Here is a 112692-nt window from a genome sequence, read left to right as displayed (position 1 = left end):
GCGGCAAAAGTGCAATAGTACATAAAGTGTACAACAAAAAGAGGATCTGCTGTGAGGCTAACCGGCGTAATAACACCTTCTGTGCCACACCATAACTGACCCAAACCGTTGCCGCCAGCACGCCGAAGATAACACCAAGGGTGTAATCCGTCAGGCGGGTAAAAATCTCTACAAGACTGGTGTTGAAGAACATCACCAGACCACACAAGAGCATCATGGCACCAATAATCTGCGTGCCACGCATTCTCTCTTTTAGCACTACTACGCTCGCCACCATCATCCCGACAGGAGAAAGCTGGCCAATAACCTGAGACGCAGTAGGACTTAAATACTGCAGAGAAGAACTAAAGAGCAGAAAGTTGCCAAATAATCCCCCAGTGGCGATCGCTAACAACACTAGCCACCGCGGCTTACGGAACATCCTGAGCGGCGGTAATTTCCCCCGAATCGCAAGGAAAATACCCAGGCCAATACTGGCCATCAGAAATCGATAAAATACCACGGTCGGTGGCGCCATCACCGGAAGCACCTGCTTCATCGCTATGGGTAACGCCCCCCAGCACATCGCCGTGGTTAACGCTAAAAGAATACCGATTCCCGCCTGCTGCCCCATGCCCATTCCCTGTCTTAATTTACAAGGCGTACAATGTAAAAAGCCCCGCAACACGTTGCGGGGCTTTCATCCGTTACCGGACCGAAAAACTTACTCAGCAACGATGCTGATGTATTTACGATTGTTCGGACCTTTAACTTCGAATTTCACTTTACCGTCTGCTTTAGCAAACAGGGTGTGGTCACGACCGCAACCTACATTGTTGCCAGCGTGGAATTTGGTACCACGTTGACGAACGATGATGCTACCAGCCAGTACAGTTTCACCACCAAAGCGTTTTACACCCAGGCGTTTTGCTTCTGAATCGCGACCGTTACGAGTTGAGCCGCCAGCCTTTTTATGTGCCATTTAATCTACTCCTCAGGTCTTAGGCGCTGATGCCAGTGATTTTCACATCAGTGAACCACTGACGGTGGCCCGCTTGCTTACGATAGTGTTTACGGCGACGGAACTTAACGATTTTAACTTTCTCGCCACGACCGTGAGCAACGACTTCAGCTTTAATAACGCCACCATCGACGAAAGGAACGCCGATTTTGACTTCTTCACCGTTTGCGATCATCAGAACTTCAGCGAACTCAACAGTTTCGCCAGTTGCGATGTCCAGCTTTTCCAGGCGAACGGTCTGACCTTCGCTTACTCGGTGTTGTTTACCACCACTTTGGAAAACCGCGTACATATAAAACTCCGCTTTCCGCGCTTACCTTATATAGGTTTCAGGTAGCGCTATAAATATTCACAATAGGGCGCGAATATTACGCAAATCGTGAGGGTTTGACAAGCCCGATCGTCAATTACCGTAGAAAAAAAACGCAACAGCACACACACCGTTTATCTGCCTCGTTTTTTCAGTACAATCTGTACTACAGTATCGAACCTCAACCCTCTCGTTATGCCATATGGATATGGAATAAACAGGACGAAAGCCAGACTTTTGCGATGAATTTAGAAAAAATTAATGAGTTAACCGCGCAAGATATGGCGGGTGTCAATGCGACAATCCTTGAGCAATTGAATTCCGATGTTCAACTGATCAACCAGTTGGGCTACTACATCGTCAGCGGTGGCGGTAAACGCATCCGCCCAATGATTGCCGTACTTGCCGCGCGGGCGCTTGCTTACGAAGGGCAAGCACATGTCAGAATTGCAGCGCTGATCGAATTTATACATACCGCCACGCTACTTCATGATGACGTCGTGGACGAATCAGATATGCGTCGGGGTAAAGCCACAGCCAATGCCGCTTTCGGCAACGCTGCGAGCGTTTTGGTCGGTGATTTCATCTATACGCGAGCATTCCAGATGATGACCAGCCTCGGTTCGCTGAAAGTGCTGGAGGTGATGTCAGAGGCCGTAAACGTTATCGCTGAGGGCGAAGTGCTACAGCTGATGAACTGTAATGACCCAGACATTACTGAAGAAAGCTATATGCGGGTCATTTACAGCAAAACGGCCCGCCTGTTTGAAGCTGCGGCTCAATGCTCGGGGATTCTGGCAGGCGCAACGGAGATTCAGGAAAAAGCGCTGCAGGATTATGGGCGCTACCTGGGTACTGCGTTTCAACTCATTGATGACCTGCTGGATTACAGCTCAGATGGGCAAACGCTGGGTAAAAATGTCGGCGATGATCTGAACGAAGGCAAACCGACGCTGCCGCTGTTACACGCCATGCGCAACGGCTCACCAGAGCAGGCTCAGATGATTCGTGAAGCGATCGAACAGGGAAATGGCCGTCATTTACTGGATCCCGTACTGAGAGCTATGTCGGATTGCGGTTCTCTGGAATGGACTCGTCAACGCGCCGAAGAAGAGGCAGATAAAGCAATCGATGCCCTTTCAGTGCTGCCTGATACTCCTTACCGTGAAGCGCTAATTTCTTTGGCACACATGTCCGTTCAACGCGACCACTAACATCAACTTTAGCGCGCCAGTTGGCGCGCTAAAGTTTCCAGTAAAACAGATCCTCAACCCTTCCCTCTTTCCTGAATATTTCATTCTCACTAGCTTTCATAATATTTGCGGATGAAAACACAGAATCTATTATTCCTTGCACTTACTGGAATCATTTGGAAATTTTTATGTTATAAATTTCCTGTGCCATCGCTCATCTCAGAGCAGGATTAGTAAGATCACAGGGAGAGATTATGGAAAATCAATTTGTGGACTGGCATCCGGCGGACATTATTGCCGGACTGCGAAAAAAGAAAACGTCGCTCGCCGCCTTATCACGCCAGTCAGGTTTAAGCTCATCAACGCTCGCCAATGCGCTGTCTCGCCCCTGGCCCAAAGGGGAGTTTATTATCGCTAAGGCTTTAGGTGTTGCACCACAGGTTATCTGGCCTTCACGCTACCACGACCCGGTGACACGTGAGTTTATCGACCGAACACGGAAGATCCGACAGCTATAAAAAAGCCGGGGCATGCCCCGGCTATCCGTCTTTAAGGGAGGATGTTTACTCGCTTCCCTTGACGCGCTCGATCTTAGCCCCCAGCGCCTGAAGCTTATCTTCAATACGCTCATAGCCGCGATCAATGTGGTAAATACGATCCACTATCGTTGTCCCTTCTGCGATGCAGCCCGCCAGAACCAGACTTGCAGACGCACGAAGATCGGTTGCCATTACCTGAGCACCGGAAAGCTTTTCGACACCGTGGCAGATAACTGTATTGCTTTCGATCTCAGCATGCGCGCCCATACGGATTAATTCAGGCACATGCATAAAGCGGTTTTCGAAGATAGTTTCGGTGATAACGCCCGTCCCTTCCGCCACCAGGTTCAGCAGGGTGAATTGCGCCTGCATATCGGTAGGGAAACCTGGGTGTGGAGCAGTACGCACCGTTACGCCTTTTGGACGTTGGCCATGCATATCAAGACTGATCCAGTCTTTACCCGTTTCAACTTCCGCGCCAGCTTCACGCAGCTTCGCCAGAACAGCATCCAGAGTATCCGGCTGCGCGTTACGGCAAAGAATTTTACCGCCAGAGATTGCCGCAGCCACCAGGAACGTCCCGGTTTCAATACGGTCAGGCAGCACGCGGTAAACGCCCCCGCCCAAACGAGCAACGCCTTCGATAGTAATACGATCGGTGCCCGCACCGCTGATCTTCGCGCCCAGGGTGTTAAGGAAGTTCGCAGTGTCGACGATCTCCGGTTCACGGGCAGCGTTTTCAATGATCGTTTTGCCTTCCGCAAGCGTGGCCGCACTCATGATGGTCACGGTTGCACCCACGCTGACCTTATCCATCACGATATGAGCACCTTTAAGGCGGCCATTTACCGACGCCTTAACGTAGCCTTCTTCGAGCTTAATCTCCGCGCCCAACTGCTCCAGACCAGTAATGTGCAAATCCACCGGACGAGCGCCAATGGCACAACCACCAGGCAGAGAAACCTGCCCTTGGCCAAAGCGAGCAACCAGTGGCCCTAGCGCCCAAATAGAGGCTCGCATGGTTTTCACCAGGTCATATGGCGCACAGAAAATATTTACGCCGCTGGCGTCAATGTAGACGGAACCGTTGCGCTCAACTTTGGTACCCAGCTGGCTCAGCAGCTTCATCGTGGTATCAATGTCTTTCAGTTTTGGAACGTTCTGAATCTCTACCGGCTCTTCCGCCAGAAGCGCGGCGAAGAGGATTGGCAGCGCGGCGTTTTTAGCCCCTGAGATTGTGACTTCTCCACTCAGGCGGGTAGGCCCCTGCACACGAAATTTATCCATTGAAACTGCTCTCTTTTAAATTCAAAACGTTATCACCAGCCTGAGCCGATGATTCAAAAACCATTCAGTTTGCGATCGCGCGCCCACTCTTCTGGCGTATAGGTCTTAATAGACACAGCATGCATGCGATTATCCGCGATAAATTCCATCAGCGGGGCATACACGGTTTGCTGTTTTTTGACGCGACTTAACTCGGCGAATAACTCACCCACCGCTATAACCTGAAAGTGGCTGCCATCGCCTGAGACGTGGACTTCCTGGAGGGGCAGTGCGTTCATCAGCACTGTCTGAATTTCATGATTTTCCATGGGGTATCTATTCGTCGATTAATAAATGATGAAATAAGCCACACATCTTAGAGGAAAGTGGCGTCCGCTTAAATAAGCAAAAAGCCCCAGAACTTAGCAGTTCGAGGGCTTTGAAAGTAACGTGCTGAAATCATTAGCCTGCCAGATGTGGCAATAGCGCCTCTGGCAGATTGTAGAGTTGAGCCAGTGTGCGCAAATTATCAGTAGCGCCCCTAAGCTCAATCTTGTTCCCCTGGCGAGCCACGATGGCTGTCAGGTGAATAAGCAACGCCAGCCCGGCGGTATCAACGCGAGTTAAGCCACTTAGCTCAAAGAGATTGATACCCGTGACCATTTTCTCACGCTGCTGCCAAAGCGAATTAACGGTGACGCCATCCAGCTCTCCGAAGAAATGCAGCGTTGCACCGTCCTGCTTCCAGCTTAGTTCTTCCGCCATTACTTTTTACTGTCCAGGGTAATTGGCTGTTTCGAAATCGACTGCAGCTGCGCGGTCAAACCATCGATACCTTTCGTACGGAGCAGGTCGCTCCACTCGTTTTGTTTGGTGGTGATCATGCTGATCCCTTCGGCAATCATATCGTATGCCTGCCAGTTCCCGGTTTGGCTATTTTTACGCCATTGGAAATCAAGACGCACTGGTGGACGCCCATTTGGATCGATTATCGTCACACGGATCGCCACAATATCAGCATTACCAAGAGGTTGCTCCGGGGCGATTTGATAAGTCTGACCGTGATACAGCGCCAGCGCCTGACCATAGGCCTGCTTCAGGTACTCTTCAAAAGCCTTGAAGTAAGCGTCACGCTGCGCAGGCGTGGCATCTTTGTAGTAACGCCCTAACACCAGCGCCCCCGCGTATTTTACCTGAACATAAGGCAGCAGTTCCTGGCCAACGATATCCCGCAGATAATTCGGATTCTGTCGAATTTGAGGCTGCTCGTTTTTCAGGCGATCAAAGGTCTTCTGCGCCGCCTCATTCATTAATTTGTAAGGGTTGGTCTGGTCTGCCGCCATCGCAAATGGGGCGATAACCAGCATAGCTACCATCATAAGACGCTTAAACATCACTTGTTCCTCTTAAATTAATTCGTAGTACCTGACTGCGGTGCAGCATCAGTATGGCCTGCGGAATGCGCTTCAGCATCGCCAGAATTCTTATTGTCGCCGTTGCCGCTCTTGTAAAGGAACTGACCTATCAGATCCTCAAGAACCAAAGCAGATTTCGTATCCTGAATGGTGCTGCCATCTTTCAGCATAGATGACCCCAGTTCCGGGTCGTCAAAGCCGAGGTTAAGAGCAATATATTGCTCACCCAACAGGCCAGACGTGCGAATCGCCAGAGAGCTGGTATCCGGAATCTGGTTGTAGCGCTGTTCAATGTCCAGCGTTACGCGAGGCAAATAGGTTTTCGGGTCAAGAGCGATACCATCAACTCGACCAATAACAACACCACCAAGACGAACCGGCGAATTCATTTTCAGGCCACCGATGTTGTCGAAGGTGGCATATACCCGATAAGTCGGTTCGCTACGCAGAGAGGTAACATTCGCCACTTTCAGACAGAGAAAAATAATAGCGACCAGCGCGACCAGCAGAAAAGCACCAACCCAAACTTCAAATTTCTTTGTTTGCATGAACTCAATTCCCAAACATCAGTGCTGTCAGCACAAAATCGAGGCCCAAAACGGCCAGAGAAGCGTGCACAACGGTGCGCGTGGTTGCCCGGCTAATCCCGGCAGAAGTCGGAATAGCATCGTACCCGTTGAATAACGCAATCCACGTTACGGTAATGGCGAAGACTACGCTTTTAATAACGCAGTTAACCAAATCCAGCCGCCATGAGACTGCATTTTGCATTGCTGACCAGAAGAAACCGGCATCAATACCTTTCCAGTTCACGCCCACCAGAGCACCACCCCAAACGCCCACGGCAACGAAGATAAGCGTCAGAAGCGGCAGCGAGATAACCCCAGCCCAAAATCGCGGTGAAACGACGCGGCGCAGCGGATCGACAGCCATCATCTCCATGCTGGACAGCTGTTCCGTCGCACGCATCAGGCCAATTTCGGCGGTTAAAGCAGAACCCGCACGCCCGGCAAACAGTAGCGCGGCAACAACCGGGCCAAGTTCACGGAGCAGTGAAAGCGCCACCAGCATGCCTAGACTCGACTCAGCGCTGTAAGTCGTCAGCACAAGATAGCCCTGTAAGCCAAGCACCATCCCGATGAACAGGCCGGAAACCATAATGATCAACATCGACAGTACGCCGACATTATAAAGCTGACGAACCAGCAACGGCGCATGCTTGCGAAACTCCGGTTTCCCTACCAGCGCGTTGAATAACATCAGTCCGGCACGTCCAAACGAAGCGCAGGTTTTTATCCCGCGTCTCCCGAGAGATGCCAGTGCATTTAGCAGCATGAGCAGTTTAGCTCCTCGTTCCAGGTAATAAATCTTGTTGATAATCCCCGGCTGGATAACGGAATGGCACCGGGCCATCCGCGATCCCATCAAGGAACTGTCTAACGCGTGGATCGTGGTTTTCACGCAGTTCCGCCGGGCTACCTTGAGCAACAATGTGCTGATCGGCAGCAATATAAGCGTAATCCGCGATGCTTAATACTTCTGGTACATCGTGTGATACCACAATGCAGGTGACGCCAAGAGCGCTGTTAAGTTCTGAAATAAGCTTAACCAGCACGCCCATGGTAATGGGATCCTGTCCGACGAAAGGTTCATCAAACATAATCAAGTCTGGCTCAAGCGCTATAGCACGGGCCAACGCCGCGCGGCGCGCCATCCCGCCAGATAATTCAGAAGGCATAAGATTGGCCGCCCCGCGAAGCCCCACGGCTTCCAGTTTCATCATCACCGTGCTGTGCAATAGCGGTTCTGGTAACTGAAGATGTTCACGCAGTGGATAAGCCACGTTTTCAAACACATTAAGATCGGTAAATAAGGCGCCGGATTGGAACAGCATACTCATGCGTTTACGCACGGTAAAAAGCCGTGAGCGCGACATCGACGGTACGTTCTCACCATCAAAAAGGATCTCGCCGCTGTCCGGCTGGATCTGCCCACCAATAAGCTTCAACAGCGTAGTTTTACCGATCCCCGATGGCCCCATGATCGCCGTCACCTTGCCGCGTGGTACCGTCAGCGAAATATTCTCGAAGATCTGGCGCTCGCCGCGAGAGAAACTCATCCCACGGATCTCAACCAGATTGGCTTCTGTCTGACTCATCGCCCTTCCTTTTTTATGTTTGCCGGCAAGCATGGCCTCAAAGGGATGCTAAAACCCAACATTTTTACAGAATATTACCTGCGCAGGTTAGCGAAAGCTGGCATTTGTTTTACTTTTTCGCCGCATAAAGTCAGAATTAAGACTTATCGCCAGGCTCAGGCTGCACTTCGTTTTGCCCGACCCTTCAGCCCCTCAGGATCGGCGATTATACCCTAATAAAGGATTTTTCATGCTGTTAGCTACGGCGCTATTAATTATTGGTTTACTCCTGGTGGTCTATGGTGCCGACCGTTTAGTTTTCGCCGCAGCGATACTTTGTCGCAGCATCGGGATCCCGCCGCTGATTATCGGCATGACGGTGGTCAGCATTGGCACTTCACTGCCTGAAATTATCATCGCCAGTACGTCAGCGCTGCACGGCCAGTTGGATTTGGCCGTAGGGACAGCTATCGGCTCAAATATCACTAACATTATGCTGATCCTGGGGCTCGCCGCGCTGCTGCACCCATTTACCGTTAATTCCGATATTCTACGTCGTGAATTGCCTCTAATGTTGGCGGTGAGTGCCGCCGCAGGTCTGTTTCTCTATGACGGTGAACTGACGCAGGCCGAGGGCGTCATGCTGCTGACAATCGCAGTGTTATATCTACTCTTTATCATTAGAATAGGCCGCCTTGCGGAACGACAGGGGATCGATAGTCTGACGCGGGAGCAGCAGGCCGAACTCCCTCAAGAAGGCAGTCTGTCCGTCGCATTTTTATGGCTGGGAGTGGCGTTGGTTATTATGCCGATGGCAACGCGGATGGTCATCGATAATGCCTCGGTGCTTGCCCATTATTTTGGCGTAAGCGAACTGGTTATCGGTTTGACGATCATTGCGATTGGTACCAGTCTGCCGGAATTAGCGACCGCCATAGCCGGCGCGCGCAAGGGCGAAGATGACATTGCGATTGGTAATATCATCGGTTCGAACATTTTTAACGTTGTGTTTGTGCTTGGCATTCCTGCGTTGGTGGCACCGGGCCACCTCAACCCGTTAGCTTTTGCCCGGGATTATTGGTTGATGTTAGCGGTAAGTGCTGTTTTTGCCCTGCTCTGCTGGCGCAAACCTCGCCAAATCGGCAAGCTCGCGGGCGCTCTGTTAACATGTGGATTCATCATATGGATTGTGGTGCTGTGGTTCGTTGCGCCACCTGTCGTCGAATAAAGCGGAAACGGGAATTATGTCTCATATAGATTTAGCGCCGGGTTTTGACTTTCAACAAGCGGGCAAAGACGTGCTCAATATTGAACGTGAAGGCCTGGCTCAACTCGACCAGTACATCAACGACGATTTCTCGCTGGCCTGTGAGAAGATATTCTATTGTCCCGGTAAAGTTGTTGTCATGGGGATGGGAAAATCGGGTCATATTGGGAAAAAAATCGCGGCAACCTTTGCCAGTACCGGCACGCCAGCCTTTTTTGTGCACCCAGGAGAAGCCAGCCACGGTGATTTAGGCATGGTCACGGCACAGGATATCGTCCTGGCGATTTCTAATTCCGGCGAGTCGAACGAAATTTTGGCGCTCATCCCGGTATTAAAGCGCCTTCAGGTGCCTTTGATTTGCATGACCGCCCGCCCGGAAAGCTCAATGGGCCGTGCAGCGGATATTCATCTGTGCATCAAAGTGCCTCAGGAAGCTTGCCCTCTCGGCCTCGCGCCAACCTCCAGCACAACGGCGACGCTGGTTATGGGCGATGCGCTGGCCGTGGCGTTACTGAAGGCTCGTGGTTTTACCGCTGAAGATTTTGCTCTGTCTCATCCTGGCGGCGCGCTGGGGCGTAAGCTATTACTCCGCGTGAACGATATCATGCACACGGGTGATGATATCCCGCACGTAAGCAAAGAAGCCTCTTTGCGGGATGCGCTGTTGGAGATTACCCGTAAAAATATGGGGATGACGGTCATCTGCAATGACCTGATGAAAATAGAGGGCATCTTTACCGATGGCGATTTACGTCGCGTGTTCGATATGGGTGTTGATTTACATACCTTACGTATTGCGGATGTCATGACAACGGGAGGCATTCGCGTACGCCCTGGCACATTAGCTGTGGACGCATTAAACCTGATGCAGTCACGCCATATTACTTCGGTTATGGTGGCGGATGGCGACCAGTTGCTGGGTGTGGTACATATGCATGACATGCTACGCGCGGGCGTAGTTTAAAAAAGGATTAGCCTTAATGAGTAACCATGATGCGCTGCTTAATACCTGCTACGGGCCGGTAAGCGCGCAGGTCATAGCGAAAGCGAAAGAGATTCGCCTGCTGATTCTGGACGTTGACGGCGTAATGTCTGACGGCCTTATTTACATGGGCAACAGCGGTGAAGAGCTGAAAGCCTTTAACGTACGCGATGGCTATGGCATTCGCTGCGCCCTGACCTCCGGAATTGAAGTCGCTATTATTACAGGCAGGAAAGCAAAACTGCTGGAAGATCGCTGCGAAACGTTGGGCATTACCCACCTTTATCAAGGGCAATCCGATAAAGTTGTGGCGTTCCACGATCTGTTGTCAAAGGTTGCGCTTTCTCCCGATCGGGTTGCCTACATTGGCGATGACCTGATCGACTGGCCAGTCATGGAACGGGTCGGTTTAAGCGTTGCCGTTGCAGACGCCCACCCATTATTGACGCCAAAAGCGGATTACGTGACCAGAATCAGCGGCGGGCGAGGCGCAGTGCGGGAAATCTGCGATCTCCTGTTGATGGCGCAAGGCAAGCTTGATGAGGCAAAAGGGCAATCCATATGAGCAAGACCAGACGTTGGATTATTTTCCTGCTTGCCATTGCGGCATTAGTGCTTATCGGCCTGAATCTGACGGAGAAGGACGAGTCCGGCGTAACCGTTAACAGCGATACGCCAACTTATCAAAGCGAATTTTCCACGACAGTCGTATACAACCCACAGGGCGCGCTGAACTATAAGCTTATTGCTCAACACGTTGAATACTTCTCGGATACGGGTATTTCATGGTTCACCAAGCCTGTCATGACCCAGTACGATGAAAATAAAATCGCCACCTGGGAAATTCAGGCGGATCGCGCCAAACTTACCGATGACAAAATGCTTTATTTGTATGGCAACGTCGTCGTCACAGCGTTAACACCTGACTCTCAGTTACGCAGAATCACGACGGACAATGCGCAGGTGAATTTAATTACTCAGGATGTCGCTTCTGACGACCTGGTGACTTTGTACGGCACCACATTTAACTCCAGTGGCCTGAAAATGCGTGGCAACTTACGCAGCCAAACTGCACAGCTGATTGAAAAGGTTAAAACCTCATATGAAATCCAGAATAAACAAACTCAGCCTTAAACTTGTTCTGCTTGGTTCGCTTTTTGCCGTACCGCTGTCAGCCTGGGCACTGACCGGTGATACCGACCAACCTATTCATATCGAATCCGACCAACAGTCTCTCGATATGCAGGGCAACGTCGTTACCTTTACCGGCAATGTCGTTGTGACTCAGGGCACGATCAAAATCAACGCCGATAAAGTCGTTGTGACCCGCCCAGGCGGTGAACAAGGCAAAGAGGTGATTGATGGCTACGGTAACCCAGCTACTTTCTATCAAATGCAGGACAACGGTAAGCCGGTAAAAGGCCACGCGTCCACCATGCATTATGAATTGGCTAAAGATTTCGTTGTACTGACCGGCAACGCTTACCTTGAACAGCTGGACAGCAACATCACCGGCGACAAGATCACCTACCTGGTGAAAGAGCAAAAAATGCAGGCGTTTAGCGAGAAAGGCAAACGCGTGACCACCGTGCTGGTGCCGTCTCAGCTGCAAAACAAAAACGGCCAGCAACCGGCACCAAAAAAGAGTAACTGATTCGTTATGGCAACTTTAATTGCGAAAAACCTGGCCAAAGCCTACAAAGGCCGCCGCGTAGTCGAAGACGTCAGCCTGACCGTTAAATCAGGTGAGATCGTTGGGCTGCTCGGGCCAAACGGCGCCGGTAAAACCACGACGTTTTATATGGTAGTGGGGATCGTGCCCCGCGATGCAGGTAACATCATTATTGATGAAGAAGACATCAGCTTGCTGCCACTTCATGCTCGTGCGCGTCGCGGCATCGGCTATTTGCCGCAGGAAGCGTCCATTTTCCGCCGCCTGAGCGTGTTTGATAACCTGATGGCGGTGCTGCAGATTCGCGATGATCTGACGTCAGAGCAGCGTGACGATCGCGCTAACGAGCTGATGGAAGAGTTCCATATCTCGCACCTGCGTAATAACCTCGGGCAGTCACTGTCCGGCGGTGAACGCCGCCGCGTAGAAATTGCTCGCGCGCTTGCGGCAAACCCGAAGTTCATTTTGCTGGATGAACCCTTTGCCGGGGTTGATCCTATTTCCGTTATTGATATCAAACGCATTATCGAGCACCTGCGTGACAGCGGCCTCGGCGTATTGATTACAGACCATAACGTCCGCGAAACGCTGGCCGTCTGCGAACGCGCCTACATCGTTAGTCAGGGGCATCTGATTGCCCACGGTACACCGGAAGAAATCCTTGAAGACGAGCAAGTTAAGCGAGTCTATCTGGGCGAAGAGTTCAGACTCTGATAGGGTGGGAAGTCTTACACGACTTATTTGAGGACGTTTGCTCTGAACATGAAGCAAGGTTTGCAATTACGGCTTAGCCAACAACTTGCTATGACGCCCCAGCTGCAGCAGGCCATCCGTCTGCTTCAGCTCTCAACGTTAGAGCTTCAGCAAGAACTCCAGCAGGCACTGGACAGTAATCCATTGCTTGAGCAAACCGACCTGCATGATGAGATCGATACTCAGGAAGTGCCTGAGAGCGAAGCAATGGACACCCGTGAAGCCCTCGAGCAGAAAGAGATGCCCGATGAGCTGCCGCTGGATGCCAGTTGGGATGAAATTTACACCGCTGGAACGCCTTCAGGTACGGGAACTGACTATCTGGACGACGAGCTGCCTGTCTACCAGGGCGAGACCACCCAGTCCCTGCAGGACTACCTGATGTGGCAGGTCGATTTGACGCCATTTTCCGATACGGACGCCGCTATCGCGACGTCTATTGTCGATGCAGTGGATGAAACCGGGTATCTCACCGTGCCGCTGGAAGACATTCTGGAAAGTCTGGGCCACGACGATGTAAGCCTTGACGAAGTGGAAGCCGTCCTCAAACGCATCCAACGTTTTGATCCCGTCGGCGTCGCAGCGCGAGACTTACGCGATTGCCTGTTAATTCAGCTTTCTCAGTACGCCAAAGAGACCCCATGGCTGGCGGAAGCCCGGCTTATTGTTAGCGATCATTTAGATCTGCTGGCAAATCACGACTTCCGGACGTTGATGCGGGTCACGCGTATCAAAGAGGACGCGCTTAAAGAGGCCATGTGCCTGATTCAGTCCCTCGATCCTCGCCCCGGCCAGTCGATCCAAACGGGTGAACCTGAGTACGTTATTCCTGATGTACTGGTGCGTAAGCACCTGACGCGCTGGGTTGTAGAGCTTAACGCAGACAGCATCCCGCGCCTCAAAATCAATCAGCAATACGCAGCCATGAGCGGCAACACGCGCAATGACAGCGACTCGCAGTTCATCCGCAGCAACCTGCAGGAAGCGAAATGGTTGATTAAAAGCCTGGAAAGTCGCAATGATACGTTATTGCGCGTGAGCCGATGCATTGTCGAACAGCAGCAGGCCTTCTTTGAGCACGGTGAAGAGCATATGAAACCGATGGTGCTGGCCGATATTGCTCAGGCAGTGGACATGCACGAGTCGACAATTTCGAGGGTGACCACTCAGAAATATTTGCATAGTCCACGCGGCATCTTTGAATTGAAATATTTCTTCTCCAGCCACGTCAATACCGAAGGCGGCGGTGAAGCCTCCTCCACGGCAATTCGGGCGCTGGTGAAGAAGTTAATTGCTGCGGAAAACCCCGCCAAACCGCTGAGCGACAGTAAGTTAACCTCAATACTGTCGGATCAAGGTATTATGGTGGCGCGCCGCACAGTTGCGAAGTACCGAGAGTCTTTATCCATTCCACCGTCAAACCAGCGTAAACAGCTGGTGTGACTTTACCGATAAGGAAGACACTATGCAGCTCAACATTACGGGACAAAACGTCGAGATCACTGAAGCACTGCGTGAATTTCTGAACTCGAAGTTTGCCAAACTGGAGCAGTACTTCGAAAGAATCAACCAGGTCTATATTGTATTAAAGGTGGAAAAAGTCACCCATACAGCGGATGCTACGCTGCATGTGAACGGTGGAGAACTGCATGCCAGTGCCGAAGGCCAGGACATGTATGCGGCGATTGACGGCCTGATTGATAAACTGGCCCGACAGTTAACGAAACACAAAGATAAACTAAAACAACACTGATAATCCGGGCATCCGATGTGCATATGGCCGGCCCGCTGCTTAAGTCGCGGGCCGTTTGCACAAAAGTGCTTAGGTGAACTTATGATGAACAACGATTCCGCTCTACAACTGAGCAATGTCCTTAACCAGGAATGTACTCGCAGTGGCGTCCACTGCCAGAGTAAAAAACGTGCGCTGGAAATCATCAGCGAACTGGCAGCCAAACAGCTTGGCCTTCCACCGCAGGTCGTTTTCGAAGCCGTACTGACCCGTGAGCGTATGGGCAGTACCGGCATTGGCAACGGTATCGCTATTCCCCACGGCAAGCTGGAGGAAGATACGCTTCGCGCCGTCGGCGTCTTTATTCAACTGGAAACGCCAATCGCTTTTGATGCCATCGACAATCAACCGGTTGACCTGTTATTTGCGTTACTGGTACCTGCTGACCAGACAAAAACCCACCTGCACACGCTTTCCCTGGTGGCCAAGCGTCTGGCGGATAAAACCATTTGTCGCAGGCTGCGCTCAGCCGGCAGTGACGAAGAGCTTTACCAGATAATTACTGAAACAGAAGTCGATCACGACAGCGAAAATGAATAATCGGCGCGTTTGATGTCTCAGACAGATAAATCGGGAGAATGATTACATGGTGCTGATGATTGTCAGCGGCCGCTCAGGTTCAGGGAAGTCTGTAGCCTTGCGCGCACTGGAAGATATGGGATTCTATTGCGTGGATAACCTGCCGGTTGTCCTGTTGCCAGAGCTGGCAAAAACGCTTGCCGATCGGCAAATCTCTGCTGCCGTCAGCATAGACGTGCGCAACATGCCGGAGTCGCCGGAAATCTTCGAGCACGCAATGGACAGCCTGCCGGACGCTTTTTCTCCGCAGCTGCTGTTCCTTGATGCCGATCGTAATACGCTAATCCGCCGCTACAGTGACACGCGCCGCCTTCATCCGCTTTCCAGCAAAAATCTCTCTCTGGAAAGTGCGATTGACGAAGAAAGCGATCTCCTCGAACCACTAAAATCCCGCGCGGACCTGATCATCGACACCTCCGAAATGTCGGTACACGAATTGGCGGAGATGCTGCGTACTCGTCTGTTGGGTAAACGTGAACGCGAACTCACCATGGTGTTCGAGTCTTTTGGCTTTAAGCACGGCATACCGATTGACGCCGATTATGTGTTCGACGTGCGTTTTCTTCCTAACCCGCACTGGGATCCAAAACTGCGTCCAATGACCGGCCTCGATCGCCCTGTCGCCGCCTTCCTCGACAGGCACACAGAAGTACACAATTTTATCTACCAGACCCGCAGCTATCTTGAGTTATGGTTACCGATGCTTGAAACCAACAACCGTAGCTACCTGACCGTGGCGATTGGCTGTACCGGCGGTAAACACCGTTCGGTTTATATTGCAGAGCAGCTGGCTGACTACTTCCGCTCACGCGGGAAGAACGTCCAGTCCCGTCACCGCACGCTGGAAAAACGTAAAACATGAGCGTAAAGCAGACCGTTGAAATCACCAACAAGCTGGGCATGCACGCGCGCCCGGCGATGAAACTGTTTGAGCTGGTACAAAGTTTTGACGCAGAAGTGATGCTGAGAAACGAAGCGGGCACCGAAGCTGAAGCCAGCAGCGTGATTGCCCTCCTGATGCTGGACTCCGCCAAAGGAGGCCACATAGAAATAGAAGTCACAGGCCCGGAAGAAGAGCAAGCCCTGGCGGCCGTGATTGCTCTGTTCAATGCCGGATTTGACGAAGACTAACCGCCGTGCGCGGATCTAACCGCGCCCAATTTTCCATACTGCGGCAACGTTACGCGCTGTCACGCAAATATTCTCACCCGCCTTTTCCAACGCCTCCGCCAGCGTCTGAACCCGATTAAGCACCGAAAATACAGCGTCGAGCCCGTGCTGATGGACTACGCCGTAATCAGTCGTCATACCGCCAGCCAGCGCGATAACCGGCACCTGAAAACGCTTCGCCACTCTCGCCACGCCTATCGGCGTTTTGCCATAAATGGTCTGGCTGTCTATACGCCCTTCTCCGGTGATAACCAGGTCCGCCCCCTGAACAGCCTCGGCAAGCCGCAAAGCTTCGGTGACAATTTCCACACCGGGCTGCAGGCGGGCATGAAGCAAACCAAACAAAGACGCCCCCATGCCCCCTGCCGCCCCGGCACCTGCTACGGCAATCACATCCTTACCGCTGATGTGCTCCAGCTGTTCGCCATAATGCCTGAGTGCAGTATCAAGCTGCATAACCTGCTCGGGCGTAGCGCCTTTCTGCGGCCCAAAGACCGCTGACGCACCGCGCTCACCGCACAGCGGATTATCGACATCACAGGCCACCAGAATGTCGCACTGTGCCAGGCGGGCATCCAGTTGGCTAACATCAATCTCTGCAAGCTCAGCCAGGGCAGCACCGCCTGCGCAAAGCTCATTACCCTGTGCATCACGAAGCCTGACGCCCAGCGCCTGCATCATGCCGGCCCCGCCGTCGTTGGTTGCGCTGCCACCGATACCAATAATGATTTTACGTGCGCCGCGATCCAGCGCCGCCAGAATAAGCTCCCCGGTGCCAAAAGTGCCGGTCAGCAGCGGATTTCGTTTTTCGGGCGGCACCAGATGCAGCCCTGAAGCGGCCGCCATTTCAATGATGGCTGTTTCGCTATCGCCCGTGATGCCAAAGAAAGCCTCAACAGGCAGCCCCAGCGGGCCGGTCACCGTTACAGGGATAATTTGCCCGTGCGTCGCGGCAACCATCGATTCAACGGTCCCTTCTCCTCCGTCGGCCATCGGCAGCTTGATATACTCTGCGTTCGGGTAAATCTCGCGAAAACCTTGCTCAATGGCCTCGGCGACCTGCATCGCGCTCAGGCTCTCTTTGAAAGAATCGGGGGCAATAACAATTTTCATGGCAACCTCATTAACCCGCTAAATTAAACACACCAAACATCAGGGTTGAAACAAAAGCGATGGCCAAACCAACGGCTGTTTCGTAGGGAAGCAGTTTTAAGCGTTCATGAACCTGCATATTCACGCTGCCCCCGGTGGCATGGAAAAAGCTGCCGTGCGGCATATGGTCAAGCACCGTCGCCCCGGCATGGATCATTGCCGCCCCGGCGAGTGCAGAAATTCCCATATCGACAAGCGTTGAGCTAAACACCGCAGAAGCCACCGCCGTTCCTGCCGTTGTTGATGCGGTAGCCATGGACATCAGCGCCCCGGAAAAAGGTGCCAGAAGGTAGGACGGCATACCGGAGGCCGTTAAACCGTTAATCAGCACATCCTTCAAGCCGGAGTTGGCGATGATCCCGGCCAGCGTTCCGGTCCCCAGCAGCATAATCGCCACCGGAGACATACGCGCCAGCCCCGACACCATAAAATGATTTGTCTGCCGCCACTGCCCCATCACTATAGCCCCAATCAGGCCGCCTATCGGCAACGCAACCAGCGGATCAATCGCAATGCCGGCAATCGGGCGAAGTGCAAGCAGGCAAATAGCCACCAGCGGCGCCGCTATTGCCGCGCCAAACGCAGGCAAGGCCTTTTCTTTTTCCCCGGCAATCAACTCACTGCTGGCAACTTTAGAGCCCCGATGCTGCAACCGCTTCGCCAGAAAATAGGCGAGCGCCAGCCCAAACAGACCCGGTACAACGCCCGCCATCATTAAGTCGGTGAGTGGAACGTGGAAAGCGTCAGCCGCCGCAATCGTATTAGGATTGGGCGACATAACGTTCCCGGCCTTCCCGCCGCCAATCATCGCCAGCAGTATAGCCATTTTCGAAATGTCGGCCCGGTGGGCAATCGCCAGGGCAATAGGAGAGACCGTGATAACGGCAACATCAATAAATACGCCGACGGCGGTCAGCAACATGGTCGCCACTGCCAAAGCGAACAGCGCCCTTTTCTCACCCACCTTACGGACAATGGTTTCGGCAATTGTGTTGGCTGCCCCGGACTCAATCAGCACGCCCGCCAGTATGCCTGCCCCGAGAATGCGCAGTACCGCATTGGTAATCCCCTGCGCCCCGGTAATCATAAGCGAAAGCGTCTGCACTAAATCAGCGCCGCCAACTAACCCGCCAGCCAGAGCGCCAGCAATCATGCCGTAGGCCGGAGGAACCTTGCGTAAAATTAGGACAATAGAAACAACCAGCGCCACCAGGGCGCCCAGAGCCGAAACCGTGGTCATGAATCACTCCTGTTTTGATTTTTTTAGGGAGATCGAAAGGTACGGCGGGACATTACCCTGAGCGGGCTGCAAATAGCTTGAGAGAAAACACCAGAAAATGGGCGGTGAAAGAAACGTTTTCTTGTGGATTACTACAAATCAGTCGCTGAGCTGCATACCAATAAACAGCTGAAGAGTCGAATCTAACTTATTAATATCTAAAGCCGTTATCGACTCTATTTTACTTAGCCGATAGCGCAATGTATTGACGTGAATATGCAGCAATTTTGTCGTTTGAGACAGATCACAATTCTGTTCAAAATAGCAGCGCAGCGTGCGACGAAGCACGCCTTTCGGATCGGCTTCACAAAGCGTTTTCCATGCTCGCCCCATTTCCTCGGCCTGCCAGCTGCCGGAAAGTCCGTTGAGCAGCACAGGCAATAAAAGATCCTGATAGTACAAAATCGACCGGCCAATTTTTTGCCGTGAAGCCATCTCATGCAGCGCCACGGCGCTAAGCCAGGATCGTCGTAACGCGTCGTCGCCGTCGAAGCATCCCCCAACTGACAGGGTGACTTCAAAATGCGCCAGCAGCTGAGAATGAAGTTTGCGCAGCGTTTTTTTCAGCAATGCCTGCCACTCCTCAGGCCGGCCACCGCCCAGGGGTAGTAGCATTGCGATTTGTTCAAAACCGAATGGCGTGACTAATGCCTGGTTGTCGTAGCCGCCAAGCCGCTCGAGCAGCTCCCGCTGACGCAAAACATCTCGAGAGGGAAAATGAATCATTAGCGCAACCCGTGGCAATTCAAGGTCTACGCCAAGGCCGCTGGCCATAGGGCGCAGTTCCGCCAGACTTTGCTGGCCTGAAATAATCTGCGCGGCGAGCTGCTCCCGGTAGCGCTTTTCCCACTGATTTTGCTCAAGCATTTCCGCCTGCTCAAGGATCAGCTCGGCCGCCATTTTGACCAGTTCGGCATAAGCCTGCACTTTCTCTGGCTCACCAGAAATCCCCACCACGCCAACGATTTTCTGGCGAAAGACGATGGGCAAATTAATACCGGGTTTAACCCCTTTCAGCCGCCGGGCAGAAGCCTCATCAATAATCACGGTCCGGTTTTCCGTCAGCGCCAGGACAGCACCTTCATGGCGCTGATACAGACGGCGTGGATCGCCAGAGGCAATAATCACCCCCTGCTCGCTCATCACATTCACCGAGTGATCGATGATGTTCATGGTGCGCTGGACAATTTGCCGGGCGGTATCTTCTTTCAGGCAAGAGGTCATCATAGCGTTTACCTTGTCGTGGAGAGCGCGCGAGTGCGTTGGATGCGGCTTATTTTAAATTGTGCTGCTCAAGGAACAACTCACCGCCCAGCTGGCGCATCTGTCGCAAAATCCACTGCTGGCGCTGGCGAATATAACCTGAAGGCGCATTAGCCTTAAAACGAATTGGGTTAGGCAGGACGGCGGCGAGCAGCGCTGCTTCGGCAGGTGTCAGGCGGCTAGCTGGCTTGTTGAAGTAACGACGGGAGGCTTCTTCCACGCCGAAAACACCTTCACCAAATTCGGCGATATTGAGATACACCGTCAGAATACGTCGCTTGCTCCACGCGGTTTCGAGCCCCACCGTAAGGCCGGCTTCCAGCCCTTTACGTAGCCAGCTCCGTCCATCCCACAGGAACAAATTTTTTGCGGTTTGCTGGGAAAGCGTCGACGCGCCTCGTACCCTATTTTCGTTGCGTTCATTATGGGCCAGCGCCTTTTCGATGGCATCAGTATCAAAGCCCCAGTGCTCGGGAAATTTTTGATCTTCAGAGGCGATCACTGCCAGCCCCATCCACGGCGAAATATCATCCATGGAAACCCAGTCAGAATGGGCAACGTAACCGAAGTTACCGCTGAACCACGCGCTGAACTGCCGCTCCACCATCACTGCGGAAAACGGCACCGGGAGGAAGCGGAAGGTCATGATGCCCATGAACCAAATCGCCAAAACCGCCAGAACCGCTTTTAACAGCCAGCGTTTAACCCACTGCCACGGCGCGAAACGCCCTTTACTCATGCGCTAAGTTCCAGCACGCGGGCAACCAACTTGTCGATCCCGGCAGCGGCCTCAGCGATATTTTGCGCGAGCATGTAAGCAGGAGTGGTGACAACCTTTTGTTCTTCGTCCACCACGATATCATCCACCGGGCAAGGGATGTGTTCTGCCCCCATGGCTTCCAGTAACTCTGCGGTATCGATGTCGGTGCCGATGGTCAGACGCACAGGCATATCCAGAATCTTTGGCAGCATCGCCGGGGCAATACACATAAAACCGAGCGGCTTGCCCTGTTCGTGGCATTCCCGTGCAACGCGACGGAGATCGACATCAACCTCACAATCTGCCCCCTTTGAAGCAAAAGTGCTTAGATTTTTCGCCGCGCCAAAACCGCCGGGCACAATCAATGCGTCAAGGTTTTCAGACAAAGCTTCACGCAACGGCTGAATATTGCCACGAGTAATACGCGCAGCCTCCACCAGCACGTCGCGAGTTTCTGCTGCAGCTTCGCCGGTTAAATGATCGATCACGTCAGACTGAGGTTTATCCGGCGCGAAGCAAACGGCTTCCGCACCAGCGCGAGAAATGGCCAACAGCGTTAATACGGCCTCATGAATCTCACTGCCGTCATAAACCCCACAGCCGCTCAGCACTACGCCTATTTTTTTCATCCGTCAGTTCCTTTTCGTTCCGGGTGAATCAGTATCAGCCACGTTAATTTGATCGCTATGCTTCACATATTTTACTGATTCACGTAACAAATATTTTAAGGTTTGCTATCTTATATGGCTGACAGCCCGCGAATTGCTGGTTGTGCCGTTCAATAATTCAACGCTAAAAAAGGCGCAACCCTGTTTTCCCTGGTGTTGGCGCAGTATTCGCGCACCCCGGCCTGGCCGGGGTCATTTTTTTCCAGCTTCCGCAACCCACGCTTTTAATACGCTAACGTCATGTTGCCACTCTTGTTTCAGCTCTTCGATCCATTCACCGACATTATCAGACCACGCAGGCAAGTCCGGGGACTGAATTTGCTGGGCAACCTGCTGTAAATGTCGCAAACCAACGGAGCCTGCCGCACCTTTAATTTTATGCCCCTCTTCCACCACGCCTTTGTTATCCCGCGCGGTCATATTGGAATCGAGCACCTCTAAATAACCCGGCATCATTTTTTCAAACATCGCCAGGCCATCGGTAATGAGTTTTGGGCCCACCAGCTCGATATATTGTTCGAGCATCGGAATATCGAGTAATGCTTGCTGTTTTTCACTATCGACTTTTGTCACCACAGGCTCCTTATCCGTTATCTGCTTATCCCAGAATTTTTGGATCATCGACATCAAGGCCGGCACGGCGAGCGGCTTACTCAGCACGTCATCCATCCCGGCCTCAAGATACTCAGTCTTGTTTTTCAGCACGTTGGCCGTGAGCGCCACCAGCGGCGGCAGTTCCTCTTTGCTAAAGCGTTTATTCAGCTCGCGAGAAATATCAAGCCCGGTCATATCCGGCAACTGGATATCCAGCAGCACAAGGTCATATTCGCCCGGTATAAACATCTCCAGCGCATCTTTCCCAGTCATTGCTACGTCAACGCTATTGCCAAGCTTCTCGAGTACAGAACGCGCCACGATGACGTTAAGCTCAATATCCTCCACCAGCAGCACATGCAGGGCTGGCAGCGGCATATCGTCATCTTCCAGCGTGTCTTCCACTTCCTCAGCCACGCTCGGCGCCTGAACGGTCAGCGTGAACAGCGAACCTTCACCCGGCTTGCTGGTCACGGTAATATCCCCGCCCATGCTTTTTGCCAGACGGCGAGAAACCGCCAGCCCAATCCCCGTTCCTGTCGCGGGCTTGCCGCCGTGACTGTCTTTAACCTGATAGTACATAGCAAAGATTTTGTCCTGCTCGTCCACCGGAATGCCAATCCCGGAGTCCTGAACCTCAAAGCGTAGGCAGCTCTCTTCTTCGTAACGAACGCGTACCGTGACTAATCCCCCCTTCGGCGTGAACTTCACGGCATTGCTGATCAGGTTCCAGAGGATCTGGCGCAGACGCGTCCCGTCAGTCACCACCTTGTGCGGCAGCGGCAGCGCTGGGTCCATCACAAATGACAGCCCTTTCTGCTGAGCCTGCAGGCCTGAGAGGTTTTCCAGATCGGCAAGGAAGCTGGTGAAATCCACCGGCTGGTTATCGAGCTGCACTTTGCGGCGCTCGAGCTTATCCATATCAATGATATCGTTGAAAATATTTCCCAGCGTGATGGCCGACACGTGGATCGTTTTCAGGTAATGGGTCTGCTCGGCGGTGAGATCGGTGTCCAGCAGAATACGGCTCAGGCCGACAATGCCATTCAGCGGCGTACGCAGCTCGTGGCTGATGGTGGAGATAAAGGTGGTCTTGTCCCGGCTCGCACGCTCCAGCGCGTCCTGATAGCGTTTACGCTCGGTAATATCGCGGCCAAAGCCCATCAGCCCGTGGCGTTTACCGACACGGTCGTAATAAGGCACTTTACGAATTTCAAAGCAGGCTTTGCGGCCATCCGGGTAATCCAGCCACTGCTCATAGGTCAGAGAGACATTATGACGAAACACTTTTTCGTCTGTTTCCAGCACTTTCTCAGCGGCTTCGGCAGAGTACACATCCTGCGGCTTGAGATGGATAAGCTGTTTCTCGCTCTTGCCGGTCAGCAGCTCCATCGCCCGGTTGCAGCCTGAAAACTCCCGGTCTTCGTTGCGGTAGAAGACCAGATCGGGCGAAGCATCAAGGAAAGAGCGCAGGAAAGAGGATTGTTGCTCAAGCCGGATTTGCGTCTCTTCACGCTCCTGCATCTCAACTTTAAGCTGCTCCAGCATGGTCTGGCGCTCGGCCTCCGCTTTGACACGGTCGGCGATTTCCTGGTTTAGCTGGGCTATATTGTCCTTAAGCTGCACGTTCAGAATGAGGTCGCGCTCGCGCATCTCCTCCAGCTTTTCCACCAGCTTCGACAGCCGCTGCCTGGACTCCTCAAGCTGTTCAACCACAACCGACAGGAAGTAAACCGCCCAGGGCGTAATCAATAAACCAAAGAAGATAGAGCGGACAACGTCGATACTTTCAACCTGGCCGCTCAGCAGCATGGTGACGGCCATTTGCACCACCATCGCCAGCACGACCAGCGCCGAGGCCAGCAGCAGGGAGAAGCGCACCAGCCCCAGCTTCACCATAAGATCAACGTAATACTGCGCCAATAACCGAATTTGCTTCATGGAACGATTCCTTCGCCTTGGATGCGCTAAATATACCGCAAAAAGGAACCGGGCTCAGGATTTACGAAAGAACTGAGAGATCCCACGGCGTACCCAGCGCTGACCCCTGCGCCCCGTGCGTCAGCAAATACCTGTCGATATCCACCATCGCGGCCCAGCGGTTCTCACACCATAAAGGCGCAAGCAAGGTTGGGCGCCGGGCATTAGCCGAAATACGATGGAACACGACATCAAGCGGTGTATGGCGAATCATTTCTCCCGCGGTGACGACATACTCATCCAGCGCGATCCCCTCAAGGCGACCAGCCCGCCAGCTTTTGGCCATTATGCTGCCGTCAACAATATGCAAAGGATGCAGCTTCAGGCCGTCCACACCGGTTTCAACCACTTTCTCCAGCGTGTCCATACATTGCTGCTGGCCTTCACCCGGTAAACCGACAATAAGATGGCTGCAAACTTTTAAACCTCTCGCTCGGGCCCGGCGGGTAGTTTCCTGATAACAGGCAAAATCGTGCCCCCGGTTGATACGGTGCAGCGTTTTGTCATTCGCCGTCTGTAACCCCAGCTCCAGCCATACCTCATAGCCCTGTGCATGATAATCGCTTAGCAAATCCAGCACGCTGTCGGGCACGCAGTCAGGCCGGGTACCGACGCACAGCCCCACGATGCTGGTCTGGCTCACCGCCTGCTGGTACATCGACCGCAACACCTGCACTTCAGCCCAGGTGCTGGTATAGGCCTGGAAATAGGCCAGATAGCGCTGAGCGCGGTTCACCCGGCTGGCCTGGTGTGCGAGCTGCTCAGCGATGGAATTGTGCTGCTGCGTTTCGTCAGCGAAAGAGGCCACGTTGCAAAAAGTACAGCCGCCTCGCCCGATAGTCCCATCGCGATTGGGGCAACTGAAACCACCATGCAGCGTGAGTTTATGGACTTTTTGCCCATAGCGACGAGAGAGATCGCCGCCAAACATATTGACTAATTTCTGTAACTGCATAATCTGATGGGCCGTCCCGAAAAAGGGACCTAGCCTGCCATTTTCTTCTCGCACCGGCGATGACCTGGATCAATCGCTTCGGCGCAGCCTTATCTATTGCATATAAACTCAAAATAAGTGCAACTCTATTCACATAACACTTGATTACTTTTCCTTATGACGCCACCCTTTATTTAAAGAATATGACGAACGGTGAAAAACAGTGTCATGCTGCACTCCGCGGGGGTTAAGCAGCATATCATGCTGGCAATATCATTCATGCCAGCATGGTCTGGAGTTTCACGGCCTTTCGGATAGTGAGGACGATCACATAACACTCGGCGTTCACCGTCGTCCCCTCACAGCCAAAAAAGCAAAAAAAACCATTAAATTCATTTAATTAAGCCACTCTTAGTACGATTCCGTATAAATAAGAATGCCATTTGACCTGTGTGCTCTTTCCCGATAAGTTGGAAATCCGCTGGAAGCTTTCTGGATGGGTTCTGTGCCCATCATATTTATGCAGTAATTGAGATTCCCTCTAAAGCAAGTCCTCAACACTTGTGACACCGGATGCGTTGGACATTAAGAGGGCGACACGCGAGGCAAGCGTATGATGCGCAAACCCCGTCGCCATGCCCTTGCTGCGTCCACGCGCAAACGGTTGGGAGTAACGTAGAGCCTGGGGAGGTTCACTGATATGTTGTACGATAAATCCCTTGAGAAGGATAACTGTGGTTTCGGCCTGATCGCCCACATAGAAGGCGAACCTAGCCACAAGGTAGTGCGTACCGCTATTCACGCGCTAGCCCGCATGCAGCACCGTGGTGCCATCCTTGCCGACGGTAAAACCGGCGACGGTTGTGGCCTGCTGTTGCAAAAACCCGATCGTTTCTTCCGCATTGTTGCAGAAGAACGCCAGTGGCGTTTGGCCAAGAACTATGCCGTTGGCATGATTTTCCTGAACCAGGATGACGCGCTTGCCCGCGCCAGCCGCCGCATTGTTGAAGAAGAGCTGCAAAACGAAACTCTGTCTATTGTTGGCTGGCGTGAAGTGCCGGTGAACAAAGACGTGCTCGGTGAAATCGCCCTCTCCTCTCTGCCACGTATTGAACAAATATTCGTTAACGCCCCGGCGGGCTGGCGCCCTCGTGATATGGAACGCCGCCTGTTTATCGCCCGTCGCCGTATCGAAAAACGTATCCAGGAAGATAAAGACTTCTATATCTGCAGCCTGTCTAACCTGGTGAACATTTATAAAGGTCTGTGTATGCCGGCTGACCTGCCGCGCTTCTACCTGGACCTGGCTGACCTGCGCCTGGAATCGGCCATTTGCCTGTTCCACCAGCGTTTCTCCACCAACACCGTGCCACGCTGGCCGCTGGCTCAGCCGTTCCGCTATCTGGCGCACAACGGCGAAATCAACACCATCACCGGTAACCGCCAGTGGGCGCGCGCCCGTACCTATAAATTCCAGACGCCGCTGATCCCCGATCTGCACGACGCTGCGCCGTTTGTGAACGAAACCGGCTCCGACTCCAGCTCCATGGATAACATGCTTGAGCTGCTGCTGGCCGGCGGGATGGATATCGTGCGCGCCATGCGTCTGCTGGTTCCGCCTGCATGGCAGAACAACCCGAACATGGACCCCGAGCTGCGCGCCTTCTTCGACTTTAACTCCATGCATATGGAGCCGTGGGATGGCCCGGCCGGGATCGTGATGTCTGACGGACGTTTCGCCGCCTGTAACCTGGACCGTAACGGCCTGCGTCCGGCGCGCTACGTGATCACCAAAGACAAGCTCATCACCTGCGCCTCTGAAGTCGGAATCTGGGACTACCAGCCGGATGAAGTGGTAGAGAAAGGCCGCGTTGGCCCGGGTGAGCTGATGGTTATCGACACCCGTGTCGGGCGTATTCTGCACTCCGCTGAAACCGATGCCGAGCTGAAAAGCCGCCATCCGTATAAAGAGTGGATGGAGAACAACGTTCGCCGCCTGGTGCCGTTTGAAGACCTGCCGGATGAAAAAGTAGGTTCGCGGGAGCTGGACGACGATACGCTTGCCAGCTATCAGAAACAGTTTAACTACAGCAGCGAAGAGCTGGATTCAGTGATCCGCGTGCTGGGCGAGAATGGCCAGGAAGCCGTGGGTTCAATGGGCGATGACACCCCATTTGCCGTGCTTTCCAGCCAGCCACGCATTATTTACGATTACTTCCGCCAGCAGTTTGCGCAGGTGACCAACCCGCCAATCGATCCGCTGCGTGAAGCGCACGTTATGTCCCTGGCCACCAGCATTGGCCGTGAAATGAACGTCTTCTGCGAGGCAGAAGGCCAGGCACACCGCCTGAGCTTTAAATCGCCGATTCTGCTGTGGTCTGATTTCCAGCAGCTCACCACGCTGGAAGAGGAACACTATCGCGCCGATACGCTCGACATCACCTATGACGTGACCGAGAAGTCGCTGCACGAAACGGTGATGGCGCTGTGCGACGAAGCTGAACGCATGGTTCGGAATGGCACCGTCTTGCTGGTGTTGTCCGACCGTAATATTGCGAAAAATCGCCTGCCGGTTCCGGCCCCGATGGCCGTAGGCGCCATCCAGACTCGCCTCGTTGAAAAGAGCCTGCGCTGCGATGCCAACATCATTGTTGAAACCGCCAGCGCCCGCGATCCGCACCACTTCGCCGTGCTGCTGGGCTTCGGTGCGACCGCTATCTACCCGTATCTCGCCTATGAAACCCTGGCGAAGCTGGTCGACAACGGCGCCATCGATAAAAACTACCGCACAGTGATGCAAAACTACCGCAACGGCATCAACAAAGGGCTGTACAAGATCATGTCCAAAATGGGCATCTCGACTATCGCCTCTTACCGTTGCTCTAAGCTGTTCGAAGCGGTGGGTCTGCATAAAGAAGTGTCCGAGCTTTGCTTCCAGGGTGCGGTCAGCCGCATCGGCGGGGCAGGCTTCGGCGACTTCCAGCAGGATCTGCTGAACCTGTCCAAACGCGCCTGGCTGGTACGTAAGCCGTTGGATCAGGGTGGCCAGCTGAAATTCGTTCACGGCGGGGAATACCACGCCTATAACCCGGACGTAGTGCAGACGCTGCAAAAAGCGGTGCAAAGCGGCGAGTACAGCGACTATCAGCAATACGCGAAACTGGTTAACGAGCGCCCGGTCGCCACGCTGCGCGATATGCTTGCGCTGAATCCGCAGGACGAGTCCGTCAAAATTGAAGACGTTGAGCCAGCGACCGAGCTGTTCAAACGCTTCGATACCGCGGCAATGTCCATCGGCGCTCTGAGCCCGGAAGCACACGAATCCCTGGCTGAAGCGATGAACAGCATCGGCGGGAACTCTAACTCCGGCGAAGGCGGTGAAGATCCGGCGCGCTACGGCACCAATAAAGTGTCCCGTATCAAGCAGGTTGCTTCCGGCCGCTTCGGGGTGACGCCTGCCTACCTGGTCAACGCCGACGTTATCCAGATTAAAGTTGCGCAAGGCGCGAAGCCGGGCGAAGGCGGTCAGCTACCGGGCGATAAAGTGACGCCTTATATCGCCAAGCTGCGCTACTCCGTGCCGGGCGTGACGCTGATTTCCCCTCCGCCTCACCACGATATTTACTCTATCGAGGATCTGGCGCAGCTGATTTTTGACCTGAAGCAGGTTAACCCGAAGGCGATGATTTCCGTGAAGCTGGTTTCCGAACCGGGCGTCGGCACCATCGCAACGGGCGTAGCCAAAGCCTATGCGGACCTGATTACTATTGCCGGCTACGACGGCGGCACTGGGGCAAGTCCACTGTCATCCGTGAAATACGCGGGCTGCCCGTGGGAGCTTGGTCTGGTGGAAACCCAGCAGGCACTGGTGGCTAACGGCCTGCGCCATAAGATTCGTCTGCAGGTGGACGGTGGCCTGAAAACCGGCCTCGACATCATCAAGGCAGCAATTCTTGGGGCAGAAAGCTTCGGTTTCGGTACCGGGCCAATGGTTGCGCTGGGCTGTAAATACCTACGAATTTGTCACCTGAACAACTGCGCTACCGGCGTGGCAACTCAGGATGACAAACTGCGTAAAAACCATTACCACGGCCTGCCGTTCAAAGTGACCAACTACTTTGAATTCATCGCCCGCGAAACCCGAGAACTGATGGCGCTGCTGGGCGTGAAACGTCTGGTTGATTTGATTGGCCGTACCGACCTGCTGAAAGAGCTGGACGGGTTTACGGCGAAGCAGCAGAAGCTGGATCTCTCTGCCCTGCTGAAAACGGCTGAACCGATGCCGGGCAAAGCGGTGTACTGCACCGAGCATAACCCGCCGTTCGATAAGGGCGACCTTAACGCACAGCTGCTGAACCAGGCACAGGCGTATGTGGACGACAAGCAGAGTAAAACGTTCTGGTTTGATATTCGCAACACCGACCGTTCGATTGGAGCTTCTCTCTCCGGCTACATTGCCCAGCAACATGGCGATCAAGGCCTGGCGTCTGACCCAATCAAGGCGCACTTTAACGGCACCGCAGGCCAGAGCTTCGGCGTCTGGAACGCGGGCGGCGTTGAGCTGCACCTGACCGGCGATGCCAACGACTATGTCGGTAAAGGTATGGCGGGCGGGCTGATTTCTCTGCGTCCACCGGTAGGCTCAGCCTTCCGCAGCCACGAAGCGACCATTATCGGCAACACCTGCCTGTATGGTGCCACCGGCGGGAAGATGTATGCCGCAGGCCGTGCAGGCGAGCGTTTCGCGGTGCGTAACTCCGGGGCGATCACCGTGGTTGAAGGCATCGGTGATAACGGCTGTGAATACATGACCGGCGGCATCGTCTGTATTCTGGGCAAAACGGGGGTTAACTTCGGGGCCGGTATGACGGGCGGTTTCGCCTACGTACTGGACGAAGACGGTGAATTCCGCAAACGCGTGAATCCGGAACTGGTTGAATTACTGAATGTGGAAGAGCTGGCGATTCATGAAGAGCACCTGCGAGGCATGATCACCGAACACGTTCAGCTGACCGGCTCCCAGCGCGGCGAAGAAATCCTGGCCAACTGGCCGGCATTCGCCTCGAAATTCACCCTGGTTAAACCGAAGTCCAGTGATGTTAAAGCATTGTTGGGTCACCGCAGTCGTTCCGCAGCTGAGCTGCGGGTGCAGGCGCAGTAAGAGGTCACGATGAGTCAAAACGTTTATCAATTTATCGACTTGCAGCGCGTTGATCCGCCGAAGAAGCCGCTGAAGATCCGCAAAATTGAATTTGTGGAAATCTACGAGCCGTTCTCTGAGGGGCAGGCCAAGGCTCAGGCCGACCGCTGCCTCTCCTGCGGCAACCCGTACTGCGAGTGGAAGTGCCCGGTTCATAACTACATTCCAAACTGGCTGAAGCTGGCCAATGAGGGGCGCATTATTGAGGCAGCCGAGCTGTCTCACCAGACCAACAGCCTGCCGGAAGTCTGCGGCCGCGTCTGCCCTCAGGACCGTCTTTGCGAAGGCTCCTGCACGCTGAACGACGAGTTCGGGGCGGTGACTATCGGTAACATCGAGCGCTATATCAACGATAAAGCGATTGAGATGGGCTGGAAGCCGGATCTGACCGGCGTGAAGCAAACCGGTAAGCGCGTGGCTATCATCGGGGCAGGCCCTGCCGGGCTTGCCTGTGCCGACGTTCTGGCACGTAACGGCGTGAAGGCGGTGGTTTACGACCGACACCCAGAAATCGGCGGTCTGCTGACCTTCGGTATTCCAGCCTTTAAGCTGGAAAAAGAGGTGATGACCAAGCGTCGCGAAATCTTCAGCGGGATGGGGATTGAATTCAAACTCAATACCGAAGTGGGCCGCGACGTGCAGATGGACGAGCTGCTGAGCGAATACGATTCCGTGTTCCTGGGCGTCGGCACCTATCAGTCGATGCGCGGTGGTCTCGAAAATGAAGACGCGCCTGGCGTGTATGACGCCCTGCCGTTCCTCATCGCCAATACCAAGCAGATCATGGGCTTCGGCGAAACAGCTGAAGAGCCGTATGTCAGCATGGAAGGTAAACGCGTTGTCGTGCTGGGCGGCGGGGACACCGCTATGGACTGCGTGCGTACTTCAGTGCGCCAGGGTGCAACCCACGTGACCTGTGCCTACCGTCGTGACGAAGAAAATATGCCGGGCTCTAAACGCGAAGTGAAAAACGCGCGCGAAGAAGGCGTGGAGTTCCAGTTCAATCTGCAGCCGCTGGGCGTGGAAATTAACGCAAATGGCCGGGTGTGCGGTGTGAAAGTGGCCCGTACCGAGCTGGGTGCGCCGGATGCGAATGGCCGTCGTCGCCCGGAGATCGTCGCCGGCTCCGAGCACGTATTGCCTGCCGATGCGGTGGTAATGGCCTTCGGTTTCCGCCCTCACAGCATGACCTGGCTGGAGCAGCACAGCGTTGAGCTGGACAGCCAGGGGCGCATTCTCGCACCAGAAGCTAGCGAGAACGCTTTCCAGACCAGTAACCCGAAAATCTTCGCCGGTGGCGATGCGGTTCGTGGTTCCGATCTGGTGGTCACCGCTATTGCTGAAGGGCGCAAAGCGGCTGACGGGATTATGAACTGGCTGGAAGTGTAAAAGGCCATCCCGGCTCCCCAAAATAGGCGAATGCTTATGGATGGGGAGCCGATATTTTCACCCTCAATACTACTGTCCTCTCTCTTTGAAAGCTGCTCGCAAATCCCGCCGAAACTGGATGTAATTCAACCATCACAGATTGACCCCTTTACCCGTCGAGCGTATTGATGACGCTATCTTGCCTGGTTCGTTCACAGATAGCACTGGCAGCACGGAAAACTGAATCGGATGAGTATTGACCATCAGCCCGCCATGGCACAACCTCCCCTCAAACCGCTCCCAAGGGGGGGATATCTTTTAGCCTTCCAGCAGACTAGCCCCTACCTTCACCACCACTTTTTTGATTTCCTCCGCTTCATCTACCCAACAGCCCGGTTTATGCGGCTCCCCCGGCATAAACACGGCGAACATGCCCGGCGTCAAAGTCACGCTCTGTTCATTAGCCATCTCACGACAAAGCTGATAGTCGTCTTCCACATGCCAGGTTTCACAGTAACGAGCGCTCCCGCTGACGCCAAACGCAACCTGCTCCGTACCGGATAACAGCAGCTGAATGTCGATATACTTTTGATGCAGCTCCGCTTTTTTACTTTCCGCAGGCTGCGTGGTAAACGCCATGACGTTCATAAAAATATCATCCCCCTGCAGCTCATAGCGCCCCGGGAGTTGCTCCTTCGGGATGGCGGTTAACGCCAGCTTTAGCGCCTCAACCAGTACGGGATGTAACCCCACTATATCCAGCGCCTGAATATCACCTATGACCATCACTTCTCTCCCTGAGCCAACAACGCGGCCCCCAGTAAGCCGGCATCGTGCCGATAATGTGCCGGCTGTAACCTAACCTGATAGGCCTCCGGCTCCTGCGCCAGATAGGTTTCAACCTGTGCCAGATAGCCTTCCGCCAGCCCTACGCTGCCGCCGATAACGACACACTGGCAGTCGGTGGTCGCTTTAATATCGGCTACCAGCCGCGCCAGCGTGTGCGCCGAGCGGTTAATGAGGCGAGTGGCCTGCTCATTACCCTGCCCGGCGCGTGTGAAGACCGTTTTGGTATCACATCCGGCCAATTCACCTTGTGCTGCGGCCGTAATACCGCGCCCTGAGGCGATCGCCTCCACGCAGCCACGGCGGCCACAGCCGCATGTCGGCCCACCAGGATCGGCCAACGTATGCCCGAAATGCCCCGCAAGTCCCCCGGCACCGCGCAAGAGTTTGCCGTCATTTACCACACCGCCTCCCACGCCGGTTGAGACGGTAATAAATACCATGTCACGAAAGTCGCCGCGCAAGGCGTGGTATTCCGCCCAAGCCGCCGCCTGGGCATCATTCACCGCCAGCGTCGGCAAACCGGTCAGTTCCTGTAGGGTATCGACCAGGGGAAAATGTAGTAGGCCCCCCAAGTTATCGGGATTAATCGCCAGCAGTACGCCGTCGCGAATAATACCGGTAGAAGCTATCGCTACCCGCTGCGCGCGGGAAATCAGCGGGGCGACGAGCGCCTGCAATGCCGCACGCAGAGCATCCGGCGTTCGGCTGGCGGGCGTAGCAAGTTCACGACGCTCATGCAGGCTCAAGTCGTCGTCCACCAGGGCTGCGGCAAGTTTGGTACCGCCAATGTCAATCGCTAACGTGGTCATAGCACCGCCTGTTTCAACGCTACGTTATACCACTGGCAAATATGTTCCAGACGCGTGATCGCCGATCCCACTGTCACCGCCCAGGCACCGTTTCGCATGGCTTGTGCCGCCTGCGCAGGCGTGTTGTATCTTCCTTCAGCAATAACGCGGCATCCCGCATCACTTAAGACTTTAACCAGCGCAAAGTCAGGTTCATCTGGCGTTTCTGCGGTGGTGTAACCGGAAAGCGTAGTGCCGATGATGTCTGCGCCCAGCCGCTGGCAGACCATGCTATCCTCCTGGGTTGAGCAATCGGCCATCGCCAGTAAACCGTGCCGATGAATCGCTGCCAGCAGCGATATGACCGTAGATGGGCGAATGCGGTCCGTGCCGTCGATGGCGATAATATCGGCACCGGCCAGTGCCAGCGCATCAACATCCTCGGGGAAAGGCGTAATACGCACCGGAAAGTCGTTCAGGTCACGCTTGAGAATCCCAATAATCGGAATGGAAACCACTGCGCGGGTTGCGCGTAAGTTCGCAATACCTTCAATACGCAGCGCCACGGCTCCCGACTGCTGCGCTGCCAGCGCCATCGCGGCCACAATATCAGGTTTGTCCAGCGGGCTGTCTGGAACCGGCTGGCAGGACACAATCAGTCCGCCTGACTGAGAAATACCTTCATTCAGTTGCTCGAGTAAAGACATCGTCACTTCCTCATGGATTGCCCGACAGACGCCGGGCTCCCTCATTAATTTTTACTTTTCACCCATCCGCTCTTGCTGCTGCCAAACGGCACCGCCCCGCTGAACGGCCTGCCATCAATGGCGTCGTGAGTGCGCAGCGCTTCCGGGCGGATCCACCGCTGGACACGCGTTGGCATATCGAGGCCAATCAGTAAGATCACTACAAACGTCAGGCAGAAGGAGAGCGAGCCAAGCGCGGTGCCCAGATCCAGTCGCTGGGCGATCAGTGCCCCCAGGATCGGCGCCAGTGCACCGCCAAGCGCCCCCACGTTGTAGGTAAAACCTAATCCCGCCGCGCGCTGGTCGGTATCGAAATAGCCACCGATAAGTTTCGGTAAGATCCCCGAGATCCCCTGTCCCAACATCTGCTGGAAGAACAGTAAGAAGCCCAGTACCCACACGTTGGTACCGCCAATGGCAAAGACCGGGATGATCAGCAGTTGAGAGGCCAGCAGGCTGCAAACATAGGCTTTACGGGTTCCTAACCAGTCACCGAGGAAACCGCCGACGCAGCAGCCCACAGCCGCGCCGAAGCCGCTGAAGAACAGCACGTTAGCAACGGTGTGTGGATCGTAGGCCAGCTCGGTTTTCAGGTAGGTCGGCAGTAATGCCTGAATTGGCCAGGAGTAGAGGAAGGCAAACAACACCACCACCATTAGCATCACGCTGGTCGGCCAACGCTTTCCACTGCTCTGTACCATAAAGCTGATGAAGATAATGGCGCATACCAGCCCCAGCAGCGCCACCAGCCCGGCAATACGCATCCCGCCGGCAAAGCAGTACCACAGCGACACTCCTGCCACGCAGGTCATGATAATGTTCATCACCCGATACTGACCGCGATAGAGAATATCGACCATGGTGCGAACCGGCGCTTTACCTTCGTGTTTCTGCTTCCAATCTTCAGCTTCCGGGATGTTTTTACGTAGCCAGAGCGCGAAGACAATCGGGACGATGCCGATGAAAAAGAGCGCGCGCCATCCCCAGACCGGCACCACAAGGCTATAGACCTGGGCTGCAACCACTGCGCCGACGGAAAAACCCGAGATTAAAAAGCCGCTGGCTTTATTACGCAGATGCTTTGGCCAGCTTTCGATAACGTAGGTCGCGCTAGAGCCATATTCCCCCGCCATCCCCATGCCAATCACCAAACGAGCAATAAACAAGGAGGTGTAGCCCGGTGCGAAACCACAGGCTAGCGTGCCGACGGAAAAGAGAATAATGCTGGTGACCATCGCCAGCCGCCGGCCATAGCGGTCACCCATCGCGCCAAGCATCAGGCCACCAAACCAGCGAGAGATAAAGGCGGCCGAAATCAGACTTGCGGCCTGAACGGTCGTCAAACCAAATTCACCCTGTACTTCCGTTAGGACCAAAGCGATTAAGACAAAATCAAAACCATCAAGCAGATAACCCAGCCAGGCGGCGGAGAAAGCTCGCCATTGCGCTCGGTTGAGACAGCGATACCACGGGATATTCTGGGCAGAAGGACTCATTGTATGCTCCCGACGATCTTTATTTTCGTTGTTATGCCGGATGGCGTCTGCGCCTTATCCGGCATCCACTTAGCCGCGTTCCTGCATTAGCTGCTGCGCCAGCGCTTTAAGCTCTGGCAAATATTGTTCATCAACGGGGGCAAACGGATTGCGGCACAGCGGCACTGTCAGCACATCCATAAAGTGCAGAACCGTTTTCAACCCACGGAAGACACCCACTTTAATCAGCGTGTCGATAACTTTATTACACTCGGCCTGTAGCGCTTGGACCTTCAGGATATCGCCTTCTTTCAGCGCCTTAACGATTCCCATGTAGCGCCAGCCCATGATGTTGTATGTGCTACCGATGCCACCGTCCGCACCGGCCAACAGGCCGGAGGCGAAGATCTCATCGTAGCCGTTGTACAGCACTAGATCCGGGTGTTCACGGCGGATCTGCTCCATCTGATAAAGATCGCCGGATGTTTGCTTTAATGCGCCAACGCCGGGCAGCGTCACCAGAGTATTGATCTGATCCAGCGTCAGTTTTACCCCACTTAGCGCCGGAATGTTGTAGACCACCATCGGTAATCCATCAGCAGAATCAATAATTGCCCGATAGTGATCGCAATGCTCGCCAAAGCTGAATGGGTAATAAAACGGCGTGACCGCTGAAACCGCATCGAAGCCGCAACGCTTTGCCGCCCGTGCCAGCTGCTGGCTTTCCGCAGTGCTGATGCAACCGACGTGGGCAATGAGGGTGATTTTGCCTTTTCCCTCTTCGGCGACAATTTCCAGCACCTCTTCACGTTCAGCGAGACTCTGGGTAAACGCCTCCCCGGTTGATCCTCCGACATACAGCCCATCAATACCCAGAGCAATGTTGAAACGAACCAACCGCCGCAGGCTGTGCTGGTCAATCTTCTGCTGTGCATCGAAAGGGGTTAGAAGCGCGGGTATCACGCCGCGTAAATTGCTAGCCATACATACCTCGTAGTGATGTTTAACTGAATCATCTGTGTACCTTTATACCTGTTATACCAGATAGCTTTTACCACGGCGTCATACAGAAAGCTTATTGTGGGATCGACTTCACTAAATCGATCGTGACGCGAGGATCATGTACAGGATTTTTTGGCTTTACCGAAGGCGTGCCAGGTGGCAGAAACGCTATTGAGGTGAGTTTGTAGAGCGCGGTCAGCTTCATCCGGATCGCGGGCGCGAATGGCATCGACAATAGAGATATGCTGTTGATAGCTCACGTTATTGTGTTCGTGAAGCGCCTGTTCGGCCACCTTAGGACGGGCGGCAATCAGCCAATCAAGCAGCGCGACGTGGATCGCCATGAAGATCGGGTTGCCGGGAATTTCCGCCAGCACGCGGTGGAAGTCGACGTCTGAACGCATAAACTGAGCGTTGTCATCCAGCGACTGGCTGTTGATCTCCAGCGCTTTGCCCAGCAGCGCAATCTGTTCATCCGTGGCATGTTCGGCGGCATAGCGTACCAGGCTTGATTCGAAAAACAGCCGCAGCTGCTCGAAATGGGCGATACCGCCTGGGTGTGACAGGAAATCTTTCGCCATCCCAGAGAGCTCGCCAATAATAGTATCCGCCGAAGGACGCGAGACGCGCGCGCGTTCGCCATTATTGATTTGTACCAGTCCCTTACGCTTGAGCGCGGCCAGCGCTTCACGCACCGATGGGCGCCCGACGTTAAAGAACGCCATCAGTTCACGCTCGGACGGCAGCTGCCCTTCCTCACCAAACTCGCGGCGGCGGATCATCTGCTCCAGCTCTTCTTCCACCATTTCAGACAGTTTTTTGCGCGCCAAAGGACGGCGACGCAGGCTGTTGCCGATAGTGTCTTCTGAGTTGGCGTCAAATTCGCTCATGGGTACCGTTTAACCAGGATAATGGGGAAAATTTATAACATTTTCATCATATCACAAAACGTGCGGGTGAAATGAGAGTGAGGACAGGAGTGAAAGGCTGAAAAAAAACAGACCCATTGGGTCTGTTTTCAGCTTTTACTTCACGACCCGGAGCGCCGGACGACCACCGCGAGGCGGCGGCGGATCGTCATCCGGGTTATTGTCATCATCGCCGTGATCCGGGCGATCGCCGTCAATAACCTGCATAACTGTTTCAGTCTCACCGATAACGGGCTGGTCATCGTTGTGGCTTTCAGCGTCTTCATCATAGCCCGCTTCCGGCTCAAACATGGTGCCCGCGCCATTTTCACGTGCATAGATAGCCAGCACGGCAGCCATAGGTACGTTAACCTGGCGAGGTACGCCGCCGAAACGCGCGTTAAAGCGCACTTCGTCATTGGCCAGCTCCAGATTCCCTACGGCTCGCGGGGCGATGTTCAGCACAATTTGCCCGTCACGCGCATACTCCATCGGAACCTGTACGCCCGGTAGTGTGATATCTACCACCAGATGCGGCGTGAGCTGGTTATCCAGCAGCCACTCATAAAAGGCCCGCAGCAGATAAGGACGGCGCGGCGACAGCTGCGACATATCCATCAATTAGCCTCGGGTCTGCAGACGCATTTCGCGCTCAGGTTCGGTCAAAGAGGCCAGGAAGGAGTCACGCTCGAAGACGCGGGTCATGTACCCTTTCATCTCTTTGGAGCCCGCACCTGTCAGCTCAATGCCCATCTGCGGCAAGCGCCACAGCAGCGGAGCCAGATAGCAGTCGACCAGGCTGAACTCGTCGCTCAGGAAGAAAGGCTTCTGGGTAAAGACCGGGGCGATACTCAACAGCTCTTCACGCAGCTGCTTACGAGCGGCTTCCGCTTCCTGCGCTGAGCCGTTCATCACCACGTTCATCAACGAATACCAGTCTTTCTCAATGCGGTGCATGTACAGACGGCTTTCACCACGCGCAACCGGATAAACCGGCATCAAAGGTGGGTGCGGGAAACGCTCATCAAGGTATTCCATGATGATGCGGGATTCCCACAGCGTCAGCTCGCGGTCAACCAGGGTCGGTACGCTGTGATTGGGGTTGAGGTCAATCAGATCCTGAGGCAGGTTATCCGTTTCCACATGCTCAATTTCAACGCTAACACCTTTCTCAGCCAGGACGATACGGACCTGGTGGCTGTAGATGTCAGTAGGACCGGAAAACAGCGTCATCACCGAACGTTTGTTGGCAGCGACAGCCATGAAAACCTCCAAGTTTATCCAGAAAATTACTGCTAATAGCCGCAAGCGGCGACTAACCTGACCGTTATTACCCAATGCTTCGCCGAAACATCGCTGACGCCTTATCAGGGCGAAAACAACTGGATGCCGACATTTGGGCAGAAAATTGGATGATAGTTTACCAGATTTTACTGGTTTTGTGGTGGTCGTATATCGAATTTGCCTGAAAGGCAAATAATTTCAAAATGTTAGAAGCAATAATATAAATTACAGGCATAAAAAAACCCGGTACCAGGACCGGGCTTTTTGCCAACTGTCTTGCTGCCTGAACAGGCAGAGAACAATTAACGTTTGGAGAACTGAGGACGACGACGTGCTTTACGCAGACCGACTTTCTTACGTTCAACCTGACGAGCATCACGGGTAACGAAGCCAGCTTTACGCAGCTCGGAACGCAGGGACTCATCGTACTCCATCAGAGCGCGGGTGATACCGTGACGGATCGCACCAGCCTGACCAGAGATACCACCACCTTTAACGGTGATGTACAGATCCAGTTTCTCAACCATGTCGACCAGTTCCAGCGGCTGACGAACTACCATGCGGGCAGTTTCACGACCGAAGTACTGTTCCAGAGAACGTTGGTTGATAACGATTTTGCCGTTGCCCGGTTTGATAAACACGCGAGCTGCGGAACTTTTGCGGCGACCAGTGCCGTAGTATTGATTTTCAGCCATTGCCTATAATCCCGATTAAATGTCCAGAACTTGCGGTTGCTGTGCCGCGTGGTTGTGCTCGGTGCCCGCGTAAACTTTCAGTTTACGGAACATTGCACGACCCAGCGGGCCCTTTGGCAGCATGCCTTTAACCGCGATTTCAATCACACGCTCAGGACGGCGGGCAATCATCTCTTCAAAGGTCGCTTGTTTGATACCACCGATGTGGCCGGTGTGGTGGTAGTACACTTTGTCAGTACGCTTGTTGCCGGTTACAGCAACTTTGTCAGCGTTCAGAACGATGATGTAATCACCAGTATCAACGTGCGGAGTGTATTCCGCTTTGTGCTTACCGCGCAGACGGCGAGCCAGTTCAGTAGCCAGACGACCTAAGGTCTTACCTTCAGCATCAACGACATACCAGTCGCGCTGTACAGTTTCTGGTTTAGCTGTAAAAGTTTTCATTAAAAGCTTACCCAATATATAGTTACACGTTGGTGAACACCCAAACGTTTAAAATCAGTCGAGGTTCACGCGACATTGTCCAGCAAACCTACCCCTTCGAATAGCCTATGCCGGCACGACAAAAGTTTTGGGAAAAAAACTTTGGTTGTAACGTGGGGTCGCAAGATTATAGAGAAGTCGACCTCAAAGATCGACCACAATTTGTCGTTGATATCACATATTCATCGTCACGGCAGATGAGGCCGGCGTAAATACTCTTCACTTTGCATTTCCTGCAGCCTGGAAAGACAACGCTGGAACTCAAACTTAAGCCTTTCCCCTTGATAAATATTGAATAGCTCGGTCTCAGCAGACACCACCAGCTTGACGTGGCGCTCATAGAATTCGTCCACCATAGCGATAAAACGGCGTGCCTCACTCTCCATCAACGTTGTCATCACCGTTACATTAAACAGCAGAACGGTGTGGAACTGGCGCGAAAGCGCGATGTAATCATGTTGGCTGCGCGCGTCCACGCATAGCGTGTTGAAATCGATAGCCAGCGTCTGGTTTGCGGCCCCCATCGTCACCATTGGCCGATGGTTGATTTCCAGTACCGGCGCCCCTTCGCGCTTTGCCCCGGCCAGAGCGACATAAAGCTTTTCCATTTGCAGCGCGGAGTCTGCATTCAGCGGTGACAGCCAAAGGTGCGCCTGAGTCAGCGTTCTCAGGCGGTAATCAATCCCGGCATCCACGTTCATCACGTCGCAATAGCGTTTGATTGCTTCGATGGCGGGTAAGAACCGCGCGCGCTGCAGCCCATTGCGGTACAAATCATCCGGCGGGATGTTCGACGTGGCCACCAGCGTGATGCCTCGCGCAAAAAGCGCTTTCATTAATGTACCCAGCAGCATGGCATCGGTGATATCAGAGACAAAAAATTCGTCGAAGCACAGCACATCCGTTTCGGTCTTAAAGCCGTCAGCAATAATTTCCAGCGGATCCGTGTGGCCCTGCTGCTGCGCCAGCTCTTCGTGAACCCGAAGCATAAAGCGGTGAAAGTGGAGCCTGAGTTTGCGCTCTCCCGGCAAACTCTGAAAAAACATATCCATCAGCCAGGTTTTACCTCGCCCCACGCCTCCCCACATATACAAACCCCGGGCGGGCTCCTGCCCGGCCTGAACCTCTTTTTTACCGAACAGCTTGCCGAACTTAGTCAGCAACCCACCGGCAGGCGCGGGCGTAGGTGCAACGGACAATGCTTGCCAGATAGCGTCCAGGCGCATAATCGCTTCGCGCTGCACATCATCAGGTTGAAAACTGCCTTCTGCCAGGGCCTGCTGGTAGCGCGATGCAGGAGAGAGATTTTGCATGGTATTATTATCTTCCCTTTATAATCGGATAGCCGTTCACTGCCTTTTTCGAACCGGTTGTCCAAAAAAAGGCCGTTCTACCCTAAGCGATGCAGCGTCAGGATTCCACTTCTCTTAGGTTAACGGTTATAGTGGCTACATTACCCTACGGAATCACAAGATAACGGGAGAAGTTCATGACTTGGGAATATGCGCTTATTGGGTTAGTAGTGGGCCTTATTATCGGCGCCGTAGCCATGCGTTTCGGCAATCGTAAGCTGCGCCAACAGCAAGCTCTGCAGTATGAGCTGGAAAAAAACAAAGCGGAGCTTGAAGAGTACCGCGAAGAGTTAGTCAGCCATTTTGCCCGCAGCGCCGAGCTGCTGGATAACATGGCGCACGATTATCGCCAGCTGTATCAGCACATGGCAAAAAGCTCCAGCAGCCTGCTGCCGGAGATGACAGCGGAAGCCAATCCGTTCCGTAACCGTCTTGCCGAGTCTGAAGCCGGGAACGATCAGGCGCCGGTTCAGATGCCGCGCGATTATTCAGACGGTGCTTCCGGCCTGCTTCGCGCCGGTGCAAAACGCGATTAATCCCTGTTTTAGCTTTTCCGGGGCACAGTTCAGGTGCCCCATCCTTTCCTGACCCAGCTATCATTTAATTATCTTGTGCTTTCTTATTACGCCATTGTGAGTCGATTGATCTTTCAATAACATCAATTGCGTGAGTGGGCATTCCTTTTTCCAGGTGACGAGAGCCAGCATCCAATGAAGAAACAAACACGGCTGTTGAATGCATTAGCGTTAAGCGTCGCTCTGACGCTCGGCGTATCCCCTCTGGCAAGCGCGTCACTGCCTTCCCAGGTTCCAGGCCAGCCGGCTTTGCCAAGCCTTGCGCCGATGCTGGAAAAAGTCTTACCGGCGGTCGTCAGCGTACAGGTTGAAGGCACCGCCTCAGCGTCCAGCCAGAAAGTGCCGGAAGAGTTCAAAAAATTCTACGGCGATGAAGCCCCCTCCGACACACCTCAGCAGTTTGAAGGCTTGGGTTCCGGCGTCATCATCAACGCCACAAAAGGCTATGTCCTGACCAACAATCATGTGATTAATCAGGCACAGAAAATCAGCGTGCAGCTGAATGACGGGCGTGAATTTGATGCCAAACTGATTGGCGGGGACGATCAGAGCGACATCGCGCTACTTCAGTTGCAAAACGCGACCGGGCTTACCGAAATCAAAGTGGCCGACTCTGACAAGCTCAAAGTGGGTGATTTTGCGGTTGCGGTGGGTAACCCATTTGGCCTCGGTCAAACAGCGACTTCCGGCATCGTTTCCGCACTGGGCCGCAGCGGCCTGAACCTTGAAGGTCTGGAAAACTTTATTCAAACAGATGCTTCAATCAACCGGGGTAACTCCGGCGGCGCGCTGCTCAACCTGAACGGCGAACTGATTGGCATCAACACTGCGATTCTTGCTCCCGCAGGCGGCAGCGTAGGGATTGGTTTTGCTATCCCGAGCAATATGGCCCAAACCCTCGCCAAACAGCTGATGGAATTTGGTGAAATCAAACGTGGCCTGCTGGGAATCAAAGGCATGGAGATGAACGCCGACATCGCCAAAGCGTTTAACCTTTCCACCCAGCGCGGTGCCTTTGTCAGTGAAGTTCTGCCTCAGTCAGGGTCGGCAAAAGCGGGCGTTAAAGCCGGGGATATCATCACCAGCCTGAACGGTAACCCGCTGAGCAGTTTCGCCGAATTACGAGCGAAAATTGCCACAACCGAGCCCGGCACCGTGGTGAAACTGGGCTTGCTGCGCGACGGCAAACCACTGGAAGTGAGCGTGACGCTGGACAAGAGCACCGCCTCTTCCGCAAGCGCAGAAATGATCCTGCCGGCGCTGCAGGGTGCCACGCTAAGCGATGGGCAACTGAAGGACGGCGGCAAGGGCATTCGTCTGGATAACGTGGATAAAGGCACGCCTGCGGCTCAGGTTGGTCTGCACAAAGACGATATCATCGTCGGCATTAACCGTGAGCGAATTCATACTATCGCCGAAATGCGCAAAGTGCTGGAAACCAAGCCTGCGGTCATTGCGCTGCATGTTGTTCGCGGCGAACAGAGCCTCTATTTGCTATTGCGTTAACGGAAGCAGAGAAACGGACATCGTCTGTACGATGTCCGTCCAACTCATGCTATTCTGCGGTCGATCTCTCACTTATTAACTCAAACTCATGTTTCTAAAGATCTTACGTTCGGTGATCATTGGGCTGATTGTTGCGGGGCTGCTGCTGCTCGCGATGCCGTCGTTACGCAAAGCCGTTGGCCCACTTGCGCCTGCACAATATGACAGCACCGACGAAACGCCGATGAGCTTTAATCCGGCCGTGCGCCGCGCTGCCCCGGCGGTAGTGAACGTGTACAATCGCAGCGTCGGCAATAACGGCCAAAACCAGCTTCAAATCAAGACGCTAGGCTCCGGCGTTATCATGGACGGACGCGGCTACATCATTACCAATAAACACGTGATCAACGATGCCGAGCAGATCATCGTTGCGCTCCAGGACGGGCGAGTGTTTGAAGCCCTGCTTATTGGGTCCGATAGCCTGACCGACCTGGCTGTGCTGAAAATCAACGCCACCAACCTGCCGATCATTCCTATTAACGGCAAGCGCCAGCCCCATATTGGCGATGTGGTCATGGCCATCGGTAATCCTTACAACCTGGGGCAGACGGTCACGCAGGGCATTATCAGCGCGACCGGCCGCATCGGCCTGAGCCCTTCGGGCCGACAGTCGTTCCTGCAAACTGACGCCTCAATTAACCGCGGTAACTCCGGCGGGGCGCTGGTGAATTCGCTCGGGGAACTGATGGGCATCAACACCCTGTCGTTTGACAAGAGCAATGACGGCGAAACGCCGGAAGGGATTGGTTTTGCGATACCGACCCAACTGGCGACCAAAATAATGGATAAGCTCATCCGCGATGGCCGGGTTATTCGAGGCTACATCGGCATTGGCGGCAGAGAAATCACCCCGCTGCATGGCCCTTCCACCGGCATCGATCAGCTACAAGGGATTATCGTTAATGCTGTATCCCCGGACGGCCCGGCAGCTCAGGCTGGTATTCAGGTTAACGACGTGATTATCTCGGTTAACCACAAACCGGCTATCTCGGCGCTGGAAACCATGGACCAGGTGGCGGAAATTCGCCCAGGCTCGGTGATTCCGGTCGAAGTCATGCGTGAAGACAAGAAACTCACGCTGCAGGTCACCGTGCAGGAATATCCCGCCGGAAGCTAAACGGCAGACATAAAAAAACCGGAACCTGAGTTCCGGTTTTTTTTATCCAGGGTCGATTACTTAACGAATTCTTCGCCCAGTTGGATATCTTTCTTCAGGGTATCCAGCATGCCTTCCATCGCGTTTTTCTCAAATGCGCTGAGGGTGCCGATAGCTTTACGCTCAACGATACCATTTTTACCCAGCAGCAGCGGCTGGGAGAAGAAACGTGCGTGCTCGCCGTCGCCTTCAACGTAAGCGCATTCCACAACGTTGCTTTCGCCTTTCAAAGCGCGAACCAGAGACAGACCGAAACGAGCCGCAGCCTGGCCCATAGACAGCGTTGCGGACCCGCCACCGGCTTTCGCTTCAACCACTTCAGTACCCGCGTTCTGGATACGTTTGGTCAGGTCAGCGACTTCCTGCTCGGTGAAGCTCACGCCAGGGATCTGGGACAGCAGCGGCAGAATGGTTACGCCAGAGTGGCCGCCAATCACCGGGACTTCGATATCCGTTGGCTGCTTGCCTTTCAGCTCAGCAACAAAGGTGTTGGAGCGGATGATATCCAGCGTAGTGACGCCGAACAGTTTGTTCTTATCGTAAACGCCCGCTTTTTTCAGCACTTCTGCGGCAATCGCCACGGTGGTGTTTACCGGGTTGGTAATAATACCGATGCAAGCTTTAGGGGCGGTTTTCGCCACTTGCTCGATCAGGTTTTTCACAATACCCGCGTTCACGTTGAACAGGTCGGAACGATCCATACCTGGTTTACGTGCAACACCTGCGGAGATCAGCACCACATCTGCACCCACCAGCGCAGGGGTAGCATCTTCGCCGGAGAAACCTTTGATTTTCACGTCAGTCGGGATATGACTCAGATCCACCGCAACCCCTGGGGTTACTGGCGCAATGTCATACAGAGAGAGTTCTGAGCCTGAAGGCAGTTGGGTCTTAAGTAGAAGGGCAAGCGCCTGGCCGATACCGCCAGCTGCGCCGAGGACTGCAACTTTCATCCTAAACTCCTTATTATGGTTAGCAAAATCGTGCCGTAACTCCATGCGGTGGCGACCATAATCCAGAGAGGAGGTAATTACAATCTTCCCGCCGCCAGATTGCGATATAAAGCAATCACCGACCGCGTTGCTGCTGCATTTACTCGCCGGGAGGAACGACGCCATAGCGCCCGGTCACGACCTGATGTGGTTACATCAACGGCGGTTACATTACCCCTCCGCGCACACCAAAACAACATCATTTTGATAACATTTAATTTACTTTGAAGCTTATTTGCGAGTCGTGACACAGGCATGTTCGCCGATAACGAAATTTGATAAAATCGCCCGCTTTCATAACATTATTTCAGGCTGATCTCCGCCGGATGATTCTCCCACGCTATTCAGGCCGCCGTAAAATCAGGCACCTGAAGGAAGATGAACAATTTGCATAAAAATTCATTTAAATGCATAATAATGTTATCTCTTTTACCCAGGATAGGTTATTTATGCGTAACTCCTCAAAACAAGAAGAATTAGTAAAGGCTTTCAAAGCATTACTTAAAGAAGAGAAATTCAGCTCACAGGGCGAGATAGTTCAGGCGTTACAAAACGACGGCTTCGAAAACATCAACCAATCCAAAGTGTCCCGCATGCTGACTAAATTCGGCGCGGTAAGAACGCGTAATGCAAAAATGGAAATGGTCTACTGCCTGCCTGCCGAGCTGGGCGTCCCGACGACCTCCAGCCCGCTAAAAAACCTGGTTCTGGATATCGACTATAACGACGCCGTCGTAGTGATCCATACCAGCCCTGGCGCCGCACAGCTCATTGCTCGCCTGCTGGACTCACTGGGAAAAGCGGAGGGTATTCTGGGCACCATTGCCGGGGACGACACTATTTTCACCACGCCAGCCAATAACTTCACGGTGAAAGAGCTGTACGAAGCCATCCTGGTGCTGTTCGAACAAGAGCTGTAATCACTCCCCCTCTTCTCAGCCCGCCGTCATGACGCGGCGGGCCTCTCAGTCGGTAATCTTCCGTAAATAAACCTCAATCCAGCGTATGGAATTGCTTCAATACCATTCCACAGGGCATTGTTCTGCATGTTACCGCACAAATAGTCAAATTCACCCATATCTATGATTTTACTTATATTTAACAAAAAAGCCGTGATAAAAACGTCTTTTTAATAACTATCAGGAATAAAAAATCATTTCGTTAATTTAAAGTTGCATAGGCAACAATTAGCAGGGTATTAATTTTTCCCGTAACTAGTGTATACTTGATTTCGTGATGAGGGTCACAGAACGATGACCCAACCAAAAGAATACGACGAGGAAAAAACCATGAACATGAAAGCCACTTTAGTTACCGCCAGCCTGCTCTCCGCTCTGTCATTCGGCGTTTTCGCCGCTGACTCTATCGACGCTCAGCAAGCGCAGAATCGCCAGTCACTGGGTACCGTTTCCGTTGATGACATCGGCAGTTCTCCGATGGATATGCACGAGATGCTGAACCAGAAAGCAGAGCAAAACGGCGCTTCCGCTTATCGCGTGATCGAAGCACGCACCGGTGGACACTGGCACGCAACGGCAGAACTGTACAAATAAGCGTTCTTAGCCCTAAGCCAGTTGAATAGAGTTGAGTAGAAACGTTAGGCCTCGGCGGCCCCAAGTAGAAAAATCGCGATTAAGCCCTTCCGGCCGCCACGTTAAACCTTCAGGAGTAAAGACTATGAAAACCAAATTAACTATCGCCGCACTGAGCCTGCTGTCCGTTATCTCTTTAGGCGCTAACGCTGCCGCACACCAGATCAACAGCGAACAAGCTCAAGGCCTGCAATCCATGGGTTCCATTTCTGTAAGCCAGGTCGGCAGCGCACCAATGGATATGCGTCAGGAATTGTCCCAGAAAGCCACAGAACAAGGTGCCTCTGCTTACCGCGTGATTGAAGCCCGTAGCGGCGATAACTGGCACGCAACCGCAGAGCTGTACAAATAAACCCTCGTCGTACTTGTCCTACGACTTTGCCCCCGCTCGCCGGGGGCTTTTTTATGGCCGCTGATCAAACGCTAGCCGTGAATGTTAAAGCGGAGCTGGCCTTCCAGTTCTTCTTCTGCCTCGTCAAAAAGCAGAATGAGCGCCCCGAACCTGCGCCGCTTGCTCTCCGGCAAATGCGCAAATTCGATCTCCACGGGCAGCGGTAACATTGACGCCGTGACCACGTCCCACAGGCTATCCAGGTCGTGAACCTGCTCTTTGCGTAGCGCGAGTTGCTCCGCAAACTGGCGATAGAAAGCCAGGTTGTCCTCGATGTGGTTAAAATCAAAAGTAAATTTTTTCATCGCTGCCGCCCCGACTCTTCTAAGCAAGCGCTGAGCTAAAGCCCGCCGATATGTAGCGTTTTCACTTCAAGGAACTCGTCCAGCCCCAGTACGGAGCCTTCACGCCCTAACCCCGACTCTTTCACGCCGCCGAAGGGCCCCAGTTCCGTAGAAACAGCACATTCATTGATCCCAACCATGCCACTTTCCAGAGCCTGAGAGACGCGGAAAACGCGCTGTAAATTCTGGGTATAGAAATAGGCCGCCAGCCCAAATGGCGTATTGTTGGCTCTTTCGATGACCTCTTCTTCCGTTTCAAAGCGGAAGCAGGCCGCAAGGGGGCCAAACGTCTCTTCCCTGGCCAGTTTCATATCATCGTTAGCGTTGATGATAACGGTGGGCTGCCAGAAATTGCCGCCCAGCGCATGGGGCTTGCCGCCGACAAGCGCTTTCCCACCTTTCGCCAGCGCGTCATCAACATGCTCTCGTACTTTTTCCACCGCAGATTGCTCAATCAGCGGCCCGACAATCACGCCCTCTTCCAGGCCGTTGCCTACTTTCAGCTTCCCAACCTCTGCAGCAAGCTTATTCACAAAACTGTCGTACACATTTTGCTGGATGAAGAAACGGTTAACGCTGACGCAAACCTGGCCAGCATTACGGAATTTGTTAGCAATGGCACCTTTTACCGCCGCATCAATATCCGCGTCATCAAACACGATATAAGGCGCATTGCCCCCCAGCTCCATCGACACTTTTTTCATCGTTTCTGCGGCATTACGCATCAGCGTTTTGCCCACCGCCGTTGAACCCGTGAAGGAGATTTTGCGCACCTGATGGCTGGCCATAATGGCATCGCTAATTTCCTGGGTTTTCCCGGCCACGGCATTCAATACGCCGTCCGGCAAGCCGGCCTGCTTCGCCAGTTCCAGCAAAGCAAAAGCGGAAAGAGGCGTGTTATTCGCGGGCTTTATCACTCCGGTACAGCCAGCGGCCAGAGCAGGCCCGAGCTTGCGGGTCAGCATCGCCATGGGGAAATTCCACGGCGTGATTGCCGCGACTACGCCGACGGGTTCACGCGTGGCCAGAATGCGAGAACCGGGCTTAACCGGAGGAATAATCTCGCCGTTGGCGCGTTTGCCCTGTTCAGCAAACCACTGAATGAAGCTGGCGGCGTAATCCACTTCACCCTCAGCCTCTTTGAGCGGCTTCCCCTGCTCAAGGGTCATTAACCGGGCGAGCCAGCTTTTGTTCGCCAGCATCAGTTCAAACCAACGGTAGAGAATTTCAGATCGCTGTTTGGCGGTTTTCGCCCGCCAGGCGGGGAAAGCTTTGCTGGCGGCCTCAATCGCGGCTTCGGTTTCTAGTTTGCCGGCCCTTGCCACTCTGGCCACTATTTCTCCCGTAGCAGGATTCAGCACATCAAAAGTGTCTTCGAGCGAATGCCACTTGCCTGCGACCAGATAGCCGGTTTTAAAGAGCTCACTTTGCGGGAGTGTCTGATTCGTCATAATAGCTCCTGTTCATAAGTGTTCATCCCATGGACCGCAGTTAAGTATAGATAGAAAAAAGCCGACGCAGGCGTCGGCTCTTCAGGCTAAGGTTGGGCTCAGGCGTTAATCAGCGTGTGCCGGTAGCGATGTAAAATGTCTGCCAGCCGCTTCACCGGCTCGGTGACCTGCCGCGGCGCTTCCCACAGGCGAAGTTTCTCTTGATAGATTTCCAGCTCGCCTAAAAGGCTTTCGTAATAGCGCTCTCGCTTATCATCACTGCTGGCAGAAATCACCTTATCCGCCGTTTTACGCAACTGCCGGTGGAAGGCAGAGAGATCGTCATTGACCGGGATAGGCGCATCGCGCAGGCGTTGATGCGCGATGATTAGCGTCAGCGCAAGGCGATAACGATCTATGTCGCCAGGGAACATGTTCAACAGTAAAAACAGCTGCTGATACAGCGCCGGAAGGTGGTTCTCTTTCCGCCGGGCATTATTGGTCGTCAGCGCCGATACCGCAGCGGAGACAAACTGGTTCAGTAGCGTGCGGCCCGTGCGCTCTTTCGAATTATCTCGGATCAGCAGGATCACCATCATGGCCAGGAAACAACCGACGATCTGCCCCAGTGCGCTGTCGAGGAAGCTGCTGAAATGGAAAGTCATCGGGTTATCCAGCACGATAATATTTATCGTCCCGGCCAGCGCCCCCATAGAGCCCAGCCGCCGCTTCTGCACCTCAATGCCCATAAAGAAGCCCAGCAGGGCAAGGCTGATACACAGCAGCAGCATACTCTGCTGCGTGGACGGCAGCACCACAAGGAAGTAGAACGCGCCGAGCGGCAGCGCCACCAGCATGCCATACAGGAAGTCGAGCGAAACCATGCGCGGGTTAGGCAGGCGCATTGCTAGCGCCGTCACCACCGCAATCATCACCATCGCGCCGCTGCCGGATGTCCAGCCGGTCCAGAGCCAGAACAGGCTTCCAAGCACGCAGGAAATCGTCGTGCGCCAGAAGTTAATCATCGCGTGGTGGCCCTCGGCGGATTCCACCTTCACCACCGCTTCACCGTTCAGCACTTCTTCTTCAATCGCGCTCACGCGGCTATTACTGATAAACCCGCGCTTCAGCAACAGATAGCGGGTCGAGGCGGAAACCCAGGATCCGATGGTTATCGGTGTGGCCTTTTCGCCCATCGCAGATATCGCTCGGCGCAGCACTTTCATCCGCTTATAAACGTCGTCGGCGGTTTCCACTTCGACGGCAAAAAGCTGGCGGAATTCTGGCGTGACGTATTCGGGCCGGGTGTTTTGAATCAGGAAAGTTTCACAGGCCTGGGTGATCAGCGTCAGCGAAAGGGTGTTGATCGCTTTCAGGCGTCGGTTGGCCTTCGCCCAGCGGGCGGATTCCATATTCAGGTTGGCACGCATGCCGTTCAGCGCGGTGACTTTACGCACCAGCCCGCTCCAGGCTTTATCCACCTCTTCTTTGTCGCCGTGGGCAATACAAAGCTGCATCAGGCGGTATTGGTCCACCAGCAGGTTATCCAGTTCCCGGTCAATCTCCTGCTTGATGGAACGCGGAGAAAACAGCAGGTCGGCGACGATGGCACACACAATCCCGATAACGATTTCGCTACAGCGTTCAACGGCAAACTGCGGCGTAGTCAGCGGAGCAACCTGAATAGTGACCACAATAATCAGCGCAGTGTAGCCCGCGAGGCCCCAGGCGTAGGAGTTTTCGACGCGAACAAGCGAGGAGATCCAGGTACAGAATCCGGCCCAGATACAGCACACCAGCAGCATGACAACCGGGGCACGGATCAGCGTGATAATGATGACCAGCGCGGCCGCACAGCCAATAAATGTCCCGATAATACGCAGCATCCCGCGGTAGCGTATGGCCCCGGAATAAGGCTCTCCTCCAGCGGCAAAGGCTGGCCCGGCGGCCACAATCGCGGCGGTCAGCACCGCCCAGCGCGGCGTTTCCAGCTCAAAGTGAAAACCGACAAACACCGCCAGAACAATGGCGAAAGCGAGCTTTATCGCAAAGCGGACGTGCAGCCTGGAAATGTTATACATAGCGGCCTGCTTAACCGAACTCGCGCAGACGATGCATCAGCTTAATAAAGGCTGAGTCATTCTCCGCTTTGCGGTCTTTTTCTCCCGTCACAACGACGGTGGCCGTTGTCCCGGCGGGATACAGATTCCCCATCTGTTCATCAAGGCGGATTCTGACCGGCACACGCTGAGCAAGGCGCACCCACTCAAGGTTGGAGTCGACCGTTGCCATGCCTTTTGAATCGCTGGTACTGCTGGCGTTTGTCACCCCGGCAGAGATGCTGTCGACGCTGCCGCGCAGCACGCGGTTACTGCCAAGCGGCGTGATCTGTACGCGATAGCCCGGACGAATTCCTTCCAGTTTGGTTTCTTCCATGTAGGCCAGAATGTAGAACGAATTCTGTTTCACCAGCGCGACGGACGCCGCGCCGCGGTTAATAAATTCCCCGGTGTGCACGTTAAGGTTGGTTACCCAGCCGTCCGCTGGGGCACGAATGACCGTGCGCTGCAGGTCTAGTTTGGCCAGATCGCGCGTCGCCTGGGCTTTATCTAGTTGATGAAGAACGGTTTGCAGCGAGTTGTTGGACTGATCAATCTCTTCGCGCGACATGGCCTGAATGCCAAGGGAGTTACGCCGTCCGGCTTCACGACGTTTTTCAGAGGACAGCGCCTGGTAATAAGCCACGTCTGCTTCGGCCTGCTCGAGCGCTTTCTGGTAGCGCGGCTGGTCGATGGTGAACAGCACCTGGTCTTTTTTCACCAGTTGGTTGTCCTGAACGTTCACGCTGGTGATAAGCCCGGACACGTCCGGCGCAATGGCAACAACGTCAGCGGTGAAACGCGCGTCTCGTGTCCACGGGGATTCGGTGTAAAACACCCACGCACGGAAGATAGCGATGAAGGCCAGCAGCACCAGCAAAAGCGTGATAGCGGTACGGGTTATGTTTCTTGTTAGTATTTTCACATCAACCTCAAACGAACAAACGCGAAATCAGATAAAAAAGGCAGCAATAGAGCGCTGTATTGAATAATGCAGGGTGCCAGACAAAATCATAAATGCCGGTTGGGGTCAGCAGCCGACGCGCCAGCCAGAACGCGGCGAGCGACAGAATTAATTCGAAGAATATCGGCGGAAAGGAAAGACCGAATATTACGATAACCGGAAATAGACTCATTTTGACCTTGATAAGATAATGCAGGCGATACATAACTCGACGACAAACCGCGACGGAGAGGCCAGAAAAGGCGGGCGAGCGTGCGGTATGAGCTATGTTAATAATAATATATTAACGTAACTGTTACCCTGTTATCTATAATGTGTGATCTAAATCACTTTTCACTCAGAGTGAACAATGGAACGACTGAAACGTATGTCGGTGTTTGCCAAAGTCGTTGAACTTGGCTCCTACACCGCTGCCGCAAGGCAGCTACAAATGAGCGTCTCTTCCATCAGCCAGATCGTGTCCAAGCTGGAAGATGAGCTACAGGTTAAGCTGCTTAACCGCAGCACCCGCAGCATTGGCCTGACCGAAGCCGGCAAAATTTATTATCAAGGCTGCCGCAAAATGCTGCACGAAGCACAGGAAGTCCACGAGCAGCTTTACGCCTTTAACAACACGCCTATCGGCACGCTGCGCATCGGTAGCTCTTCAACTATGGCACAGAATGTTCTCGCCGACATGACCGCCGAAATGCTGCGTGAACATCCCGGCCTGACCGTCAACCTGGTCACCGGCATACCGGCACCTGACCTGATTGCCGATGGTCTTGATTTGGTCATTCGCGTCGGCGCTTTGCAGGATTCTAGCCTGTTTTCCCGCAGGCTGGGGTCAATGCCAATGGTGGTTTGTGCCGCCAAAAGCTATCTGCACATTCACGGTACGCCGGAAAAACCGGCTGATTTGGCTAACCATTCATGGCTGGAATACAGCATCCGGCCGGATAACGAATTTGAGCTGATTGCGCCCGAAGGGATCTCGACCCGCCTGTTGCCGCAGGGCCGCTTTGTCACCAACGATCCGATGACGCTCAGCCGGTGGCTGAAAGCCGGGGCAGGTATTGGCTATGCGCCGCTGATGTGGGTGATCGACGAGATCAATAGCGGACAGCTGGAGATCCTGTTCCCACGCTATCAGTCCGATCCCCGTCCTGTGTACGCGCTGTATACCGAAAAAGACAAACTGCCGCTGAAGGTGCAGGTATGTATTAACTATCTGACGAACTATTTTGTGAAGGTAGCGGAGCTTTATCAGGGCGTGCAGGGCAGGAACGGGAAGGCAAAACAAACGGGCCGGAGCTAGTCCGGCCTCATATTAACTCAGGCAGTGCCGCCCACGGTCAGGTTATCAACCTTCAGGGTTGGCTGGCCGACGCCAACCGGCAGGCTTTGGCCTTCTTTACCGCAGACGCCGACGCCGTTATCCAGCGCCAGATCGTTCCCAACCATCGAAATTTGCTGCATGGTTTCGATGCCGGACCCAATCAGCGTGGCACCTTTCACTGCCCTGGTCACCTTCCCTTTTTCAATCAGGTAGGCTTCCGAGGTGGAGAACACAAACTTGCCGGAGGTGATGTCTACCTGACCACCGCCGAAGTTTGGCGCGAAGATGCCGTAATCCACGGACTCGATAATCTCCTGCGGCGTGGATTTCCCGGCCAGCATGTAGGTGTTGGTCATGCGCGGCATCGGCAGGTGGGCATAGGACTCACGGCGACCGTTCCCGGTAGGCGCAACGCCCATCAGGCGGGCATTGAGCTTGTCCTGCATATAGCCTTTAAGAATGCCGTTTTCGATCAACACGTTGTATTGACCCGGCACGCCTTCGTCATCAATAGAGACGGAACCACGGCGGTTAGCCATCGTGCCATCATCCACCACGGTACAGAGTTCGGAGGCCACCAGCTGGCCCATCTGGCCGCTGAAGACCGAAGTCCCGCGACGGTTAAAGTCGCCTTCCAGACCGTGCCCGACCGCTTCGTGCAGCAGCACGCCTGGCCAGCCTGCGCCCAGTACCACGGGAAGCATTCCCGCCGGAGCAGCAACGGCGGACAAATTAACCATCGCCATGCGCACGGCTTCTTTCGCCCAGGCATCAGCCCGCACTTCGCCGTTCACGCTTTCCAGGAAATACTCATAGCCAAAACGACCGCCGCCGCCGCTTGCACCGCGCTCGCGCTTGCCGTCTTCCTCAACCTGAACGCTAACCGACAGGCGCACCAGAGGGCGAACATCAGCCGCCAGCGTCCCGTCCGTGGCCGCAACCAGGATCAATTCATACACGCCGGTCAGGCTGGCGCTAACTTCCTGCACTCGGGCATCCGCGGCGCGCGCAACGCTGTCCACGCGTCTCAGGATGTCGAGCTTCTCTTCACGCGTCATGCTTAGCAGCGGATCGGCGCTGGTATAAAGCGCACTATGCGGAACGTTACCCAGCGTACGGGCGCGTCCGTCGCCCTGCTCACGAACGATGCTGCGAGCCGCATGAGCGCTTTGCTCCAGCGCTTGCAAAGTAATTTGATCGGCATAGGCAAACCCGGTTTTCTCACCGCTAACCGCACGAACGCCAACGCCCTGATCGATATTCCATGAACCGTCTTTAATAATGCGGTCTTCCAGCACCCAGGATTCATGATAGCTGGACTGGAAATAGAGATCGCCGTAGTCGAGACGGCGCTCGGACAGCTGCCCGAGAATGGAAAACAGATCTTGATGGGTTAAGCCATTCGCAGACAGCAACTGCTCACTTACCAGGTTAAGACTCATCGTTTCGCTACTCTTATTGCTTATCGCCCGTTTGGCGAGGAATGGTTTATTTATGGAGCTTGCGGCAATTAACCGCTAACGTCAAATCAGTGAGCTTCGCTGGTGCGCGGCTGCCGCAGCACTTCATCAATTTTCGGTTTATCTACCGGGCCGGTAATGCTGTAGCGCAGCACCGAGATTTTGCTCCACAGCGGGCCAAGCACTTTACTGGCGGCAAACACCGCGGCGCCGACTATTGGGTTAACCGCAAAAGCGGTAGCCACGCCTACCGTCGCGGAGATTTCAGGGGCAACAACCGCTTCCATATTTAGCTCACGACGGACTAAGTCCACCGAGCCTTTCATCGCGATATCCGCCTCAAGCCCGTCAACCAGCGTGTCGTCAGTATGCAATACGCCATCTTTTATCCAGGCGGTGCTGCGAATCGAGTCGTAGTAGAATCCGCTGCCAAAGGTATCGCTAAAATCGAAACGGAGTTTGCGAAGCAGCGCGTCAAAGCTGACCAGGCGCAGAAGTTGGCCCGCATGGCCCGTGCTGACGTCGGTAATTTGCCCTTTCCCCAGCCTGGTATGCAGAATACCGTTCAGCGAAGCTTCATCCGGCTTCCAGGGTACCGCCCGCCAGTGCAGGTCATAATCAACGTCGAAAGAAGAGCCCTGCAGCGGCGTTTTCACGCCAAAGAAGTTCGCGGCCGCGTCGAGCTTCTCGCCCTTCAGCTTGCCTTTCAGGGAAGTACGTTCGCTGCCGGGCTTATTCACCCATTCACCGTCGGCGGTGAGGCGAGCAAAGCCGGTATCAATCAGCCCATTGGCCAGCTGCAGCGTGTCGCCATTAATGGTCACATCCCCATCGATACGGCCATATTTCTGTCCCCACAGCCAGCACTCCGCGCAGCGCAACTGCACATTTGGCCAGCCACGGAAGCTAAGCGTATCGCCGCTTTCCGGGACCTGCTGCGTCTTCGTTCCGTTTGCACCACTCGGGAGAACGCTCCAGTTCGGGTTGAAATAAAGATACTTAACGCTGGCCTGCCAGGGCGCGTTGTTCTTCATGCTCAGCGAGGCATTAATTTCACGCCCCTGGGCCTCAACCTGCGTGCCGTTCATCTCCGGGCGAGAAACCAGGCTCAGGTTATGCCATTGCTGGCCCGCCAGCGTTAATGCCGGGGTCCGCAGTGTCACTGCGGACGGGAAGACGGCAGATCCCCCAACGCTGTCCGCCGCGCCTTCACTGAAGAGCGCCAGCCACTGAGCGCCGTCCATTGCAGGGAGATCGAGCTCCACGCCCGGTTGCTCTGGCAGAGGCGGCACAGTTTTACTGTCCGTCGCCCAAATAGCCCGGTCGAGGGTGAGTTTCTTATTCAGCAGCCAGCGGCTGGAGAAGTGATTGAGCGCGCCTGCATTGCCCGTGAGATCGAAACTCTTTAAGTCGCCCTTAACCGCGATATTCAGCGGCAGCGCTGCCCCGGATTTTTTATCCACAGGCGCAGGTAAGTGACTGCTCACATTCTTCAGATCGCCCGCCAGATCGACCTTGTAACTGGCGCTGCCGTGATAAGGCAGCGTAATACCCACGTCGCCTTTCCACGCGATGTTTCCGCTGAGCGCGTCGTTGACCTGCTTCGGCAACACACCGGTTTTATTGGGCTGCCAGTCGCCGCTCAGGTTGACGCCAATCTGATAGTCTTTATCGCCAGTTTTAGTGTTGAAGTTCAGGCTCACCGGCTGATTAAACCAGCTCGCGCTCATCGCTTCACTCTGCAGGTCACCGTTGGTAAAGCTGAATTTGCCGCTCAGATTATGCAGCGTACTGTTCAGCGGTTTGATCAGCAGCGTGTTGTTGTTCAGCCGCACATCGCCTTTGGCCGTTGTCATTTCACCAGTGAGAGGAATATCCAGATGTAAGCGGGCATTCACATCGCCGCCAATCTGGAGTTCATCCAGCGCGGCAGCCAGGGAATCCTCCAGCGGCGTATCTTTGAAATAAGGCCCTACCGCATTGCCCGGGCCATTGATGTCGGCATCTATCAGCAGCTTTTCTTTGGCATAATCGGGGATGTTTGCCGTCAAGTTAGTGGCCGTTACACCGCCCAGCTTGACCGACTTGCTGTTCATCCACAGCCCGTTATTGATGAAATCTAGCGTGATATCGAGGTTTTCCAGCGCAGGCCAGTCCGGCTGGAAAGCAAATTTTGCGTTACGAAGCGGGACGTACACCTCAAACTGGCCTTCATTGTGCTCGTAGGGGAAAAGATGTGGGTTGCCGCCGTACACCAGCGTGGCGTTATCGGCCTGGCCACCCTGAATCGCCGAGCTGAGATAATCCGTCAGCTCTTTGCCCATCAGGTTTTCCGGGAAGTAGCGCCAGGCGTCCGCACCGTTATCGGTGCTAATGCCCGCCAAAATGCCCAGCCACGGATCGCCGCTGGCGGGCTGGAAGTAGCGGAAATCGCCACGCGCCCAAACGGAGCGAGCCTTAACGTCGATATTCTTGCCGTCTAGCTGGAAGCCGTCTGCGTTTTTCTGCCAGGCAAGCGTCGCTACGCCTTTCTCAATCTCAAGCGGCGCGCGGAAGACGGTTTCATAAGGCATTTTTGCGTCGGTTATTTCGGCATTAAGCTGCCCGTTTGCGACGCTGCCGGTCACCGATCCTGAGAAGTGCTCCGCGCCAGGCAACAGTTTCCACTGCTTCCAGCTCACATCTTTCCACCGGGCCTGCAGACGAGTCAGCTCGGTTTGCTGGAGCGGAATGTCCAGCGCCAGCACGTCAATGTGGCCCTGAGGCTGCAGCGAAGTCCAGATATCCCCCAGCTGCGGCGAAATTTTGGCGGCAATCGGCAACAGGCCATTAAACCTGTCCAGTTCCATATTGCTGGCGCGTACGCGAAGTTCATCGCTGCGCTGGCTTTGTTTCCCGCCTACATCCTGCGGGGCTACCCAGGCCACAGAGAGCGAGCCTTTCGGCCACGCCTGGTCATCCAGCGTGATATTGGTAGAAGGGACGGAGATCTGCCAGCTGGATTTCTCCCGGCTGACCTGAGCGGTAAGATTATCGACCGAAAGCGAGTGCGTCACGCTGCCGGAACCCGGCCAGCTTGCCCCGCCTTTTTTCAGCCAGATGCTGCCGCCGTTGATATCCCCTTCTTTCACATCCATCCAGGCTTCGAGGCTAAAACGGGCGCTTTTCAGGTCGACATTGTCTTCCATCCATCGGCCCAGCCAGGGCTTCACGTCGACGTCATCTGCCTGCAGCCAGACCTTGCCGTTGTTCAGAATCCCGTTTTCATCCCGCAGATCCATACGAACGTTGGCCACGCCGTGCTGGCCGTTAAAGCTGGACAGGCTGACCTGGCCTTCTGCGCGGTGGCGGTTTTTACCGTTAAGCCAGGTCAGTTGAGGAATAGAAAGTTCGGCCCGCTGGCCGGAGAGCGTCAGGAAGCTAAGGGAGCTGTCGCGAAGATCGAAGTGATCGAACTGACGAAGGAAAAGATCGCTGATTTTGTCCGCTTCCAGCGTACCATCTCCACCGTTCTGGCTGAGCGGCGTGTTGGTACGCATTTGCAGCTGATAGAAGGTCAGGTCGCGAAACTGCCAGCGAGCGTGCAGCAGGCTTTGCCAGACATCCAGCGCCAGCGTAACGCGTTTGATACTCAGCGTGCCGCCGTCTTTGAGGCCGGCCTTAACGTCGCGAACATCAAGCGTGGGGCCAAAATTCTCCCAGCTTGCCTGTAACTTACTGACTTCCACCGGCAAACCTGTGGCGGCTTCAATTTTATCCAGCAGCGCGGGCCGCCAGGCATCCAGGTGCGGCAAAACGAGCCGCAGGCCACTCACCAGTAGCGCGACGATAACAACCAACGTTACGCCTGTGAGCAGCAGAATGCCGGGCAGTCGCCTCACCTTTCTCTCCTTGTCAGCCTTACGGGCAAAATGCACATCCGCACATTTGAGGTTGCTGACAAAGAGGGAAAAAGCGTGGTTTTTCCCTCTTTGTGATTATCAGCCGAAAATCAACGAATTGATTTTCCTGTTTTTTTTGACTAAACGTCTGGTATTTCTTCTATCATCAGAGGTTTGTCAGTCGTCTGCAATGCGCATTTACATCATCACGACGTCGAACTGCTCCTGATTGTAGAGCGGTTCAATCTGAACTTTGACCTGTTTACCCACAAAGATTTCTACTTCAGCCAGCGCGTGAGACTCTTCGCTTTTCAACGCCTCGCCCACCGCAGGAGAAGCATAGACCAGGAAACGGTCGGAATCGTAGGCATGATGCACACGAACGATTTCACGCATAATTTCGTAGCAAACCGTTTCCACCGTCTTTACGGTGCCGCGACCGTGGCAGGTCGGGCATTCGTTGCACAGCACATGCTCTACGCTTTCGCGCGTGCGCTTGCGAGTCATCTCGACCAGGCCGAGCTGGGAGAAGCCGTTAATGCTGGTCTTCACGCGATCTTTGCTCAGCGCCTGCTCGAGAGAATGCAGCACGCGGCGGCGGTGATCTTCATTACTCATATCGATGAAGTCGATGATGATAATGCCGCCCAGATTACGCAGCCGGAGCTGGCGCGCGATGGCCTGAGTCGCTTCGATATTTGTATTAAAAATTGTGTCGTCGAGATTGCGATGGCCCACGAACGCGCCGGTATTAATATCCACCGTGGTCATCGCTTCGGTCTGGTCAATCACCAGATAGCCGCCAGACTTCAGTTCCACCTTACGCTCCAGCGCACGCTGGATTTCATTCTCAACGTCGTAGAGATCGAAAATCGGCTGGCGGCCGCTGTAATGCTCGATTTTGCTGGTCATCTCCGGCATGTACTCGGCGGTAAATTCCAGCAGCATTTCGTAAGTCAGGCGGGAATCAACGCGAATTCTGTCCAACGCCGCGTCGGCAAAATCACGCAATACGCGCTGGGCCAGCGCCAGTTCACCGTACATCTGGTAGCGGGTTTGATTTCGTTTTTTACGCTCGCTGACCTTGGTCCATACGCGCTTCAGGTAAGCCGCATCAGAGGCTAAATCTTCTTCACACACGCCTTCCGCAGCGGTACGAATAATGAAACCACCTTGCTCATCGCAATACTCATTCACGATACGCTTCAGGCGGTCGCGCTCGGCTTCGCTTTCGATACGTTGGGAAACACCCACGTGAGAAGCACCGGGCATGAAAACGAGGTAACGGGAAGGAAGCGTGATGTCGGTGGTCAGGCGAGCGCCTTTGGTGCCCAGCGGATCTTTGACCACCTGCACCATTAAATCCTGCCCCTGGCGAACCAGTTCGGCGATGTCGCGCACGCTAAAGTTCTTTTGCTCCTCACCGGCGACGCACTCGGTGTGCGGCATAATGTCAGAAGCATGAAGGAATGCCGCCTTGTCCAGGCCAATATCTACAAACGCCGCCTGCATTCCAGGCAACACCCGGCTAACGCGACCTTTGTAGATATTCCCTACTATTCCGCGGCGCGCTTCGCGCTCAATATGAATTTCTTGCAGTATGCCACCGTCAATATAGGCCACCCGCGTCTCTGATGGGGTAACGTTGACTAATAGTTCAGCCGTCATCTTTTCCTCGTCCGTCACGCAGCGCGTGAAAATTGCTCAGCAACTCACCAGTTTCCACCAGCGGTAATCCCACCACTGCATGATAACTGCCATTAATCCTTTTAACGAAACAGCCACCAAGCCCCTGAATGCCGTAAGCTCCGGCTTTGTCCATAGGTTCACCGCTGGCAATATAATTGGCAATATCCTGTTCGGATAAGCGGCGGAACGTCACATCGGTCACCACCAACGCTTCCAGCATCTGACTGGCGTCGGCGATAGCAACTGCCGTCATCACCTGATGCTGATTGCCGGAGAGCAAACGTAGCATCTGTGCGGCATGCTCTGTATCCCGTGGTTTTTCCAGCACTTCGCCGTTGAAGATAACGATTGTATCCGCACCCAGTACAGGCAAATCTTCGGCGGCCATCTCCACCCCGGCCTGCGCTTTTTCGCGCGCCAGACGGCGAACATACTGTTCCGCGCTTTCGTGCGGCTGCCGCTGTTCTTCAATGCCAGGCACGAGGCGCTCGAAAGAAACGCCCAGCAGGGTCAGAAGCTCCTGACGGCGAGGCGAACCGGATGCCAGATACAACGTAGTCATGTTTACCTTTTATTGCACAGCGAATTGCTGGCGAACTTTGCGCATTAACAGGAAAATCCAGGGCCACAGGATACCGTTAACTACACTACTCCAGAACACTTCCGGTCTGAAAGAGACGTTGATCACTAAAAATTCTGACCAGAAAACAATGATGTCTGTGACCAGCGAGAGCAGCATGACAACCAGCGCCTGCTGCCAAAGGGCGAGGTTACGGAAAAGCTGGTATTTCAGCGCCACCAGGTAAGCCACAATACTCAATGATAGAGCACGCACGCCGAGCGTGGAGCCGCTAATCAAATCCAGTATGGCGCCCACAATAAAACCCGTCCCGACGTTAACGCGGTGCGGCAGGGCTAAAATCCAGTAAAGCAGAATCAACAATACCCAATCCGGCCGGTAAAACTTGAGGTCATCCGGCCAGGGCATGACCTGCAGTAGCAGGGCAATCAAAAATGAAAGCCAGATAACCCAACGGCCCTGGCTGCGATAACTTCCCACTACTGTGCTCCCGTAGCAGGCTGTGTGATACCGGTTGCTGGCGCTGGGACCGGCGCAGGAGGGCCCATTGAACCCGGCGGCGGCAGAACCTGAGGCATCATCTGCATCAGGCGCTCATTGGCCACGCGGTGGACTTCCTCTGGCGGCATTGGCGACGAGCCGTTTTTATCCGCGCCCCAAAGCAGCAACAGATAACGCAGACGCTGCAGACCGGCGGTAGGACGAGCCTGAATCACGGTATAGGCGCGCTGGGTATCCAGCTTAACGGATGATACAACGCCAACCGGGTAGCCTTCAGGGAAACGACCGCCAAGACCAGAAGTCACCAGCACATCGCCGACACGAATATCGGTATTGGCCGGCAGATGCTCCAGCTGCAGATCGTCCGTGCAGCCGTTACCGGCGGCAATCACGCGGATATCGTTACGCAGTACCTGAATAGGCAGCGCGTGAGTGGCATCGCAAATCAGCAGCACCCTGCTGGTCAGCTTCGCGACTGCGACAACCTGGCCGACAACGCCTTTATCACTGATAACCGGCTGACCTTCGTACACGCCGTTCACGCTGCCCTTGTCGATCACCACCTGATCGCTGTACGGATCGTTAACGGTGGAGATGACCTGGGTCACCATTTTTTGTTCATCCTGACGCAGCGGGGAACCGAGCAGCTCGCGCAGGCGCGCGTTCTCCTGCCGGTATTGACCCAGCATCAGCAATTCACTGTTTTTCAGGATTAACTCCTGACGCAGAACCCGATTTTCAAGTTCAAGCTGGTCGCGCGAGGCCAGCGTTTGAGACACGCTGTCGAGTAATTCACGGGGACCATTAGAGACAAAATAGAAAGGACTGACGGCTGTATCCATGTATGTTCGAATCTGGCTGAACATACCGAGGCGACTGTCGGCGATAATGACACCAAGCGCCACCAGCACCGCCAAAATAAGGCGAATCTGTAGCGACGGGCCACGGCTAAAAATTGGCTTCATAGGCTATGCGTATTCCCAAACCAGCAAGCAGGGGCAGCGCAAAGCTCCCCCTGGCCTGTGGCTGTTACTCTTCGCTAAACAAGTCGCCGCCGTGCATGTCGATCATTTCCAGTGCCTTGCCGCCGCCGCGGGCAACACAGGTCAGTGGATCTTCTGCAACTACTACCGGGATACCCGTCTCTTCCATCAGCAGGCGATCGAGGTTACGCAGCAATGCGCCACCGCCGGTCAGAACCATACCGCGCTCGGAGATATCGGATGCCAGCTCTGGCGGGCACTGTTCCAACGCAACCATCACCGCGCTAACAATACCGGTCAGTGGCTCCTGCAATGCTTCGAGGATTTCGTTAGAGTTCAGGGTGAAGCCGCGTGGCACACCTTCAGCCAGGTTACGGCCGCGAACTTCGATCTCACGCACTTCATCGCCCGGGTAGGCAGAACCGATTTCGTGTTTGATACGTTCCGCGGTCGCTTCACCAATCAGTGAACCGTAGTTACGGCGCACATAGTTAATGATAGCTTCATCGAAGCGGTCACCGCCGATACGTACGGAAGAGGAGTAAACCACGCCGTTCAGGGAGATAACGGCCACTTCGGTGGTACCGCCACCGATATCCACAACCATGGAGCCGGTTGCTTCAGATACCGGCAAGCCTGCGCCAATTGCCGCAGCCATAGGTTCTTCAATCAGGAACACTTCACGTGCGCCTGCACCCTGTGCGGATTCACGAATAGCACGGCGTTCAACCTGGGTAGCACCTACCGGCACACACACCAGCACGCGCGGGCTTGGGCGCATGAAACTGTTGCTGTGAACCTGTTTGATAAAGTGCTGCAGCATTTTCTCAGTCACGAAGAAGTCAGCGATAACGCCGTCTTTCATCGGACGAATAGCCGCGATGTTGCCCGGGGTACGGCCCAGCATCTGTTTAGCATCATGGCCTACGGCCGCAACGCTTTTTGGCGAGCCGGCGCGGTCCTGGCGAATGGCCACAACGGAGGGCTCATTCAGTACGATGCCTTGTCCTTTCACATAAATCAGGGTATTCGCAGTACCCAGGTCAATGGACAGGTCATTGGAAAACATGCCACGAAATTTTTTCAACATACTAAGGGATAATCCTGAAAGCTGGGGCGGATACAAAATCCGCTTACTTTACCAACCACACGCTACAGCGACAAGGCGCAAAAATGTTCTGCAACGGTGAAAAATAGTGCAGTTCACTACGGCTGTAACACTTTTGAAACGTCTTCCTACATGGCGTTCAGAAATGCGGCAAACGCGGTAGAATAAACGAACAGCTAACAGCAGCAAACCGGTTCATAACGGCTGCGACAATCTGGCTGGCAGGCTGACTAGCCCCCTTGAGATGCAGCGCGCGTTATTCTACGTGAAATAATGGCAAACGGCAGGTTAAACCGAGTATCTTTGTGAATATTTTTTCACATTACTGTCAAGCGGCTGAGATGCGGCGATAAAATCGCCCTGCGCCCCCGCAACCCCGTTATCAATCAGCGTCTGCCACTCGCCGCGGGTCCTCACTCCTGTGGCAAAAACATGGATTCGCGTCCCGTTACAGGCTTCAACCAGGCTCTTCACAAAAAGCTGGTTTTCGGTACGCTTGCCGATGTTTCTGACCAGACCCGGATGCAGCTTAATTAACTCCACATCCAGCTCTTTTATATAAGTTGTGCTGACGACCGTTAATCCCGCCTGGATAATCACAACCCTTGCCCCTAATGCAGTGATTAACCTTACAACATGTTGCAATCGGCTGATGTGTTGACAGACATCTGCCTCAGCAAGTTCAAAAATAATCCGTGCGCGCTTCGATTTTTCGCACTGCATCAGCGAATCACGCAGCCAGCGCTGGAATGGGGCGCGGATCAGCGAGTCAACGGTAATTTGAATGGCAAGGGTTTCTTCCGGCCAGAAGTTTAGCAGCGGCAACAGCCTGGACACGATCTGCCGATCATATTGTTCGGATAAACCAAATTGCCTGACCATCGGCATGTATTCAGCCGACAACACCTCCTGCTCACCGTCGAAGATACGGCACATGATTTCACGGTGGTGAACCACCCCATGTTTATCAACCGCGGGTTTCTGGTAAAAGCGCGGGCCGCCCTGCTTGAGGACCTGCTCAAGCAAAGTGCGCCATTTCACGTTGCCCCGACCCTGTTCCGGGAGCTTGTCGTCGTATACGGACCAGCTGTTGGCCCCCTGGAAAGCGGCGTTGCGGGTCGCGATTTCCGCATGCTCCATAACCTGCTCTTTTGTTTGCCCGCTGCGCCATGCGCAAATGCCAATGTGCAGCATATCGCTACGATCAACCATACGGGTTGACGGCAGTGCATCCACGGAATTCAGCAGTTGGCTGGCAATACCATCCGCTTCTTTCAGCGTACGGTGCGGCAGCAATACCGCAAAATCACTGCGGAAATAGCGGGCTAATAACGCGCCAGGGTAGCGCATCACAAAGGTCGAGAGCAGGTTAACCAAAGTGAATAAGTATTCTTCAACCGGGCCGTTGCCCCAGGTCTCTTTTAATAGCTCGAAATCAGGCAGGCGAATCATCATCACCACGCCGTGAGCACCGACTTGCTCCTGGCCTTCCAGCAGCGTGGCCAGTTGGTTATCAAAGAACAAACGGTTATTGAGGCCGGTTTTAATGTCCTGGGCGGCAAATGCCCTGATGAGGGTATCCACGCGGCTTCGCTGCTCGCTGGCGCTTTGCAGGTCCGAAAGTAGAGCATCCATTGCGCTGCTCACCAGCGGCGGCCATTCATGCACGGAACCACGCACTTCTGCCCCTCGCTCCCCGCTAATGATTTTTCCGGCTCTGATTTCCAGCAGCTCTTGCCCGGAAAGCTGTCGTCTCAGCCAGCGCCCGGCCAGGAAGAGCACCACCAGCATAAAAGCGACCGCCGCAGTTAATGGCGTCGTGGTAAACATGGCGTGATAGTAGACAGCAATCGGGTCGAGATAAGTCAGCTGCAGCGTCATACCTGGGTGCTTCATCAACGCGACGTTAATAGTGCGGTAGGTATATTGCGTCCCTGCCGGGCGATAGCCTTCGGGTAAAACGTGCTGGAAGAGGTAAGTTTTATCCGCCATCAGGCGAATTTCGGTGATATCCACCGGTATCATCAGCTCGCTAAAGTGATCCACCAGATCCTGGGGCGAGCGTGAGACTAGTTGGTTATCAACGATCGTGGCAACCGCCATAATGCGCTGCTGAGTTTTGTCGTGAACAGAGTTATAGAAACTTAGCAGGCACCCAAAGAGCGTAACGAAAATCGCAAGCCCGGTTAAAAGGGTAATAAAGGCTGAAAGTTTCGTCGTTAATCGCATCCCTGTGTTAACTCCGGTTAGTGAAAATTAACCACACTCATCATGGGCCCCAAACGAGGAAGCATTAAATAGCAAAGGCCGACCTCAGGCAAACGAAACCCCTCGGGAATTTCTGAGCATTTATTGCGTCAGGTCGGCTCTTCACATCAGTATCGGAGTATAGTCTGCTAAGATTTTTTTCCCATTGCTACCGACCGAGGAACGCCCATGCAGGCATTAATCCTGGAACAGTCCGAAGGCCAAACCCTGGCCGCGGTAAAAACGATCGACCACGACGCGTTGCCAGAAGGCAACGTCACCGTGGAGATTGATTACTCCAGCCTGAATTACAAAGACGCGCTGGCCATCACCGGCAAAGGCAAAATCATCCGTAATTTCCCGATGGTGCCGGGCATCGACTTTGCTGGCAAAGTGCTCACCAGTGAGGACGCTCGTTTTCAGCCGGGCCAGGCGGTGCTGCTCACCGGCTGGGGCGTTGGAGAAAACCACTGGGGTGGCCTGGCAGAAGCCGCACGGGTAAAAGGTGACTGGCTGGTTGCAATGCCCGAAGGTTTAGATGCGCGCAAGGCGATGATTATCGGCACGGCCGGTTTTACCGCGATGCTCTGCGTGATGGCACTTGAAGACGCAGGTGTGACGCCAGAAAGCGGCGAAATCGTCGTCACTGGCGCAAGCGGCGGCGTAGGCAGCACTGCCATCGCGCTGCTGCACAAACTGGGCTATAAGGTGGCCGCCGTATCCGGCCGCGAAAGTACGCATGATTACCTTCGCAGCCTCGGTGCCGACCGTATTCTTGGCCGCGATGAGTTCGCCGAAACCCGTCCGCTGGAAAAACAGCTCTGGGCCGGCGCCATTGATACCGTCGGCGATAAAGTGCTGGCGAAAGTTCTGGCGCAAATGAACTACGGCGGCTGCGTGGCGGCCTGTGGCTTAGCAGGTGGCTTCGCGCTACCAACCACCGTCATGCCGTTTATTCTGCGTAATGTTCGCCTGCAGGGTGTGGATTCCGTCATGACGCCGCCGGATCGCCGCACGGCCGCCTGGGCACGCCTCGTGAAAGACTTGCCGGATGCCTTCTACCAGCAAGCAACGACCGAAATCGGCCTGGCAGAAGCGCCAAAGTACGCCAGCGATATCATTAACAACGCCGCTCAGGGCAGAACCCTGGTAAAAGTGCGTTAAACCTTGCCCGAGGAGCGACGCCCTGTCGCTCCTCAAATTTCAATTTTTCGTGACATATTCGCCGGAACGCTTTCTCTCGGTCATGCTTAGGCTATCGCTACGAGGAGAACGTCATGAAAAAGGTCACCCGGCTCACCGAAGCCGACGTTACGCCAGAATCCGTGTTTATGATGAAGCGCCGCCAGGTACTGAAAGCGCTGGGCATCAGCGCGGCCGCCCTGTCACTCCCTCAGACAGCCAACGCCGATATTCTGTCCTGGTTCAAAGGTCACGATCGCCCCCCGGCACCTGCCGGCAAACCGCTGACGTTCACTAAGCCAGAAGAGTACCAGGCCAAACTGGCCCTGACCCCGGAAGACAAAGTCACGGGCTACAACAACTTCTATGAATTTGGCCTGGATAAGGCCGACCCTGCCGCTAACGCCGGCGGGCTAAAAACCGATCCCTGGCAGATTAAAATCAGCGGCGAAGTGGCTAAACCCATGACGCTCGATCACGATGACCTTTATAAGCGCTTCCCGCTGGAAGAGCGCATTTACCGCATGCGCTGCGTTGAGGCATGGTCGATGGCCGTCCCCTGGATTGGCTTCCCGCTTCACAAGCTGCTCGCTATGGTTGAGCCCACCAGCAACGCAAAATACGTTGCCTTTGAAACGCTTTATGACCCGGAGCAGATGCCGGGCCAAAAGGACCGGTTTATCGGGGGCGGGCTGCAATACCCTTATGTAGAAGGATTGCGGCTGGATGAAGCGATGCATCCGCTCACGCTGTTAACCGTGGGCGTTTATGGTAAAGCTCTGCCGCCGCAAAACGGCGCACCGATTCGCCTTACGGTGCCGTGGAAATATGGTTTTAAAGGCATTAAATCGATTGTCAGCATAAAACTGGTGCGCGAGCTGCCGCCTACGACATGGAACCTTGCCGCACCGAATGAATATGGTTTCTACGCCAACGTAAACCCGCACGTTGATCACCCTCGCTGGTCACAGGCTTCAGAACGCTTTATTGGCTCGGGCGGCGTGCTGGACGTTAAGCGCCAGCCCACCCTGCTGTTCAACGGCTACGCAGACCAGGTCGCCTCGCTGTATCGCGGCCTGAACCTGAAGGAGAACTTCTGAGTGCGCCTGACGGTAAAACAGATTACCTGGCTGAAAGTGGGGCTTCATCTGGCCGCTTTCCTGCCCTTCGTCTGGCTGTTTTACGCGGCAAGCCAGGGACTTTTTAGCGCCGACCCGGCAAAAGACATTCAGCATTTTACCGGCAGAATGGCGCTCAAACTGCTGCTGGTGACGTTACTTGTCACGCCACTCGCGCGTTACGCTAAACAGCCGCTATTGATTCGTACCCGCCGCCTGTTGGGCGTGTGGTGCTTCGTCTGGGCGACGCTGCACCTCACCAGCTATTCCCTGCTTGAGCTAGGGATCAGCAATCTTGGCCTGCTTGGCCAGGAACTGGTTTCCCGCCCTTATCTTACGCTGGGTATCATTTGCTGGATTATCCTGCTGGCGCTGGCCGTGACGTCGACCCAGCGAGCGCAGCGTTTTTTGGGTGCCCGCTGGCAGAAATTGCATAACTTCGTCTATCTGGTCGCGATCCTCGCACCGATTCATTTCCTCTGGTCGGTTAAGATTTTGTCCCCTCAACCCTTGCTTTATGCGCTGGGCGCGATCATTCTTCTTGCACTTCGCTACAAGAAGTTTCGCCAGTGGTGGCGCTAGCCAAAAAGCGTGTGCTTCTCCGCAGAATAAACATCGATCGGTATCCTTAACTGGATATCGGTTGATCATCTTCCCTGATAAGACCAGTATTTAGCTGCCAAATGCTACGAAATCGTTATAATGTGCGACTTCGGTTTTTTCTGACGACCATTTTCGGTTCGAAAAGGTGACAACCGGAAAACTTAGGTATATTTTGTAAATTGCCTACTAATCGCAGGAGATGGCAGCACGATGTCGGGTGAATTTCACATTTTGCTTTTGAATGGCCCTAATCTAAACATGCTGGGCACGCGGGAGCCGGAGAAGTACGGCCACCAGACGTTAGCAGAAATTGTTAACACGCTTGAGGCGGAGGCAACCAGCCTTGGCGTGACGCTCAGTCACCTGCAATCTAACGCCGAATATGCGTTGATTGACCGAATTCATCAGGCCAAAGACACTGTCGACTTTATCCTGATTAATCCGGCCGCGTTCACGCATACCAGCGTCGCGCTGCGCGATGCGTTACTGGCGGTGGATATCCCGTTTATCGAGATTCACCTCAGCAATGTGCACGCGCGTGAACCGTTCCGCCATCATTCCTATCTATCAGATAAGGCCATCGGCGTGATCTGCGGATTAGGCGCTGACGGCTATTCATATGCTTTACAGACGGCGGTAAAACGCCTGTCAAAATCCATCTAAACAAAGAGTACGGAACCCACTCATGGATATTCGTAAGATTAAAAAACTGATCGAGCTGGTTGAAGAATCAGGCATCGCTGAACTGGAAATTTCTGAAGGCGAAGAGTCTGTACGCATCAGCCGCTCCCCGGCAAACGCTGGTTTCCCAATGATGCAACAGGCTTACGCTGCGCCAATGTACCAGCCGCAGCCACAGCCGGGTCTGGCTCAGGCCGTTGCACCAGCCGCAACCCCAGCAATGGAAGCCCCTGCAGCTGCTGAAGTCAGTGGTCACATCGTACGTTCCCCAATGGTCGGTACCTTCTACCGTACCCCTAGCCCGGATGCCAAAGCGTTTGTGGAAGTGGGCCAGAAAGTTAACGTGGGCGACACCCTGTGCATCGTTGAAGCAATGAAAATGATGAACCAGATCGAATCAGATAAAGCCGGTGTGGTGAAAGCAATTCTGATTGAGAATGGTCAGCCGGTAGAATTTGACGAGCCGCTGGTCGTCATCGAGTAACGAGGCGAACATGCTGGATAAAATTGTCATCGCCAACCGCGGCGAGATTGCACTGCGTATTCTTCGTGCCTGTAAAGAACTGGGCATCAAGACTGTCGCTGTGCACTCAAGCGCGGACCGCGATCTGAAACACGTATTACTGGCGGATGAGACGGTCTGTATCGGCCCGGCTCCGTCCGTAAAAAGCTACCTGAACATCCCGGCAATCATCTCTGCGGCGGAAATCACCGGCGCGGTAGCGATTCACCCGGGTTACGGCTTCCTGTCAGAAAACGCCAACTTTGCCGAGCAGGTTGAGCGTTCCGGCTTTATCTTCATCGGCCCGAAAGCTGAAACTATCCGCCTGATGGGCGACAAAGTTTCCGCGATCACCGCGATGAAAAAAGCGGGCGTACCGACGGTACCAGGTTCTGACGGCCCACTGGACGGCGACATGGATAAAAACCGTGCCCATGCAAAACGCATCGGCTACCCGGTGATTATCAAAGCCTCCGGCGGCGGCGGCGGTCGTGGTATGCGCGTAGTGCGCAGCGACGCGGAGCTCGAGCAATCCATCAACATGACCCGTGCGGAAGCCAAAGCGGCTTTCAACAACGACATGGTTTACATGGAGAAATACCTCGAGAACCCACGCCATATCGAGATTCAGGTTCTGGCCGACGGCCAGGGGCACGCTATCTATCTGGCTGAACGTGACTGCTCCATGCAGCGCCGCCACCAGAAAGTCGTTGAAGAAGCACCAGCCCCGGGCATCACGCCTGAGCTGCGTAAATTCATCGGCGACCGCTGCGCCAAAGCCTGTATCGACATTAACTATCGCGGCGCAGGTACCTTTGAGTTCCTGTTCGAAAACGGCGAGTTCTATTTCATCGAAATGAACACCCGTATTCAGGTAGAACACCCGGTTACCGAAATGATCACCGGCGTTGACCTGATCAAAGAGCAGCTGCGTATCGCAGCCGGTCAGCCGCTGTCCATCAAACAGGAAGACGTTCACGTTACCGGCCACGCGGTGGAATGCCGTATCAACGCCGAAGACCCGAACACCTTCCTGCCAAGCCCGGGCAAAATCACGCGCTTCCACGCGCCTGGTGGTTTTGGCGTGCGTTGGGAATCGCATATCTACGCCGGTTACACAGTACCGCCGTACTACGATTCAATGATTGGGAAGCTCATCTGCTACGGCGAAACGCGTGAAGTGGCTATTGCCCGCATGAAAAACGCCCTGGCAGAACTGATTATCGATGGCATCAAAACCAATATCGATCTGCAGACCAAAATCATGAACGACGAAAACTTCCAGCACGGTGGAACCAACATCCACTATCTGGAGAAGAAACTCGGTCTTCAGCACTAAGTTTCCGTTGAACATGTCGACAAAAGGCCGGATTTCCGGCCTTTTTCTTTTTTTATCCTCCGACAGGATGGATGCGTTACAATCCCCGCTTTCTGCGAACTCAAGGGACAAAAATGGACAACCGTTTTGTTCAGGCCCATAAAGAAGCGCACTGGGCGCTCTGGCTGACCTTGCTCTATCTTGCTGCATGGTTAGTGGCTGCTTACTTACATGACAATACACAGGGGATCACCGGCTTGCCGCACTGGTTCGAGATGGCCTGCCTGCTGGTGCCGCTACTTTTTATCCTGCTTTGCTGGCTGATGGTGAAATACTTATTCCGCGACATTCCTCTGGGGGATGACCATGCAAAATGAAGTGATTGCCGTGCTGGTTATCTACCTGATCGCGGTCTTTGGTCTTTCCGTTTACGCCATGCGCCAGCGCACATCCGGCACCTTCCTGAGTGAATATTTCCTCGGCAGCCGTTCGATGGGCGGCTTCGTCCTGGCCATGACGCTCACCACCACCTACATCAGCGCCAGTTCGTTTATCGGCGGCCCGGGTGCAGCCTATAAGTTCGGCCTAGGCTGGGTGCTGCTGGCCATGATTCAGATCCCGACGATCTGGCTTTCTCTGGGGATCCTCGGGAAGAAATTCGCTATCCTGGCACGCCGCTATAACGCCATCACGCTGAATGACATGCTCCAGGCTCGCTACCAGAATCGGGCCGTTGTCTGGATTGCCAGCATTAGCCTGTTGGTCGCGTTTGTTGGCGCGATTGCCGTCCAGTTCATCGGTGGCGCGCGTCTGCTGGAAACCGCCGCAGGGATAAAGTATGAAACTGGCCTGCTGATTTTCGGGATCACCATCGCGCTCTATACGTCCTTCGGCGGCTTCCGCGCCAGCGTGCTCAACGACACCATGCAGGGCATGGTAATGCTCATAGGCACCATCGTGCTGCTGGTCGGCGTGGTTCATGCCGCTGGCGGGCTGGGCAACGCGGTACAAACGTTAGAATACATCGATCCGAAACTCGTCAGCCCTCAGGGCGCGGGTGACATTCTGACGCCAACGTTTATGGCTTCCTTCTGGGTACTGGTCTGTTTTGGCGTGATCGGCCTGCCCCACACGGCGGTACGCTGTATCTCTTATAAAGACAGCAAAGCCGTGCACCGCGGCATCATCATAGGCACCATTGTGGTCGCAATCCTGATGCTGGGTATGCACCTTGCTGGCGCGCTGGGCAGAGCGGTACTCCCGGGCCTGACGGTGCCGGATCTGGTTATCCCTACGCTGATGATGCAGGTTCTGCCGCCCTGGGCCGCTGGGTTATTCCTAGCCGCGCCAATGGCCGCCATTATGTCCAACGTGAACGCCCACTTGCTGCAGGCCTCCGCGACGATCGTGAAAGACCTGTGGCTTAGCGCAAGTCCGACTAAAATTCATCAGGAGCGCCGCCTGAAGCGCATTTCCACCACCACTACGCTGGTGCTGGGCATTCTGATGATGCTGGCCGCCTGGCGACCACCTGAGATGATTATCTGGCTTAATCTGCTGGCCTTCGGGGGCCTTGAGGCCGTTTTCCTGTGGCCGCTGGTGCTGGGCCTCTATTGGGAGAAAGCGAACGCAGCAGGCGCGCTGAGCGGCATGATTGTCGGCGGCGGACTATACGCGGTGCTCGCCAGTTTTGGCCTGCAGCTTCTGGGCTTCCACCCGATTGTGCCTTCGCTCCTGTTCAGCTTGCTGGCGTTCCTGATAGGTAACCGTTTTGGTCGTGCCGTTCCGGAGCCCCTTCTTGTTTCCACTACTGATAAATAAAGAGTTTCGCCATGCCATGGATCCAACTGAAAATTAACACCACCGGCGGCAACGCTGAAAGCTTAGGCGATGCGCTGATTGAAAGCGGGGCGGTTTCCGTCACCTTCCAGGACACCCACGATACGCCGGTCTTTGAACCGCTGCCGGGTGAAACTCGCCTTTGGGGCGATACCGACGTTATCGGCCTGTATGACGCGGAAACCGACATGGAAGAAGTTGTCGCTATCCTCGAGCACTGCCCTTTGTTAGGCCAGGGTTTCCACCACAAAGTGGAACAGCTGGAAGATAAAGACTGGGAGCGCGAATGGATGGACAACTTCCACCCAATGCGCTTCGGCAACCGCCTGTGGATCTGCCCAAGCTGGCGCGATGTGCCGGATGCAACTGCCGTGAACGTGATGCTCGACCCGGGTCTGGCGTTTGGCACCGGAACCCATCCAACCACCTCGCTGTGCCTCGAATGGCTCGACGGCCTGGACCTGGCGGGCAAAACTGTGATCGACTTTGGTTGCGGCTCCGGGATCCTGGCGATTGCCGCTCTTAAACTGGGGGCCGCAAAAGCTATCGGCATCGATATCGATCCGCAGGCAATTCAGGCGAGCCGCGATAACGCTGAGCGTAACGGTGTTTCTGACCGGCTTGAGCTTTACCTGCCGAAAGACCAGCCAGAAGTCATGAGCGCCGACGTGGTGGTCGCTAACATCCTGGCAGGCCCTTTGCGTGAGTTAGCGCCGTTAATCAGCGTGCTGCCTGTTGAGGGCGGTTTACTTGGCCTTTCCGGCGTTCTGGCAAGCCAAGCCGAAGGGGTGTGTGAAGCTTATGTCGATAAGTTCACGCTTGACCCGGTTGCGGAAAAAGAAGAGTGGTGCCGTATCACCGGCCGCAAGCAAGGCTGATCAAAATAACGGCATACGGACATCGCGCCGTGTGCCGTTTTCAGCCAGTTTTAGTGAACAAGCCACATGTAAAAATGAGAGCTTGTTCGCATAAAAACCCCAAAACTGACCACAAAAACAGCGGTTTATCTGGTAAAAATAGCCTGTTGGACAGCATATTTCTGCTAACTTTCAGGAAAATTTAAAACAGCATGAAATAAACGAAAAATCCTAACCATCTGATTAATTGAATGAATTACGTATTCTGGCCGCATTTGTTGCCGCTTCATTGATCTGTGACAGAGGATTGTTCAAAGTTTGGCCTTTCATCTCGTGTGAAAAATGCGTAATATACGCCGCCTTGCAGGCACAGTATGGTCATTTCTTAACTCATGCGCATCGGACACCACCAGCTCAGAAATCGCCTGATCGCAGCACCTATGGCTGGCATCACTGACAGACCATTCAGGACGCTGTGCTACGAGATGGGAGCCGGGTTAACCGTTTCCGAGATGATGTCCTCTAACCCAGAAGTTTGGGCGAGCGATAAGTCCCGTTTACGCATGGTTCATGTGGATGAACCGGGTATTCGCACCGTGCAGATTGCCGGCAGCGTACCGGAAGAGATGGCAGAAGCCGCGCGAATTAACGTGGCTAATGGCGCCCAGATTATTGATATCAATATGGGTTGTCCGGCAAAAAAGGTGAATCGTAAGCTGGCAGGTTCAGCGCTTCTACAGTACCCGAGTCTGGTAAAGGACATCGTGACGACGGTAGTGAAGGCAGTGGATGTTCCTGTGACGTTGAAAATTCGTACCGGCTGGGAGCCCGCGCACCGTAACTGTGTAGAGATTGCCCAACTGGCTGAAGACTGTGGGATTCAGGCTCTGACAATTCATGGACGCACACGCGCCTGTTTATTCCAGGGCGATGCTGAATACGACAGCATTCGGGCAGTTAAGCAGAAAGTTTCCATTCCGATTATCGCGAATGGTGACATTACTGACCCGCTTAAAGCCAGAGCTGTACTTGACTATACGGGGGCTGATGCCCTGATGATAGGCCGTGCGGCTCAGGGAAGACCCTGGATCTTTCGGGAAATCCAGCATTATCTGGACACTGGAGAGCTGCTGCCCCCCTTGCCTCTGGCAGAGGTGAAGCGCTTACTTTGCTCGCACGTTCGGGAACTGCATAGCTTTTATGGCGATGTAAAAGGTTACCGAATAGCTCGTAAACACGTCTCCTGGTATCTCCAGGAGCACGCTCCAGATGACCAGTTTCGGCGCACATTCAACGCCATTGAGGATACCAGCGAACAGCTGGAGGCGTTGGAGGCATACTTCGAAAATCTTGCGTAATGAAATAAAGAGCTGACAGAACTATGTTCGAACAACGCGTAAATTCTGACGTACTGACCGTTTCCACCGTTAACTCTCAGGATCAGGTAACTCAAAAGCCCCTGCGTGACTCGGTTAAACAGGCACTGAAGAACTATTTTGCTCAACTGAATGGTCAGGATGTGAATGACCTGTATGAGCTGGTACTGGCTGAAGTTGAACAGCCACTGTTGGACATGGTGATGCAATACACCCGCGGCAACCAGACCCGCGCTGCCCTGATGATGGGTATCAACCGCGGTACGCTGCGTAAGAAACTGAAAAAATACGGCATGAACTGATACTAATCAGTTAGTGTTGTGAAAAGGCGCGACTCGGCATGGGAAAGCGCCTTTTCTCTTTTCTACACCCCGAATCTGACGTTTTTCCTCATCATTCATCGCTGCATCGCCCTTTCCTTCACTTTGTTTACACTTCACACGCTTTGCAATTATTCCCCGATCCTGTGGTCTGAGTCGCAGTGGTAAAATAGACACATTCACACCGGTGCAGCATCCGTGAAAGCTTCGTACCTTTATGGGCACCTACGAGAGCAATCCCTGTTCCGGCGTTTGGTAAAACCGAGGTTCAAAATGACTAAATTCATCGCTGTCGCGTTGCTCACTACTTTTCTGGCTGGCTGTGCGACCGATTCCCCTTGCGTACCGGTCTATGATGACCAGGGGCGCCTGGTGCACACCAATACCTGTATGAAAGGCACCACTCAGGATAACTGGGAAACCGCTGGCGCGATTGCCGCCGGTACCGCTGCCGTGGCAGGCGTAGCCCTGGGTATCGTGGCACTCACCAAATAAGTTCTCCCCTCGACCAAAGCGCGAGGCTCTCGCGCTTTTTTGTTTCTTCTTCCTGCAACACCTGAATCATTTTGCTCTGAAATGCGCCGTTAGTTGCAGGCCTGCACTATTTCGGCGCATTTTCTTGCCCATACCTTCATGGCTACCTGCCTTCTTCTTCATAAGACGCCCCCGCAAAAACCTGGCATCCCCTTTGCTTTAAAGACTATGACTCGGGCATTTGCCACGAATACGGATCTGGCACCTCCCGGATGCCATTTCGCCAATAATGATAATTTTGCCACTCAGGATGCATTTATGAAGAAGATGATGATCGCCACTCTGGTCGCTACCGGCACGCTGTTTGCGATGGCTAATCAGGCTCATGCAGGCACCACGCTGGATGCCGTCAAAAAGAAAGGCTTCGTGCAATGTGGAATCAGCGATGGTCTGCCGGGCTTTTCTTACGCTGACGGCAGCGGCAAGTTTACCGGTATCGATGTGGATGTTTGCCGTGGCGTGGCGGCGGCAGTCTTCGGCGATGCTTCTAAAGTCAAATACACGCCTCTGACAGCAAAAGAGCGCTTTACGGCGCTGCAGTCCGGCGAGGTAGATATTCTTTCCCGTAACACCACCTGGACTTCTTCCCGCGACGCGGGCATGGGGATGGTGTTCACCGGCGTCACTTACTATGACGGTATCGGCTTCCTGACCCACAATAAAGCCGGCCTCAAAAGCGCGAAAGAGCTCGACGGTGCCACGGTTTGTATTCAGGCCGGAACCGACACCGAGCTGAACGTCGCCGACTACTTCAAAGCCAATAAGATGAAGTACACGCCGGTCACCTTTGACCGTTCAGACGAGTCGGCCAAAGCGCTGGAGTCCGGGCGCTGCGATACTCTGGCCTCAGATCAGTCTCAGCTGTACGCCCTGCGCATCAAGCTCAGCAATCCGGCAGAATGGCTTGTGCTGCCAGAAGTCATCTCTAAAGAACCCCTGGGACCCGTTGTACGCCGCGGGGACGATGACTGGTTCTCCATCGTGCGCTGGACGCTGTTCGCCATGCTGAATGCCGAAGAGATGGGCATTAATTCTAAAAACGTCGACCAGATGGCCGCCAACCCGACCACGCCGGATATGGCGCACCTGTTAGGGAAAGAGGGTGATTTCGGCAAAGACCTGAAGCTGGACAACAAGTGGGCCTACAACATCGTGAAGCAGGTCGGTAACTACGCTGAGATTTTCGAGAGTAACGTCGGTGCCCAAAGCCCGCTGAAAATCAAACGCGGCCAGAACAACCTGTGGAACAACGGTGGGATTCAGTACGCCCCACCAGTTCGCTAAGCGACATACCAGAACAGGGCACTGCCCATTGCGGTGCCCCAGATTTATGTTCCTGTTACTGAGGTTTGCTTATGCGTCATCACCGCCCAGCCGTGAAGGCCGACTTATCTTTTTCTAACCCCTCGGTTTGCGCCTGGCTGTATCAAATCATCGCCATCGCCTTGGTTATTGGCGTGGCGGTTTATTTGATTCACAACACCATTACCAACCTGGACAGCCGCGGTATTACCTCCGGTTTTGCCTTTCTCGATCGCGCCGCCGGGTTCGGCATTGTCCAGCATCTTGTCGACTACGATCAGGGAGATACCTACGGCAAAGTCTTTGTTGTTGGGCTGCTGAATACCCTGCTGGTGTCTGTTCTCTGTATTGTATTCGCGACATTTATCGGCTTCTTTGTGGGCCTGGCACGCCTCTCTGATAACTGGCTGGTGCGTAAACTCTCTACCTTTTATATAGAGACATTTCGCAACATCCCCCCGCTGCTGCAAATTTTCTTCTGGTACTTTGCCGTGCTGCGTAATCTGCCGGGCCCACGCCAGGCTCTGGATGCCTTTGGCCTGATGTACCTGAGCAATCGCGGGCTGTCTCTTCCGGCTCCGATTATGGGGGAAGGTCTGCTGGCATTTGCGGTTGCCATTCTGTGCGCACTGATCGTTTCTGCTGGCCTGTATCGCTATAACAAAATGCACCAAATGAGAACCGGGCAGATTCGTCGCACCTGGCCCGTGACGATCGCGTTTATCGTTGTGCTTCCGCTGCTGGCGCATTTGATCTTCGGGGCAGCCCTTCACTGGGATATTCCAGCTCTGCACGGTTTCAACTTCAGCGGTGGGATTGTACTTATCCCTGAACTGGCGGCTTTAACGCTGGCGCTGTCGGTTTACACCTCGGTCTTTATCGCGGAAATCATTCGCTCAGGTATTCAGTCCGTCCCCTTTGGCCAGCATGAGGCGGCTTTGTCCCTGGGTCTGCCTAAGCAGGTGACGCTTCGCCAGGTGATTGTGCCCCAGGCGCTGAGAGTCATCATTCCGCCGTTGACCAGCCAGTACTTGAACATCGTCAAAAACTCTTCCCTGGCAGCAGCCATTGGTTATCCGGATATGGTGTCTTTGTTTGCCGGCAGCGTGCTTAACCAAACGGGCCAGGCTATCGAAACCATCGCTATCACGATGTCCGTTTATTTGCTTATCAGCCTGGTTATTTCGCTGCTGATGAACGTCTATAACCGCCGTATCGCCCTCGTCGAGCGTTAAGGAATATCGATGACTAAAGTTTTAACGGCGCACGACGCCCGCCAGGCAGCTAACCACCCGGAACGAATCTGGCGCTGGATGCGTAAAAATCTCTTCTCCAGCTGGCTGAATACTCTGCTCACACTGCTTTGTCTCGGGCTGATGTGGACGCTTATCCCTCCGCTTCTGAACTGGGCGGTTTTCCAGGCGAATTGGGTAGGTGAGACAAGAGCCGACTGTACTCAGGGAGGGGCGTGTTGGGTCTTTATCCACGACCGCTTCGGGCAGTTTATGTATGGACTTTATCCTCACGAATTGCGCTGGCGCATCAACCTTGCACTGATCATTGGGTTACTTTCCGTAGCCGCAATGTTCTGGAAGTCGCTTCCTCACCGTGGTCGCTATATCGCCGCCTGGGCCGTGACCTATCCGCTCCTCGTTTGGCTCTTGATGTACGGTGGATTCCTGGGGCTGGACCGCGTGGAGACTCGTCTTTGGGGCGGATTAACCCTCACGCTGATCATTGCTTCCGTCGGCATCGCAGGCGCCCTACCGCTGGGTATTGTGCTGGCACTGGGCAGACGATCGCGCATGCCGGTTGTGAGAATCCTTTCAATAATGTTTATCGAATTTTGGCGAGGTGTACCGCTGATCACGGTGCTGTTCATGTCTTCCGTGATGCTGCCGCTGTTTCTACCGGAAGGCACCACCATCGATAAACTGATTCGGGCATTGGTCGGGGTGATTTTATTCCAGTCAGCCTATGTGGCCGAGGTGGTTCGTGGCGGGCTGCAGGCTCTGCCCAAAGGGCAATATGAGGCAGCAGAGTCATTGGCGCTTGGTTACTGGAGAATGCAAGGATTGGTGATTTTACCTCAGGCCCTGAAGTTGGTGATCCCGGGGCTGGTGAACACGATTATTGCGCTGTTTAAAGACACCAGTCTGGTGATCATCATCGGCCTGTTCGATCTGTTTAGTAGCGTACAGCAAGCCACTGTCGATCCGGCCTGGCTGGGGATGTCGACAGAAGGCTATGTCTTTGCCGCTATCGTCTATTGGATTTTCTGTTTCAGTATGTCGCGCTATAGCCAGCATCTGGAGAAGCGCTTCCACACCGGCCGCACGCCGCACTAAGGATTATGATGAGTAAAATGACACTGCAGGCTGCCGACACGATGATCACATTGGAAAATGTGAACAAATGGTACGGGCAATTCCATGTTTTAAAAGATATTAATCTCAATGTGAAGCAGGGTGAGCGTATCGTGCTGTGTGGGCCATCGGGCTCCGGGAAATCAACGACTATTCGCTGTATTAACCATCTTGAAGAGCATCAGCAGGGGCGTATTGTCGTTGACGGCACAGAGTTGAATGACGATCTCCGCAATATAGAAAAAGTCCGTACCGAAGTCGGCATGGTCTTTCAGCACTTTAACCTGTTCCCGCATTTAACGGTCTTGCAGAACTGCACCCTGGCTCCGATTTGGGTGCGTAAGATGCCGAAGAAAGAAGCGGAAGCGCTGGCGATGCATTATCTCGAACGAGTGCGAATCGCTGAACATGCGCATAAATTCCCGGGGCAAATATCCGGTGGCCAGCAGCAGCGTGTGGCCATTGCTCGCTCGCTATGCATGAAGCCTAAAATCATGCTCTTCGATGAACCGACGTCTGCACTTGACCCGGAAATGGTGAAGGAAGTGCTGGATACCATGATTGGCCTGGCCGAATCCGGGATGACGATGCTGTGCGTGACTCACGAAATGGGGTTTGCGCGTACCGTTGCCGACAGGGTTATCTTTATGGACCGTGGAGAGATCGTAGAGCAGGCACCACCTGAAGAGTTTTTTGCCCATCCGAAATCGGAAAGAACGCGAGCTTTCTTGTCTCAGGTTATCCATTAAACGACAAAGGCCGCTGACGCGGCCTTTTTTATGCTGTTTTGCACATCTCTGAAAGCAAAAAACCCCGGCCTTTCGGTCGGGGTTAATGCTTTATTTGATGCCTGACAGTTCCCTACTCTCGCATGGGGAGACCCCACACTACCATCGGCGCTACGGCGTTTCACTTCTGAGTTCGGCATGGGGTCAGGTGGGACCACCGCGCTACTGCCGTCAGGCAAATTCTTTTCTACGTGCCGAACTTTAACCTAAAAAGTGGTGCTGATACCCAGAGTCGAACTGGGGACCTCACCCTTACCAAGGGTGCGCTCTACCAACTGAGCCATATCAGCACGCTTAATTTGATGCCTGGCAGTTCCCTACTCTCGCATGGGGAGACCCCACACTACCATCGGCGCTACGGCGTTTCACTTCTGAGTTCGGCATGGGGTCAGGTGGGACCACCGCGCTACGGCCGCCAGGCAAATTCTGTTATTGACCGTTATATCTCTATATAACCATCAATCTAATCCTGAACTAAGCTGAAAATCTTTCGTCTCTGAAAACACCTTCGGTGTTGTAAGGTTAAGCCTCACGGATCATTAGTACTGGTTAGCTCAACGTATCGCTACGCTTACACACCCAGCCTATCAACGTCGTCGTCTTCAACGTTCCTTCAGGACCCTTAAAGGGTCAGGGAGAACTCATCTCGGGGCAAGTTTCGCGCTTAGATGCTTTCAGCGCTTATCTTTTCCGCATTTAGCTACCGGGCAATGCCATTGGCATGACAACCCGAACACCAGTGATGCGTCCACTCCGGTCCTCTCGTACTAGGAGCAGCCCCCCTCAATTCTCCAGCGCCCACGGCAGATAGGGACCGAACTGTCTCACGACGTTCTAAACCCAGCTCGCGTACCACTTTAAATGGCGAACAGCCATACCCTTGGGACCTACTTCAGCCCCAGGATGTGATGAGCCGACATCGAGGTGCCAAACACCGCCGTCGATATGAACTCTTGGGCGGTATCAGCCTGTTATCCCCGGAGTACCTTTTATCCGTTGAGCGATGGCCCTTCCATTCAGAACCACCGGATCACTAAGACCTGCTTTCGCACCTGCTCGAGCCGTCACTCTCGCAGTCAAGCTAGCTTATGCCTTTGCACTAACCTCACGATGTCCGACCGTGATTAGCTAACCTTCGTGCTCCTCCGTTACGCTTTAGGAGGAGACCGCCCCAGTCAAACTACCCACCAGACACTGTCCGCAACCCGGATCACGGGTCTACGTTAGAACATCAAACATTAAAGGGTGGTATTTCAAGGTTGGCTCCACGCAGACTGGCGTCCACGCTTCAAAGCCTCCCACCTATCCTACACATCAAGGCTCAATGTTCAGTGTCAAGCTATAGTAAAGGTTCACGGGGTCTTTCCGTCTTGCCGCGGGTACACTGCATCTTCACAGCGATTTCAATTTCACTGAGTCTCGGGTGGAGACAGCCTGGCCATCATTACGCCATTCGTGCAGGTCGGAACTTACCCGACAAGGAATTTCGCTACCTTAGGACCGTTATAGTTACGGCCGCCGTTTACCGGGGCTTCGATCAAGAGCTTCTCCTTGCGGATAACCCCATCAATTAACCTTCCGGCACCGGGCAGGCGTCACACCGTATACGTCCACTTTCGTGTTTGCACAGTGCTGTGTTTTTAATAAACAGTTGCAGCCAGCTGGTATCTTCGACTGCCTTCAGCTCCACCCGCGAGGGGTTTCACTTACCGACAGCGTGCCTTCTCCCGAAGTTACGGCACCATTTTGCCTAGTTCCTTCACCCGAGTTCTCTCAAGCGCCTTGGTATTCTCTACCTGACCACCTGTGTCGGTTTGGGGTACGATTCAATGTTACCTGATGCTTAGAGGCTTTTCCTGGAAGCAGGGCATTTGTTACTTCAGCACCGTAGTGCCTCGTCATCACACCTCAGCGTTAATAAGCGTCCGGATTTACCTAAACGCTCCGCCTACATGCTTAAACCGGGACAACCGTCGCCCGGCTAACATAGCCTTCTCCGTCCCCCCTTCGCAGTAACACCGAGTACAGGAATATTAACCTGTTTCCCATCGACTACGCCTTTCGGCCTCGCCTTAGGGGTCGACTCACCCTGCCCCGATTAACGTTGGACAGGAACCCTTGGTCTTCCGGCGAGCGGGCTTTTCACCCGCTTTATCGTTACTTATGTCAGCATTCGCACTTCTGATACCTCCAGCAAACCTCACAGTTCACCTTCGACGGCTTACAGAACGCTCCCCTACCCAACAACACATAGTGTCGCTGCCGCAGCTTCGGTGCATGGTTTAGCCCCGTTACATCTTCCGCGCAGGCCGACTCGACCAGTGAGCTATTACGCTTTCTTTAAATGATGGCTGCTTCTAAGCCAACATCCTGGCTGTCTGTGCCTTCCCACATCGTTTCCCACTTAACCATGACTTTGGGACCTTAGCTGGCGGTCTGGGTTGTTTCCCTCTTCACGACGGACGTTAGCACCCGCCGTGTGTCTCCCGTGATAACATTCTTCGGTATTCGTAGTTTGCATCGGGTTGGTAAGCCGGGATGGCCCCCTAGCCGAAACAGTGCTCTACCCCCGAAGATGAGTTCACGAGGCGCTACCTAAATAGCTTTCGGGGAGAACCAGCTATCTCCCGGTTTGATTGGCCTTTCACCCCCAGCCACAAGTCATCCGCTAATTTTTCAACATTAGTCGGTTCGGTCCTCCAGTTAGTGTTACCCAACCTTCAACCTGCCCATGGCTAGATCACCGGGTTTCGGGTCTATACCCTGCAACTTAACGCCCAGTTAAGACTCGGTTTCCCTGCGGCTCCCCTATACGGTTAACCTTGCTACAGAATATAAGTCGCTGACCCATTATACAAAAGGTACGCAGTCACCCCATAAATGAGGCTCCCACTGCTTGTACGTACACGGTTTCAGGTTCTTTTTCACTCCCCTCGCCGGGGTTCTTTTCGCCTTTCCCTCACGGTACTGGTTCACTATCGGTCAGTCAGGAGTATTTAGCCTTGGAGGATGGTCCCCCCATATTCAGACAGGATACCACGTGTCCCGCCCTACTCTTCGAACTCACAGTATGTGCATTTTAGTGTACGGGAGTATCACCCTGTACCCTGCGACTTTCCAGACGCTTCCACTAACACACAAACTGATTCAGGTTCTGGGCTGCTCCCCGTTCGCTCGCCGCTACTGGGGGAATCTCGGTTGATTTCTTTTCCTCGGGGTACTTAGATGTTTCAGTTCCCCCGGTTCGCTTCATTACGCTATGTATTCACGTAATGATAGTGTGACGAATCACACTGGGTTTCCCCATTCGGAAATCGCCGGCTATAACGGTTCATATCACCTTACCGACGCTTATCGCAGATTAGCACGTCCTTCATCGCCTCTGACTGCCAGGGCATCCACCGTGTACGCTTAGTCGCTTAACCTCACAACCCGAAGATGTCTCGTAAGACACAATCGATATTGTGAAAATTTGAGAGACTCGAACATGTCTTAACCTCATTCTTTATTACGGAAGAATGAGACGACATGTCGTTTCAATTTTCAGCTTGTTCCGGATTGTTAAAGAGCAAATACTTCGCAGTACACCGTCACCGGTACACTCTGAAGTAAGTTTTGGTGCATGAAATGATGGTGGAGCTAAGCGGGATCGAACCGCTGACCTCCTGCGTGCAAGGCAGGCGCTCTCCCAGCTGAGCTATAGCCCCATCGATTTCGTAAAACCTTTGATTACCATGATTTTCATCTGGTCAAGGCGCAACTTAGCGACGCATACTGAGGTATGCGAGTCTGAGGTGCAACGCAGAACAGGGGAAAATTTGGTAGGCCTGAGTGGACTTGAACCACCGACCTCACCCTTATCAGGGGTGCGCTCTAACCACCTGAGCTACAAGCCTATAAGGTTTTACTGCTCGTTTTCTATCAGACAATCTGTGTGAGCACTACGCGGGTTGTATCTATTAGGTAAGGAGGTGATCCAACCGCAGGTTCCCCTACGGTTACCTTGTTACGACTTCACCCCAGTCATGAATCACAAAGTGGTAAGCGCCCTCCCGAAGGTTAAGCTACCTACTTCTTTTGCAACCCACTCCCATGGTGTGACGGGCGGTGTGTACAAGGCCCGGGAACGTATTCACCGTAGCATTCTGATCTACGATTACTAGCGATTCCGACTTCATGGAGTCGAGTTGCAGACTCCAATCCGGACTACGACGCACTTTATGAGGTCCGCTTGCTCTCGCGAGGTCGCTTCTCTTTGTATGCGCCATTGTAGCACGTGTGTAGCCCTACTCGTAAGGGCCATGATGACTTGACGTCATCCCCACCTTCCTCCAGTTTATCACTGGCAGTCTCCTTTGAGTTCCCGGCCGAACCGCTGGCAACAAAGGATAAGGGTTGCGCTCGTTGCGGGACTTAACCCAACATTTCACAACACGAGCTGACGACAGCCATGCAGCACCTGTCTCAGAGTTCCCGAAGGCACCAATCCATCTCTGGAAAGTTCTCTGGATGTCAAGAGTAGGTAAGGTTCTTCGCGTTGCATCGAATTAAACCACATGCTCCACCGCTTGTGCGGGCCCCCGTCAATTCATTTGAGTTTTAACCTTGCGGCCGTACTCCCCAGGCGGTCGACTTAACGCGTTAGCTCCGGAAGCCACGCCTCAAGGGCACAACCTCCAAGTCGACATCGTTTACGGCGTGGACTACCAGGGTATCTAATCCTGTTTGCTCCCCACGCTTTCGCACCTGAGCGTCAGTCTTTGTCCAGGGGGCCGCCTTCGCCACCGGTATTCCTCCAGATCTCTACGCATTTCACCGCTACACCTGGAATTCTACCCCCCTCTACAAGACTCAAGCTTGCCAGTTTCGAATGCAGTTCCCAGGTTGAGCCCGGGGATTTCACATCCGACTTAACAAACCGCCTGCGTGCGCTTTACGCCCAGTAATTCCGATTAACGCTTGCACCCTCCGTATTACCGCGGCTGCTGGCACGGAGTTAGCCGGTGCTTCTTCTGCGAGTAACGTCAATCACCAAGGTTATTAACCTTAATGCCTTCCTCCTCGCTGAAAGTACTTTACAACCCGAAGGCCTTCTTCATACACGCGGCATGGCTGCATCAGGCTTGCGCCCATTGTGCAATATTCCCCACTGCTGCCTCCCGTAGGAGTCTGGACCGTGTCTCAGTTCCAGTGTGGCTGGTCATCCTCTCAGACCAGCTAGGGATCGTCGCCTAGGTGAGCCATTACCCCACCTACTAGCTAATCCCATCTGGGTTCATCTGATGGCAAGAGGCCCGAAGGTCCCCCTCTTTGGTCTTGCGACGTTATGCGGTATTAGCTACCGTTTCCAGTAGTTATCCCCCTCCATCAGGCAGATCCCCAGACATTACTCACCCGTCCGCCGCTCGTCACCCAGGAGCAAGCTCCCCGTGCTACCGCTCGACTTGCATGTGTTAGGCCTGCCGCCAGCGTTCAATCTGAGCCATGATCAAACTCTTCAATTTAAAAGTGTTTGATGCTCAAAGAATTAAAACTGTTTATAAAATCAGTAGTCACTCTTCAAGACTTGATATTTGTTTGCATCCGAAGATGCTGAGATATCAATCCTGCGAGTGCCCACACAGATTGTCTGATAAATTGTTAAAGAGCAGTGAGTTAGGCGCTTTCGCTTGCTAACTCGAGGTGGCGTATATTACGCTTTCCTCTTTCAGAGTCAACCCCGATTTTCAGGATTTTTTCTCTTTATCGAACCGGCTAATTTGTGAAGTGATTCACTGTGCCGTCTCGATGGAGGCGCATTATAGGGATCCCACTTTTTAGCACAAGTACTTTTTCGATCTTTTTTTCTGAATGTTTAGTTTTCACTCTTTTCGCTGAGATCCTGTTCGATCTGCCCTCTTTATCGCCCTTTACTCCCTTGCCATTGCTCAAGAAAGCGGCCACAGTCTATTTCTGTAATGAATTTCCCTGAGGTGTTTATGTCTGCGGTACTGCGTGCTTTTCAAAAAACTTTCCCTCAACTCGATGAACGAGTCATGGTTGATCCCACCAGCGTGGTCATTGGTGACGTAAAACTGGCGGATGATGTCAGTATCTGGCCGTTAGTTGCTATTCGAGGGGACGTAAACACCGTGACAATTGGAGCACGCACCAACATCCAGGATGGCAGCGTGCTTCATGTTACCCATAAGTCCTCTTATAAACCTGAAGGGAACCCGCTGATCGTTGGTGAAGATGTGACGGTGGGCCATAAGGTAATGCTGCACGGCTGCACGATCGGCAATCGCGTCTTGGTTGGAATGGGGTCGATCCTATTGGATGGAGTAGTAGTAGAAGATGATGTGATGATTGGTGCCGGTAGCCTGGTCCCCCAGAACAAGCACCTGGAAAGCGGCTTTCTCTATTTAGGCAGTCCGGTGAAACAGATTCGCCGCCTGACTGAAGCGGAGCTGGCCGGATTAACCTACTCCGCTAACAATTATGTGCGCTGGAAAGATGAGTATCTGGCTCAGGATAGCCAGTACCACCCTTGATTGCCTTCCTGCTCACTTTCTATCAGGCCTTCGGCTTCTTCTTCAAGATCCCAACGATATTCCCGAAATAAAGAAAGCCACTCTTCGGCGCCATTGCCGCCGAAGCGGCTGGCAATGGCCAATGAGCTTATCGCGCACTCAACCTGGAACCCCTGCACCAGCGCAGGAAAACGGATAGCCTGCCGCTCTTCATCCCAGACTTCACGATCCGGGAACTGAATGGCCTGGTTCACGCCGCCATTTCTCTTTTCAACGCCTCAATAACTGGCGCGACATCTGGCATGACGCCGTGCCAAAGCATAAAAGCGTGTGCAGCCTGCCCCACCAGCATGCCAAGACCATCCGCGTAAGACACTACACCGTGACTCGTGGCCCAGTTCAAGAATGGCGTCAGCCCTTTCTGGTAAAACATGTCGTAGCAACTTACACGGTGGGAAAGGAGAGAAACCGGCAGCGCAGGGATCTCACCGCCAATCCCGCTGGACGTGGCGTTGATCAGTAAATCGAATTCATGCCCCTCGAGCTGATCCATTGCCACGGCGTTAACACTTCCCGTATGGCTGAATAAATCAGCTAGTTCTGCCGCTTTGGCAAACGTACGGTTGGTTATCGTGACCGCACAATCTAATGATAACAAGGGCAACAGTACACCACGCGCTGCGCCGCCGGCCCCCACCAGCAGAATACGATCGCCGGGTTTGATCAGTTTCAAACGTTCAAGATCGCTCAACAAGCCAATACCATCCGTATTGTCTCCAAGCAAACGTCCATCTTCCTGGCGCTTGAGCGTATTGACCGCACCTGCCAGCGCCGCCCGCTCTGTTAGCTCGTCTGCACGAGTAAAAGCTTGTTCTTTAAAAGGGACGGTGACGTTGGCTCCCCTTCCTCCTTTATTGAAGAAGGCTTCAAGTGTTTCAGCAAAAGTGTCTAACGGAGCAAGCACGCGTCCATAAGGATGTTCAATTCCCAATTGTTCTGCGAAAAGGCGATGAATAAGAGGAGATTTGCTGTGCTGAATAGGGTTACCAAAGACGGCGAAAGTTTCCATAATTACCCCTGACGGAAGAGTTCGCCGGTTAAGGCATCGCGTATTTCTGAAGGATTAAGCCGCCCACCGGTATCCCCCATAAGTACAGGGAAACTTTGGCCAAACTGCTGCTGAACTTCTTCCGAACTGCGACACGGAGGCAAGCCCGTAAGGTTCGCACTGGTAGACACCAGAGGCTTACCGTAGGCAAGACATAGCTCTTTCACAAGCGGATGATTGGTCACACGCACCGCCAAAGAATCAAAACGCCCGGTCAGCCACTTTGGGGTGGAAGGCAAAGCCGGGAAAACAAACGTCACCGGGCCAGGCCAGTTTGCAAACACCACCGAAAGCTGTGCTTCATTAAGCGCAGCGGCATCAATATAAGGTTTCAGCTGCTCAAAATTGGCGGCGATAAGGATAAGTCCCTTCTCTACCGGACGCTGTTTCAGCTCAAGCAGGCGAGTAACTGCGAGTTCACTATCGGGATCGCAACCAACGCCAAAGACGGCTTCGGTTGGGTAGGCGATGACTTGTTCTTCTTTCAGGGCCGCTACGATCTGCGCGAGCTGGCCTTCAGGCAGGTTATTATTCACTGGCTTGTTCCGTCGTTACCGGCTTTCCACATTGTTTATTGGCGCAGAAACGTTTCACGCCCTGAGCCGTTTTCTTTTCAATAAGCAGCGGATACTGACATTCAGAGCAGATACCCGCTACCGGTTTAACATTAATGACAAACTGACAGTCCGGGTAGCTGTTACAGGACCAGAACGTTTTCCCGTAGCGAGAACGACGCTGAACCAGTTGCCCTTTTTGGCATTGGGGGCACGCTATTGCCGTCTCATCGGGTTTATCAATGATTTCCGTGTGTTCGCATTCAGGGTAATTGCTGCAGCCGATAAACATGCCAAACCGCCCCTGACGTAGCACGAGCGTCGACTGACATACCGGGCATTGCTGGCCATCAAGTACTTTAACAATATGCCCATCCGCCTGGCTCTTTAACGGGCGAACATAATCGCATTCCGGGTAATGGGAACAGCCCAAAAATGGGCCGTGTTTACCGGAACGTATTGCTAACTCTGCCCCGCATTGGGGGCAGGGTTCATTTTTTGGCACCGAGAACAGTGCTGACTTGGCCATAACATCTCATGCTGCAACTTAATTTAGTGCAGCATACCTTCATTTGCCTCGAAGAGTAATTCTTCCATTTGCTGGTAGGCGTTTTCACACCCCGGAATGTTGAACAGCACCATCAGTACAACCCACTTCAGATCTTCCAGTTCGAATTCTGCTGTGTCCAGCGCCAGCACGCGCTCAATCACCATTTCGCGGGTTTCGAGATTTAACACCTGAATCTGTTCAAGGAACAGTAAAAAGCCCCGACAGTCTGCATCAAGCCGCTGGCTCTCTTCTGCGGTAAAAATACGCATAGAGAGAGGATCGGCAGCAAGCTGCATCGGTTCGGTCAAGCCATCCTGATAGTCGGCCAGCTTTTCAAGCCACACTAATGCGTTAAAAATGTCCTCACGATCAAAACCAGCGTCGGTGAGATCGCTCGTCAGCTTATCCTGATCAACGCGCATTTCTGCTTCGCTGTGGATGTAGGTTTCAAATAAGTACATTAGTACGTCGAACATGGCATGCCCTCCTCAATCGGACATAGCCGCCGGGTACAGCTGCGATCCATCCTGCTAACTCCAGTTCGAGTAACTGAGCTACCGTCTCTGGCACAGGTTGGCCGGCACGTTCAGCGACGACGTCAACAGGTGTAACCTCATCTCCTACGTTAGCCAACAGATGGGGAAATGGCAATGCGCCGTCCTGTTGATTTGGCGAATATATTGACACATTGTGCGAAGCGGGAAGCCAATGGAGTTCAGAGGCGAGATAATCGAGGATATCCTGCGGACTTCGTACTAGATTAGCCCCTTGCTGAATAAGCCAGTGTGGGCCATCGCTCCGAGGACTTCCTACCGTACCGGGCAGAGCAAATACCTCTCTTCCCTGTTCAACGGCATAGCGGGCAGTCACCAGGGATCCACTTCGTTCACCGGCTTCTACGACAAAAACGGCTCTACTCAGCCCACTGATGACACGATTACGCCACGGAAAGTTCGAGGGCCAGGGCGTACAGGAAAGGGGAAACTCGGATAGCACTGCCCCTTCTTGCTCGAGAATTTTCCGGGCTAACATCGCATGACGTTTAGGATGAACGCTGCCTAATCCATTCCCCAACACAGCAATGGTTTTACCCTTGACTCTCAGTGCCGCACGGTGCGCCACCCCATCAATGCCCAATGCCAACCCGCTGGTTATCACCAGTCCAGACTGTGCAAGCGCTTCACTGAACTGCCGGCAAAAGCGCTCGCCGTAATCTGACAGGTTACGACTACCAACAACCGCAAGCTGGTTCTGGCTGAGTAGTGAAGGTTCACCGGCAACAAACAGAGCGGCAGGATAATCATTTATGGCTCTGAGCTGCTCAGGATAAAGGGCGTCTTCCGCCGTCAGCAGATGGTGATTTGGCTTATCGAGCCAAAGAAGGCTAGCTTCAAGCTGGCGCTCATCGAATGCAGTAAATAATGCACATTCTCGGGCATTTAATCCCGCCGCGAGCAGACTCTCCCTTTCTACCCTTGGGCATCGTTCCAGGAAGTGGGCTATTTTTAGGAACTTATCCCCACTCAGCCCCTTAACAGCCATAAGACGTAGCCAAATCTCCATTATCTGCACTCAATCCCCCTGCCACAGGCCATCAAAGCAATCCTTGCGATTGGTCACTGATGCTGTCAATCAGCCGGGGAAATGTCTAGAATAGAGGGAATAATCCTTTCTACTACTGAACACAGCTCTGGAAATTTATGGCAGTTTTGCAAGTATTACATATTCCCGACGAGCGCCTTCGCAAAGTCGCTAAACCGGTTGAAGAAGTGAATGCGGACATTCAGCGTATCGTTGATGATATGTTCGATACTATGTACGCCGAAGAAGGCATTGGCCTGGCGGCTACGCAGGTAGATATTCACCAACGCATCATCGTGATTGATGTATCCGAGAACCGTGACGAACAGCTGGTACTGATTAACCCGGAACTGCTGGAAAAAAGCGGTGAGACCGGTATTGAAGAAGGTTGTCTGTCCATCCCTGAACAGCGTGCGCTGGTACCTCGTGCGGAAAAAGTAAAAATTCGCGCGCTCGATCGTGACGGTAAAGCCTTTGAACTGGAAGCAGATGGCCTGCTGGCGATTTGTATCCAGCACGAAATGGATCATCTGGTCGGTAAACTGTTTATCGATTATCTGTCGCCGCTGAAACAGCAACGTATTCGCCAGAAAGTTGAAAAACTCGACCGTTTGAAAGCGAAAGCTTAAGGACAACAAACAACGTGTCAGATTCTCTGCGTATTATTTTTGCCGGAACCCCAGACTTCGCAGCGCGTCACCTTGACGCGCTGTTGTCTTCTCAGCACCAGGTCGTTGGTGTATTTACCCAACCAGATCGTCCGGCAGGCCGCGGTAAAAAACTCATGCCAGGCCCGGTAAAAGCGCTGGCAGAAGAGAAAGGCATTCCTGTCTTTCAGCCGGCTACGCTGCGTAAAGCGGAAAATCAGCAGTTGATTGCCGACCTCAACGCCGATGTTATGGTGGTGGTTGCATATGGCCTGATTTTGCCTCAGCCGGTACTCGATATGCCTCGCCTGGGCTGCGTAAATGTTCATGGTTCACTGCTGCCGCGCTGGCGTGGTGCGGCACCGATCCAACGTTCTTTGTGGGCCGGGGATGCTGAAACTGGCGTCACCATTATGCAAATGGATATCGGTCTCGATACCGGCGACATGCTGTATAAACTCTCTTGTCCGATTGAGGCAGAAGACACCAGCGGAACCCTCTACGATAAGCTAGCAGGGCTGGGTCCTAAAGGCCTTCTGGACACGCTGGAACAGCTAACCAACGGTACCGCTACGCCGGAGGTTCAAGACGAAGCGCTGGTGACCTATGCTGAGAAACTCAGCAAAGAAGAAGCCCGCATCAACTGGAACCTTTCTGCCGTTCAACTGGAACGCTGTATCCGTGCTTTTAACCCATGGCCAATGAGCTGGCTGGAAATCGACGGGCAGCCGCTAAAAGTCTGGCGCGCGTCGGCGATCAGCACCCAGACAAATTCAGCACCGGGCACCATTCTGGCCATCAGTAAACAAGGTATCCAGGTTGCGACCGCCGAGGGCATTCTGAATCTTGAAGAACTGCAGCCTGCAGGTAAAAAAGCCATGAAAGCGCAGGACCTACTGAACTCACGCCGTGAATGGTTTGAACCTGGTACAGTCCTCTCCTGATAAAGCCGCATTTATACGCCCAGGGTAACCTGGGCATTTTTGTTTATAGCGCTGGAAAAACCAGAGCACGATAATGAAAAAAACACTGAATCTTCGCAGCCTGGCTGCCCAAACAATTGAACAAGTTGTCGAGCAAGGACAATCATTAAGTAATGTACTGCCTGGGGTACAGCAGAAAGTGTCTGATAAAGACAGAGCCCTGCTGCAGGAGCTGTGCTTCGGCGTGCTGCGTACCCTTCCGCAGCTGGACTGGTTGGTTGGCAAACTCATGTCACGCCCGATGACTGGAAAGCAGCGCACAATCCATTACTTAATTATGGTCGGCATCTATCAGCTTCTGTATACCCGTATTCCTGCGCATGCTGCGCTGGCTGAAACCGTTGAAGGTGCCATCGCGATTAAGCGCCAGGCTTTTAAGGGCTTAATCAATGGCGTACTACGTCAGTTCCAGCGCCAGCAAGAAAACCTGATGGCAGAAGCTGCTAAGCATGAAAGCCGTTTTCTGCACCCGGCCTGGCTGCTGCAGCGTTTGAAAAAAGCTTACCCGGACTGCTGGGAATCCATTGTCGATGCTAATAACCAGCGCCCTCCAATGTGGCTGCGCGTAAATCGCCAGCACCATACGCGTGAAGCATGGATGGCTTTGCTGGCTGAGGCTGGTCTGGAAGGCCATATACATCCCAAATACCAGGATGCTGTTCGCCTTGATTCACCCGCTCCCGTTCAGGTATTACCTGGTTTTGAGCAAGGCTGGGTGACCGTGCAGGATGCTTCAGCTCAGGGCAGCGTCGATCTTTTAGATCCGCAAAACGATGAAACTATTCTGGATCTTTGTGCCGCACCGGGCGGTAAGACAACGCATATTCTGGAAGCGGCCCCGAATGCAAAAGTGATGGCCGTCGACGTTGACACCCAGCGCCTGAAACGCGTGCATGAAAATCTTGAACGCCTTGGCATGAAAGCAGAAGTAAAACAGGGAGACGGCCGTTTCCCTGCTCAGTGGTGTGGCGAAACTAAGTTTGACCGTATTTTGCTTGATGCGCCATGCTCAGCAACCGGCGTTATTCGTCGCCATCCAGACATCAAATGGCTGCGTCGCGACAGGGATATCGCAGAACTCGTTGCTTTGCAGAAAGAGATTCTGGATGCTATCTGGCCTCACCTTAAAACCGGCGGGACGCTTGTCTATGCCACTTGTTCTATTCTCCCCGACGAGAATAAGGATCAGGTGAGCGCGTTTCTGGCGCGTCATGCCGATGCCAAACTGGTAGAAACCGGTGACAATAAGGCTCCGGGCATTCAAAATCTGCCTGCAGCAGACGACGGTGACGGCTTCTATTACGCTAAGCTAATTAAGAGCTGACTCCCTGCAGGGTGAGTCATAAGTTTCATCACTCGTGAAGCGATAAACGATGAAAATAATCATTCTGGGTGCGGGCCAGGTCGGCGGCACTCTGGCAGAAAATCTGGTCGGTGAAAACAACGATATTACCGTCGTCGATACTAACCAGGCCCGCCTGCGCAGCCTGCAGGACAAGTTTGACCTCCGCGTAGTCCAGGGCCACGGCTCTCATCCCCGCGTACTTCGTGAAGCAGGGGCCGATGACGCAGACATGCTGGTCGCAGTCACCAGCTCTGACGAAACGAACATGATCGCATGTCAGGTCGCTTATTCGCTGTTTAATACACCGAACAGAATTGCCCGCATTCGAGCCCCCGATTATGTTCGCGATGCAGAAAAACTGTTCAATGCAGAAGCCGTTCCCATTGATCACCTGATTGCTCCTGAGCAGTTGGTTATCGACAATATTTACCGCCTGATTGAGTACCCGGGGGCACTTCAGGTCGTGAATTTTGCCGAAGGGAAAGTTAGCCTGGCAGTAGTAAAAGCCTACTATGGTGGTCCGCTGGTGGGTAATGCACTTTCCACCATGCGCGAACATATGCCGCACATCGATACTCGTGTCGCAGCCATTTTCCGTCACGACCGCCCTATTCGCCCGCAGGGTTCAACCATTGTTGAAGCCGGTGATGAAGTCTTCTTTATTGCCGCGTCACAAAATATCCGTGCGGTAATGAGCGAGCTTCAGCGCCTCGAAAAACCTTACAAGCGCATCATGCTGGTGGGCGGCGGTAATATCGGCGCAGGTTTAGCGCATCGTCTCGAGAAAGATTACAGCGTAAAACTGATCGAGCGCGATCAGCAGCGAGCTTCTGAACTTGCAGAAATGCTGCAAAATACCATCGTATTTTATGGTGACGCCTCAGATCAGGAACTGTTAGCAGAGGAACATATCGATCAGGTTGATCTCTTTATTGCGGTCACCAACGATGATGAAGCTAACATCATGTCGGCCATGCTGGCTAAGCGAATGGGCGCCAAAAAAGTCATGGTCCTCATACAGCGTAATGCCTATGTCGATTTAGTGCAGGGGAGCGTGATTGATATTGCGATTTCACCTCAGCAGGCAACCATTTCTGCTCTACTCGGACATGTGCGTAAAGCCGATATTGTTGGCGTTTCATCTCTTCGCCGTGGCGTTGCAGAAGCCATTGAGGCCGTGGCTCATGGAGATGAAAGCACCTCTCGCGTTGTGGGTCGAGTCATCGATGAGATTAAACTGCCGCCTGGCACGATCATTGGTGCAGTTGTACGTGGCAATGATGTGATGATTGCCAACGACAACCTACGTATAGAACAGGGCGATCACGTCATTATGTTCTTAACGGATAAGAAATTTGTCAGCGATGTCGAACGCCTGTTCCAGCCAAGCCCATTCTTCCTCTAAACTCAACAGAGCAGAAATATTTTCTGCTCTGTTTCTTCATACAAAAACCATTTTTAAATTATGGAATTAACAAAAAATTCTTATTTCTTGTAGCAATGGAAATTAAGATAACCTTTGTTAGAATTATTACTGTCAGCCGGCACAAGGAGAGATTAATGAGTATTTTAAAAGAGTTTCGCGAATTCGCGATGCGCGGGAACGTTGTTGATTTGGCAGTAGGTGTGATTATTGGCGCAGCATTCGGGAAGATTGTTTCCTCCCTGGTAGCGGATATTATTATGCCACCACTGGGTTTGCTGATTGGTGGCGTTGATTTTAAACAGTTTGCTTTAACATTGCGTGATGCCCAGGGTGATGTTCCTGCGGTAGTTATGCACTACGGCGTATTTATTCAGAATATTTTTGACTTCGTGATTGTCGCGTTTGCCATCTTCATGGCCATCAAAGTGATCAATAAACTGAATCGTAAAAAAGCGGAAGAGCCTGCCGCACCTCCGGCACCGTCTAAAGAGGAAGTTCTGCTGAGCGAGATTCGTGACCTGCTGAAAGAGCAGAACCAACGGAATTAATACTGGTTATTAAAAGCAGAAAGCCAGTGGTAAAAAAGCGAATTGCTTGTTTGCCACTGGCCTCCCAGTTACCTCTCTTGCCGTGTTTCTCATTTCTCTGATAACTGCCTTTCCCTTTCTTATTCTTCTCAACTCTTTGCCTGAACAGTGGGTCATGTAATAGCGCTTCAATGGCGTTATCTTTAATTTGCCCTTTTCGATGGCGATATTTGGTGCTCATAGTTACTCCAGATGGGTTAAAGGATCGCCGCGAGTCTATGCCTGAGCCTGTAAAAGATCAAGCGGCTATTTTTTGCTGCTTGCTCCCTGTTCCAGCGCTTCAAGGATAGAACAATAAACGCTACTGTGTGCACTGCCACAACAAGCATCATTCAGACGCTGCAGCGAGCGCCGCATATTCTGCAATTCTTTGATTTTAGACTCAACCTCACTCAACCGGCTCTGCACAATCCCTTTCGATTCCTGGCAAGTATGATGCTCAGGATCGATACGGATCGATAAAAGCTCCCGGATGGCCTCAAGCGTGAAACCAAGTTGCTTAGCGTAACGAATGAATTTAAGACGCTGAAGATCGCTGTCGCTATACAGGCGAAAACCACCTTCAGTTCGCACTTCGTGATCCATCATGTTTTGCTTTTCGTAGTAACGAATAGTATCCGGCGTCACATCCGCCAGTTTTGCCAGTTCACCTATACGAAACATCACCTTTCCTCATCGATATGCTGCATCAATTTTACGGCATACTCACCACGTAAGAAGTCGGTGCTTATACCCGCCTGTCGGAGCTTAAGCTCAAGCAGTGCGAGCTTTTTACCGATCGCCTGATATTCCTCGCTCTGAATATGCACCGTTTTTAGCAGATCAACCAGCTCAATGGCATCCTTCCGCTGCTGCATCTCTGCCGGCAAGCAACCTGCATTTTTTAGCAGACGGTATCCGGCACGGAGCTCGGGAGGAACATGACTGTCATCGTCGAGCAATATAGGCTCACCGCTACCGGCTAGCCCCTCGAACTCTCCGTTTCGCTGCGCATCAAGAATATGCCGTTCTGCCCATTGATCAAGCAACCACATAGCGACCTCAAAATTATCGGGAGTAATACAAGAATACGGGGAAAAGAGAGAAGGGGATATTCTGGATATAAAAAAACCGGGCAAGCCCGGTTTTTCTACGTTACTACAGATTACTCTGCAGCAGCTTCTGTTTGAGACTCGGCGCGATCAACCAGCTCGATGTAAGCCATCGGAGCATTGTCACCAGCACGGAAGCCACACTTCAGAATACGAGTGTAACCACCTGCACGGCTCGCGAAACGCGGACCCAGTTCATTAAACAGTTTTGCCACGATCTCGTTATCACGAGTGCGGGCGAATGCCAGACGACGATTAGCAACGCTGTCAGTCTTGGCAAGAGTAATCAGCGGCTCAACTACGCGACGCAGCTCTTTCGCTTTAGGCAGGGTCGTCTTGATGATCTCATGACGAACCAGTGAACCTGCCATGTTGCGGAACATAGCCTGGCGATGGCTGCTGTTGCGGTTCAGTTGACGACCACTCTTACGATGGCGCATGACCTTATCCTTCTCAGTAAAACCTTAACCTGTGATCCGGTTACTCGTCAGCAATGCTTGCTGGTGGCCAGTTTTCCAGGCGCATGCCCAGAGACAAACCACGAGAAGCCAGCACGTCTTTAATCTCAGTAAGAGATTTTTTACCCAGGTTAGGCGTTTTGAGCAGCTCAACCTCGGTACGCTGTACCAGATCACCGATATAGTGGATAGCTTCTGCCTTAAGGCAGTTAGCAGAGCGGACAGTCAATTCCAGATCGTCAACAGGGCGCAGCAAGATCGGATCGAATTCTGGTTTCTCTTCTTTAACTTCCGGCTGACGTACATCACGCAGGTCAACGAAAGCTTCAAGTTGTTCTGCCAGAATGGTCGCCGCACGACGAATCGCCTCTTCAGGATCGATTGTGCCGTTGGTTTCCATTTCGATGACCAGCTTGTCCAGGTCGGTACGCTGTTCTACACGCGCGGCTTCAACATTGTAGGCAATACGCTCTACAGGGCTGTAGCAGGCGTCGACCAGCAGACGGCCGATTGGGCGCTCATCTTCTTCCGAATGAATTCGGGTAGAAGCCGGCACATAACCGCGACCGCGCTGAACTTTGATACGCATGCTAATAGCAGCGTTCTCATCGGTCAGGTGGCAGATCACATGCTGCGGCTTGACGATTTCGACATCACCATCATGGGTGATATCGGCTGCGGTCACAGGGCCAATGCCAGATTTATTCAGGGTAAGGATAACTTCATCTTTACCTTGAACTCTTACCGCCAGCCCTTTCAGGTTGAGCAGGATTTCCAGGATATCTTCCTGAACGCCTTCTTTGGTGCTGTACTCGTGCAGTACACCATCAATCTCAACCTCAGTCACCGCGCAACCCGGCATCGACGAAAGCAGAATACGGCGCAGTGCGTTACCAAGAGTATGGCCAAAGCCACGCTCTAACGGCTCAAGGGTCACCTTGGCGTGCGTCGAACTCACTTGCTCGATATCTACCAGGCGTGGTTTTAGAAACTCTGTCACAGAACCCTGCATTGTGTCCTCTCTTTGGTACTAAGCTTTACTTGGAGTAAAGCTCGACGATCAGGTGTTCGTTAATGTCCGCAGACAGATCGGTACGCTCAGGCTTACGCTTGAACACACCTTCCATCTTGGCAGCATCAACTTCCAGCCAGGTTGGCTTTTCACGCTGCTCAGCCAGCTCCAGAGCGGCCTTAACGCGAGATTGCTTTTTGGCTTTCTCACGGATGCTGACTACGTCATTCGGAGTTACCTGATAAGAAGCGATGTTAACAACGCGACCATTTACCATGATAGCTTTATGGCTAACCAGCTGACGTGCTTCTGCACGAGTAGCGCCGAAGCCCATACGGTAAACAACGTTGTCCAGACGGCCTTCCAGCAGAGCCAACAGGTTTTCACCGGTGTTGCCTTTCAGACGAGCTGCTTCTTTATAATAGTTACGGAACTGACGCTCCAGCACACCGTAGATACGGCGAACTTTCTGCTTTTCACGCAACTGCACACCATAGTCAGACAGACGCGGTTTACGCGCACCGTGCTGGCCAGGAGCTTGTTCAATTTTACACTTGGTATCGATCGCGCGAACGCCAGACTTAAGGAATAAGTCGGTGCCCTCACGACGGCTCAGCTTGAGCTTAGGACCCAAATATCTTGCCATTTTCTTTCTCCAACAATCCTAGAAAACGGACGCGTTATACGCGACGTTTTTTCGGCGGACGACAACCGTTATGAGGGATTGGAGTCACATCAGTAATATTAGTGATGCGGAAACCAGCGGCGTTCAGAGCACGAATAGTTGATTCGCGGCCTGGGCCAGGACCCTTAACCATAACTTCCAGGTTCTTGATACCGTATTCTTTCACGGCTTCTGCGCAACGCTCTGCTGCAACCTGAGCTGCAAACGGAGTGGATTTGCGAGAACCACGGAAACCGGAACCACCGGCAGTTGCCCAACCCAACGCATTACCCTGACGATCGGTAATAGTAACGATGGTGTTGTTGAAAGAAGCATGGACATGAGCCACGCCGTCAGAGACTGTTTTTCTTACACGTTTACGTGCACGAATTGGTGCCTTTGCCATTATTCAATCACCCCGATTATTTCTTGATCGGTTTGCGCGGACCCTTACGGGTACGTGCGTTGGTCTTAGTACGCTGACCGCGCACTGGCAGACCACGACGATGACGCAAACCGCGATAGCAACCAAGGTCCATCAGACGCTTGATGCTCATGCTCACTTCACGGCGCAGATCACCTTCAACGACAAATTTGGCAACTTCGTCACGCAGCGTGTCGATTTGTTCTTCAGACAGCTCACTGATCTTAACATCTTCAGCAATACCCGCCGCAGCGCAAATGGCCTTGGAGCGAGTCTTGCCGACACCGTAGATCGAGGTTAACGCGATCACGGCGTGTTTTTGATCAGGAATGTTAATGCCTGCTATACGGGCCACTATGCACTCCTACTATTTAGATTATGCGTCCCATGCCGAAAAGCCCGTTTTCAGGATACTCAAATGGAAACGCATAGACATACAAAAGATTGGCTGGCTAATCTAGCCAGCTCAACCCAACTTTGCAAGAAAAATATGCGAGATAATCAGCCTTGACGCTGTTTATGCTTCGGCTCTACGCTGCAAATCACGCGAATAACACCGTCACGCTTAACGATTTTGCAGTTACGACATAATTTCTTGACGGAAGCACGAACTTTCATTTTTACTCTCCGTAACTTCTCAAGCGACGATTAACGGCCGTAGCCTTTCAGGTTCGCTTTCTTCAATGCAGACTCGTACTGACTTGACATCATCAGAGTTTGCACTTGAGCCATAAAGTCCATGATAACGACAACAACGATCAGCAGTGAGGTCCCACCGAAGTAGAACGGCACTTTCATTGCATCGCGCATGAACTCCGGGATTAGGCAGATAAAGGTAATGTACAACGCACCAACCAGAGTCAGGCGGGTCATTACTTTATCGATGTACTTCGCCGTTTGTTCTCCCGGACGAATTCCTGGTACAAATGCACCGGACTTCTTCAGGTTATCTGCTGTTTCACGCGGGTTGAAGACCAACGCCGTGTAGAAGAAACAGAAGAAGATGATTGCAGACGCATAGAGTAACACATAAAGCGGTTGCCCAGGCTGCAAATACAGCGAAATTGTTGTCAGCCAGTTCCAACCGGTACCGCCCCCGAACCATGACGCGATGGTCGCCGGGAACAGAATAATACTGGAGGCGAAGATCGCAGGGATAACCCCGGCCATGTTCACTTTCAGCGGTAAATGTGTGCTCTGCGCAGCATAGACACGACGACCCTGTTGACGTTTAGCGTAGTTGACCACAATGCGGCGCTGGCCACGCTCAACAAAAACAACGAAGAAGGTCACTGCAAATACTAATACTGCAACCAACAGCAACAGGAGGAAGTGCAGGTCGCCTTGCCTTGCTTGCTCGATGGTATGGCCAATGGCCGGCGGAAGTCCCGCAACGATACCCGCGAAGATTATGATTGAGATACCGTTACCGATACCACGTTCAGTAATCTGTTCGCCCAGCCACATCAGGAACATTGTCCCGGTGACAAGACTTACAACAGCGGTGAAATAGAATGCAAAGCCTGGGTTTAACACCAGGCCCTGCATACCAGGCATATTCGGTAAACCGGTAGCAATACCGATTGACTGGAATATTGCCAGCACCAGAGTGCCGTAACGGGTGTACTGGCTAATCTTACGACGACCAGATTCCCCTTCTTTCTTCAGCTCTGCCAACGCGGGATGAACCACGGTAAGCAGCTGAATGATGATCGATGCCGAAATGTACGGCATGATACCCAGTGCGAAGATAGAAGCACGGCTGAGAGCACCACCAGAGAACATGTTAAACATCTCAATGATGGTGCCTCGCTGTTGCTCAAGCAGTTTGGCAAGTACAGCGGCATCAATACCAGGGATCGGAATAAAAGAGCCAATACGAAACACAATCAGCGCACCGATAACAAACATCAGTCTGCGTTTCAGCTCGCCGAGGCCGCCTTTAGCACTTTGAAAATCTAATCCCGGTTGTTTTGCCATCTGCTACTTATTCCTCGATTTTACCGCCAGCAGCTTCGATAGCAGCACGAGCGCCTTTGGTCACACGCAGGCCGCTAACAGTTACCGGACGAGTTACCTCACCAGACAGGATCACTTTCGCGAACTCGATCTGAATACCGATAATGTTTGCTGCTTTCAGCGTGTTCAGGTCAACTACGTCGCCTTCAACTTTCGCCAGATCGGACAGACGAACTTCTGCCGTGATCATTGCTTTGCGAGAGGTGAAACCGAATTTCGGCAGACGACGGTACAACGGCATCTGACCACCTTCGAAACCACGACGTACGCCACCACCAGAACGAGAGTTCTGACCTTTGTGACCACGACCGCCGGTTTTACCGAGGCCAGAACCGATACCACGACCCAGACGCTTGGAAGCGTGCTTAGACCCTTCGGCCGGAGACAGAGTATTTAAACGCATCTCTTACTCCTCAACTTTAACCATGTAGGAAACCGCGTTGACCATACCGCGTACAGCAGGAGTATCCTCGCGCTCTACGGTGTGGCCAATACGACGCAGACCCAGGCCAAGCAGCGTTGCCTTGTGTTTCGGCAGACGACCGATTGCACTGCGGGTTTGAGTGATTTTAATAGTCTTTGCCATGGTCAATTACCCCAGAATTTCTTCAACGGATTTACCACGCTTGGCAGCGACCATTTCTGGAGATTTCATATTCGCCAGGCCATCGATAGTTGCACGAACCACGTTAATCGGGTTAGTGGAACCATACGCTTTAGCCAGGACGTTATGAACACCAGCGACTTCCAGGACGGCGCGCATTGCACCACCGGCGATGATACCGGTACCTTCGGAAGCCGGCTGCATGAACACGCGGGAACCTGTGTGCACGCCTTTAACAGGGTGCTGCAGGGTGCCGCTGTTCAGCGCGACGTTAATCATGTTGCGACGGGCTTTTTCCATCGCTTTCTGGATCGCTGCTGGAACTTCACGCGCTTTACCGTAACCAAAACCAATACGACCGTTACCGTCGCCTACCACTGTCAGAGCAGTGAAGGAGAAAATACGACCGCCTTTAACGGTTTTAGATACGCGATTTACCGCGATCAGCTTTTCCTGCAGTTCGCCAGCTTGTTTTTCGATGTGAGACATCTTACACCTCTACCTTAGAACTGAAGGCCAGCTTCACGGGCAGCATCTGCCAGTGCCTGGACACGACCATGATATTGGAAACCAGCACGGTCAAAAGCAACAACGGTGATGCCTTTTTCCAGAGCGCGCTCAGCAACAGCTTTACCTACAGCTGCAGCGGCGTCTTTGTTTCCAGTGTACTTCAGTTGCTCAGTGATAGCTTTTTCTACAGTAGATGCAGCTACCAGAACTTCAGAACCATTTGGAGCAATTACCTGTGCGTAAATATGACGCGGGGTACGATGTACCACCAGGCGAGTTGCACCCAGCTCTTTGAGCTTGTGACGTGCGCGGGTCGCACGACGGATACGAGCAGATTTCTTATCCATAGTGTTACCTTACTTCTTCTTAGCCTCTTTGGTACGCACGACTTCGTCGGCGTAACGAACACCCTTGCCTTTGTAAGGCTCAGGACGACGGTAGGCGCGCAGATCAGCTGCAACCTGACCGATCATCTGCTTATCAGCGCCTTTCAGCACGATTTCAGTTTGAGTCGGACATTCAGCAGTGATACCCGCAGGCAGCTTATGCTCAACAGGGTGAGAGAAGCCCAGGGCTAAATTCACCACGTCGCCTTTAACGGCTGCACGATAACCTACACCAACCAGCTGCAGCTTCTTAGTGAAGCCTTCGGTAACACCGACAACCATTGCGTTCAACAGCGCACGAGTGGTACCCGCTTGGGCCCACGCGTTTGCAAAGCCTTCGCGCGGAGCGAAAGTCAGAGCATTTTCAGCGTGTTTAACTTCAACAGCATCGTTGATAGTACGAGTCAGCTCGCCGTTTTTACCTTTGATCGAAATAACCTGACCGTTGAGTTTTACCTCTACGCCTGCAGGAACAACGACCGGTGCTTTAGCAACACGAGACATTTTATTCCTCCAATTACGCTACGTAGCAGATAATTTCGCCACCAAGACCAGCCTGGCGCGCTGCACGATCAGTCATAACACCTTTAGAGGTAGAAACGACAGCAATACCCATGCCGGCCATAACTTTAGGCAGCTCATCTTTTTTCTTATAGATGCGCAGGCCTGGGCGGCTGACTCGCTGAATGCTCTCTACCACAGCCTTGCCCTGGAAATACTTAAGAGTCAGTTCCAGTTCAGGCTTGATGTCGCCTTCAATTTTAAATTCTTCAATATAACCTTCTTCCTTCAGCACGTTGGCGATTGCCACTTTCAGCTTGGAGGAAGGCATGGTGACCGCAACTTTGTTCGCGGCCTGACCGTTACGGATACGGGTCAGCATATCCGCGATCGGATCTTGCATGCTCATCTGTCTCTACTCCCGTGATTCAATTGGTGACAATTACCAGCTAGCCTTTTTCAAGCCAGGTACTTCACCGCGCATGGCGGCTTCACGTAACTTGATACGGCTCAACCCGAACTTGCCCACATAACCATGTGGACGACCAGTCTGGCGGCAGCGTTTACGCTGACGGGACGGGCTGGAATCACGCGGCAGAGTTTGCAGCTTGAGAACAGCGTTCCAACGGTCTTCGTCGGTCGCGTTCACATCAGAAATGATAGCTTTCAGTTCTGCGCGTTTAGCGAAGAATTTTTCAGCCAAAGCAACGCGCTTTACTTCGCGTGCTTTCATTGATTGCTTAGCCATGAAGTAACCCTACCTTACTTGCGGAACGGGAAGTCAAAGGCAGCCAGCAGAGCACGGCCTTCATCATCAGATTTCGCAGTAGTGGTAATGGTAATATCCAAACCACGGACGCGATCGACTTTGTCGTAATCGATTTCTGGGAAGATGATCTGCTCACGGACACCCATGCTGTAGTTACCACGACCGTCGAAAGACTTAGCGGACAGGCCACGGAAGTCACGGATACGAGGTACAGCAATAGTGATCAGACGCTCAAGGAACTCCCACATGCGTTCGCCACGCAGAGTTACTTTACAGCCGATCGGATAGCCCTGACGGATTTTGAAGCCTGCAACAGATTTGCGTGCTTTGGTGATCAACGGCTTTTGACCGGAGATTGCTGTCAGATCAGCTGCTGCGTTATCCAGCAGTTTCTTGTCAGCGATCGCTTCACCAACACCCATGTTCAGGGTGATCTTCTCGACCCGAGGGACTTGCATGACAGAATTGTAGTTAAACTCAGTCATGAGTTTCTTAACTACTTCGTCTTTGTAGTAATCATGCAGTTTCGCCATCGTACTACTCCAAATTACTTGATAGTTTCGCTGTTAGACTTGAAGAAACGGACTTTTTTGCCGTCTTCGAATCTAAAGCCTACACGGTCAGCCTTGCCGGTTGCCGCGTTGAAGAGAGCAACGTTAGAAACCTGAATTGCAGCTTCTTTTTCAACGATGCCGCCTGGTTGGTTCAGGGCCGGAACCGGCTTCTGATGTTTCTTAACCAGGTTGATACCTTCAACAATGACCTTGCCGGAAGACAGGACATTTTTTACTTTACCGCGCTTACCTTTATCTTTACCGGTTAACACGATAACTTCGTCATCACGACGGATTTTCGCTGCCATGATTCGCTCCTTAGAGTACTTCTGGTGCCAGAGAGATAATTTTCATGAACTTCTCATTACGCAGTTCACGAGTTACCGGCCCAAAAATACGCGTGCCGATTGGCTGCTCACTGTTATTATTTAAAATAACGCATGCATTGCCATCGAAGCGAATGACAGAACCGTCCGGGCGACGAACACCCTTCTTGGTGCGCACCACTACCGCTTTCAGCACATCGCCTTTCTTCACCTTACCGCGAGGAATTGCTTCCTTGATGGTAATTTTGATGATGTCGCCGACGCCTGCGTAGCGACGGTGCGAGCCACCCAGAACCTTGATACACATTACGCGACGTGCGCCGGAGTTGTCGGCCACGGTCAGCATAGTCTGTTCTTGGATCATTTCAGTGCTCCGCTAATGTCAACTACTACTTCGGGACCTGGAAATCAGGTCGTTAAAAAGCCCCATAAACGAGGGCGCGGCATTATAACACCGGTTCCAGGATATGGGTAGAAAAAATAAACGGCTCATCGCTGAGCCGTTTATTTGTTTGAGAAAGGGTACTGTATTACAGAACCGCTTTCTCTACAACGCGAACCAGCGTCCAGGACTTAGTCTTGGACAGCGGACGGCATTCGCGGATTTCAACCACGTCACCAATACCGCATTCGTTGTTCTCGTCATGTACGTGCAGTTTGGTCGTACGCTTGATGAATTTCCCGTAGATCGGGTGCTTCACAACACGTTCGATGGCAACAACAATGGATTTCTCCATTTTGTCGCTGACAACGCGACCTTGCAGAGTACGGATTTTATCGGTCATTACGCACCCGCCTTCTGAGTCAGTAAAGTCTTAACACGTGCAACATCACGACGAACCTGCTTCAGCAGGTGAGTCTGTTGCAGCTGGCCACTTGCAGCCTGCATGCGCAGATTGAACTGCTCACGCAGCAGGTTCAGCAGCTCGGTGTTCAGCTCTTCGACGCTCTTTTCACGCAGCTCTTTTGCTTTCATTACATCACCGTCTTAGTTACAAAGGTGGTTTTGATAGGCAGTTTTGCTGCTGCCAGCTTGAAGGCTTCACGGGCCAGCTCTTCAGGTACGCCGTCCATTTCATACAGGACTTTACCTGGCTGGATCAAGGCAACCCAATACTCCACGTTACCTTTACCTTTACCCATACGCACTTCAAGCGGCTTTTCGGTGATCGGTTTGTCCGGGAATACACGGATCCAGATCTTACCCTGACGCTTAACTGCACGGGTCATTGCACGACGTGCTGCTTCGATCTGACGGGCAGTCAGACGACCACGGCCAACAGCTTTCAGACCGAAAGTGCCGAAGCTAACATCCGTACCCTGCGCCAGACCACGGTTGCGGCCTTTGTGCACTTTACGGAATTTTGTACGCTTTGGTTGTAACATCAGCGACTCTCCTTACTTACGGCCTTTACGCTGCTGCTTTTTAGGTTGAGCAGCCGGTTCCGGTTGTTCAACAGCAGCCATACCACCCAGGATCTCACCTTTGAAGATCCATACCTTAACGCCGATTACACCATAAGTGGTGTGCGCTTCAGAGGTGTTGTAGTCGATGTCAGCACGCAGAGTGTGCAACGGCACGCGACCTTCACGGTACCATTCGGTACGTGCGATCTCGGCGCCGCCCAGACGGCCGCTAACTTCAACTTTGATACCTTTAGCGCCCAGACGCATTGCGTTCTGTACAGCACGCTTCATCGCACGACGGAACATCACACGACGCTCCAGCTGAGAAGTGATGCTGTCAGCAACCAATTTTGCGTCCAGTTCAGGTTTACGAACTTCGGCGATATTGATCTGTGCAGGAACGCCAGCGATATCCGCTACGACCTTGCGCAGTTTTTCTACGTCTTCACCTTTCTTACCGATAACGATACCTGGGCGAGCGGTGTGAATGGTCACACGGATGCTCTTAGCAGGACGCTCGATAACGATACGAGATACAGACGCCTTAGCCAGTTCCTTAGTCAGGTACTGACGTACTTTAAAATCGCTGTCCAGGTTGTCAGCGAATTCTTTGGTGTTCGCAAACCAGGTTGAGTTCCATGGTTTTACAATACCCAGGCGAATACCATTAGGATGTACTTTCTGACCCATTGCTAGTCTCCAGAGTCTCAGCGATCGGACACAACCACAGTAATGTGGCTGGTGCGCTTCAGGATGCGATCTGCACGACCTTTTGCACGAGGCATAATGCGCTTCATGCTAGGGCCTTCGTCTACGAAGATTTTCGCGACTTTCAGATCGTCAATGTCAGCGCCATCGTTGTGTTCAGCGTTAGCAATGGCAGATTCCAGTACTTTCTTAACCAATACAGCCGCTTTCTTATTGGTGTAGGTCAGAATATCCAGAGCCTGCGACACTTTCTTACCGCGAATCAGGTCAGCAACAAGGCGAACCTTCTGAGCAGAAGAACGAGCATGGCGATGTTGAGCTAAAGTTTCCATCTCTTCCTCCTACCTTATTTCTTCTTCGCTTTTTTATCAGCAGCGTGGCCGCGATAAGTACGAGTCGGTGCGAATTCACCCAGTTTGTGACCGACCATTTCGTCGGAAACAAAGACTGGAACGTGCTGACGACCATTATGGACAGCGATGGTCAAACCGATCATGTTAGGAAAGATCGTTGAACGACGGGACCAAGTGCGCAGGGGCTTCTTGTCACCGCTTTCCACCGCTTTCTCTACCTTCTTCAGCAAGTGCAGGTCAATAAAAGGACCTTTCTTGAGAGAACGTGGCATGGCTTATCCTCTAAAATTATTTGCTACGGCGACGTACGATAAATTTATCAGTACGCTTGTTGCTGCGGGTCTTCTTACCTTTGGTCTGAACGCCCCACGGGGATACCGGGTGCTTACCAAAGTTACGACCTTCACCACCACCATGTGGGTGATCGACTGGGTTCATCGCGGTACCGCGAACGGTAGGACGAACACCACGCCAGCGAGCAGCACCTGCTTTACCCAGAACGCGCAGCATATGCTCAGCGTTGCCAACTTCGCCCAGGGTAGCGCGGCAGTCAGCTTCGACTTTACGCATTTCACCGGAGCGCAGGCGCAGGGTAACGTAAGCACCATCACGAGCAACGATCTGCACGTAGGTACCAGCGGAACGAGCCAGCTGACCGCCTTTACCTGGTTTCATTTCTACGTTATGAACGGTAGAACCAACCGGGATATTGCGCATCGGCAGGGTGTTACCCGCTTTGATTGCAGCATCAACGCCAGACTGAATCTGGTCGCCAGCTTTCAGGCCTTTAGGGGCCAGGATGTAACGGCGTTCGCCATCTTTGTACAGAACCAGCGCGATGTTCGCGGAACGGTTCGGATCGTACTCAAGACGTTCAACAACTGCCGGGATACCATCTTTGTTGCGTTTAAAGTCAACAATACGGTATGCCTGCTTGTGACCACCACCGATATGACGGGTAGTGATACGACCATTGTTGTTACGGCCACCGGATTTGCTGTTTTTTTCCAGCAACGGAGCAAAAGGCTTGCCCTTGTGCAGCTCAGGGTTAACCACTTTAACTACGTGGCGACGACCCGGAGATGTCGGTTTACATTTAACAACTGCCATTGTCTTTCTCCTCCGACTTACTCAGCGCCGCCGACGAAGTCCAGATTCTGGCCTTCCTTCAGGGTGACGTAAGCTTTTTTCCAGTCGCTACGACGACCAACACGCTGTCCGTGACGTTTAGTTTTCCCTTTAACTACCAGGGTGTTAACGTCTTTTACTTCAACTTCGAACAGCTTCTGTACAGCAGCAACGATCTCTGCTTTGGTCGCGTCAGTCGCAACTTTGAGTACGATGGTGTTGGTTTTTTCCATCGCGGTAGACGCTTTTTCAGATACGTGCGGCGCGCGCAGTACTTTCAGCAGACGTTCTTCACGGATCATGCCAGCATCTCCTCAACTTGCTTAACTGCTTCCGCAGTCATAACGACTTTGTCGAAGGCGATCAGGCTAACTGGGTCGATTGCAGCTACATCGCGCACGTCAACCTTATGCAGGTTACGAGCAGCCAGGAACAGATTCTCATCCAGTTCACCGGTCACGATCAGCACATCTTCCAGAGCCATATCTTTCAGTTTCTGAGCAAGCAGCTTGGTTTTCGGTGCTTCAACAGAGAACTGCTCAACAACGATCAGACGATCCTGACGTACCAGTTCGGACAGGATGCTTTTCAGCGCGCCGCGGTACATCTTTTTGTTAACTTTTTGACTGTGGTCCTGCGGGCGAGCAGCGAAGGTTACGCCACCGGAACGCCAGATCGGGCTCTTGATAGAACCAGAACGCGCACGGCCGGTACCTTTCTGGCGCCACGGCTTTTTGCCGGAACCAGTTACTTCAGCACGGGTCTTCTGAGCACGAGTACCCTGACGGGCGCCTGCTGCATAAGCAACAACAACCTGGTGTACCAGCGCTTCGTTGAAGTCACGACCGAAGGTAGTTTCGGAAACAGTCAGCGCGCTTTGCGCGTCTTTCAATACTAATTCCATTGCTATCCCCTTACGCCTTCACAGCTGGTTTAACGATCAGGTCGCTACCGGTTGCACCCGGGACCGCACCTTTCACCAGCAGCAGGTTGCGCTCAGCGTCAACACGTACTACGTCCAGGCTCTGAACAGTGACACGTTCGTTACCCAGCTGGCCTGCCATTTTCTTGCCTTTGAACACTTTGCCCGGAGTCTGGTTCTGACCGATAGAACCCGGAACGCGGTGAGACAAGGAGTTACCGTGGGTAGCGTCCTGGGTACGGAAGTTCCAGCGCTTAACGGTACCTGCGAAACCTTTACCTTTAGAGGTACCGGTTACGTCAACTTTTTTAACGTCAGCAAACAGTTCAACGCTAATGTCCTGACCTACGGTGAACTCTTCGCCTTCAGCAAGACGGAATTCCCACAGACCACGGCCAGCTTCAACGCCAGCTTTAGCGAAGTGACCAGCTTCCGGCTTGGTTACACGGTTAGCTTTTTTAGCACCAGTGGTCACCTGAACAGCACGGTAGCCGTCGTTAGCCAGGTCTTTAACCTGAGTAACACGGTTTGCTTCTACTTCGATTACGGTTACTGGGATAGAAACGCCGTCTTCAGTGAAGATACGGGTCATACCCACTTTTTTACCGACTAAACCAATCATTGTTTCAACCTCTCAATCGTCAATGACCTGATTAACCCAGGCTGATCTGCACGTCTACACCGGCAGCCAGATCCAGACGCATCAGAGCATCAACGGTTTTCTCAGTTGGCTCAACGATGTCAACCAGACGCTTGTGAGTGCGGATCTCGTACTGATCACGCGCGTCTTTGTTGACGTGCGGGGAGATCAGAACGGTAAAGCGCTCTTTGCGGGTCGGCAGCGGGATCGGACCACGGACTTGCGCACCAGTGCGCTTAGCAGTCTCGACGATTTCCGCAGTTGATTGATCGATCAGACGATGATCAAACGCTTTAAGGCGGATACGGATTCTTTGGTTCTGCATGAGACCAGAGCTCCAATTATTTTATAGACGAAAAAAATTACTACTCACATCCATTACGATTGATGGAGGAGTGTAATCGTTCATACATAGTCCCCCAATTGGGGACATTGTTTGATAGCAACTGAATTGCTTCGACTGACTGCTATCAGGGTTCATATTGAACCAGCGGTCTATTAAGACAGCCCGCGCATTATACGGGTTTCAAGGCAGCTTGCAAGTCATATGGGTTGAAATTTCACCGGCATCCTGCATTTAGTGAGTTTCATGCCTTACCTTCCCTATATCTTCGAGGCATTGCGCATTATCACACGCCAAATTAGAAGGTTGATAGGTTTAGCCAGCACACCCGCGTAGCATCCGAGGGCTTAATCCTCAGCGGGATAAAAAGATGATACTGACCGACATACAGATCGCCTGGCTACTCCCCGTCGCTGCGTTGCTCTATTTTTGCCTGGCTCTGGCGCTAAGCTTAAGTGATTTCAAAACCATGCTTCTACCAGACAGACTTACCCTACCCTTACTGTGGCTGGGATTGTTGTTTCATAGTCTGGTTAACCCCCACCATGTTCATCATGCCGTATTCGGCGCGATAGCCGGCTACCTCTTCCTGTGGGTTATCTTTCAAGTATTCCGTTATGCTACCGGCAAAGAAGGATTAGGTTATGGTGATTTCAAACTGCTGGCGGCAATTGGAGCCTGGAGCTACTGGCAGCATCTGCCTGTCATCGTCGCTTTGGCATCTTCCCTGGGCATCGCTTATGCAGGAATACTTTATCTGATCGGGTACCGTGACAGCGCTGAAATGCCTTTTGGCCCCTGGCTTGCGCTCTCAGGATGGGGGAATTTTTGCTGGCAGGTATTTGGATAAGGTTTCAAAGAAGACAGAGGGAAATCCCTCTGCCTTGATCATACGGGGTTACTCTTCGCGTATCTGGGCCTGCAGGTAGTTCTGAATGCCCAGCTTCTGAATGAGGTCCAGTTCCGTTTCGAGCCAGTCGATATGGCCTTCTTCATCGGCCAGAATTTCGATCATCAGGTCACGGCTAACATAATCATGCACTTTATCGGCATAGGCGATGGCTTCACGCAAATCCTTTGCACCCTCCAGTTCCAGCCTCAGGTCAGAGCGAAGCATTTCTTCGACATCCTCCCCAATACCCAGCTTGCCGAGGTCCTGCAGATTTGGAATGCCTTCGAGGAAGAGAATACGTTCGATGTACTTATCGGCGTGCTTCATTTCATCGATGGACTCGTGGTACTCAACGTCGTTCAGACGTTTTAATCCCCAGTTTTTGAACATGCGGGCATGCAGAAAATACTGGTTAATCGCGACAAGCTCGTTTCCCAATAATTTATTGAGATAATTTATTATCTTAACATCACCTTTCATTTTGACATCCTCCGCTTCCACTTATTGAAGCGTAGATGTCACAGGGTGTAAGTCAAAAAAATGAGCGTGTTTTAAGCGATCTCTTTAAATTCCGGGATCTGCATCAGTTCGTCTTGCATGATTTCACGCGCCTGTCGAACGCACTTCCCGCACTGATTTCCCACCGGGATAAACTTTCTAAGTTGCTGAAAAGACTGCGGGTGATGTTGTCGCACCGCCTGACGAATTGTCTTATCGCTTACACCGTTACACAAGCAAACGTACATGATCACTCCCGCTCAAAAACTGCGCAAATTGTAAATGAGAATGATTGGCTTTACAAGGAGTACGGCGGGGCAGAAGACAGAGAATGGTAATCAAATGCAAAAACTGATGCCAACTGCAGTAAGCGATCGCTTTCGCTGGCAAACAGCAAAGTTCAAACATAAAAAAGGGCATCCTAAGATGCCCTTTTCACTATTGCATTAAAGTATCAGAGGATTAGCTCAGAACTTTTGCAACAACACCAGCGCCAACGGTACGGCCGCCTTCACGGATTGCGAAACGCAGACCGTCGTCCATCGCGATTGGGTGAATCAGGGTAACAACCATTTTGATGTTGTCGCCTGGCATTACCATCTCTACGCCTTCTGGCAGTTCGATGGTACCGGTCACGTCAGTTGTACGGAAGTAGAACTGTGGACGGTAGCCTTTGAAGAACGGAGTATGACGG

The 112692-nt window shown here is 53.2% G+C and carries 127 protein-coding genes, 3 tRNA genes and 4 rRNA genes (2 of these 134 running past the window's edge); 45 read left to right on the top strand and 89 right to left on the bottom strand.

Annotated elements, in window-relative coordinates:
* The 3 genes from AAIE02_RS22250 to rplU all read right to left on the bottom strand — a co-directional run.
* Positions 1-613 carry the 5' portion of a DMT family transporter gene (locus tag AAIE02_RS22250; protein ID WP_166877779.1) on the bottom strand. It extends 353 nt beyond the left edge of the window, so only the first 613 of its 966 coding nucleotides appear in the window; the start codon lies at positions 611-613; its stop codon lies off the left edge, out of view.
* A 90-nt stretch (positions 614-703) separates the two neighbouring features.
* Positions 704-961 carry a 50S ribosomal protein L27 gene (gene rpmA, locus AAIE02_RS22245; RefSeq protein WP_007673187.1) on the bottom strand — a complete coding sequence of 86 codons (258 nt, stop codon included), beginning with the start codon at positions 959-961 and terminating at the stop codon, positions 704-706.
* Positions 962-980: 19 nt separating this feature from the next.
* Positions 981-1292, bottom strand: a complete 312-nt coding sequence (gene rplU, locus AAIE02_RS22240) for a 50S ribosomal protein L21 (RefSeq protein WP_008454812.1) — start codon at positions 1290-1292, stop codon at positions 981-983.
* Positions 1293-1552: 260 nt separating this feature from the next.
* Between rplU and ispB the strand changes: the two genes are divergently transcribed.
* Complete coding sequence (ispB, locus tag AAIE02_RS22235; protein ID WP_008454813.1) at positions 1553-2524, top strand: octaprenyl diphosphate synthase; 972 nt, start codon at positions 1553-1555, stop codon at positions 2522-2524.
* Positions 2525-2757: 233 nt separating this feature from the next.
* Entirely contained in the window at positions 2758-3021 is a 264-nt protein-coding gene (sfsB, locus tag AAIE02_RS22230; protein ID WP_008454817.1) for a DNA-binding transcriptional regulator SfsB, read from the top strand.
* Between the two features lie 45 nt (positions 3022-3066).
* On the opposite strand, the gene murA is transcribed toward sfsB, so the two are convergent.
* The 7 genes from murA to mlaF form a co-directional block, all read right to left on the bottom strand.
* Entirely contained in the window at positions 3067-4329 is a 1263-nt protein-coding gene (gene murA / locus AAIE02_RS22225) for a UDP-N-acetylglucosamine 1-carboxyvinyltransferase (protein WP_336708957.1), read from the bottom strand.
* A 53-nt stretch (positions 4330-4382) separates the two neighbouring features.
* Positions 4383-4637 carry a BolA family iron metabolism protein IbaG gene (ibaG, locus tag AAIE02_RS22220; protein WP_008454819.1) on the bottom strand — a complete coding sequence of 85 codons (255 nt, stop codon included), beginning with the start codon at positions 4635-4637 and terminating at the stop codon, positions 4383-4385.
* A gap of 133 nt (positions 4638-4770) precedes the next feature.
* Positions 4771-5073 (bottom strand): lipid asymmetry maintenance protein MlaB, encoded by a 303-nt coding sequence (gene mlaB, locus AAIE02_RS22215; protein ID WP_008454820.1) that lies wholly within the window; start codon positions 5071-5073, stop codon positions 4771-4773.
* A complete protein-coding gene (mlaC, locus tag AAIE02_RS22210; RefSeq protein ID WP_008454821.1) occupies positions 5073-5702 on the bottom strand; it encodes a phospholipid-binding protein MlaC in 630 nt (209 codons plus the stop codon). The genes mlaB and mlaC overlap by 1 nt, the downstream gene beginning before the upstream one ends.
* A gap of 17 nt (positions 5703-5719) precedes the next feature.
* Positions 5720-6271: an outer membrane lipid asymmetry maintenance protein MlaD gene (mlaD, locus tag AAIE02_RS22205; protein ID WP_498533262.1), complete on the bottom strand. Its 552-nt coding sequence runs from the start codon at positions 6269-6271 to the stop codon at positions 5720-5722.
* 4 nt (positions 6272-6275) lie between these two features.
* Positions 6276-7058, bottom strand: a complete 783-nt coding sequence (gene mlaE / locus AAIE02_RS22200; RefSeq protein WP_008454823.1) for a lipid asymmetry maintenance ABC transporter permease subunit MlaE — start codon at positions 7056-7058, stop codon at positions 6276-6278.
* Between the two features lie 7 nt (positions 7059-7065).
* Entirely contained in the window at positions 7066-7881 is an 816-nt protein-coding gene (gene mlaF, locus AAIE02_RS22195) for a phospholipid ABC transporter ATP-binding protein MlaF (protein ID WP_008454824.1), read from the bottom strand.
* A gap of 229 nt (positions 7882-8110) precedes the next feature.
* Here mlaF and AAIE02_RS22190 point away from each other — a divergent pair, with 229 nt between their 5' ends.
* The 11 genes from AAIE02_RS22190 to npr all read left to right on the top strand — a co-directional run bounded on the left by AAIE02_RS22190 (position 8111) and on the right by npr (position 16036).
* Positions 8111-9088: a calcium/sodium antiporter gene (locus tag AAIE02_RS22190; protein ID WP_008454825.1), complete on the top strand. Its 978-nt coding sequence runs from the start codon at positions 8111-8113 to the stop codon at positions 9086-9088.
* A 16-nt stretch (positions 9089-9104) separates the two neighbouring features.
* The gene (gene kdsD, locus AAIE02_RS22185; protein ID WP_008454826.1) at positions 9105-10091 is read left to right on the top strand and encodes an arabinose-5-phosphate isomerase KdsD; all 987 of its coding nucleotides are present in this window, start codon (positions 9105-9107) and stop codon (positions 10089-10091) included.
* Positions 10092-10107: 16 nt separating this feature from the next.
* Positions 10108-10674 carry a 3-deoxy-manno-octulosonate-8-phosphatase KdsC gene (gene kdsC / locus AAIE02_RS22180; protein WP_008454827.1) on the top strand — a complete coding sequence of 189 codons (567 nt, stop codon included), beginning with the start codon at positions 10108-10110 and terminating at the stop codon, positions 10672-10674.
* Positions 10671-11243 (top strand): LPS export ABC transporter periplasmic protein LptC, encoded by a 573-nt coding sequence (gene lptC, locus AAIE02_RS22175; protein ID WP_166877761.1) that lies wholly within the window; start codon positions 10671-10673, stop codon positions 11241-11243. The genes kdsC and lptC overlap by 4 nt, the downstream gene beginning before the upstream one ends.
* Positions 11212-11763 carry a lipopolysaccharide ABC transporter substrate-binding protein LptA gene (gene lptA / locus AAIE02_RS22170; protein ID WP_008454829.1) on the top strand — a complete coding sequence of 184 codons (552 nt, stop codon included), beginning with the start codon at positions 11212-11214 and terminating at the stop codon, positions 11761-11763. Before lptC ends, lptA begins: the two co-directional genes overlap by 32 nt.
* 6 nt (positions 11764-11769) lie before the next feature.
* Positions 11770-12495 carry an LPS export ABC transporter ATP-binding protein gene (gene lptB, locus AAIE02_RS22165; protein ID WP_008454830.1) on the top strand — a complete coding sequence of 242 codons (726 nt, stop codon included), beginning with the start codon at positions 11770-11772 and terminating at the stop codon, positions 12493-12495.
* A 48-nt stretch (positions 12496-12543) separates the two neighbouring features.
* Complete coding sequence (gene rpoN / locus AAIE02_RS22160; protein WP_008454831.1) at positions 12544-13977, top strand: RNA polymerase factor sigma-54; 1434 nt, start codon at positions 12544-12546, stop codon at positions 13975-13977.
* Positions 13978-13999: 22 nt separating this feature from the next.
* Entirely contained in the window at positions 14000-14287 is a 288-nt protein-coding gene (gene hpf / locus AAIE02_RS22155) for a ribosome hibernation promoting factor (RefSeq protein ID WP_008454833.1), read from the top strand.
* 81 nt (positions 14288-14368) lie between these two features.
* Positions 14369-14866 carry a PTS IIA-like nitrogen regulatory protein PtsN gene (gene ptsN, locus AAIE02_RS22150; RefSeq protein WP_008454834.1) on the top strand — a complete coding sequence of 166 codons (498 nt, stop codon included), beginning with the start codon at positions 14369-14371 and terminating at the stop codon, positions 14864-14866.
* Between the two features lie 46 nt (positions 14867-14912).
* Entirely contained in the window at positions 14913-15767 is an 855-nt protein-coding gene (rapZ, locus tag AAIE02_RS22145) for an RNase adapter RapZ (protein WP_008454836.1), read from the top strand.
* Entirely contained in the window at positions 15764-16036 is a 273-nt protein-coding gene (gene npr / locus AAIE02_RS22140; RefSeq protein WP_008454837.1) for a PTS phosphocarrier protein NPr, read from the top strand. Before rapZ ends, npr begins: the two co-directional genes overlap by 4 nt.
* A gap of 15 nt (positions 16037-16051) precedes the next feature.
* On the opposite strand, the gene AAIE02_RS22135 is transcribed toward npr, so the two are convergent.
* The 7 genes from AAIE02_RS22135 to mnmL all read right to left on the bottom strand — a co-directional run bounded on the left by AAIE02_RS22135 (position 16052) and on the right by mnmL (position 24726).
* Entirely contained in the window at positions 16052-17188 is a 1137-nt protein-coding gene (locus AAIE02_RS22135; protein WP_336982900.1) for a glycerate kinase, read from the bottom strand.
* 10 nt (positions 17189-17198) lie between these two features.
* A complete protein-coding gene (locus AAIE02_RS22130; protein WP_166995010.1) occupies positions 17199-18467 on the bottom strand; it encodes a GntT/GntP/DsdX family permease in 1269 nt (422 codons plus the stop codon).
* Positions 18468-18605: 138 nt separating this feature from the next.
* Positions 18606-19733 carry a sugar diacid recognition domain-containing protein gene (locus AAIE02_RS22125; RefSeq protein WP_336982899.1) on the bottom strand — a complete coding sequence of 376 codons (1128 nt, stop codon included), beginning with the start codon at positions 19731-19733 and terminating at the stop codon, positions 18606-18608.
* 46 nt (positions 19734-19779) lie between these two features.
* Positions 19780-20508 carry a monofunctional biosynthetic peptidoglycan transglycosylase gene (gene mtgA / locus AAIE02_RS22120; protein ID WP_498533261.1) on the bottom strand — a complete coding sequence of 243 codons (729 nt, stop codon included), beginning with the start codon at positions 20506-20508 and terminating at the stop codon, positions 19780-19782.
* A complete protein-coding gene (elbB, locus tag AAIE02_RS22115) occupies positions 20505-21158 on the bottom strand; it encodes an isoprenoid biosynthesis glyoxalase ElbB (RefSeq protein WP_336982898.1) in 654 nt (217 codons plus the stop codon). The genes mtgA and elbB overlap by 4 nt, the downstream gene beginning before the upstream one ends.
* A 231-nt stretch (positions 21159-21389) precedes the next feature.
* On the bottom strand, positions 21390-23732 hold the full coding sequence (arcB, locus tag AAIE02_RS22110; RefSeq protein WP_008454851.1) for an aerobic respiration two-component sensor histidine kinase ArcB: 2343 nt from the start codon (positions 23730-23732) through the stop codon (positions 21390-21392).
* 61 nt (positions 23733-23793) lie between these two features.
* Positions 23794-24726 carry a tRNA modification radical SAM protein MnmL/YtqA gene (gene mnmL / locus AAIE02_RS22105; RefSeq protein WP_034807687.1) on the bottom strand — a complete coding sequence of 311 codons (933 nt, stop codon included), beginning with the start codon at positions 24724-24726 and terminating at the stop codon, positions 23794-23796.
* Positions 24727-25405: 679 nt separating this feature from the next.
* Between mnmL and gltB the strand changes: the two genes are divergently transcribed.
* Positions 25406-29866 (top strand): glutamate synthase large subunit, encoded by a 4461-nt coding sequence (gltB, locus tag AAIE02_RS22100; RefSeq protein ID WP_008454856.1) that lies wholly within the window; start codon positions 25406-25408, stop codon positions 29864-29866.
* A 9-nt stretch (positions 29867-29875) separates the two neighbouring features.
* Positions 29876-31294 (top strand): glutamate synthase small subunit, encoded by a 1419-nt coding sequence (locus tag AAIE02_RS22095; RefSeq protein WP_498533260.1) that lies wholly within the window; start codon positions 29876-29878, stop codon positions 31292-31294.
* A 297-nt stretch (positions 31295-31591) separates the two neighbouring features.
* Here the strand turns inward: AAIE02_RS22095 and nanQ are convergent, their stop codons facing one another.
* The 11 genes from nanQ to zapE form a co-directional block, all read right to left on the bottom strand.
* A complete protein-coding gene (nanQ, locus tag AAIE02_RS22090; protein WP_498533259.1) occupies positions 31592-32059 on the bottom strand; it encodes an N-acetylneuraminate anomerase in 468 nt (155 codons plus the stop codon).
* The gene (gene nanK / locus AAIE02_RS22085) at positions 32059-32931 is read right to left on the bottom strand and encodes an N-acetylmannosamine kinase (protein ID WP_498533258.1); all 873 of its coding nucleotides are present in this window, start codon (positions 32929-32931) and stop codon (positions 32059-32061) included. The genes nanQ and nanK overlap by 1 nt, the downstream gene beginning before the upstream one ends.
* Positions 32928-33617 (bottom strand): N-acetylmannosamine-6-phosphate 2-epimerase, encoded by a 690-nt coding sequence (locus AAIE02_RS22080; RefSeq protein WP_498533257.1) that lies wholly within the window; start codon positions 33615-33617, stop codon positions 32928-32930. The genes nanK and AAIE02_RS22080 overlap by 4 nt, the downstream gene beginning before the upstream one ends.
* Before the next feature lie 44 nt (positions 33618-33661).
* Entirely contained in the window at positions 33662-35152 is a 1491-nt protein-coding gene (locus AAIE02_RS22075) for an MFS transporter (RefSeq protein ID WP_498533256.1), read from the bottom strand.
* 69 nt (positions 35153-35221) lie between these two features.
* Complete coding sequence (gene nanA / locus AAIE02_RS22070) at positions 35222-36115, bottom strand: N-acetylneuraminate lyase (protein WP_498533255.1); 894 nt, start codon at positions 36113-36115, stop codon at positions 35222-35224.
* 134 nt (positions 36116-36249) lie between these two features.
* Positions 36250-37023 carry a transcriptional regulator NanR gene (gene nanR, locus AAIE02_RS22065; protein ID WP_498533254.1) on the bottom strand — a complete coding sequence of 258 codons (774 nt, stop codon included), beginning with the start codon at positions 37021-37023 and terminating at the stop codon, positions 36250-36252.
* Between the two features lie 135 nt (positions 37024-37158).
* Positions 37159-37659 (bottom strand): ClpXP protease specificity-enhancing factor, encoded by a 501-nt coding sequence (gene sspB, locus AAIE02_RS22060; RefSeq protein WP_166877734.1) that lies wholly within the window; start codon positions 37657-37659, stop codon positions 37159-37161.
* A 3-nt stretch (positions 37660-37662) separates the two neighbouring features.
* The gene (gene sspA, locus AAIE02_RS22055; RefSeq protein ID WP_008454872.1) at positions 37663-38304 is read right to left on the bottom strand and encodes a stringent starvation protein SspA; all 642 of its coding nucleotides are present in this window, start codon (positions 38302-38304) and stop codon (positions 37663-37665) included.
* 323 nt (positions 38305-38627) lie between these two features.
* Complete coding sequence (gene rpsI, locus AAIE02_RS22050) at positions 38628-39020, bottom strand: 30S ribosomal protein S9 (RefSeq protein ID WP_000829818.1); 393 nt, start codon at positions 39018-39020, stop codon at positions 38628-38630.
* Positions 39021-39035: 15 nt separating this feature from the next.
* Entirely contained in the window at positions 39036-39464 is a 429-nt protein-coding gene (gene rplM / locus AAIE02_RS22045; protein ID WP_008454874.1) for a 50S ribosomal protein L13, read from the bottom strand.
* A 227-nt stretch (positions 39465-39691) separates the two neighbouring features.
* Positions 39692-40816, bottom strand: a complete 1125-nt coding sequence (gene zapE, locus AAIE02_RS22040) for a cell division protein ZapE (protein WP_498533253.1) — start codon at positions 40814-40816, stop codon at positions 39692-39694.
* Between the two features lie 176 nt (positions 40817-40992).
* Between zapE and zapG the strand changes: the two genes are divergently transcribed.
* The 3 genes from zapG (at position 40993) to degS (ending at position 44092) form a co-directional block, all read left to right on the top strand.
* The gene (gene zapG / locus AAIE02_RS22035; RefSeq protein WP_008454880.1) at positions 40993-41391 is read left to right on the top strand and encodes a Z-ring associated protein ZapG; all 399 of its coding nucleotides are present in this window, start codon (positions 40993-40995) and stop codon (positions 41389-41391) included.
* Positions 41392-41565: 174 nt separating this feature from the next.
* Positions 41566-42936, top strand: coding sequence for a serine endoprotease DegQ (degQ, locus tag AAIE02_RS22030; protein WP_498533252.1), 1371 nt, complete (start codon positions 41566-41568; stop codon positions 42934-42936).
* A gap of 88 nt (positions 42937-43024) precedes the next feature.
* A complete protein-coding gene (degS, locus tag AAIE02_RS22025) occupies positions 43025-44092 on the top strand; it encodes an outer membrane-stress sensor serine endopeptidase DegS (RefSeq protein WP_008454882.1) in 1068 nt (355 codons plus the stop codon).
* Positions 44093-44148: 56 nt separating this feature from the next.
* Here the strand turns inward: degS and mdh are convergent, their stop codons facing one another.
* Positions 44149-45084 (bottom strand): malate dehydrogenase, encoded by a 936-nt coding sequence (gene mdh, locus AAIE02_RS22020; RefSeq protein WP_008454883.1) that lies wholly within the window; start codon positions 45082-45084, stop codon positions 44149-44151.
* A 488-nt stretch (positions 45085-45572) separates the two neighbouring features.
* Between mdh and argR the strand changes: the two genes are divergently transcribed.
* The 3 genes from argR to yhcN (AAIE02_RS22005) all read left to right on the top strand — a co-directional run bounded on the left by argR (position 45573) and on the right by yhcN (AAIE02_RS22005) (position 47067).
* Positions 45573-46043: a transcriptional regulator ArgR gene (argR, locus tag AAIE02_RS22015; protein ID WP_008454885.1), complete on the top strand. Its 471-nt coding sequence runs from the start codon at positions 45573-45575 to the stop codon at positions 46041-46043.
* A 369-nt stretch (positions 46044-46412) separates the two neighbouring features.
* A complete protein-coding gene (gene yhcN, locus AAIE02_RS22010; protein ID WP_008454886.1) occupies positions 46413-46676 on the top strand; it encodes a peroxide/acid stress response protein YhcN in 264 nt (87 codons plus the stop codon).
* 124 nt (positions 46677-46800) lie between these two features.
* The gene (gene yhcN, locus AAIE02_RS22005; protein ID WP_166868822.1) at positions 46801-47067 is read left to right on the top strand and encodes a peroxide/acid stress response protein YhcN; all 267 of its coding nucleotides are present in this window, start codon (positions 46801-46803) and stop codon (positions 47065-47067) included.
* Positions 47068-47138: 71 nt separating this feature from the next.
* On the opposite strand, the gene AAIE02_RS22000 is transcribed toward yhcN (AAIE02_RS22005), so the two are convergent.
* The 5 genes from AAIE02_RS22000 to aaeX all read right to left on the bottom strand — a co-directional run bounded on the left by AAIE02_RS22000 (position 47139) and on the right by aaeX (position 52115).
* Complete coding sequence (locus AAIE02_RS22000) at positions 47139-47411, bottom strand: barstar family protein (RefSeq protein WP_008454888.1); 273 nt, start codon at positions 47409-47411, stop codon at positions 47139-47141.
* 35 nt (positions 47412-47446) lie between these two features.
* On the bottom strand, positions 47447-48901 hold the full coding sequence (locus AAIE02_RS21995) for an NAD-dependent succinate-semialdehyde dehydrogenase (protein ID WP_498533251.1): 1455 nt from the start codon (positions 48899-48901) through the stop codon (positions 47447-47449).
* Between the two features lie 98 nt (positions 48902-48999).
* Entirely contained in the window at positions 49000-50961 is a 1962-nt protein-coding gene (aaeB, locus tag AAIE02_RS21990; protein ID WP_336818808.1) for a p-hydroxybenzoic acid efflux pump subunit AaeB, read from the bottom strand.
* A 10-nt stretch (positions 50962-50971) separates the two neighbouring features.
* Positions 50972-51904, bottom strand: a complete 933-nt coding sequence (gene aaeA / locus AAIE02_RS21985; protein ID WP_008454891.1) for a p-hydroxybenzoic acid efflux pump subunit AaeA — start codon at positions 51902-51904, stop codon at positions 50972-50974.
* 7 nt (positions 51905-51911) lie between these two features.
* Positions 51912-52115 carry a p-hydroxybenzoic acid efflux pump operon protein AaeX gene (gene aaeX, locus AAIE02_RS21980; RefSeq protein WP_008454892.1) on the bottom strand — a complete coding sequence of 68 codons (204 nt, stop codon included), beginning with the start codon at positions 52113-52115 and terminating at the stop codon, positions 51912-51914.
* Positions 52116-52292: 177 nt separating this feature from the next.
* On the opposite strand from aaeX, the gene aaeR reads away from it, so the two are divergent.
* A complete protein-coding gene (gene aaeR, locus AAIE02_RS21975) occupies positions 52293-53240 on the top strand; it encodes an HTH-type transcriptional activator AaeR (RefSeq protein ID WP_034807694.1) in 948 nt (315 codons plus the stop codon).
* 17 nt (positions 53241-53257) lie between these two features.
* On the opposite strand, the gene tldD is transcribed toward aaeR, so the two are convergent.
* The 8 genes from tldD to csrD all read right to left on the bottom strand — a co-directional run bounded on the left by tldD (position 53258) and on the right by csrD (position 65692).
* Positions 53258-54703, bottom strand: a complete 1446-nt coding sequence (gene tldD, locus AAIE02_RS21970; RefSeq protein ID WP_166877719.1) for a metalloprotease TldD — start codon at positions 54701-54703, stop codon at positions 53258-53260.
* An 86-nt stretch (positions 54704-54789) separates the two neighbouring features.
* Positions 54790-58602, bottom strand: coding sequence for an AsmA2 domain-containing protein YhdP (yhdP, locus tag AAIE02_RS21965; protein WP_498533250.1), 3813 nt, complete (start codon positions 58600-58602; stop codon positions 54790-54792).
* A gap of 198 nt (positions 58603-58800) precedes the next feature.
* A complete protein-coding gene (gene rng / locus AAIE02_RS21960) occupies positions 58801-60270 on the bottom strand; it encodes a ribonuclease G (RefSeq protein ID WP_008454897.1) in 1470 nt (489 codons plus the stop codon).
* On the bottom strand, positions 60260-60853 hold the full coding sequence (locus AAIE02_RS21955; RefSeq protein ID WP_498533249.1) for a Maf family protein: 594 nt from the start codon (positions 60851-60853) through the stop codon (positions 60260-60262). The genes rng and AAIE02_RS21955 overlap by 11 nt, the downstream gene beginning before the upstream one ends.
* 9 nt (positions 60854-60862) lie before the next feature.
* The gene (mreD, locus tag AAIE02_RS21950; RefSeq protein ID WP_008454899.1) at positions 60863-61351 is read right to left on the bottom strand and encodes a rod shape-determining protein MreD; all 489 of its coding nucleotides are present in this window, start codon (positions 61349-61351) and stop codon (positions 60863-60865) included.
* On the bottom strand, positions 61351-62337 hold the full coding sequence (mreC, locus tag AAIE02_RS21945) for a rod shape-determining protein MreC (protein WP_008454901.1): 987 nt from the start codon (positions 62335-62337) through the stop codon (positions 61351-61353). The genes mreD and mreC overlap by 1 nt, the downstream gene beginning before the upstream one ends.
* Before the next feature lie 64 nt (positions 62338-62401).
* A complete protein-coding gene (gene mreB / locus AAIE02_RS21940) occupies positions 62402-63445 on the bottom strand; it encodes a rod shape-determining protein MreB (protein ID WP_000913396.1) in 1044 nt (347 codons plus the stop codon).
* 306 nt (positions 63446-63751) lie between these two features.
* The gene (csrD, locus tag AAIE02_RS21935; RefSeq protein ID WP_336708948.1) at positions 63752-65692 is read right to left on the bottom strand and encodes an RNase E specificity factor CsrD; all 1941 of its coding nucleotides are present in this window, start codon (positions 65690-65692) and stop codon (positions 63752-63754) included.
* Positions 65693-65899: 207 nt separating this feature from the next.
* On the opposite strand from csrD, the gene acuI reads away from it, so the two are divergent.
* From acuI to AAIE02_RS21855, 16 genes are all read left to right on the top strand, one after another.
* Positions 65900-66874, top strand: a complete 975-nt coding sequence (gene acuI, locus AAIE02_RS21930) for an acrylyl-CoA reductase (NADPH) (RefSeq protein WP_498533248.1) — start codon at positions 65900-65902, stop codon at positions 66872-66874.
* Between the two features lie 113 nt (positions 66875-66987).
* Complete coding sequence (gene msrP / locus AAIE02_RS21925; protein WP_166994984.1) at positions 66988-67992, top strand: protein-methionine-sulfoxide reductase catalytic subunit MsrP; 1005 nt, start codon at positions 66988-66990, stop codon at positions 67990-67992.
* Complete coding sequence (gene msrQ / locus AAIE02_RS21920; RefSeq protein ID WP_336982889.1) at positions 67993-68592, top strand: protein-methionine-sulfoxide reductase heme-binding subunit MsrQ; 600 nt, start codon at positions 67993-67995, stop codon at positions 68590-68592.
* 231 nt (positions 68593-68823) lie between these two features.
* On the top strand, positions 68824-69276 hold the full coding sequence (gene aroQ / locus AAIE02_RS21915) for a type II 3-dehydroquinate dehydratase (protein ID WP_008454912.1): 453 nt from the start codon (positions 68824-68826) through the stop codon (positions 69274-69276).
* Positions 69277-69298: 22 nt separating this feature from the next.
* Positions 69299-69778, top strand: coding sequence for an acetyl-CoA carboxylase biotin carboxyl carrier protein (gene accB / locus AAIE02_RS21910; RefSeq protein ID WP_008454913.1), 480 nt, complete (start codon positions 69299-69301; stop codon positions 69776-69778).
* Positions 69779-69788: 10 nt separating this feature from the next.
* Entirely contained in the window at positions 69789-71135 is a 1347-nt protein-coding gene (gene accC, locus AAIE02_RS21905) for an acetyl-CoA carboxylase biotin carboxylase subunit (protein ID WP_008454915.1), read from the top strand.
* A gap of 113 nt (positions 71136-71248) precedes the next feature.
* Positions 71249-71491, top strand: a complete 243-nt coding sequence (locus AAIE02_RS21900) for a YhdT family protein (protein ID WP_498533247.1) — start codon at positions 71249-71251, stop codon at positions 71489-71491.
* Positions 71481-72935: a sodium/pantothenate symporter gene (gene panF / locus AAIE02_RS21895; RefSeq protein ID WP_498533246.1), complete on the top strand. Its 1455-nt coding sequence runs from the start codon at positions 71481-71483 to the stop codon at positions 72933-72935. The genes AAIE02_RS21900 and panF overlap by 11 nt, the downstream gene beginning before the upstream one ends.
* A gap of 11 nt (positions 72936-72946) precedes the next feature.
* Complete coding sequence (gene prmA, locus AAIE02_RS21890; protein WP_166994977.1) at positions 72947-73831, top strand: 50S ribosomal protein L11 methyltransferase; 885 nt, start codon at positions 72947-72949, stop codon at positions 73829-73831.
* A 371-nt stretch (positions 73832-74202) separates the two neighbouring features.
* Positions 74203-75168 (top strand): tRNA dihydrouridine synthase DusB, encoded by a 966-nt coding sequence (gene dusB, locus AAIE02_RS21885; protein ID WP_008454922.1) that lies wholly within the window; start codon positions 74203-74205, stop codon positions 75166-75168.
* Between the two features lie 23 nt (positions 75169-75191).
* Positions 75192-75488, top strand: coding sequence for a DNA-binding transcriptional regulator Fis (gene fis / locus AAIE02_RS21880; protein ID WP_000462905.1), 297 nt, complete (start codon positions 75192-75194; stop codon positions 75486-75488).
* Between the two features lie 291 nt (positions 75489-75779).
* Positions 75780-76001, top strand: a complete 222-nt coding sequence (locus tag AAIE02_RS21875) for a putative periplasmic lipoprotein (RefSeq protein WP_039288243.1) — start codon at positions 75780-75782, stop codon at positions 75999-76001.
* A 297-nt stretch (positions 76002-76298) separates the two neighbouring features.
* Complete coding sequence (locus AAIE02_RS21870) at positions 76299-77324, top strand: amino acid ABC transporter substrate-binding protein (RefSeq protein ID WP_008454925.1); 1026 nt, start codon at positions 76299-76301, stop codon at positions 77322-77324.
* Between the two features lie 71 nt (positions 77325-77395).
* Complete coding sequence (locus AAIE02_RS21865) at positions 77396-78577, top strand: amino acid ABC transporter permease (RefSeq protein WP_498533245.1); 1182 nt, start codon at positions 77396-77398, stop codon at positions 78575-78577.
* A 9-nt stretch (positions 78578-78586) separates the two neighbouring features.
* Positions 78587-79690 carry an amino acid ABC transporter permease gene (locus AAIE02_RS21860; protein ID WP_336708942.1) on the top strand — a complete coding sequence of 368 codons (1104 nt, stop codon included), beginning with the start codon at positions 78587-78589 and terminating at the stop codon, positions 79688-79690.
* 8 nt (positions 79691-79698) lie between these two features.
* The gene (locus AAIE02_RS21855; protein ID WP_039298264.1) at positions 79699-80457 is read left to right on the top strand and encodes an amino acid ABC transporter ATP-binding protein; all 759 of its coding nucleotides are present in this window, start codon (positions 79699-79701) and stop codon (positions 80455-80457) included.
* Between the two features lie 99 nt (positions 80458-80556).
* Here the strand turns inward: AAIE02_RS21855 and rrf (AAIE02_RS21850) are convergent.
* The 7 genes from rrf (AAIE02_RS21850) to AAIE02_RS21820 form a co-directional block, all read right to left on the bottom strand.
* Positions 80557-80672 (bottom strand): 5S ribosomal RNA (gene rrf, locus AAIE02_RS21850).
* Positions 80673-80710: 38 nt separating this feature from the next.
* Positions 80711-80786: transfer RNA gene (locus AAIE02_RS21845), tRNA-Thr, on the bottom strand.
* Between the two features lie 14 nt (positions 80787-80800).
* Positions 80801-80916, bottom strand: a 5S ribosomal RNA gene (gene rrf / locus AAIE02_RS21840).
* Between the two features lie 98 nt (positions 80917-81014).
* Positions 81015-83921, bottom strand: a 23S ribosomal RNA gene (locus tag AAIE02_RS21835).
* 206 nt (positions 83922-84127) lie between these two features.
* Positions 84128-84203 (bottom strand) — tRNA-Ala (locus AAIE02_RS21830).
* A gap of 112 nt (positions 84204-84315) precedes the next feature.
* Positions 84316-84392 (bottom strand) — tRNA-Ile (locus AAIE02_RS21825).
* Positions 84393-84460: 68 nt separating this feature from the next.
* Positions 84461-86000 (bottom strand): 16S ribosomal RNA (locus AAIE02_RS21820).
* Together the 16S, 23S and 5S rRNA genes with 3 tRNA genes alongside form the textbook arrangement of a ribosomal RNA operon.
* 474 nt (positions 86001-86474) lie before the next feature.
* On the opposite strand from AAIE02_RS21820, the gene AAIE02_RS21815 reads away from it, so the two are divergent.
* On the top strand, positions 86475-87029 hold the full coding sequence (locus tag AAIE02_RS21815; protein ID WP_008457228.1) for a gamma carbonic anhydrase family protein: 555 nt from the start codon (positions 86475-86477) through the stop codon (positions 87027-87029).
* Here the strand turns inward: AAIE02_RS21815 and AAIE02_RS21810 are convergent.
* The 6 genes from AAIE02_RS21810 to dprA are packed head-to-tail and all read right to left on the bottom strand — an operon-like array spanning position 87005 to position 90783.
* Positions 87005-87262, bottom strand: coding sequence for a DUF1488 family protein (locus tag AAIE02_RS21810; RefSeq protein WP_336709767.1), 258 nt, complete (start codon positions 87260-87262; stop codon positions 87005-87007). The genes AAIE02_RS21815 and AAIE02_RS21810 overlap by 25 nt on opposite strands.
* Positions 87259-88077 (bottom strand): shikimate dehydrogenase, encoded by an 819-nt coding sequence (aroE, locus tag AAIE02_RS21805; RefSeq protein ID WP_166995990.1) that lies wholly within the window; start codon positions 88075-88077, stop codon positions 87259-87261. Before aroE ends, AAIE02_RS21810 begins: the two co-directional genes overlap by 4 nt.
* A 2-nt stretch (positions 88078-88079) precedes the next feature.
* Positions 88080-88652 carry an L-threonylcarbamoyladenylate synthase type 1 TsaC gene (gene tsaC / locus AAIE02_RS21800; RefSeq protein ID WP_166879808.1) on the bottom strand — a complete coding sequence of 191 codons (573 nt, stop codon included), beginning with the start codon at positions 88650-88652 and terminating at the stop codon, positions 88080-88082.
* Positions 88645-89199, bottom strand: a complete 555-nt coding sequence (locus AAIE02_RS21795) for a DNA topoisomerase family protein (protein WP_008457218.1) — start codon at positions 89197-89199, stop codon at positions 88645-88647. The genes tsaC and AAIE02_RS21795 overlap by 8 nt, the downstream gene beginning before the upstream one ends.
* A gap of 23 nt (positions 89200-89222) precedes the next feature.
* A complete protein-coding gene (gene smg / locus AAIE02_RS21790) occupies positions 89223-89696 on the bottom strand; it encodes a DUF494 family protein Smg (RefSeq protein ID WP_008457217.1) in 474 nt (157 codons plus the stop codon).
* The gene (dprA, locus tag AAIE02_RS21785; RefSeq protein WP_498533244.1) at positions 89668-90783 is read right to left on the bottom strand and encodes a DNA-protecting protein DprA; all 1116 of its coding nucleotides are present in this window, start codon (positions 90781-90783) and stop codon (positions 89668-89670) included. Before dprA ends, smg begins: the two co-directional genes overlap by 29 nt.
* A 137-nt stretch (positions 90784-90920) precedes the next feature.
* Between dprA and def the strand changes: the two genes are divergently transcribed.
* The 5 genes from def (at position 90921) to mscL (ending at position 95750) form a co-directional block, all read left to right on the top strand.
* Entirely contained in the window at positions 90921-91430 is a 510-nt protein-coding gene (def, locus tag AAIE02_RS21780) for a peptide deformylase (protein ID WP_039288271.1), read from the top strand.
* Between the two features lie 14 nt (positions 91431-91444).
* Positions 91445-92392, top strand: a complete 948-nt coding sequence (gene fmt / locus AAIE02_RS21775; protein ID WP_498533243.1) for a methionyl-tRNA formyltransferase — start codon at positions 91445-91447, stop codon at positions 92390-92392.
* 73 nt (positions 92393-92465) lie between these two features.
* Entirely contained in the window at positions 92466-93755 is a 1290-nt protein-coding gene (rsmB, locus tag AAIE02_RS21770) for a 16S rRNA (cytosine(967)-C(5))-methyltransferase RsmB (protein ID WP_498533242.1), read from the top strand.
* Between the two features lie 49 nt (positions 93756-93804).
* On the top strand, positions 93805-95181 hold the full coding sequence (trkA, locus tag AAIE02_RS21765; RefSeq protein ID WP_008457209.1) for a Trk system potassium transporter TrkA: 1377 nt from the start codon (positions 93805-93807) through the stop codon (positions 95179-95181).
* A 155-nt stretch (positions 95182-95336) separates the two neighbouring features.
* Positions 95337-95750: a large-conductance mechanosensitive channel protein MscL gene (mscL, locus tag AAIE02_RS21760; RefSeq protein WP_008457207.1), complete on the top strand. Its 414-nt coding sequence runs from the start codon at positions 95337-95339 to the stop codon at positions 95748-95750.
* On the opposite strand, the gene AAIE02_RS21755 is transcribed toward mscL, so the two are convergent.
* The 31 genes from AAIE02_RS21755 to rpsJ all read right to left on the bottom strand — a co-directional run bounded on the left by AAIE02_RS21755 (position 95686) and on the right by rpsJ (position 110590).
* A complete protein-coding gene (locus AAIE02_RS21755; RefSeq protein ID WP_498533241.1) occupies positions 95686-95970 on the bottom strand; it encodes an alternative ribosome-rescue factor A in 285 nt (94 codons plus the stop codon). The two genes, mscL and AAIE02_RS21755, sit on opposite strands and share 65 nt — an antisense overlap.
* Before the next feature lie 65 nt (positions 95971-96035).
* Positions 96036-96452 carry a Zn(2+)-responsive transcriptional regulator gene (gene zntR / locus AAIE02_RS21750; protein ID WP_008457203.1) on the bottom strand — a complete coding sequence of 139 codons (417 nt, stop codon included), beginning with the start codon at positions 96450-96452 and terminating at the stop codon, positions 96036-96038.
* On the bottom strand, positions 96452-96823 hold the full coding sequence (locus AAIE02_RS21745; protein ID WP_498533240.1) for a DnaJ family domain-containing protein: 372 nt from the start codon (positions 96821-96823) through the stop codon (positions 96452-96454). Before AAIE02_RS21745 ends, zntR begins: the two co-directional genes overlap by 1 nt.
* 110 nt (positions 96824-96933) lie before the next feature.
* Positions 96934-97320, bottom strand: coding sequence for a 50S ribosomal protein L17 (rplQ, locus tag AAIE02_RS21740; protein ID WP_008457198.1), 387 nt, complete (start codon positions 97318-97320; stop codon positions 96934-96936).
* Between the two features lie 40 nt (positions 97321-97360).
* Positions 97361-98350 (bottom strand): DNA-directed RNA polymerase subunit alpha, encoded by a 990-nt coding sequence (locus AAIE02_RS21735; RefSeq protein WP_008457196.1) that lies wholly within the window; start codon positions 98348-98350, stop codon positions 97361-97363.
* Between the two features lie 25 nt (positions 98351-98375).
* Entirely contained in the window at positions 98376-98996 is a 621-nt protein-coding gene (gene rpsD, locus AAIE02_RS21730; protein WP_008457194.1) for a 30S ribosomal protein S4, read from the bottom strand.
* Positions 98997-99030: 34 nt separating this feature from the next.
* A complete protein-coding gene (gene rpsK / locus AAIE02_RS21725; RefSeq protein WP_008457192.1) occupies positions 99031-99420 on the bottom strand; it encodes a 30S ribosomal protein S11 in 390 nt (129 codons plus the stop codon).
* A gap of 16 nt (positions 99421-99436) precedes the next feature.
* Positions 99437-99793: a 30S ribosomal protein S13 gene (rpsM, locus tag AAIE02_RS21720; protein WP_008457189.1), complete on the bottom strand. Its 357-nt coding sequence runs from the start codon at positions 99791-99793 to the stop codon at positions 99437-99439.
* Positions 99794-99939: 146 nt separating this feature from the next.
* Positions 99940-100056 (bottom strand): 50S ribosomal protein L36, encoded by a 117-nt coding sequence (rpmJ, locus tag AAIE02_RS21715; RefSeq protein ID WP_008457187.1) that lies wholly within the window; start codon positions 100054-100056, stop codon positions 99940-99942.
* 30 nt (positions 100057-100086) lie between these two features.
* On the bottom strand, positions 100087-101418 hold the full coding sequence (gene secY / locus AAIE02_RS21710) for a preprotein translocase subunit SecY (protein WP_008457186.1): 1332 nt from the start codon (positions 101416-101418) through the stop codon (positions 100087-100089).
* A 7-nt stretch (positions 101419-101425) separates the two neighbouring features.
* A complete protein-coding gene (gene rplO, locus AAIE02_RS21705; protein ID WP_008457184.1) occupies positions 101426-101860 on the bottom strand; it encodes a 50S ribosomal protein L15 in 435 nt (144 codons plus the stop codon).
* 3 nt (positions 101861-101863) lie between these two features.
* On the bottom strand, positions 101864-102043 hold the full coding sequence (gene rpmD / locus AAIE02_RS21700) for a 50S ribosomal protein L30 (RefSeq protein ID WP_004846568.1): 180 nt from the start codon (positions 102041-102043) through the stop codon (positions 101864-101866).
* Between the two features lie 6 nt (positions 102044-102049).
* Positions 102050-102550, bottom strand: a complete 501-nt coding sequence (rpsE, locus tag AAIE02_RS21695; RefSeq protein WP_008457179.1) for a 30S ribosomal protein S5 — start codon at positions 102548-102550, stop codon at positions 102050-102052.
* Between the two features lie 14 nt (positions 102551-102564).
* Positions 102565-102918, bottom strand: a complete 354-nt coding sequence (rplR, locus tag AAIE02_RS21690) for a 50S ribosomal protein L18 (protein WP_008457177.1) — start codon at positions 102916-102918, stop codon at positions 102565-102567.
* Positions 102919-102927: 9 nt separating this feature from the next.
* On the bottom strand, positions 102928-103461 hold the full coding sequence (gene rplF / locus AAIE02_RS21685; protein ID WP_008457175.1) for a 50S ribosomal protein L6: 534 nt from the start codon (positions 103459-103461) through the stop codon (positions 102928-102930).
* 13 nt (positions 103462-103474) lie between these two features.
* Entirely contained in the window at positions 103475-103867 is a 393-nt protein-coding gene (gene rpsH / locus AAIE02_RS21680) for a 30S ribosomal protein S8 (protein WP_008457173.1), read from the bottom strand.
* 33 nt (positions 103868-103900) lie between these two features.
* Positions 103901-104206, bottom strand: a complete 306-nt coding sequence (gene rpsN / locus AAIE02_RS21675; protein WP_008457171.1) for a 30S ribosomal protein S14 — start codon at positions 104204-104206, stop codon at positions 103901-103903.
* A 14-nt stretch (positions 104207-104220) separates the two neighbouring features.
* Positions 104221-104760: a 50S ribosomal protein L5 gene (rplE, locus tag AAIE02_RS21670; protein WP_008457169.1), complete on the bottom strand. Its 540-nt coding sequence runs from the start codon at positions 104758-104760 to the stop codon at positions 104221-104223.
* Positions 104761-104774: 14 nt separating this feature from the next.
* Complete coding sequence (gene rplX, locus AAIE02_RS21665; RefSeq protein ID WP_007724317.1) at positions 104775-105089, bottom strand: 50S ribosomal protein L24; 315 nt, start codon at positions 105087-105089, stop codon at positions 104775-104777.
* A gap of 10 nt (positions 105090-105099) precedes the next feature.
* Entirely contained in the window at positions 105100-105471 is a 372-nt protein-coding gene (gene rplN, locus AAIE02_RS21660; RefSeq protein ID WP_008457164.1) for a 50S ribosomal protein L14, read from the bottom strand.
* A gap of 166 nt (positions 105472-105637) precedes the next feature.
* Entirely contained in the window at positions 105638-105892 is a 255-nt protein-coding gene (gene rpsQ / locus AAIE02_RS21655; protein ID WP_008457160.1) for a 30S ribosomal protein S17, read from the bottom strand.
* Entirely contained in the window at positions 105892-106083 is a 192-nt protein-coding gene (gene rpmC / locus AAIE02_RS21650; protein ID WP_008457158.1) for a 50S ribosomal protein L29, read from the bottom strand. The genes rpsQ and rpmC overlap by 1 nt, the downstream gene beginning before the upstream one ends.
* Positions 106083-106493 carry a 50S ribosomal protein L16 gene (gene rplP / locus AAIE02_RS21645; protein ID WP_002438716.1) on the bottom strand — a complete coding sequence of 137 codons (411 nt, stop codon included), beginning with the start codon at positions 106491-106493 and terminating at the stop codon, positions 106083-106085. Before rplP ends, rpmC begins: the two co-directional genes overlap by 1 nt.
* 12 nt (positions 106494-106505) lie before the next feature.
* On the bottom strand, positions 106506-107204 hold the full coding sequence (gene rpsC, locus AAIE02_RS21640) for a 30S ribosomal protein S3 (protein WP_006817277.1): 699 nt from the start codon (positions 107202-107204) through the stop codon (positions 106506-106508).
* A gap of 17 nt (positions 107205-107221) precedes the next feature.
* Entirely contained in the window at positions 107222-107554 is a 333-nt protein-coding gene (gene rplV, locus AAIE02_RS21635; protein ID WP_002919773.1) for a 50S ribosomal protein L22, read from the bottom strand.
* A gap of 14 nt (positions 107555-107568) precedes the next feature.
* Positions 107569-107847 carry a 30S ribosomal protein S19 gene (gene rpsS / locus AAIE02_RS21630; RefSeq protein ID WP_001138115.1) on the bottom strand — a complete coding sequence of 93 codons (279 nt, stop codon included), beginning with the start codon at positions 107845-107847 and terminating at the stop codon, positions 107569-107571.
* A gap of 16 nt (positions 107848-107863) precedes the next feature.
* On the bottom strand, positions 107864-108685 hold the full coding sequence (gene rplB, locus AAIE02_RS21625) for a 50S ribosomal protein L2 (RefSeq protein WP_008457150.1): 822 nt from the start codon (positions 108683-108685) through the stop codon (positions 107864-107866).
* A 17-nt stretch (positions 108686-108702) separates the two neighbouring features.
* Positions 108703-109005, bottom strand: coding sequence for a 50S ribosomal protein L23 (gene rplW / locus AAIE02_RS21620; RefSeq protein ID WP_008457148.1), 303 nt, complete (start codon positions 109003-109005; stop codon positions 108703-108705).
* Positions 109002-109607, bottom strand: a complete 606-nt coding sequence (gene rplD / locus AAIE02_RS21615; RefSeq protein ID WP_008457145.1) for a 50S ribosomal protein L4 — start codon at positions 109605-109607, stop codon at positions 109002-109004. Before rplD ends, rplW begins: the two co-directional genes overlap by 4 nt.
* Positions 109608-109617: 10 nt before the next feature.
* On the bottom strand, positions 109618-110247 hold the full coding sequence (rplC, locus tag AAIE02_RS21610; RefSeq protein WP_006178923.1) for a 50S ribosomal protein L3: 630 nt from the start codon (positions 110245-110247) through the stop codon (positions 109618-109620).
* A 31-nt stretch (positions 110248-110278) separates the two neighbouring features.
* A complete protein-coding gene (gene rpsJ / locus AAIE02_RS21605) occupies positions 110279-110590 on the bottom strand; it encodes a 30S ribosomal protein S10 (protein ID WP_001181005.1) in 312 nt (103 codons plus the stop codon).
* A 388-nt stretch (positions 110591-110978) separates the two neighbouring features.
* On the opposite strand from rpsJ, the gene AAIE02_RS21600 reads away from it, so the two are divergent.
* Positions 110979-111458, top strand: a complete 480-nt coding sequence (locus tag AAIE02_RS21600; RefSeq protein WP_336983137.1) for a prepilin peptidase — start codon at positions 110979-110981, stop codon at positions 111456-111458.
* A 48-nt stretch (positions 111459-111506) separates the two neighbouring features.
* On the opposite strand, the gene bfr is transcribed toward AAIE02_RS21600, so the two are convergent.
* The 3 genes from bfr to tuf all read right to left on the bottom strand — a co-directional run.
* Positions 111507-111980: a bacterioferritin gene (gene bfr / locus AAIE02_RS21595; RefSeq protein WP_166996004.1), complete on the bottom strand. Its 474-nt coding sequence runs from the start codon at positions 111978-111980 to the stop codon at positions 111507-111509.
* Between the two features lie 71 nt (positions 111981-112051).
* On the bottom strand, positions 112052-112246 hold the full coding sequence (gene bfd, locus AAIE02_RS21590; protein WP_008457135.1) for a bacterioferritin-associated ferredoxin: 195 nt from the start codon (positions 112244-112246) through the stop codon (positions 112052-112054).
* A 214-nt stretch (positions 112247-112460) separates the two neighbouring features.
* Positions 112461-112692: the 3' portion of an elongation factor Tu gene (gene tuf / locus AAIE02_RS21585; protein WP_038478205.1), read on the bottom strand. 953 nt of this gene lie beyond the right edge of the window; 232 of the gene's 1185 nt are visible here — the last part of the coding sequence; the start codon falls outside the window, past its right edge — the gene reads right to left on this strand; its stop codon occupies positions 112461-112463.

The organism is Cedecea sp. Ae19-4 (assembly GCF_059801165.1).
Note: the sequence above shows the minus strand (reverse complement) of the source record. Positions and strands in the feature narration are given on the sequence as shown.

Bases quoted from the DNA above. Each gene is read 5' to 3' on its own strand.
- rpmA (WP_007673187.1), bottom strand. From the start codon at position 961: ATGGCACATAAAAAGGCTGGCGGCTCAACTCGTAACGGTCGCGATTCA.
- rplU (WP_008454812.1), bottom strand. From the start codon at position 1,292: ATGTACGCGGTTTTCCAAAGTGGTGGTAAACAACACCGAGTAAGCGAA.
- ispB (WP_008454813.1), top strand. From the start codon at position 1,553: ATGAATTTAGAAAAAATTAATGAGTTAACCGCGCAAGATATGGCGGGT.
- sfsB (WP_008454817.1), top strand. From the start codon at position 2,758: ATGGAAAATCAATTTGTGGACTGGCATCCGGCGGACATTATTGCCGGA.
- murA (WP_336708957.1), bottom strand. From the start codon at position 4,329: ATGGATAAATTTCGTGTGCAGGGGCCTACCCGCCTGAGTGGAGAAGTC.
- ibaG (WP_008454819.1), bottom strand. From the start codon at position 4,637: ATGGAAAATCATGAAATTCAGACAGTGCTGATGAACGCACTGCCCCTC.
- mlaB (WP_008454820.1), bottom strand. From the start codon at position 5,073: ATGGCGGAAGAACTAAGCTGGAAGCAGGACGGTGCAACGCTGCATTTC.
- mlaC (WP_008454821.1), bottom strand. From the start codon at position 5,702: ATGTTTAAGCGTCTTATGATGGTAGCTATGCTGGTTATCGCCCCATTT.
- mlaD (WP_498533262.1), bottom strand. From the start codon at position 6,271: ATGCAAACAAAGAAATTTGAAGTTTGGGTTGGTGCTTTTCTGCTGGTC.
- mlaE (WP_008454823.1), bottom strand. From the start codon at position 7,058: ATGCTGCTAAATGCACTGGCATCTCTCGGGAGACGCGGGATAAAAACC.
- mlaF (WP_008454824.1), bottom strand. From the start codon at position 7,881: ATGAGTCAGACAGAAGCCAATCTGGTTGAGATCCGTGGGATGAGTTTC.
- AAIE02_RS22190 (WP_008454825.1), top strand. From the start codon at position 8,111: ATGCTGTTAGCTACGGCGCTATTAATTATTGGTTTACTCCTGGTGGTC.
- kdsD (WP_008454826.1), top strand. From the start codon at position 9,105: ATGTCTCATATAGATTTAGCGCCGGGTTTTGACTTTCAACAAGCGGGC.
- kdsC (WP_008454827.1), top strand. From the start codon at position 10,108: ATGAGTAACCATGATGCGCTGCTTAATACCTGCTACGGGCCGGTAAGC.
- lptC (WP_166877761.1), top strand. From the start codon at position 10,671: ATGAGCAAGACCAGACGTTGGATTATTTTCCTGCTTGCCATTGCGGCA.
- lptA (WP_008454829.1), top strand. From the start codon at position 11,212: ATGAAATCCAGAATAAACAAACTCAGCCTTAAACTTGTTCTGCTTGGT.
- lptB (WP_008454830.1), top strand. From the start codon at position 11,770: ATGGCAACTTTAATTGCGAAAAACCTGGCCAAAGCCTACAAAGGCCGC.
- rpoN (WP_008454831.1), top strand. From the start codon at position 12,544: ATGAAGCAAGGTTTGCAATTACGGCTTAGCCAACAACTTGCTATGACG.
- hpf (WP_008454833.1), top strand. From the start codon at position 14,000: ATGCAGCTCAACATTACGGGACAAAACGTCGAGATCACTGAAGCACTG.
- ptsN (WP_008454834.1), top strand. From the start codon at position 14,369: ATGATGAACAACGATTCCGCTCTACAACTGAGCAATGTCCTTAACCAG.
- rapZ (WP_008454836.1), top strand. From the start codon at position 14,913: ATGGTGCTGATGATTGTCAGCGGCCGCTCAGGTTCAGGGAAGTCTGTA.
- npr (WP_008454837.1), top strand. From the start codon at position 15,764: ATGAGCGTAAAGCAGACCGTTGAAATCACCAACAAGCTGGGCATGCAC.
- AAIE02_RS22135 (WP_336982900.1), bottom strand. From the start codon at position 17,188: ATGAAAATTGTTATTGCCCCCGATTCTTTCAAAGAGAGCCTGAGCGCG.
- AAIE02_RS22130 (WP_166995010.1), bottom strand. From the start codon at position 18,467: ATGACCACGGTTTCGGCTCTGGGCGCCCTGGTGGCGCTGGTTGTTTCT.
- AAIE02_RS22125 (WP_336982899.1), bottom strand. From the start codon at position 19,733: ATGATGACCTCTTGCCTGAAAGAAGATACCGCCCGGCAAATTGTCCAG.
- mtgA (WP_498533261.1), bottom strand. From the start codon at position 20,508: ATGAGTAAAGGGCGTTTCGCGCCGTGGCAGTGGGTTAAACGCTGGCTG.
- elbB (WP_336982898.1), bottom strand. From the start codon at position 21,158: ATGAAAAAAATAGGCGTAGTGCTGAGCGGCTGTGGGGTTTATGACGGC.
- arcB (WP_008454851.1), bottom strand. From the start codon at position 23,732: ATGAAGCAAATTCGGTTATTGGCGCAGTATTACGTTGATCTTATGGTG.
- mnmL (WP_034807687.1), bottom strand. From the start codon at position 24,726: ATGCAGTTACAGAAATTAGTCAATATGTTTGGCGGCGATCTCTCTCGT.
- gltB (WP_008454856.1), top strand. From the start codon at position 25,406: ATGTTGTACGATAAATCCCTTGAGAAGGATAACTGTGGTTTCGGCCTG.
- AAIE02_RS22095 (WP_498533260.1), top strand. From the start codon at position 29,876: ATGAGTCAAAACGTTTATCAATTTATCGACTTGCAGCGCGTTGATCCG.
- nanQ (WP_498533259.1), bottom strand. From the start codon at position 32,059: ATGGTCATAGGTGATATTCAGGCGCTGGATATAGTGGGGTTACATCCC.
- nanK (WP_498533258.1), bottom strand. From the start codon at position 32,931: ATGACCACGTTAGCGATTGACATTGGCGGTACCAAACTTGCCGCAGCC.
- AAIE02_RS22080 (WP_498533257.1), bottom strand. From the start codon at position 33,617: ATGTCTTTACTCGAGCAACTGAATGAAGGTATTTCTCAGTCAGGCGGA.
- AAIE02_RS22075 (WP_498533256.1), bottom strand. From the start codon at position 35,152: ATGAGTCCTTCTGCCCAGAATATCCCGTGGTATCGCTGTCTCAACCGA.
- nanA (WP_498533255.1), bottom strand. From the start codon at position 36,115: ATGGCTAGCAATTTACGCGGCGTGATACCCGCGCTTCTAACCCCTTTC.
- nanR (WP_498533254.1), bottom strand. From the start codon at position 37,023: ATGAGCGAATTTGACGCCAACTCAGAAGACACTATCGGCAACAGCCTG.
- sspB (WP_166877734.1), bottom strand. From the start codon at position 37,659: ATGGATATGTCGCAGCTGTCGCCGCGCCGTCCTTATCTGCTGCGGGCC.
- sspA (WP_008454872.1), bottom strand. From the start codon at position 38,304: ATGGCTGTCGCTGCCAACAAACGTTCGGTGATGACGCTGTTTTCCGGT.
- rpsI (WP_000829818.1), bottom strand. From the start codon at position 39,020: ATGGCTGAAAATCAATACTACGGCACTGGTCGCCGCAAAAGTTCCGCA.
- rplM (WP_008454874.1), bottom strand. From the start codon at position 39,464: ATGAAAACTTTTACAGCTAAACCAGAAACTGTACAGCGCGACTGGTAT.
- zapE (WP_498533253.1), bottom strand. From the start codon at position 40,816: ATGCAAAATCTCTCTCCTGCATCGCGCTACCAGCAGGCCCTGGCAGAA.
- zapG (WP_008454880.1), top strand. From the start codon at position 40,993: ATGACTTGGGAATATGCGCTTATTGGGTTAGTAGTGGGCCTTATTATC.
- degQ (WP_498533252.1), top strand. From the start codon at position 41,566: ATGAAGAAACAAACACGGCTGTTGAATGCATTAGCGTTAAGCGTCGCT.
- degS (WP_008454882.1), top strand. From the start codon at position 43,025: ATGTTTCTAAAGATCTTACGTTCGGTGATCATTGGGCTGATTGTTGCG.
- mdh (WP_008454883.1), bottom strand. From the start codon at position 45,084: ATGAAAGTTGCAGTCCTCGGCGCAGCTGGCGGTATCGGCCAGGCGCTT.
- argR (WP_008454885.1), top strand. From the start codon at position 45,573: ATGCGTAACTCCTCAAAACAAGAAGAATTAGTAAAGGCTTTCAAAGCA.
- yhcN (WP_008454886.1), top strand. From the start codon at position 46,413: ATGAACATGAAAGCCACTTTAGTTACCGCCAGCCTGCTCTCCGCTCTG.
- yhcN (WP_166868822.1), top strand. From the start codon at position 46,801: ATGAAAACCAAATTAACTATCGCCGCACTGAGCCTGCTGTCCGTTATC.
- AAIE02_RS22000 (WP_008454888.1), bottom strand. From the start codon at position 47,411: ATGAAAAAATTTACTTTTGATTTTAACCACATCGAGGACAACCTGGCT.
- AAIE02_RS21995 (WP_498533251.1), bottom strand. From the start codon at position 48,901: ATGACGAATCAGACACTCCCGCAAAGTGAGCTCTTTAAAACCGGCTAT.
- aaeB (WP_336818808.1), bottom strand. From the start codon at position 50,961: ATGTATAACATTTCCAGGCTGCACGTCCGCTTTGCGATAAAGCTCGCT.
- aaeX (WP_008454892.1), bottom strand. From the start codon at position 52,115: ATGAGTCTATTTCCGGTTATCGTAATATTCGGTCTTTCCTTTCCGCCG.
- aaeR (WP_034807694.1), top strand. From the start codon at position 52,293: ATGGAACGACTGAAACGTATGTCGGTGTTTGCCAAAGTCGTTGAACTT.
- tldD (WP_166877719.1), bottom strand. From the start codon at position 54,703: ATGAGTCTTAACCTGGTAAGTGAGCAGTTGCTGTCTGCGAATGGCTTA.
- rng (WP_008454897.1), bottom strand. From the start codon at position 60,270: ATGACGGCTGAACTATTAGTCAACGTTACCCCATCAGAGACGCGGGTG.
- AAIE02_RS21955 (WP_498533249.1), bottom strand. From the start codon at position 60,853: ATGACTACGTTGTATCTGGCATCCGGTTCGCCTCGCCGTCAGGAGCTT.
- mreC (WP_008454901.1), bottom strand. From the start codon at position 62,337: ATGAAGCCAATTTTTAGCCGTGGCCCGTCGCTACAGATTCGCCTTATT.
- mreB (WP_000913396.1), bottom strand. From the start codon at position 63,445: ATGTTGAAAAAATTTCGTGGCATGTTTTCCAATGACCTGTCCATTGAC.
- csrD (WP_336708948.1), bottom strand. From the start codon at position 65,692: ATGCGATTAACGACGAAACTTTCAGCCTTTATTACCCTTTTAACCGGG.
- acuI (WP_498533248.1), top strand. From the start codon at position 65,900: ATGCAGGCATTAATCCTGGAACAGTCCGAAGGCCAAACCCTGGCCGCG.
- msrP (WP_166994984.1), top strand. From the start codon at position 66,988: ATGAAAAAGGTCACCCGGCTCACCGAAGCCGACGTTACGCCAGAATCC.
- aroQ (WP_008454912.1), top strand. From the start codon at position 68,824: ATGTCGGGTGAATTTCACATTTTGCTTTTGAATGGCCCTAATCTAAAC.
- accB (WP_008454913.1), top strand. From the start codon at position 69,299: ATGGATATTCGTAAGATTAAAAAACTGATCGAGCTGGTTGAAGAATCA.
- accC (WP_008454915.1), top strand. From the start codon at position 69,789: ATGCTGGATAAAATTGTCATCGCCAACCGCGGCGAGATTGCACTGCGT.
- AAIE02_RS21900 (WP_498533247.1), top strand. From the start codon at position 71,249: ATGGACAACCGTTTTGTTCAGGCCCATAAAGAAGCGCACTGGGCGCTC.
- panF (WP_498533246.1), top strand. From the start codon at position 71,481: ATGCAAAATGAAGTGATTGCCGTGCTGGTTATCTACCTGATCGCGGTC.
- prmA (WP_166994977.1), top strand. From the start codon at position 72,947: ATGCCATGGATCCAACTGAAAATTAACACCACCGGCGGCAACGCTGAA.
- dusB (WP_008454922.1), top strand. From the start codon at position 74,203: ATGCGCATCGGACACCACCAGCTCAGAAATCGCCTGATCGCAGCACCT.
- fis (WP_000462905.1), top strand. From the start codon at position 75,192: ATGTTCGAACAACGCGTAAATTCTGACGTACTGACCGTTTCCACCGTT.
- AAIE02_RS21875 (WP_039288243.1), top strand. From the start codon at position 75,780: ATGACTAAATTCATCGCTGTCGCGTTGCTCACTACTTTTCTGGCTGGC.
- AAIE02_RS21870 (WP_008454925.1), top strand. From the start codon at position 76,299: ATGAAGAAGATGATGATCGCCACTCTGGTCGCTACCGGCACGCTGTTT.
- AAIE02_RS21865 (WP_498533245.1), top strand. From the start codon at position 77,396: ATGCGTCATCACCGCCCAGCCGTGAAGGCCGACTTATCTTTTTCTAAC.
- AAIE02_RS21860 (WP_336708942.1), top strand. From the start codon at position 78,587: ATGACTAAAGTTTTAACGGCGCACGACGCCCGCCAGGCAGCTAACCAC.
- AAIE02_RS21855 (WP_039298264.1), top strand. From the start codon at position 79,699: ATGAGTAAAATGACACTGCAGGCTGCCGACACGATGATCACATTGGAA.
- AAIE02_RS21815 (WP_008457228.1), top strand. From the start codon at position 86,475: ATGTCTGCGGTACTGCGTGCTTTTCAAAAAACTTTCCCTCAACTCGAT.
- aroE (WP_166995990.1), bottom strand. From the start codon at position 88,077: ATGGAAACTTTCGCCGTCTTTGGTAACCCTATTCAGCACAGCAAATCT.
- AAIE02_RS21795 (WP_008457218.1), bottom strand. From the start codon at position 89,199: ATGGCCAAGTCAGCACTGTTCTCGGTGCCAAAAAATGAACCCTGCCCC.
- smg (WP_008457217.1), bottom strand. From the start codon at position 89,696: ATGTTCGACGTACTAATGTACTTATTTGAAACCTACATCCACAGCGAA.
- dprA (WP_498533244.1), bottom strand. From the start codon at position 90,783: ATGGAGATTTGGCTACGTCTTATGGCTGTTAAGGGGCTGAGTGGGGAT.
- def (WP_039288271.1), top strand. From the start codon at position 90,921: ATGGCAGTTTTGCAAGTATTACATATTCCCGACGAGCGCCTTCGCAAA.
- rsmB (WP_498533242.1), top strand. From the start codon at position 92,466: ATGAAAAAAACACTGAATCTTCGCAGCCTGGCTGCCCAAACAATTGAA.
- trkA (WP_008457209.1), top strand. From the start codon at position 93,805: ATGAAAATAATCATTCTGGGTGCGGGCCAGGTCGGCGGCACTCTGGCA.
- mscL (WP_008457207.1), top strand. From the start codon at position 95,337: ATGAGTATTTTAAAAGAGTTTCGCGAATTCGCGATGCGCGGGAACGTT.
- AAIE02_RS21755 (WP_498533241.1), bottom strand. From the start codon at position 95,970: ATGAGCACCAAATATCGCCATCGAAAAGGGCAAATTAAAGATAACGCC.
- zntR (WP_008457203.1), bottom strand. From the start codon at position 96,452: ATGTTTCGTATAGGTGAACTGGCAAAACTGGCGGATGTGACGCCGGAT.
- AAIE02_RS21745 (WP_498533240.1), bottom strand. From the start codon at position 96,823: ATGTGGTTGCTTGATCAATGGGCAGAACGGCATATTCTTGATGCGCAG.
- rplQ (WP_008457198.1), bottom strand. From the start codon at position 97,320: ATGCGCCATCGTAAGAGTGGTCGTCAACTGAACCGCAACAGCAGCCAT.
- AAIE02_RS21735 (WP_008457196.1), bottom strand. From the start codon at position 98,350: ATGCAGGGTTCTGTGACAGAGTTTCTAAAACCACGCCTGGTAGATATC.
- rpsD (WP_008457194.1), bottom strand. From the start codon at position 98,996: ATGGCAAGATATTTGGGTCCTAAGCTCAAGCTGAGCCGTCGTGAGGGC.
- rpsK (WP_008457192.1), bottom strand. From the start codon at position 99,420: ATGGCAAAGGCACCAATTCGTGCACGTAAACGTGTAAGAAAAACAGTC.
- rpmJ (WP_008457187.1), bottom strand. From the start codon at position 100,056: ATGAAAGTTCGTGCTTCCGTCAAGAAATTATGTCGTAACTGCAAAATC.
- secY (WP_008457186.1), bottom strand. From the start codon at position 101,418: ATGGCAAAACAACCGGGATTAGATTTTCAAAGTGCTAAAGGCGGCCTC.
- rplO (WP_008457184.1), bottom strand. From the start codon at position 101,860: ATGCGTTTAAATACTCTGTCTCCGGCCGAAGGGTCTAAGCACGCTTCC.
- rpmD (WP_004846568.1), bottom strand. From the start codon at position 102,043: ATGGCAAAGACTATTAAAATCACTCAAACCCGCAGTGCAATCGGTCGT.
- rpsE (WP_008457179.1), bottom strand. From the start codon at position 102,550: ATGTCTCACATCGAAAAACAAGCTGGCGAACTGCAGGAAAAGCTGATC.
- rplR (WP_008457177.1), bottom strand. From the start codon at position 102,918: ATGGATAAGAAATCTGCTCGTATCCGTCGTGCGACCCGCGCACGTCAC.
- rplF (WP_008457175.1), bottom strand. From the start codon at position 103,461: ATGTCTCGTGTTGCTAAAGCACCGGTCGTTGTTCCTGCAGGCGTAGAG.
- rpsH (WP_008457173.1), bottom strand. From the start codon at position 103,867: ATGAGCATGCAAGATCCGATCGCGGATATGCTGACCCGTATCCGTAAC.
- rpsN (WP_008457171.1), bottom strand. From the start codon at position 104,206: ATGGCTAAGCAATCAATGAAAGCACGCGAAGTAAAGCGCGTTGCTTTG.
- rplE (WP_008457169.1), bottom strand. From the start codon at position 104,760: ATGGCGAAACTGCATGATTACTACAAAGACGAAGTAGTTAAGAAACTC.
- rplX (WP_007724317.1), bottom strand. From the start codon at position 105,089: ATGGCAGCGAAAATCCGTCGTGATGACGAAGTTATCGTGTTAACCGGT.
- rplN (WP_008457164.1), bottom strand. From the start codon at position 105,471: ATGATCCAAGAACAGACTATGCTGACCGTGGCCGACAACTCCGGCGCA.
- rpsQ (WP_008457160.1), bottom strand. From the start codon at position 105,892: ATGACCGATAAAATCCGTACTCTGCAAGGTCGCGTTGTCAGCGACAAA.
- rpmC (WP_008457158.1), bottom strand. From the start codon at position 106,083: ATGAAAGCAAAAGAGCTGCGTGAAAAGAGCGTCGAAGAGCTGAACACC.
- rplP (WP_002438716.1), bottom strand. From the start codon at position 106,493: ATGTTACAACCAAAGCGTACAAAATTCCGTAAAGTGCACAAAGGCCGC.
- rpsC (WP_006817277.1), bottom strand. From the start codon at position 107,204: ATGGGTCAGAAAGTACATCCTAATGGTATTCGCCTGGGTATTGTAAAA.
- rplV (WP_002919773.1), bottom strand. From the start codon at position 107,554: ATGGAAACTTTAGCTCAACATCGCCATGCTCGTTCTTCTGCTCAGAAG.
- rpsS (WP_001138115.1), bottom strand. From the start codon at position 107,847: ATGCCACGTTCTCTCAAGAAAGGTCCTTTTATTGACCTGCACTTGCTG.
- rplB (WP_008457150.1), bottom strand. From the start codon at position 108,685: ATGGCAGTTGTTAAATGTAAACCGACATCTCCGGGTCGTCGCCACGTA.
- rplW (WP_008457148.1), bottom strand. From the start codon at position 109,005: ATGATCCGTGAAGAACGTCTGCTGAAAGTACTGCGCGCGCCGCACGTA.
- rplD (WP_008457145.1), bottom strand. From the start codon at position 109,607: ATGGAATTAGTATTGAAAGACGCGCAAAGCGCGCTGACTGTTTCCGAA.
- rplC (WP_006178923.1), bottom strand. From the start codon at position 110,247: ATGATTGGTTTAGTCGGTAAAAAAGTGGGTATGACCCGTATCTTCACT.
- rpsJ (WP_001181005.1), bottom strand. From the start codon at position 110,590: ATGCAGAACCAAAGAATCCGTATCCGCCTTAAAGCGTTTGATCATCGT.
- AAIE02_RS21600 (WP_336983137.1), top strand. From the start codon at position 110,979: ATGATACTGACCGACATACAGATCGCCTGGCTACTCCCCGTCGCTGCG.
- bfr (WP_166996004.1), bottom strand. From the start codon at position 111,980: ATGAAAGGTGATGTTAAGATAATAAATTATCTCAATAAATTATTGGGA.
- bfd (WP_008457135.1), bottom strand. From the start codon at position 112,246: ATGTACGTTTGCTTGTGTAACGGTGTAAGCGATAAGACAATTCGTCAG.